This window comes from Bacillota bacterium, from assembly GCA_013178305.1.
GTDB lineage: Bacteria > Bacillota > Sulfobacillia > JABLXB01 > JABLXB01 > JABLXB01.
The window spans coordinates 346,028-461,370 of the sequence record JABLXB010000003.1; the positions used below are offsets into that span (position 1 = coordinate 346,028).

A 115,343-nucleotide genomic window follows, 5' to 3' on the forward strand; every position below is an offset into this window, starting at 1 on the left:
TTCACGGTTCATTCGCCAGGACGTACAAAGGCCACGGGACCGACGTCGCGGTCGTCGCCGGCCTCCTCGGCATGGACATGGACGACGAGGCGATACCCTGCGCGCTGTCGATAGCCGCCGAGCGGGGGCTCCGGGTCACGTTCGAGACCGTCGATCTCGACGGGGTCCACCCCAACACGGCGGTCATTCGCGTCACGAATGACGCTGGAGCGACCACGGAGATCACAGGATCGTCGCTGGGTGGCGGCAGGATAGTCGTCACGAGCCTCGATGGGTTCTCGGTGTCCCTGACCGGCACCTACCCGACCTGGATTGTGCATCATCTGGATAGGCCCGGTGTTGTGGCCTCGGTGGCCGGCGCGCTCGCCGCGAAGAACGTGAACATCGGCGGTATGACGGTGTCGAGGAAGCGGAAGGGGTCGCTCGCGACGAGCATCATTGAGGTGGACCAGGCCGGCCCGGGGGATCTCATGGAGAGCCTGATGGTACTGCCGAATGTCACCGGAGTGAGATACATAGAACCCAACGCTTTGTAGGAGGGCGTGCATAGGTATTGGACTGGGAATCGGTATCCAGCCTTGTGGACAGGGCGCAGGCCGGTGGTGTCAGGATTTCGGACGTCGTGCTGGAGCAGTATGGTGACGACGGTGGGCGAGCGCGCGCCCTCGACGAGATGAAACGGCGGCTCCACGTAATGCAGGGGGCCGTACGCAGGGGGCTTGAGGAAAGACTCGCGTCAAGGAGCGGGCTCACCGGCGGCGCCGCGCGGAGAGTCGAGACGGCGCGGGCCAGGGGTGGGTCCGTACTCGGCGACTCGTTCTCGAGGGTGATTGCGAGGTCACTGGCGGTCGCGGAGGTAAACGCCTGCATGGGCAGGATAGTCGCCGCCCCGACGGCGGGTTCGTGCGGGGTGATCCCCGGGGTGCTTATCACGCTGGCCGAGAGGCTCGACAGGAGCGAACAGGACCTGGTCATGGCCCTGTTCACAGCTGCGGCTGTGGGAGGAGTCATAGCGACGCGGGCCACGGTGTCAGGCGCCGAGGGCGGCTGCCAGGCTGAGTGTGGTGCCGCTGCCGCGATGGCCGCGGCCGCGGGTGTCGAGCTGTGCGGGGGGACGCCGGCGCAAAGCGCTCACGCCGCGGCGATATCCATCAAGGGAACGCTGGGGCTGGTGTGTGACCCCATCGCGGGGCTCGTCGAAGTACCGTGCGTGAAGCGGAACGCGCTGGCGGCCGCCAATTCAGTCGCGGCAATTGAGATGGCTCTGGCGGGGGTGGAGTCGGTGGTCCCTGTTGATGAGGTGATCGACACGATGAAGCGCGTCGGCAGGGCGATACCCGAATCGCTCCGCGAGACCTCGCTCGGGGGACTGGCTACTACCCCGACTGCGCTGGAGATCGCCAGGAGGCTGGGATAACCGCCTGGGGATGACTCGCCGGGGATAACTGCCCCAAAATGACCTCCCGGGATGACCTCACAAAAAGATGGACTCTCGCTCTGGGCGGGAAGGATCGCGGCAAATCCGTGTAGAAGAACCGGAAGGTATCTAAGTCCGGCTGTAACGAGGACCAGGTCGCGGCAGCCGGGCGCAGTGTAAACTGAATGAGTGCATGGGATGAAGGCGGCAGGAGAGTCCCCGTCCGGATGCGCTGCCGGCGGGGCGCCGAAGGGGCAAGGCCGAGGCTGAAACTCTCAGGCAAACACACTGTCGCCGGACGCACCCTGGATCGGTAGAACACCGGCCGAAGGTAACAGGGGAGACGCGACATCGCGGCTTTCCTGTTTTCGCTTTTGTACGGGGGGACTGGGGACAGCGGAGGCCGGAAAGTTGGCGCGGTGACGCGGAGATCATTGCCTCAGACGGCCCACCGGTGGGGCCATCACTCCCAGGAGGTGAGGTGTTTGGAGGATCTCAAGAAAACCCCTCTGTACCAGATTCATCAGAAGTACGGGGGCCGGATCATCGATTTCGGTGGGTGGGCGCTTCCGGTCCAGTTTACCGGGATCAAGGAAGAGCACCAGGCCGTGAGAACCGCCGCGGGACTGTTCGACGTGTCCCACATGGGTGAGTTCTTCATCCATGGCCCCGACGCGCTGGCACTTGTTCAGCGTGTGACGTGTAATGACATCGCCAGGGGGACGCCGGGCCGCGTGATATATTCCCCGATGTGCAACGAGCGCGGCGGCGTGGTGGACGACCTGATGGTGTACTGCCTCGGCGACGGCGGCTACATGATGGTTCCCAACGCCGCGAACATCGACAAGGACTGGGCGTGGGTCAAGGACAATGTTAAGGGGTTGAAGGTGGATCTCAGGAACGCGTCGTCCGAGACGGGCGAGGTGGCGCTGCAGGGCCCGGATTCCGAGGCCATACTCCAGCGCCTGACCAGGACCAACCTGAAGGAGATCAAGTACTACAGGTTCCAGGAGCATGTGGAGGTCGCGGGCGTCCGGTCCATCGTGTCGAGGACCGGCTACACCGGCGAGGACGGGTTCGAGGTTTACTGCAAGCCGGATGATACCCCGCTGGTCTGGGAGGCAATCATGGAGGCGGGGCATGACTACGGCATCGTGCCGTGCGGCCTCGGTTGCAGGGATACGCTGCGGTTCGAGGCGGGAATGCCGCTGTACGGCCACGAGCTCGACGACGACAGGACCCCGCTCGAGGCGGGCCTGGACCGGTTCGTGTCGTTCGCCAAAGGGGATTACGTCGGCAGGGAGGCGCTGCTGAAGCAGAAGAACGAGGGCCTGAAGATCAAGCTCGCCGGCTTTGAGATGGTCGACAGGGGCGTCCCGCGCGCGGGATACCCCGTGCTGCTCGACGGGCACGAAATCGGGTGGGTCACCACGGGAACATACAGCCCCACGTTCGACAAGAACCTTGGAATGGCGTACGTTCCGGCGGAACTGGCCAGACCCGGCGTTGAGCTCGTGGTCGGCGTGAGGGGCAAAGAACTCAGGATCGTGACCGTCCCGTTACCATTCTACAAGAGGGGAGCGACGAAGTAGATGCATCCCAGCGACAGGAAGTACTCTAAGACCCACGAGTGGGTCAAGATCGAGGGCAAAGAGGGACGCGTGGGGATCAGCCACCACGCCCAGGACCATCTCGGGGACATCGTTTTCGTGGAGCTTCCCGAGATAGGCAAACAGGTCAAGAAGGGCGAGCAGCTCTGCGTCGTCGAGTCCGTGAAGGCGGTCGCCGACTGCTACGCGCCCGTTTCGGGCAAGGTCGTCAAGGTGAACGACAAGCTCGTGGACAAACCCGAGCTCCTGAATCAGGACCCGCACGGTGAGGCCTGGATAGCGGTTGTCGAGGTAGCCGACCCCGGCGAGACGACCGACCTCCTCGACGGCGCCGCGTACGACAAGTTCTGCGAGGAGGAGAGCGGTCACTAAATGGACTACATACCGCACACGGATAGGGACCGCCGGCGGATGATGGACGCCATCGGTGTGAAGTCCATCGATGAGTTGTTCGCCGACATCCCCGAGCAGGTCAAGTTCAAACGGAGGCTCGAGATTCCGGAGGGCATGTCAGAGCTCGAGGTGTACAACCTCCTCTACGGCCTGAGCAAGAAGAACGCCAACCTCAATGACGTGGTGTGCTTCCTCGGGGCGGGGGCGTACGATCACTACGTTCCGGCGACGGTGGACCACGTGACCTCGAGGTCGGAACTATACACCGCCTACACCCCTTACCAGCCGGAGATAAGCCAGGCTGTGCTGCAGATCATCTACGAGTACCAGACTGCGATCTGCGAGCTCACCGGAATGGACGTTGCCAACGCCTCGCACTACGACGGCGCGACCGCGACAGCCGAGGCGGGGATCATATCGTGCATGCATACCGGCCGGAAGAAGATCGCGGTGTCGGCCGGCGTACACCCCGAATACAGGGCGACCTTGAAGGCGTACGCCCACGGTTACGGCGCCGACGTCGTCGAGGTCCCGTGCGCCGGCGGTGTGACGGATGCGAAGAATCTCGCGGCGGCGGCCGCCGGGGCGGCGTGCGTGATCGTGCAGAACCCCAACTTTCTCGGTTGTATCGAGGACGTCGTCGCGGCGGAGAAGGCCGCTCACGCCGAAGGGGCGCTGTACGCGGTCGTCGTGGACCCGATCTCGCTGGGCGTGTTGAAGCCGCCGGGGGAATACGGCGCCGACATGGCTGTGGGAGAAGGCCAGGCGCTGGGGAACCCGATCAGCTTCGGCGGCCCGTACCTCGGCATATTCGCCGTGAAGGAGGCGCTGGTCCGCAGGATCCCCGGCAGGGTCATCGGCATGACCACCGACAACCGCGGCCAGCGAGGGTTCGTCATGACCCTTCAAACGAGGGAGCAGCACATAAGGCGCGAGAAGGCGACCTCGAACATCTGCTCGAACGAGGCGTTGTGCGCGGTGGCCGCCCTGGTGTACATGTCGACGATGGGTAAGCAGGGCATCAAGGAAGTCGGCGAGCTCTGCCTGGACAAGGCGCATTACGCCGCGGCGCGGCTCGAGGCGACGGGCAAATACCCTCTCGCGTTCAAGGCGCCGTTCTTCAAGGAATTCGCCGTGCGTTGCCCCGTCGACCCCGAAAAGATAGTGAGTGAACTGTGCAAGGACGGCATCCTCGCGGGCTATCCGCTCGGGCGCGCGTACCCCGAGCTCAAGGATTGCCTGCTCATGGCCGTGACAGAGAAGAGGACCAGGGAACAGATCGACAGGCTCGTCGCGCGAATGGAGGGATTGAAGTGAAGAAGCTGGAGCCCCTCATCTACGAAATCAGCTCACCGGGGCGCAAAGGCTACTCCCTTCCGGAGCGCGATGTCCCGGATGCACTCGGCGCGATCCCGGCCGGCATGCTGAGGAAGAAGCCGCCGGAGCTGCCCGAGGTTGCCGAGGTCGACGTGGTACGGCACTTCACGAAGCTCTCGCAGCTGAACCACGGCGTGGACATCGGGTTCTATCCCCTCGGCTCGTGCACCATGAAATACAACCCAAAGATAAACGAGCAGGCCTCGAGGATGGCCGGGTTAGCGGCGATCCACCCTTACCAGCCCGAAGAGACTGTCCAGGGCGCGCTGCAGCTCATCTACCAGTGCGGGAAGTACCTCGCCGAGATCGCCGGCATGGCGGAGGTCACCCTCCAGCCGGCCGCCGGCGCGCACGGTGAGCTCCTGGGCCTCCTGCTGATCAAGGCGTACCACGAGCACCGCGGCGAGAAGAGGACCAGGGTAATCGTTCCCGACTCGTCGCACGGCACAAACCCTGCCTCGGCTGCGGTCGGCGGTTTCGAGATCGTGACGATCAAGTCGGACTCCCGCGGCGGCGTGGACCTCGAGGAGCTGAAGAAGGCCGTGGATGACAGGTGCGCGGCGCTCATGCTCACCAACCCGAACACGCTCGGGCTGTTCGACGAGAACATCCACGTCATCGCCGGCATCGTGCACGAGGCGGGCGGGCTCCTGTACTACGACGGCGCGAACGCCAACGCCATCATGGGGTACACGCGGCCGGGCGACATGGGGTTCGACGTCGTGCACTTCAACCTGCACAAGACGTTTTCGACGCCGCACGGCGGCGGCGGTCCTGGCTCGGGTGCGGTCGGCGTGAAAGAGGCGCTGGTACCGTTCCTGCCCGCCCCGGTGGTGGAGTTCGACGGGTCGAAGTACAGGTTGAATTACGACAGGCCACTCAGCATCGGCAAGGTCAAGTCGTTCTACGGGAACTTCGGCGTAGTCGTGAAGGCGTATACGTACATCCGGGCGCTCGGTCCGGACGGCCTGAAAAAGGTCAGCGAGGACGCTGTGCTGAACGCCAACTACGTGATGAGGAAGCTCGTTCCGGCCTACGACCTGCCGTACGACAGGCACTGCAAGCACGAATTCGTCGTCGCGCCGTTCAGGATCAAGAAGGCGACAGGGGTCAAGACCACCGACATCGCGAAGAGGCTGCTCGACTACGGCGTGCACCCGCCGACGACGTACTTCCCGCTGATCGTGGAAGAGGCGTTGATGATCGAGCCTACCGAGACCGAAAGCGTCGAGACGCTCGACTATTTCGTCAACGCCCTGCTGGAGATAGCGAGGGAGGCGGAAGCGGACCCAGCGAAGGTGAAGGGCGCGCCGTACACGACGCCGGTAGGCAGGCTTGACGAGGCGGGAGCCGCGAGGAACCTCAACCTGAGATGGAAGAAAAATGACGGCTGACACCCGCGCCGGGCGCGCGGTGGGTGACCCATCAGGCAATGCTGGCCACGCCCCCGGCGCCGCCGGCGATGGCGGCGCCGGCGACGGGGCCGGGCGCAAGATCGAGTTCTACCACCCGGACCGTACGCTACCCGTCAGCGTTACCGGGCAGGCTTGCGGGCTGAACTGCGCTCACTGCGGCGGGCACTACCTCGAGGGGATGGTGCCCGCCTCCGAGGCGCTCGACCGCGTAGTGGACGGCGTGCCCGGGGGGGCCGGCGCCGGGCCGCGATACTCCAGTTGCCTGATAAGCGGTGGTTGCGACAGCGCAGGCAAGGTGCCGGTTCTTCGAGAGGTTGAACTGCTGAGGAGCCTCAAGCGATTGGGGCTGCGGCTCAACTTCCACACGGGTCTCGTCAGCCGGGACGAGGCGGCGGAGATCGGCCGGCTGGCCGACCACGTTTCGTTCGACCTCGTGGGCGACGATGAAACGGTCAGGGAGGTATTCGGTGTATCCGCGACCGCGGCCGACTATTTCGCGGCGTACGAGGCGCTTTCCGCTCACGCCCGGGTGACGCCGCACGTGTGTATAGGCTTGAGGGGCGGGAGGATTTCCGGGGAATTGCGCGTGCTTGACTACCTGGCCGGACGGTGGCGCGGGAGCGGCGGCAGCGAGCCCGGGCAGGTAGTGTTCATTGTATTCACGCCTACGCGCGGGTCGCTGTACGAAAACAGGACGCCGCCTGCCCCGGAAGACGTGGCGTCGGTGGTCCGCAGGGCGAGGCGTGTCATGCCGGGGGTCAACCTGAAACTGGGGTGTATGAGACCCGGGGGCAGGTACCGGCCAGTCGTCGACGTGCTGTGCATGGATGCGGGGGTTGACGGTGTCGTTAACCCGGCGCGAGAGGCTGAGGAGCACGCGCGTCGCCTGGGCCTCGACGTGGTCGCCAGGAGGGAGTGTTGCGTGCTTTGATACGGGTTTCATCGGGGACTGCGACCGTGCTGGGGCTTATCCAGACCAGGGTGGACGCGAGGCCGACCACCGCATACCTCATGGCGGGGGAGAGATGCGCGTTCACCTGCGGGTTCTGCCCGCAGGCCAGGGACGCCTCGTCGCCCGTCGAGCTCCTGTCAAGAGTCACGTGGCCAGAGTTCGAGGATTCACAGGTAGTCGAGACTATCGCCCGCGCCTACTACGGCGGAAGCCTCCAGCGCGTCTGCATACAGGTTGTACACAGCCCGGGCGCAGTCGAGCGCGCTGAACGCGTTGTCCGCGCCCTGGCGGAGGAGAGCCGCAGGTGTGGCGCCGCCGTACCCGTTCCAGTGTCGATTTCCGCCCACATCGCGCGTGCGCAGGAGGCCATCCGCCTCATGGACGCAGGGGCGGAGCGGGTCGGAATCCCACTCGACGCAGCGACCCCGGAGGTGTACGAGAGGGTGAAGGGCGGTTCCTGGAACACGGCGTTCAGGGCGATCATTGAATCGGCCGCGGCGCGGCCGGGACGTGTAAGTACCCACTTCATAGCCGGACTGGGCGAAACCGAAGAGGAACTCGTCAGGGCGATCCAGGTGATGCGCGACGCGCATGTCACGGTGGGGCTTTTCGCGTTCACGCCTGTCCGGGGAACCGCGCTGGCCGGGACGACGGCCCCCGACCTCCGCTCGTACAGGCGGGTGCAGGCGGCGCATTACCTGATAAGCAACGGGTTCTCCCGTTCCGGCCTGATGAGGTTCGAATCCGGCAGGCTGGTGGACTACGGAGTCCGGCCGCAGAGGTTGCTTTACCTCCTCGAGCCGGGGGAGCCGTTCAGGACGTCAGGTTGCCCGTTCTGCAACAGGCCGTATTACAATGAGCGGCCCGGCGGCGTCATGTACAACTACCCGAGGAGGCTTTCGCCCGGGGAAGCGGCGGAGGCAGTCGCCCAGGCGACCGCGGATATCCTCGACCGGGATCCCGGGGTGGGGGCGGCTGCTGTTTGATCTGGAGACTCATGATCGATGGAGGAAACACAGGCGCGCGGAACATGGCCGTGGATGAGGCCATCGCCGTCGCGCATTCGAGAGGACACGTCCCGCCCACGTTGAGGCTTTACGAGTGGAACCCGCCCGCCGTCTCGATCGGGTACTTCCAGGACCTGAGCAAGGAGATCGATCTGGAGGCGTGCCGCGGGCTTGGCGTGGACTGGGTCAGAAGGCCCACCGGCGGGAGGGCCGTCTTACACGAAGACGAGGTCACGTACAGCGTGGTCATATCCGAAAGACTCCTGCCGGGTTCGGTGCTGGAGACGTACCTCGAGCTGAGCCGGGGGCTCGTCGCCGCGCTGAGGCTGCTCGGGGCGGACCCCCAGCTGGCTCAAGGCGCCCTGCCCGGGGGCGGGAGGGGGGCGTCGCCCGCGTGCTTCGACTCACCCGCGTGGTACGAAATGACTTGCGGGGGGAAGAAGGTCGTGGGCAGCGCGCAGACCCGGCGTAACGGGGTGATCCTGCAACACGGTTCGATCCCGGTTTACATGGACGCCCGCAGGGTAGTGTCCGTCCTCAGGCTGGACTCGGACGATTTGAGGCGGAGGCTCGAGAAGAACCTCGCGCAGAAGGCGGTCGGCCTGCAGCAGGTGCTCGGGAGGGCGGTGGCACGTGACGAGGTAATGGACGCCGTTCAGAAGGGCTTTGCCGCGGGGCTCGGGCTGGAGTTTGAGCGCGGAGGTCTTACCGCGTTCGAGGTCGAACTTGCAGTAAATCTCGAGCGGGAGAAGTACTCGAGATCGGCCTGGAACGAGCAAAGGCAGGGGAGAGGACAGCATGTTTGACGCAGTTGTCGTTGGAGGGGGGCCGGGCGGTTACGTCGCGGCCATCAAGGGCGCGCAGATGGGCGGCAGGATTGCCCTCGTGGAGAAGGACAGGGTCGGTGGGACGTGCCTGAACAGGGGCTGCATCCCCACGAAGGCGCTTGTCCGGACCGCGGAGGTGCTGGACCTTGCGCGCAGGGGCGCGGAGTTCGGCGTGCAGGTTCAGGGCACGTCGCTCGACATGATGAAGGTCACCGCCAGGAAGGACATGGTGGTGTCTCAACTCGTGGGGGGCGTGCAGCTCCTGCTGAAGTCGTGGGGCGTTGAGGTAATACAGGGGGCGGGGCGCGTTGCCGGACCCGGGCGAGTCGACGTGGTCAAGGCTGACGGCTCAACCATTTCGCTGGATACCAGGACAGTGATCATCGCCACCGGTTCGAGGGCGGTGAACCTCCCGGTTCCGGGAGCCGACCTTCAGGGCGTGCTCGTGAGCGAGGCTGCTCTCGACCTGGACCACGTTCCGCCACGGCTGGCCGTCATAGGCGCCGGCGTCATCGGGATCGAGATGGCTTGCATATTCCGCTCGTTCGGCTCGGAGGTAACCGTCCTGGAGAAGCTCCCCGGGATCCTCCCGCCGGTCGACGAGGAGATTTCGAGAAGGCTCACGGCGCTATTGAAGCGAAAGGGCATTGTGGTCCAGGCGGGGGTATCGGTAGAAGGCATAGGCGCCAACGCGGACGGCTCGAAGCGCGTGTATGGCAAGGACCAGGCCGGGAACCCGCTGCAAACCGATTGCGACGTCGCGATCGTCTCGGTGGGCCGCAGGCCCGATTTCGGTGGGATAGACCTCGACGCGCTGGGCGTGGCTTACGACCGGAAAGGGATAAAGGTAGACGAGCACCTGATGACGAACGTCCCGGGCATCTACGCGGTCGGCGACGTCCTCGGCAGGACGTGGCTCGCCCACGTCGCCTCACACGAGGGCATCACGGCCATGCGGAATATCATGGGGGAAAGCACGTCGATGGAATACGACGTCATCCCCGCTTGCGTGTTCTCATCCCCCGAGATCGGCTGGGTGGGGATCAACGAGCAAGAAGCCCGCGCCCGTGGGCTGCAGGTGAAGGCTTCGCGGTTCCCGTTCTCGGCCAACGGACGCGCGCTCATACTGGGCGAGGCCGACGGGATGGTCAAGGTACTGGCCGATCAGCAGGGCAGGCTTGTCGGGGTGCACATCCTGGGGCCGCATGCAGACGACCTGGTACACGAAGCCGCAGCGGCGCTCAAGATGGGTGCCACCGCCTGCGAGATGGCGGAGATGATCCACTCGCACCCGACGCTGGCCGAAGCCGTGGGTGAGGCGTTCCTGGGTGTGGACGGAAGCCCGATACACTTCGCGAAACAACGACGTTGAGACGGGCTCAAAACCGGAAAACGGAGGGAGACGCAATGGAGCCGCTCAAGAGGGTAGATCCCGAGATATTCCGCTGTATTCAAGACGAAGAGCGGAGGCAGATGGGCGTGATCGAGCTCATCGCTTCCGAGAACCTGGTGAGTCGCGCTGTGTTAGAGGCGGCGGGGAGTTGCCTTACCAACAAGTACGCGGAAGGGTATCCCGGGAAACGCTACTACGGCGGCTGCGAGGTCGTGGATGTCGCTGAGGATCTAGCCAGAGACAGGGCCAAGCAGCTGTTCGGCGCTGAGCACGTCAACGTCCAGCCGCATTCGGGGGCCCAGGCCAATACCGCGGTGTACTTCGCGATGCTGAAGCCGGGCGATACCGTACTCGGCATGAACCTGAGTCACGGCGGCCATCTCACGCACGGCAGTCCCGTGAACATCTCGGGGAAATACTTCAACTTCGTCGCGTACGGTGTTAACAAGGACACCGAGCGGATCGACTACGACGAGGTAAGAGACATCGCCCGCCAGGTGAAACCGAAGATGATCGTCTCGGGCGCGAGCGCGTACCCGAGGACGCTGGACTTCCCCGCGTTCCGGTCGATCGCGGACGAGGTCGGGGCGTACCTGATGGTTGACATGGCGCACATCGCAGGACTGGTGGCCACGGGGCACCACCCCTCGCCAGTACCGCACGCGCAATTCGTGACCACGACCACTCACAAGACGCTGCGCGGCCCGAGGGGCGGCATGATCATGACGACTGCGCAGTATGCGAAAGACATCGACAAGGCGGTGTTCCCCGGGATTCAGGGCGGGCCGCTGATGCACATAATCGCGGCGAAGGCCGTGGCGTTCAAGGAAGCGCTCGACCCCGATTTCAAGGAGTACCAGGGCCGGATAGTGAAGAACGCGAAGGTGCTCGCCGAGTCTCTCGTGGCAAGGGGCTTCCGGCTGGTCTCCGGCGGCACCGACAACCACCTCATGCTGGTCGACCTCACGAACAAGGGGGTTACCGGACTCGAGGCGGAGAAATTGCTGGACCGCGTCGGGATCACCGTGAACAAGAACACGATCCCGTTCGAGACGAGAAGCCCGCAAGTCACCAGCGGCATTCGCGTCGGCACGCCGACCATCACCACCAGGGGGATGAAGGAAGCCGAGATGAAAGAGGTCGCCCGGCTCATGCACGAGACCATTGCCGCAAAGGACGACGAGGCGGGACTGGGCGCGATCGCAAAGCAGGTGCAGGGGCTCTGCGCGAGGTTCCCGTTCTACAACTAGGCGCTCCGGCGGGAGGTGCGCAAACCGCTCGACATGTTCTGACAAGGCGGCCGGGTTCGAGCCCGGCCGTTTTACCTCCCCTTCACTTCCCCTGCACAATTGCACCGGGCGCGCCGTCCGGGCGGATCACGGGCCGCATTCCAGGGCAGGATTTGTAGGCCTGCCAGGGACTTGTCCTGTTCGGCAGCCTTCGCCATGGGCCTGTCCACAGTTCGACTCACGTTGCCGTCAGGCCGATCTATAATTCGGCTTACCGGCGCCGGTGTTTGCGTAAACAGCCGGGGAGTCCGGTGTCAACGGTGTGCGGGCTGAAGCGCCTAATTCACGATAAATCAGGGATGGTGAGGTTGCCTTCGAGACTTGCAGGGCCTGCGAACGTGTCAGATCGAGGGACACTCGGATGGGGACCAGGGTTATCCACATTGCCGCAGGGCTGGAGAAGAAAACGGGCTCCCGCCCCATAGTCGCGGTTGATGCGCAGGGACAGGTTACCATTCCTGCGCAATACCTCGCGCTCATCGGCGTGAGCGGCGGCGGGAACGTGAGGATGATTGCGCGTGACGGCGGCTTCGTCATAGAGCGGGCCGGCTCGGGCGAACCCGAAACGTAGACCCGTGTGACGCCTGGATTGGGTGCGATGCCTTCCGCCTTCTGCCTTCCGGCTGTGAGGCGGAAGGTGTTGTTTTTCTCGGGGGATCCAGCCGGCAACTCGCATGGGCCCCGGTCGATGAGCCCCGTCGCCAGCGCCTACCTGCTCGACACCCGTATCCTGGTGGATCACCTGAGGGGCTACCCCCCGGCTCGAGAGCGCCAGGGTGGTTGGCGCATCCCTTGTAACGAGAGACGCTCGCCATTTACCCATGGACAACGTCCGGGTTATCGTGCGCTACAGGTAGGCTGTGGCGGAAGCGCAGAGACTGATGAACCGGCTTGCGGGAGCCGGCACGGGCTGGCGTGACAGGAAAGACGTGCTTATGGTAATATTGGTAACGGACCGAGGCTTGTCAGGAGGGAACGCATTTGACCCGGATCCTGGTCATCAATGGGCCCAACCTCAACCTGCTGGGCGCGAGGGAACCCTCGATATACGGTACAGATACCCTGAGTGACGTCGAGGATGCCGTGCGCTCCGAAGCCGGCAAGATCGGCGTGTCCGTCGAATTCTTCCAGTCGAACCACGAAGGCGCAATCATAGACACCATTCACGCGGCGCGCGGGCGCGTGGACGGCATAATAATCAACCCCGGAGGCCTGTCACACTATAGTGTCGCGCTGCTCGACGCTATGAAGAGCGTCGGCATCCCCTCGGTAGAGGTGCACGTTACCAACATCCACGCGCGGGAAGAGTTCAGGGCGGTATCAGTGACGGCGCGCGCATCGCGGGGAGTCATCTGCGGTTTCGGGATTCATGGATACGTGCTTGGCTTGCACGCGATAAACAGGGTGATTGGAGGCGGCTCACGCCCCTGATGACGGGTCAATCGAGGCTTTCGGCGGTGCGTGAATACCTTGAGCGCAACCGGCTCGAGGCCATGCTGGTCACCGGTCGAGAGAACTGCGCCTATCTCAGTGGGTTCACCGGCGAGGGAAGCCTGGTTGTGACGGCCACGGGTTTGTATATCCTCACCGATTCACGATATTTCGAGCAGGCGGGGGCGGATGCCCCCGCATTTGAACTTGTGAAGGTCAACGGCCTAGTGCCGGAGGCTCTGAGGGATCTCCTGGCGAGGGTCCCGGTCACGCGACTTGGCTTCGGGGAAGAGCACGTGACGTACAGGGAGTACTCCGAGATCGCCGATCGGGCGGCCGCCCGCGGGTGCGAGATGGTCCCCGTCCGGGGAGTGGTGGAGTCGCTCCGCGAGGTAAAGGACGCGGCCGAGGTGGACAGCATCAGGAAGGCCGCGTCGATCACCGCCGGAGCGCTGGCGAAGTTGGTGGACTCCCTGAAGCCGGGAGTGTCTGAAATCGACCTTGCCGCCGAGGTGGAATACCTCATGCGGAAGGCGGGGGCCGAGAGGCTCGCGTTTGAGCCGGTCATCGTGTCGGGGCCGCGCGGTTCGCTCCCCCACGGGGTCCCAACGGCCCGCAAGATCGGACGTGGGGAGTTCGTGACGTTCGACATCGGCGCGGTGTGGGGTTCCTACTGCTCCGACATGACCAGGACCGTCGCGGTTGGAGACCCGCCCGAGGAGCTCATGCGGGTCTACGAGGTTGTGCGGAAGGCCCAGCAGGCTGCGCTGTCCGTGATCCGGCCGGGGCTCGGGCTCAGGGAGGCGGACGCCGCCGCGAGGAGCGTCATTGTGGACGCAGGTTACGGTGAGTATTTCGGCCACGGACTCGGCCACGGCGTGGGGTTGGCCATCCACGAGTCGCCGCGACTCTCGCCTAAGGCCCCGGAAAACGGCATGATCCGCGAGGGCATGGTGTTCACCGTAGAGCCGGGGGTGTACATACCCGGCGTTGGTGGAGTCAGGATCGAGGACACGGTCGTCGCGCGACCGCACGGGGTTGAGGTACTGACGGATTTCCCAAAGCACCTGATCAGGCTGTAGATCCGGTTTCGGTGAAGGCGTTCAGGCAACAATAGGATCGCGGAGGGGGAGTATCCCAGGTGATTTCCAGTAACGATTTCAGGACAGGTGTAACGATCGAGGTGGACGGCGAGGTCTATTCCGTCGTAGAATTCCAGCACGTCAAGCCCGGCAAGGGCTCGGCGTTCGTCAGGACCAAGCTGAAGAACGTCAAGACCGGGTCAGTGCTCGAGCGGACGTTCGCCGCAGGTGAGAAGTTGCCGCGGGCTCACCTCGAGAGGAAGGAAGTCCAGTACCTCTACAACAGCGACGGCGAATACGTGGTCATGGACAGCCAGACCTACGAGCAGTTCAACCTGACCGGAGAGCAGATCGGTGACGGCGTCAAGTTCCTCAAGGAGAACATGACGATGTGGGTCCTGACCCACGCTGGCGCCATCATGGGCGTTGAGATCCCCAACTTCGTGGAGCTGGAAGTAGTCGAGACCGAGCCCGGGTTCAAGGGCGACACGGCGACGGGTGGTACCAAGCCCGCGAAGCTCGAGACCGGGGCGATTGTCAAGGTCCCGCTGTTCGTGAACATCGGCGACAAGATACGCGTGGATACGCGCACGGGGACGTACCTCGAGCGGGCGTGAGAGCGGCGAACCGGGCACGGCCCGGCATCGAGACGGATTCAATTCCGGAATTGATGGGGGGATTGGCGTGGCAAAGGAACTGGTCGAGAAGGTGGCTTACCTCCGCGGCCTGATAGAGGGCATGGGAATCGGGAGGGACGACAAGCACGGCCGGGTCATCCAACAGATGGCCGATATCCTGTCCGACATGGCCAGGGCGCTCGAGGAGATAACCGACAGGCAGGTCGAAACCGAGGGAAGGATCGAATCCATCGACGAGGACCTGGCGGCCGTCGAGGAAGACCTGTACGACGTCGATGACGAGGAATATGTGGATATCGAGTGCCCCCACTGCAAGGAGACCATCTGCTTCGACGAGGACCTGCTCGAAGGCGACGACGAGCTCTGCTGCCCTAGCTGCGGCGGGGTGATATTCTCCTCGGAGAACGACGAGGAGGGCAACGGCGAAGACCGCAACGACGACGATTCGGGCGAATCCCGCTCCGATTGACCTCCGGACAAATTGTACAGAGGCTCAGGCAGCGCCGGCATGGGAGCGCTGCCTTTGTGAGCGATCACGTGGGCGCATAAGTCCAGCATGTCTCGGAACCGTTCCAGTTCACGTATCTGGAACGCATGTACTGGAGTTTCTGCCGTACCTTGTCCTGTAAGTTCACCGGAACGACCCGCAGGTTAACCACGTTGACGTCGTCGTTTCTGCCGATTCCAGCGAGTTCAGCGTGCACCTCCAACTCGCGGTGCACGTCCCACCTCTTGCCAGGTGCCGGCAGGACCGCCAGGTCGACGTCGGATAGTGGCGTCTGGGAGAAAGGACCCGGGAAAGCCTCACTGGGCGTCCCCCTTTGCACTGCGTGCTTTGCACGATGTTACCCCATCCAAGGTATTTTATTCCATTGTACCGAGCTGCGCTGCCCGAGCTGCGGAGGCGTGGTATTCGGGGCCCTCGCTGTCTGCGTTCCGCATATGCCTGTGGATTGCCGAACTGGGGGAGCAGAGTTGGCTTTCAAATGTTTCTGAACCGGTGCTACTGGATCATTCTACAGCTGGTGGTGATACAAGTACCGGAGTGCAGACTAAAAAGTTGGGGGAGTATTAACCCAGATCGCGACAACCTCATCTGGACCGCAGTTGCGCCACCGGTGCTGCTGGGAACTCTTGAACTGGAGGCTATCGCCTGAGGCCACGACATACCTCTCGGTTTCGTCGAGCCAGACCTCCAACGTGCCACTCAGCACGTATATGAACTCTTCACCTTCGTGGGCGATGTTCTCCGTGCGACCAGCCCCGGGCGCTATCCGATAGAGAAGTGACTCGATCATGAAACTAGAGATATTGGTCAACAACTGGACACTAATACCTTTCTCGTCGGTCTGTAGCTGTTTGCCTTGACCCGCAGGCACGAGTTTGCTTTCTGTCGACTCGCCACCTTGGTCGAAGAAATGTAAGAGGGTCTTATCATAAAACGTCGCCAGTTTCTGCAGAGTGGTAATTGAGACATTAACCTGACCCGACTCAATTCTGCTCAGGTAAGAGGTGGAGATCCCAGTCGCCCGGCACACCTCTTCTAGAGTGAGCCCTTCCTTCGTCCGTAGCGCCCTTAGTTTCTGACCCAGGACTATACTGGGGTCCTGGCTATCGGGCTTGGAGGGCTTTGCTACGGGCTTTTCGCCCTGGGACGCAAGGTATTCTCGCAATCCGGCTATGTTGAAGCCTTTGACATTGATCAGGTAATGTATCTTCTTCAGATTTTCGATATCGCTCTGGGTATAGAGCCTGTACTGTCCGCTTCGGGGGCTCAACCGGATGAGCCCGGCCTTCTCCCAGTTTCGGAGTGTGGACGGGGTTACGCCTATCAGTATTGCTGCAGTGCCAATACGGAAAACGACTTGATCCCGTGACATTTAACCTCCGCCTGCCAAACCCTTATCATTGGCCTAAAGATCTACCACATCTAGTTTTGCACAACCACACTGATTCCTTCCTTAACCTGCTCCAGTTAACTATAAAACATTTTTCCTTAATAGCAATATTAGCAGGAAAATGAACAATCCCGTAGAATCTTGAGATCAATACGAGATGCGTGGTGCCTTGGTCGTTATCGAGGTGAGATTGTGACCTTTCCACGTGAACTGTAACGCTAAGGCTGAATGGGGAGCCTATGTCGATGGAACTGGTCGTAGGGATCAGCGGAGCAAGTGGGGCCATATACGGCTATGGGCTGGTCCGTGTTCTAGACCGCATGGGCGTCGGGGTCCACGTGGTCTGCACCCCAGTGGGCCAGAGAGTGTTGCAGCATGAGTGTGGCGTAGGCTTGGATACGATCCGTCGATATGCAACCGTCCATTCCAATGATGATCTGTTCAGTCCGCTGGCCAGCGGGTCCCATCACACAGACGGAATGGCGGTTGTACCGTGCTCAATGCATACTCTAGGCGTTATCGCTTCGGGGTTGGGCGAGGGCTTACTGGCGAGAGCAGCGGACGTGACGCTCAAGGAAAGGCGCAGGCTTGTGGTGGTTCCTCGTGAGACGCCTGTAACCATTATCCACATGGAGAACATGCTTAAACTCGGACAGGCGGGCGCAGTGATCGTTCCAGCGTCTCCTGGGTTCTATAACCACCCGCAGACTATGAGCGACCTTGTTGGAGCCATGATCGGGCGGATCCTGGACATCCTCGGCGTGGACAACCAGCTCTTTACACGGTGGGGACAACAGGGCTACTGAAGGAGGCCAAACGTTGGCCCTCTCATTGAGGTGTTTTCTGGATCAACTGAGGCAGCGCGGGAATCTTTGGAGTGTAGCAAAACCCGTTGACCCCAGGTTCGAACTCGGAGCAATAGTTAAGAAAACTAGGGGAGCTACCCCCATCCTGTTCAAACAGGTTGTTGGGTATAACATGCCTGTGGCCGCCGGGGTGGTGGGTAGCCGGGAACTTCTGGCCTTATCGATGGGGGTACAGAAGGACCAGCTTATGACACGGATCGTTGAGGCCATCACAAATCCGGGAACCACTCGTTCGGTGGCTACCGCTCCCGCACAGGAAAATGTGCTAACAAAGGACATCGATCTTATGAAACTACTTCCAGTGCCGACCTTTCACGAAAAGGACTCTGCGCCTTTCATCACAGCCGCGGTCCTCATGGTAAAGGACCCCATGGACGGACGTAGGTTCACTTCGATCAGGAGGATGCAACTGAACGGGCCCAACTGCCTTAGTATTGTCATCGAGTCACCTGGCCTGCTCTCCCAGTATGAGCAGCTCGAACGCCAGGGGAAACCACTCGAAGTTGCTCTCATAATAGGGGTACACCCAGTCATCACACTGAGCTCGCAGCTCCCTACGCAGACGTTCGGTCTCGACAAGATGGCGGTCGCCAGCGCGCTGGCCGGTGAGCCTATCCGCATGGTCAATTGCATAGAGGTCGACCTTGAGGTGCCTGCGGATGCCGAGATAGTTCTGGAAGGGCGAATACTTCCGAAGGTGCGCAAATCGGAGGGGCCATTCGGCGAGTTATTTGACTATTACGGGCCTCAGACCATGCAGCCCGTCGTCGAGATAAGCACCGTGACTTTTCGATACAACCCGATTTTTCAGGTGATTTTCCCCTCCAGTTACGAGCACAAGATGACCGGGGCGCTCATGCGAGAAACGATCCTTTTCAATCACGTGCGGCATGTAGTCCCGACCGTGAAGAGCGTAAACGTTACGATGGCTGGTGGTGGTCGATGCCATGCCATAATCTCTATCAAGAAGACCGTCGAGGGGCAAGGGAAGCAAGCGATTTTTGCGGCCTTTGCCGCCAATAAAGACATCAAGCATGTCTTAGTCGTTGATGATGATGTTGATATCTTTGAGCCGGAAGATGTCGAGTGGGCGATAGCCAGCCGGGTTCAGGCAGATCAAGGCGTGATAATAGTCCCCGGCGGCCAGGGCACTCCGTTGGAACCATCCCACGTGATTAGAGGAGTCTCCGCCAAGATGGGTATAGACGCCACATGTCCGCTTTCCGAAAAGCAAAGGTTCGAGCGCGCCCGCATTCCGGGATACGACCACATCAACCTGGACGATTACCTCACCCTGGAGCGCTAGGGGGTGACCACCGTTGAGCAACGCCATAGGCTTCGTGGAAACTCGTGGGCTGGTCGCGGCCATCGAAGCAGCGGATGTTATGGTCAAGTCTGCTGATGTAAAGATCATCGAATACCGGCTTGTCGGGTCAGGGCTCGTAAACATTACTGTCCAGGGAGAAGTGGCAGCGGTGAAAGTGGCCGTGGATACGGCGGTAGAGCGGGTGAGGAAACTCGGTGAGGCCATCTCGTTCCACGTGGTGCCGAGACCCCATGAGGACCTGCTCAAGGTCATACCTCTGCGGGAGGCGATTGAGCCTTGACGGATAGCCTTACCGAAAAAATCATCAGGGACATCCTCGCGAGATGTGGGACCGCCGACACCGCTGCCGGAGCGCGTCTGCAGCGGCCCAACTACCAGCGCGAGAAATGGAAACCACGGGTCGGATCCCGCGAGAGCAAGGACCACAGCCCGGCCCCCAGTGTTAATGCGTGCGTGCTGCAACCGGCAGCCACGGCCCCTCTGGTTCAGTCCAACCTGCCTGCTGGTGCGCTGCTTGGTTTCGCCGTTAAGAGAGCCAGCCCCGGTCACAGACCCGCTGAGGCAGGGCCCGAGGAACCTGTCGGGTGCCCGGCAGACCCAACGTCGCGAACCACAGCGCCTGAGGAACCGCGTGGGGAGGCTCCGGACCTACCCGGTATTGAGTTCCAGGGAGTTGCTGGTGGTGATACGTTTGGCTACGTGATGGCCGACATGGATCTGCGCCTGATCGAGCATCTCAAAATCGTCACCCAGAACCAGGCCGTTGGTGTCTTGTGCTCGCGTCGAGGAGCTGCCCCGTTGATCGTGGCGGCGGATGAAGCATGCGGGAGTGCGGACGTAGGTATTGCAGACATAGAACTGGTAGATGGCGATCGAGGCAAGCGTGGCGCGCTGGTGGTGTTTGAAGCGCAAAATGCCTTGGAAGCGACCAGGGTCGTGGAGACATGCCTTAACAACGTAAAAGAACGCCAACGGTACATCCTGGAAACCGGTGCCGGCGGGATAGAGACCCTCTACTGCTCGCGAGCGGCTCGGATCATTAACAGGCTGTTTAACGTACCGCTCGGCCGGGCATGTGGGGTAATCGCTGGCTATCCGGCCGCAGTAGGCTTGGCGGCTGCCAGTGTGGCGCTAAAGTCTGCTGATGTATTCCTGGAAAGCTTCTGCGGCCCCTCATCGTCCTGTCGCGTCGGGAACGAGTTCTGGACCGTCATTTCGGGCGACCCGAGCAGAGTCAAGACGGCTCTTGACGCTGCACACAAAATGGGAGCCGCCATCCTGCAGAGGCTGGCTACCAACACCGGGGAGGTTTCAAGTTGAGCGACGCACTGGGTCTCATCGAAGCAATCGGTTACGCCCCTTCCATGGCCGCCGTGGATGCAGCATGCAAGTGCGCGGAAGTAGAGTTCCTGGGGCTTGAGACGGTGATTGGAGCGGGGGGGAAAGCCTCAGTCGTGGTCAAGTTCAGAGGCGAGGTGGCAACGGTCACCACAGCGGTCGAAGCCGGCCTGGCAGCCGCTCGCTCGGTGGGTGAGGTACTTGCCTGGCGCGTCATGCCACGGCCACACGAGTCGCTTTCCAGGTTGATTTGGAGTGAAGAGACGCAAGCGTCAATCATTTGCAGGTAGGCGATCAGGCGGCGGCTGGTTAGTATCAGATGCTGCACCGGTTGCACAATTCCCAATAACATATGAAAGGCGGGTATTGAGTCATGGGTGAAGCTCTAGGTCTTGTCGAAACAAAGGGCCTTACCGCTGCTATCGAGGCGGCGGACGCCATGGTTAAGGCGGCGACGGTCACAATCGTTGGGTATGAGAAAATCGGATTCGGCCTTGTAACCGTCATGGTACGGGGCGATGTCGGTGCAGTCAAGGCCGCGACGGACGCAGGGGCGGCAGCGGCCAAGCGTGTCGGTGAACTCGTATCGGTACACGTAATTCCCAGGCCTCACGCGGAAGTTGAGAAGGAAATCCTGGCAAAGATCCAGGACGCACCACGTGGCTGAGTCGTGAACCATGAGAAGTCTGTACCTGACCTCGTTCAAGCATTGCATGGATGACGGCCGACAGGCCTTCCGGGACTCCGCCAGGAAGGCACTGGTTCTTGTGCCGGGGTCCAGTGTGGGGGCTGCGTTGGGGTTCGGCACACTCGACGTCTTGAGACGAGGTGGGTATGAGCTGTTGGTTGTACCTTCTCAGGATGCGATCGATGTCCTGGGCAAGGACAACATCGCATCACTTGCAGGCCTCACGGGCACACAGCTCGATATGGGAAGATGCGGGCCAGACATCGTCAAGCATGTTGATCTGGTCTACCTTCCGGTGGTCTCTCCCAGCCTGGTGGCGAGGGTCGGTCACGGTATCTACGATGAACCGCTGGCATCTCTAGTGTTTCACGCATTGATGGCAGGTGTCCCCGTAATTGGTACTGAAGATGGGGCCCGGCCAACGTCGGACGGTTACAGGGCCAAGGGGTACTCGAACCCATCGCCCGGTCTCGTTGAGATGCTGGAGGCCAACCTTGGGGCGGTAGCGGCGCTCGGGATGCGTCTATATCCATCGAGATCGGTGGCGAAAGAACTGGGGAGAGTGATCAACATCCCTTCGGCCGTGCCAGCCGGGAAACCATCGGTCCTCAACACTAAAGTGATCACCCGGTCAGACCTGGTTGGGCTGGAGAACTGCACTGTGCTGGTCCCCACCGGAGCCAGGTTTACCGAACTTGCCAAAGAGTACGCGGCCGAAAAAGGTGTCAAGTTCTCCTGTAACCAGGAAGGGGAGGTGTGCTGATGTACCTCGGCAGGGTGATCGGGACCGTCGTGGCGACACGCAAAGACGAAGGCCTGGTTGGCACCAAACTCCTCATCACTCAACCGGTGGATGCTGAGCGAGAACCCATCGGACAGCCGTTCGTTGCTGTAGATACAGTCGGTGCTGGAGCAGGAGAGATTGTGCTGTACGTTACCGGGAGCGTGGCTCCCTACGCCGTACGCAGGGGGGCCGTCCCGATAGACGCCGCTATAGTGGGTATTGTTGATCGGCTGGAATTGTCGAAGGACTAGCCAATCCTTTGGGGGGGGGAGTTACTCTGGACGCTCAAGTCTATAAGACCGGGCTCACGCGCAGGCAACTGGTGGATATACTTATGGGTCAGGGCCAAAAAGCAAGCCTGGTACTCAAAGATGGCCTTGTGGTGAACGTCATTACCCGCGAGGTTTACCAGGCTGATGTGGCCATTTATGACGACCTTATCCTCAAGGTGGGTGACGCATCAGACCTGACCGGCCCTTGCACCGAAATGCTCGACCTTAAGGGCAAGTATTACGTGGCCCCAGGTTTTATAGATTCTCATATGCATTTTGAAAGTAGTATGCTTACCATTTCGGAGTTCTCCCGTCTGTCCATCCCTTCCGGCACTACAACGCTCGTCGCGGACCCACACGAGATCGCAAACGCGCTCGGCCTTGTGGGCATCAGGGCAATGTGCGAAGAAGCGACGTTAGTGCCGAGCAGGGTTTACCTCGTCATACCCGCGCTTGTCCCGGACTGCCCGGGCCTCGAGACCGCGTGCTGTAACATCACTTCAAAGCACATGGCTGAGGCGCTGGGCTATCCCAACGTCCTCGGCATCGGGGAACTGCAGGGGTTTTCAAACGCCAGGGCGGTTCACCGGTACGCCCCACAGGTGGTCACCGACCTAGTGGCTTCGACTACCTATGCGCAGTCGATGGGGAAAACCGTTGACGGCAATGCCCCCGATCTTTTCGGGAGCGAACTGGCCGCCCACATCGTGGCCGGGGGCACCGAAGTCTCATGCCACGAGACAACGCGAAAGGACGAATGCCTCGAGAAGATCCGATACGGCGTTTATGTCTTCATGCGGGAGGGTTCCACCCAGAAAAACATGGCGGAGTGCATCAGGGTTGTGACCGAGGAAGGCGTGGACTCGCGCCGACTCATTGCGGCCACGGATGATATGGTCGCGGAGGACCTTGCAAGCACCGGCCATATGAACTGGGCGATCCGCAGGATCATCGAGCAAGGTATCGACCCGGTGGAAGCGATCCAGATGGCGACCATCAACCCCGCCACTTACTTCGGGCTAAAGCACATCGGGGTACTCTCTCCTGGGAAAATGGCCGATATCGCTGTGATCTCGGACCTGTCCGCGATGGAAATCGAGAAAGTTTTCATTGGCGGCAGGCTTGTCGCCGGGGCTGGTCAGACGCTTATCGATATCCCCGTTTACACCTACCCCGATAGCACAAAACGGTCGGTCAGGCGCGAACCTGTGGAGGCAGACATGCTTCAGGTAAGAGCGCATTCCGGCACTGCTCGCGTCAGGACGATCGGTCTAATTCCTGACCAGAACCTTACGGACCTACTCGAGTTTGATATACCTGTACAAGGTGAAATCGCGATGGCCGACCTTGGACAGGACGTTTTGCCGATCGCTGTGGTCGAACGCTACGGGCGCACCGGCGGAATAGGAAAAGGATTCGTAAAGGGATTTGGGCTATCGAGTGGCGCCTTCGCGGAGAGCGTCAGCCACGATGCCCACAACATCATTGTGGTCGGCACGGATCATCGGGACATGGCGGCCGCGGTCAACAGGGTTATCGAGATGAATGGGGGCGTCGCGGTCGTTAAGGGTGGCCGGGTGCTGGACGAGCTGCAGCTGCCCGTGGGTGGACTGATAACGGATGAGGTAGACGGCCTGAGGCTCAGCCAAAAGATAAGTGCTCTGCATGCTATTGCACGAGCGGAACTCGGCTGCCGGGTCCATGCTCCGTTCATGCACCTTTCGTTCTTATCGCTGACGACCAGCCCCAAGTTGAAAATCACGGACCGGGGTCTCATTGACGTGGAGCGATTCGCCATCGTGGACCCCGTCGTGTAGCCAAACGAGATTGAAGGGAAGGTAGGGCTATGACCCAGTACATTCACGCGGTGCCGAACTTCTCAGAAGGCCGCCGGCAAGAGGTCATCGAGACTATTATAAGCCAGGTTAGGGGCGTGCCTGGGGTAAAACTAATCGGTTATTTCCCTGACCCCGATTTCAACCGGACTGTGGTCGAACTGGTCGGAACGCCGCAGCCGATGGTTGAAGCCCTGTTGAACATGGCGGCCAGAGCAATAGAACTGATCGACATGGAGCAGCAGACCGGGAGCCATCCGAGGATCGGTGCTCAGGACACCATTCCGCTCTTCCCCATGAGAAACATCTCCCTGGACGAGTGCACTCAGCTCGCGGAAGAAATCGGGAAGAAACTCAACGGGCAAACCCGCGTTCCAATATTCTTTGCGGGCGAGAACGCCCGTATCCCCGAAAGGAAAGCGCTGGACTTCATCCGCAAAGGCCAGTACGAGGGGCTTCGAGATTTGCTCCTGAGCGGGAACTGCGACCCCAGGCGCCTCCCAGACATCGGCGATGTCAAGGACTTCGTGCATAAGGGGGGTACCATTGTCAGCGCGGGCTCCAATCCTCTCGTAGCAGTCAACTACATATTGAACACGGATGATGTCCAGATCGCAAAACGGATCGCCCGCGCGGCCAGAGGCCCGTCCGGAGGGTTCTCCTCAGTGAGGGCGGTTGGGCTCAGGTTCACCGATCGAAACCAGGCTGTCGTGTCCATGAACATGTTCGACCACAACGCGACCCCGCTATCCCGTACGTTTAACCTGGTGAAGTCCGAGGCGGAACGGTATGGCGCGGCCATAACCGCCACCCAGCTCATCGGAACCGTTCCACAGGAAAGCCTGGTGCAGGTGGCCGAGTACTTTCTCAGGCTTGAAGGCTTTGACCGGACCCAGATAAGGGAAAACCACCTGATCGATCTACACGACGCAGGTGTAGTGGAGGCCTCGAAACCGGCGGCGCTTACAGATATGTCCGTAAAACGCTTTGTACAGGAGCTCGCGTCCAACTCACCCGCCCCCGGTGGTGGGAGCGTGGCGGCTCTCTCGGCCGCTATGAGCGCGGGCCTGCTTAGCATGGTCTTAGGCCTGACGCTAGGCAGGGAGAAGTTCGCGGATGTTGAGGGCGAGCTGTACCCACTCAAGGAAAAAACGCGGGCGCTCCACACAAGGCTTCTCGAACTTGCCAACATCGACACGGACACCTTCAACGAGGTCATGGCCACACTCAAACTACCCAGGGAAACGGAAGAGCAGAAGCAAGAACGCTCCGCCAGAATTCAGGCTGCCTACAAAAAAGCTGTCGGAGTTCCCCTCGAGGTTGCTGAGAAGTGTGTTGGATTACTCGAAATGTGTCCCGTCATAGCCGAAAAAGGGAACCCTAGCGCGCTGTCGGATGCCGGTGTGGCAGCGAACATGGCCTACGCCGGGCTTGAGGGAGCGGCAATGAATGTCAGGATTAACCTGGGATCTATCAAGGACGAGGAGTTCGTCAGGGAAACCCGGAGTAGGGTGAACGCCGCGCTCAAGGTCGGGCGCGATCTGAGAGACCGAGTTGCCGCTTACGTTAACCAGAAGATCCAGGTATTCTGTGCAGTACCTTAACGAGCAACAGGGGGGGTTGGCTGGTGGCAAGGATCGTGGACTTGTCGCAAGAGATCTACCAGGGAATGCCCGTTTTCCCACTGCACCAGAAGACGTTCATTTTTCAGAATATAACTCACGAAGAGTGCGTTCGGCAGATCGGGTTTGGGTTTGCCACCAGAAACCTGCTCATCAACGAACATGGGCCGACGCATAGCGACGCTGTTTACGAGTATAACCCTGCGGGCCCGACGATTGAACGGATGCCTCTCGAGTATTTCCTCGGCCCCGCCGTGTGCCTCGATGTGTCACACATATCTCATGAAAAGTACATTGAAGTCCAAGACCTGCGAGAAGCGCTTAAGAGGGCTGGCTTGGAAATTTCGAGAGGCGATATCGTCCTGCTCTACACGGGACACTACAACCGAAACTACGGCACCGCGAAATGGCTCACTCAATACTCGGGGCTGAGTTATGAGGCCACCGAATGGCTGGTGCAGAAAGGCGTAGTTAACATCGGCGTTGACGCGCCAGCCATCGACCACCCGGATGACACGAAATACTCAGGCCACGCCGTGTGTGCTCGGTACGGCATGACCAACACTGAGAACCTCGCCAATCTGGATAAGGTAGCGGGCAAGCGTTTCCTGTACATCGGGTTGCCGCTCAGAATCAGGGACGGCACCGGTTCACCGGTGAGGGCGGTAGCCTTGCTCGATGAGTAGCGGCCCCAGGCTATCGCCTGACCGAATAGCGAGGAGGTGGTAGCGACAGTACCCATACGAGTTACGCAACCGAATCGGGCTGGGATCCTGAGCTGCTGAATCCGATTTTAGGAGGGGTAAGGATGCGGTAGAGGGTTGGAGATGAGAAAACGCCGAGGGTAACATTGGCGTATTCGGGTGATGGGTATCTCTCAATGGGAGGAGATGAATAGATGAACTTGAGCGACTTGTTAGCAGCTATGGCGGTCGTTGTAAACGGCTTACCTCAAGGACTCCTGGCATTGACGTACGGGTTTGCGGCCTTTCCTACCGCTTTGGGCTTTGCGGTCGGCACGATCGGCGCAGTTGCCTTTTCTCAGGTGGCGCCAATATCGTTCCAGGCGGAGTCCATCGTATTGGCCGGCACCATGGGTCGCGATAGGGAAGAGCGCCTCAACATCGTAATCTTGACGGGTATCGTCATGACAATCGTAGGAGCCCTGGGCCTGCTCGAGCCCACCATTCGCTTCATAGGGCCCGCCATCTTAAACGGTATGATGGCCGGCGTGGGTGTGATACTCGCTACTGCGGCCATAAACATGATCAGGGCGAACTATGTTGTTGGCGGGCTTTCCGCCGCAGCCGCCATCCTCACTTACGCCTGGTCAAAGAACCTCGTACATACCATAGTGATAAGCGTGCTCCTCAGCTCTGCTATATGGATCTTCGTGAAGAAGCAAGAGAGCGATGCCTCTCCGGCCGGCGATCTCTCTATCGAGGTTCTGAAGAGAACTCCTTGGAAGATTAACCCCCACGTCATAAGGAGCACCCTGGCTATGATCACTCTCCAGATCGGGGGGAATATAGCGTATGGGAGTATTACCGGTGGCATCGCTAATACCCCGGTTAACGTCGACCACATAACGCTGTACTCCGGGATTGCCGACGCCGTTAGCGCCTTGTTTGGAGGAGGCCCGGTGGAAGCCATTATTAGCGGTACGGCTGCTGCACCCCATCCCATGATCAGCGCCGTCTTGATGATGGGCATAATGACGGTGATACTGGCGTTGAAACTTCTTCCCAGGATAGCCAGGCACGTTCCCAGTGAATCGATCGCGGGATTCCTATTTGTCCTGGGAGCCATCGTCGTATTCCCTGCCAACATCGGGCTCGGGCTCAAGGAATCTCCAGTTACAGCCGGCGTGACCGCCGTGGTCACTGCGGCTACTGATCCTTTTCTTGGGATGGTAGCGGGTGTGATTCTGAGGTTTCTAATGTAGAGGCCACAACATACAGGCTCAAGAAAACAAGGTCCAGACACTGGGGGAAGATGCCATGGGCGTGAGCAACTTGTCTCGGGTAGAAAAGGGAGACTGCGCTTTGATCGTAATTGACATGCAGTCGGATTTCATCTGCGAAGGGGCGCCGATCGAGTGTCCGGGCGGTCGCGAAATCCTCCAGCGACTGAAGGAGTTACTCGCGTTTGCGCGTTCCCAGGGGATTCCGGTAATCTACACCCAAGAGATGCACCGACCGGAGAAGATTGACTTTGGGAGGGAGTTGGAGCGCGAAGAGCCGGAACACTGCGTGGAAGGTACTCCCGGCGTGGAAATCATCGAAGAGATTAAGCCCCAGAAGGGTGACTTCGTCGTACCGAAACGCAGATATAGCGGTTTCTACTTGACAGATCTGGAGATCTTACTTAAGGGCCTCAAGAAGAAGACCCTGATCATTACAGGCGTTGCTACCAACGTGTGTGTTTATGCCACCACTCTGGACGCTCAACAGAGAGACCACCACGTAATCGTTATCTCGGACTGCGTCGCTGGGACAAGCAGGGAACTGCATCAAGCGTTTCTCCGGAATACCGACTACGTCTTGGGTGACGTTGTTACGGCACAAGAGATGATGGACACTTTGAAAAAGTAAGTGTCGACGGCAAAGAAATACTGGCGACTCCAAGTTTTTGCAGACTGGTTGAGTTGGGAAAACAGCCCGATCGCACAATGCTTGCAGGGTGTTTGGTGCTGAACAGGGAGGGGGCCGGCCCGCGGGGAGCCGGCCCTGACGGTACACATGCCGAGTTCGACGGCTGCCAGGCGCACCGCGCCTTCGTCGACTTGTAGCCAAGGAATCGGCGGAGGGTAGGTACGAGGCATGGGCCGTCGGGCACTCCATTTTCACTGAAGGAGAAACGTTCGACCAGCTAAGAGAGGCTGTTAGAGACGCTGTCCGTTGTCACTTTGAAGAGGAGAATATGCCTCAGATAGTGTGCCTGCATTTCGTGAAGTCCGCAGGACTCCTGCATGCCCCATGGGTTACAGCCTTGTTCAGATAGGCCCTCTAGTTTCCCATACAGAGACGTCGAATCTGGACGGCGGCCTGAACCCCTTCCCGACCGCTCTTTACGGGACCTACATACAATCCTCTCTTCTCCTCCAAGTACATCCTCTTTGTTTTCATTATCCGCCCAGTCCCTCCACACTTGTGGTGGAGACCCCTGATGGTACGCCGCAGCGCGAAAACAGAGTCCCGGCAGCAGCTCCCACGGATCTGGCCGGGCTGACCCTTACGCAGGTTAGAGAACGACTGGCGGCCATGTCTACGAGTACCAGTATACATCCCTGAATTGGTCGACTGAACGCGGGAACTACACGATTATGGACGCGGTGGACCTGGATGTCGCGAGGCGTCCAGCCAGGATGAGCGAAAGACTGGGCCTTCTCGCGGGGATGGGGGCGTGGCTTGCCCTGGCCGCGTGGGTACTCCTCGACTCGCGCGAGCGAGGCAGCGACGTAGTTCCGGCCTGGTTTCTTATTTGCGCTGTCAACCGGACCCGTAGCCCTCCTGAATGCACCACCCGGAAGCCGAAATGCCCCGCGGGTGGTGCTATTGTTTTCCAGGAGACTGCCTCCCCGAGAATATTCGAGTCGCGGGACAAATATCTTTATCGTGCAAAGGGGGTCAGGCATGGGCGCAGCGTTTCCCTGGAAACCTCCGGCCGTCAACCGGAGCCGTTTCGATGGGAGGTTCAGGCGCGAGATAGTACCGTTCCTGCCGGAGGGGATCAGGGAAGCAGTCGTGTCTTACCTGGACCGCGCGCTGGGGCCCTTGCCGGAGGAGGTCCGGCTGAGAGTCAACCGGCCACTGGGTGTGACGACCAGCGATGGCGAGGTGTCGCTAGACCGCGCCGGCCGGCCGGCCGCCGGCGGGGGAATGTGCGTGGAGCGCCGGCACATCGACCGCGCACTCGAGCTGGTGACGGGTTCGTCACTGTACGCGGTCGAGGACCAGATCAGGCAGGGCTTTGTGACCCTCCCCGGCGGCCACCGTGTGGGCGTGGCGGGCACGGCCGTCACGGAGGACGGCGCCGTGGGTACTTTCCGGGACATCTCCGGTGCCAACTACAGGGTAGCGATGGAAGCGCTGGGGTCGGGTCTCCCGCTTATGCCGTGGCTCGTACGCGACGACGGCTCCCCGGCGAGCGCGCTGATTGTGTCGCCGCCGGCCTGCGGCAAGACGACACTGCTCAGGGACGTCGTGAGATGCTTTGCGGACGGCCTGGGCTGTAACCGGGCGCGACGCGTGTGCCTCGTGGACGAAAGGTCCGAAGTCGCAGCGTCCAGCGGGTATCCCCGCAACGACGTCGGCGCCCTCACGGATGTGCTGGACGGATGCCCGAAGGCGCAGGGCATCATGATCGGGCTCCGGTCGCTGTCACCGGAGGTCGTGGCGACCGACGAGATCGGCAGGCCGGAAGACGCGGCGGCGGTGGGAGAGGCGGTGCTGGCTGGTGTGGCTGTGATCGCCACCGTCCACGGCAGGGACCCGGCCGATGCGGCGCGGCGCCCGGGAGTGGACGCCGTCATCCGGCAGGGGCTGTTCGATAGGGCCGTGGTCCTGTCGAGGAGGTTCGGCCCCGGCACAGTGGAGGGCGTGTTCGACTTGACCCGGGACGGGGGCTGCTCGATTGCTCGCGAAGACTCTCGGACTCATGATGCTCGTCTCAGGATGTTCAGGGGCGGGGCTGGTGATGGCGTCGACCTATACGGCACGCGGCAGGGAACTGGCTGACTGCAGAAACGGGCTCGCTCTGCTCGAGACCGAGATCTGCTTCTTCGCTCGCCCGCTGATCGGGGCTCTGGAGGCTGCGTCGCGGCAAAGCCGCGGCGTTGCACGCGTACTCTTTGCGGAGGCGGCGCGGCACCTGGGCGAGGGGCTGCCGGCGGCGGCCGCATGGGAGTCGGCGGTTCGGCGGGCCGTGGAATGCTCGTCGCTCTCGGAGGCGGACGCTGCGGCTTTGCTGGGACTGGCGCCACTCCTCGGGAACACCCCCGTGGGGGAACAGAGGCGCCACATCCGGGGTGTGGCCGAGAGACTCGGCGCCCAGGAGGCGGAGGCCCGGGACAGGCAATCGAGGGAGGGCAGGCTCTGGGGATACGCCGGCGTCCTGGGCGGACTTGCGCTGGCGGCAATCTTGCTCTAGCGGGGGGACCTCGATGAACGTCGACCTGATCTTCAGGATAGCGGGCATAGGCATCATCGTATCCGTGCTGCACACCGTCATCAAGCAGGCGGGCAAGGAGGAGTACGCCTGGCTGGCCACCCTCGCTGGCATAGTCATAGTGCTCAGCATGGTGATCCAGGTGATAAACCAGTTCTTCGAAGCAGTGAAGACCATGTTCCGGCTGTACTGACCGGGCGGGGGGAGGGGGGGACGGCATTCATGGAAATGGTGCAGGTGATGGGTTTCTCGCTCGTTGCAGTGATGCTGCTCGCCATATTGAGGGAGCAGCGCCCGGAGTTCGCGGTGGGGTTGAGCGTCGTGGCCGGCGCAGCCGTGTTCCTCCTGCTCCTTGGCAGGATCGGCGAGGTTGTGGGGGTCATTCGCGACCTCGCCTCGAGGGCTGGGATAAGCGAGCTGTACCTCTCGAGCGTGCTCCGCATCGCCGGAGTCGCCTACATAGCGCAGTTCGGAGCGGAGGTCTGCCGCGACGCGCGCGAGGCGGCCATCGCCTCAAAGGTCGAACTCGCCGGCAAGGTGCTGATCCTGATCCTGGCGGTGCCCATAATCCAGGGGATTCTGGAGACGTTCGTGGGGATGCTGTCGTGACAGGGGACCACGGTGAATTGACGATTGCTCGCGCCCCACGGCGGGCCCCGCTCGTGGCGGCTGTGGCCGCTATGGCGCTGTGCTGTGCCGTGTGCGCGGCGATCACCGTGCCTGCGGGCGTAGCGCGGGCCGCAGCGGCCGCAGGCAACGATGGCGCCGGCTCCACCGGGTCCGGGCGGGTAGGCCCCCCCGGCGTGGAGGGCCTTGTGCAGGGGCAGGCCGCCAGGCTGGACGACGGGGAGTTCCAGAGACTGCTCGACCAGCTGTATCGCGATACGGCAGGTTACGCCCCCGAGATACGGTGGAGGGACGTGGTTTCCGAGGTCTCGCGCGGCCGTCCGGGGGTCGACGTAACCGCCATAATGCGCGGGCTGGGCGAGTACCTGTTCCGGGAGACGATGGCCAACTCCAGACTCCTCGGGAGGCTGGTGATCCTGGCGGTTGCCGCGGCGCTTCTCGAGAATATCGGTTCGGCGTTCGAGCGAAGGGGTGTGGCCGACCTGGCGAAGGCGGCGTGCTACCTCGTGCTGGTCGTGCTGGCGGCGGGGAGCTTCATCCACACGATGTCCGCGGCGCGAAAGGTCATTGCCGACATGGTTACGATGATGAAAGCGCTGCTCCCCACGCTGATCGCCCTGGTGGCCGCGTCCGGCGGCCCTGTCAGCGCGGGCCTTCTCAAGCCGGCGATCATAGCGACGGTGTACGCGGTCTCGGTGATTACCTCGGACTACGTGCTCCCGATGCTCATGCTCGCGGCCGTTATCGACCTCGCGGGCCACGTTGTGAAGCAGTTCAGGATATCGGGCGTCGCCAGCTTGTTGCGGCAGGCGAGCGCGCTGGTGCTGGGGTTGTCCCTGGCGACGTTCCTGGGCATGGTGGCGGTGAACAAGGCCGCGGGCTCCGTGGCGGACGGCGTGGCGCTCCGCTCCGCGAAGTTCCTAAGCGGGACGTTCGTGCCCGTGGTAGGTAAGATGTTTTCCGACGCCGCCGAGATGGTATTCGCCTCGTCCTACCTGCTGCGTAGCGCCGTCGGCATCGCGGGGGCCGCCGCCGTGATCGTCACGGTTGCATACCCGCTGTGCAAGGTTCTGTCGCTCATCATCATCTACCGCGTGGCTGCGGCGCTGATGCAACCGATAGGCGCCGACACGCTGGGTGAGTGCCTGAACAGCATAGCGAATGCGCTGACGTTCATGTCCGCGGCTGCGGGGTCGGTCGCCATCATGTTCGTGCTGGCGATCACGGCGCTCGCTGTTGCGGCCAACCCTGTGTAGGGCGGGGGTGCTCGATGCAGGCCTTGAAGGAATGGGTCAGGGGGATAGTGATCTTGACCGTGTTCGCGGGGGCTGTGGACATGGTGCTCCCGGCGGGGGATCTCAGGAAATACGCGCGCCTCGCGCTGGGCCTCCTGATAGTCCTGAGCATCATATCCCCTCTCGCGGGGATGACGAGGGCGGGGACCTGGTCGACGTTCGCCGGGGGAAACGCGCTGTTCCCCCGCGGGCCGGGTGCGGCGGAGCCGGGCGATATGGATGACAAGACGCGGCAAGTACTGGAGTGGCAGGCCGAGGCCCTGGCCGGCGCGGTCCCGGGCGTGAGGTCCGCGAAGGTCACTGTCAGGATGAGACAACCGGGCGAGTGGCCCATGCCGCTCGGCGCCGCGGGGATCGAACGCGTGACAGTCAGGGTCGTTACCGGCGGCGCAGCAACCCCGGGTAGTGGTGGTCCGGCGCCTTCGGTGGAGCCTGTGCCGCCTGTCATACCGGCCGGATCTCGTGGAACCCCCGCGCATGGCGCGCAGGGACGGGCGACGGACGCGGAGACCCGAAAGGTAGCGGATGCGATCAGGTCCGTTATCTGTGAGAGGTTTGGACTCGGCGAGGACGCTGTACTCGTTGAGATAGCCGGGTAAACCGGCACGTGTTCCGGGGTGGGGTGAGACATTGGACCGGGACTGCTGGCAGGATAAGCAACAGGTTCGGTTCTGGACGTTCGCGCTGCGTGGCCGAAAGCTCCAGATCTGGGCCAGACTCGTCGCACTCGCCGCGCTTGGGGTGCTGCTGATCGTGGCGGGACCGCTCCTCGCGCCCGGGGGGAGAGCGAAACCCATCGAGGAGCAGAACGCGGCTGCGCCGGCTGCCACCGTTGACGGGTCCCTCGCGGCGCTGGAACGGGAATTCGCGCGCGAGGCGGAGTGGGTGCTCGGCCGCGTGGCCGGCGCTGGGAAGGTCGTGGTCTCGGTGCGGCTGCGCTCCGGCCCCGGCTACCTTTACAGGGACAACCGGAACTCGACCCAGAGAAAGACGGAGGAAAGGGACACGAGCGGCGGTACCCGGACGGTTACCGAGACGGTTGAAAGCTATCAGGCGGTCATGGCCCGCAGGCCGCAAGGGGGCGAGGAGTCGCCGGTGGTGACGGGGGTCCACCGCGCGGAAGTGGACGGGGTGGTTGTCGTGGCGGAGGGGGCGTCAGATTCGAAGGTGAAGGCCGATCTATTCAGAGCGGTGCAGGTCATGTTGGGTGTTCCCGCGCACAGGGTCACCGTACTTACTATGAAGGCAGGTGAGTAGTGTGCTCAAACTGAACGCCAGGGGGCGAAAGATCGTCAGGTTCGTGGCGTTCGCCGTACTGGTGGTGGGGGTCGTCTGGTACGTTTCGCTGAAACGGGTGGAGGTGGAGAGGCGTAACCTCGGCCAGCCCGTCAACAAGGAAACGGCTGCAAAGACTACGGGGACGGTCGAAAGGAAGGACTTCTACAACGACTACAGGCTGACAAGGGAACGCACTCGAAGCCAGCAACTGGACCTGTACAGGGAGATAATAAACAACACCAACGCTGAGCCCAGCGCACGTAAAGAAGCCAACCAGGTGTTTCTGAAGATGACCCACTACGTCGGCAAAGAGGCGGAGCTCGAGAACCTGATAAAGGCCCGCGGGTTCGAGGACGCGATAGTCTCCCTGTACGAGAACACCGCGGTGGTCATGGTGAAGGCGAAAGAGATATCCCAGGCGGATGCCGCCAAGATCGCCGACATTGTGAGCCGCGGGGCAAACATCAAGCCTGAACAGGTAAGCATAGTCCCGAAACCGTAGGGTCCTCTGCAGGGAACGCCGGTTCCGGGCCGGATAGCGCCGAGCGGGCAGCGCGACCGGCAGGATCCGGCGTTTGTGTTGCTGGGAGTATATGGAAGGAATGCGCGTAAGGGCACAGAACTAAGTAAGAACCGGACTTGAGGTTCTGCTCGAACGCCGTTTATTGTAACGAGCAGGCTCTTCCGCTATAATTGTTAATGTTGGGATTAGGAAGCCCGGTCCGGCGCCAGGGGGTGGGCTTGTGGACGGAGCGCCTGCTGCCGAAGAGCGCGGGGGACAGACCGAAGGTAACGTAAGGATATCCGATGACGTGGTCGCAGTCATAGCCGGAATGTCCTGCACTGAGGTTGAAGGCGTGGCAGGCATGTCGGGGGGCCTTGTCGGGGACTTGTCGGAGATCCTCGGGAAGAAGAACTTCTCGAAAGGCGTCAAGGTCGAGGTGGGTGAGAAGGAGGCTGCCATCGACCTTTTCGTCGTGGTGGACTACGGTGTCCGGATTCCCGAGGTCGCTCAGAGGGTGCAGGAGAACGTGAAGACCGCCGTCGAAATAATGACCGGCTTGAAGGTTGTGGAAGTCAACGTCCACGTCCACGGCGTGGCGTTTAACCCCGGTGAGCAGGAAGAAGCGCGCGTCAAGTAGCCGCGCGGAGGGAGTGGTACGGTGGGTCTGTTCGACAGGGTAGTTCTCACACTGTACACGTTCTTTCTCGCCCTGTTTTCCCTGGCGATGGTGCTCGTCTCGGCGGGCTGGGGATACCCGCTCGAATTCCTGAAGGCGAACCTCGCGACCGTGTCGGGCAGGTGGGTGACGGGGATAATCAGCGCTATGCTGTTCGTCGCCAGCCTTCGGCTGCTGTACTTCGGATTTCAGAAGAGACGGGGAATGCAGACGGTCGTGCACGAGACCTCGATGGGTGAGGTTCGCATATCACTCGACGCCATCGAGGATCTGGTCAGGCGGGTAGGGCGCCAGGTCCAGGGTGTGAGGGACGTCAAGCCCGTGGTCACTTCGGGTCCGTCCGGCTTGAACGTGATCGTGAGGACGAGCGTCAGCCCAGATGTATCGATACCGCAGGTGTCCGAAGAGCTGCAGACGACGGTGAGGAATTACGTCAAGAACGTGGTAGGCGCAACCGTGGCCGAGGTCAGGGTGTTTGTCGGTAACATCACTACTGACTCCAAGCGTTCTAGAGTGGAGTGACCGAAGTGCGGGAACGTTACTGGGAGGAGGTCCTGCGAAACCGGGGTAAGATGTTGGGCGCGCTTGCGGGCCTTATTATCAGCCTCATGATAATGGACTTCGGGTTTCTCTGGACCGCTTTCATAGTTGCCTGCACGTACGCGGGGTACCGGATCGGCAAGGGGATGGACGACCACAAGGAGAACATCGTTGAAATTCTCGACCGGTGGTTTCCCCCGCGGGACAGGTAGAGTGCCCAACCACCTTCGCGGTGGTTTTATATTGGCCGTGTGAGGCCATGGAGGGATACTGTTGAAAAGGAGGAAGGCCCGGGAGCTCGCGCTGAAGGTGCTTTTCCAGGTGGACGTGGCCGGGGCTGATGCCCATGAAGCCATGTCCTTTCTAGTGAGTGAGGAGAGAACACCGGAGGAAACCGTGCTGTTCGCACAGGAGATCGTCAGGGGGACCCTGGAGCGTCGCGAGGAGATAGACAAGAATATCGCGACTCTCTCGCGGGAGTGGGCCCTGGACAGGATGGCCAACATCGACAGGAACATCCTCAGGATGGGGTGTTACGAGATCCTCTACAGGGACGACATCCCGTCGAGTGTCTCCATCAATGAGGCCGTCGAGATGGCGAAGGCCTACGGGGATGCTGACTCGGCCAAATTCGTGAACGGCATCCTCGGCAAGATCGTTCAGAACCTGAGCAAGCAGTAGGGGGACGCCGGTAGCGGGGGCCCGTGCGGGCGCCTCCCGGGGAGGGTTGGGGATGTACAGGATCGTCGAGAAGTCTGTGTTGAATCCGGTCATCAAGGAGTTCGTCGTGGAAGCGCCGTTGGTCGCGAGGAAGGCTGAACCCGGCCAGTTCGTGATCGTCAGGCTGGGCGAGCAGGGTGAGAGAGTGCCCCTGACTATAGCCGACTTCGACAGGGAGAGGGGCACCATAACCATAGTGTTCCAGGAGGTCGGCAAGAGCACCAGGATTCTGGGGTGCCTCGATGCCGGCCAGTCCATAACCGACGTGGTGGGACCGCTCGGGATCCCGGCCGAACTGCCCGAATCCGGGAGCGTAGCATGCGTTGCGGGCGGGGTCGGCGTAGCTCCGATGTACCCCAAGGCCAAGGCGATGCACGCGGCGGGGATCGAGGTCGTTTCGATCGTGGGCGCGAGATCGGCCGACCTGCTCATCATGGAGGACCGCATGAAGGCGGTCTCGTCCGAGCTCCACGTGTGCACAGACGACGGCTCGAGGGGATTTCACGGCTTCGTGAGCGAGAAGCTGAAGGCGCTGATCGAGAGCGGCCGGCGGTTCGACGAGGTCATCGCGATCGGCCCGTTGCCCATGATGAGGGCTACGTGTGAAGTCACCAGGCCCCTCGGCCTCAAAACGTGGGTCAGCCTGAACTCTATCATGGTCGACGGGACGGGAATGTGCGGCGCGTGCCGCGTGACCGTCGGCGGCCGGACGAAGTTCTGCTGCGTCGACGGCCCGATGTTCGACGGGCACGAGGTTGACTTCAAGGAGGCAATCAGGCGCAGCCAGATATATTGCGACCAGGAGAAGACCGCCCTTGAGCAGTGGGAAGGCTGTTCGGGCCACATCGCCGGGCACGCCGGGCACGCGGACCATGCCGGCCATGGCGGGTGCTGTGGAGGTGGTAAGCGTGGCTAAGTCTCGCGTCGCGATGCCGGCCCAGGACGCCGGCAAGCGTATCCGCAATTTCAACGAGGTAGCGCTGGGCTACTCAGAGGACATGGCTGTCGACGAGGCGAACCGTTGCATTGGCTGCAAGAAGCCCCTGTGCGTGCAGGGCTGCCCCGTCATGGTCAAGATTCCCGAGTTCATCAAGCAGGTGAAAGAGCGCGACTTCGCCGGCGCCATCAAGACGATTAAGGAGACTAACAGCCTGCCCGCGATCTGCGGCCGCGTGTGCCCACAGGAGGAGCAGTGCGAGAAATACTGCATCCTGGGGAAGAAGGGCGAACCCGTGGCCATCGGGCGCCTGGAGAGGTTCTGCGCCGACCGTGAGATGTCGGAAGGCGTCAGCAAGCCCGAAGTCTCCGGCTGGAACGGCAAGAAGGTCGCGGTGGTCGGATCGGGCCCGGCGGGACTGACCTGCGCGGGCGACCTGGCCAAGCTGGGGTACAAGGTAACGATATTCGAGGCGCTTCATGCGCCAGGAGGCGTGTGCATCTACGGCATACCTGAGTTCAGGCTACCGAAGAACATCGTGCGCGAAGAGGTAGAGTATGTAAAGAGCCTCGGGGTCGATCTCGTCACCGACGTCATCGTCAGTCGGACGGTCTCGATCGACGAGCTTTTCGAGGACGGCTACTCGGCGGTGTTCCTCGGTACGGGCGCGGGGTTGCCCAAGTTCATGGGGATCCCCGGCGAGAACCTCAACGGAGTCTACTCGGCAAACGAATGGCTGACCAGGACCAACCTGATGAAGGCGTACATGTTCCCGCGGTACGACACTCCGATCAAGGTCGGGAGCAGGGTGGCCGTGGTCGGCGGCGGCAACGTGGCGATGGACGCCGTCAGGTGCGCGCTCAGGCTCGGCGCCGCACAGGCGCACATCGTGTACCGCCGGAGCGAGAAGGAGATGCCGGCGAGGATCGAGGAGCTCGAGCACGCGAAGCACGAAGGGGTCATATTCCACCTCCTGACGAACCCGGTCAGGATCATCGGAAACGAAAAGGGCTGGGTCGAGGGCCTCGAGTGTATCCGGATGGAACTCGGCGAACCGGACGCCTCCGGCCGGAGGAGGCCGGTGGAGGTCAAGGGTTCCGAGCACGTGATCGATGTGGACACCGTAGTGATGGCTCTCGGCACGACGCCGAACCCCGTCCTGTCGAAGGCCACCCCGGGTCTCAAGGTGCACGACTGGGGCGGCCTGGTTGTCGAGGAGGAAACCGGTGCCACCACGAGGCCGGGAGTGTACGCAGGTGGCGACGCCGTGACAGGGTCGGCCACCGTGATCCTGGCGATGGGCGCCGGGAAGAAGGCGGCCGCGGCGATTCACGAGTATATACAGAAGAGCGCCTGAGGCGCGGGGGTTTGTTAAGGACCCACGAGGCCCGGGGGCGTCAGGGAGGGGACGGAATTGTCGGCCAGGATAATCGATGGAAAAACGATCGCAGCCGAGATCAGGAGCGAGATAGCGGCCGAGGTTGAGGCGCTCAAGGCGACGAAGGGCGTCACGCCAGGACTCGCTGTCATCCTCGTCGGTGACGATCCCGCGTCTCACACCTACGTGCGCAACAAGGAGAAGGGCTGCAAGGAAGTAGGCATGCACTCCGAAGTCTACAGGCTTCCGGCCTCGACATCGCAGGCCGAGGTGCTGGGGCTGATCGAACAGCTGAAGAACAGGAACGAAATACACGGCATACTAGTGCAGCTACCGCTTCCCGATCACATAGACGAGAAAGCGTGCCTCCTGGCGATTCCGCCGGAGAAGGACGTGGATGGGTTTCACCCCGTCAACGTCGGCAAGATGGTTATAGGCGACGACTGCCTGCTACCGTGCACTCCCCACGGGGTGATCGTCCTTCTTGAAAGGTCGGGAGTCGAGATAAAGGGCAAGAACGCGGTGGTCGTCGGAAGGTCGAACATCGTGGGAAAGCCCGTGGCCATGATGCTCTTGCACAGGCACGCGACCGTGACCATGTGTCATTCGAGGACGAAGGACCTCGGCGCGGTGACACGGGGGGCCGACATTCTCGTCGTAGCCGTGGGCAAGCCCGGCATGATAACCGGTGACATGGTGGGGCATGGCGCCGTCGTGATCGACGTCGGGACCAACAAGGCCGGCGACAAGCTGGTGGGCGACGTCGAGTTCGCCGCCGCATCGGAGAAGGCGTCCCAGATCACCCCGGTGCCTGGCGGCGTCGGCCCCATGACGATAACGATGCTCCTGAAGAACACGCTGCAGGCGGCGAGAGCGAGCGTGAAGTAGGGAAAGGTGAGGCGATGAGCGCAACCGCCACTGTCCTCAGCGTCAGTGACCTGACGAGGTACGTGAAGAAAACCCTCGATTCGGACCCTCTCCTCCAGGGGGTCCTGGTCAAGGGCGAGATTTCCAATTTTAAGAAGCACACGTCGGGGCATCTGTATTTCACCCTCAAGGACGAATCCTCACAGGTGCGTTGCGTCATGTTCAGGTCGAGCGCCTCGAGATTGGCCTTCCTCCCCGAGAACGGGATGGAAGTCGTAGTCGCGGGCCACGTGACCGTGTACGAACGCGACGGCCAGTACCAGCTTTACGCTGAGTCCATACAGCCGTACGGCATAGGTGCGTACCACATCGCTTTCGAGCAGTTGAAGAAGAAGCTCGAGGCTGAAGGCCTGTTCGACGCGCTCAGGAAGCGGCCGCTGCCGCTGCTGCCACGCAGGGTAGGCATCATCACTTCGCTTCGCGGGGCCGCTCTCAGGGACATGGTGTCAATATGCAAGCGGCGGTTTCCGGGCATAAAGATCCTGGTAGCAGACGTGCTGGTCCAGGGTGAGGAGGCGCCGCCGCGTATCATCTCGGCCCTGTCGCTCATGAACTCGGTTGAGGACGTGGACGTGATAATCATCGGCAGGGGCGGGGGCTCTGTGGAGGAGCTATGGGCGTTCAACGACGAACGACTCGCGAGGGCGATCGCTGGGTCGAGGATCCCCGTGGTTTCCGCGGTTGGCCATGAGACCGACTTCACGATCGCCGACTTCGTTGCGGATTGCAGGGCGCCGACGCCGTCGGCTGCGGCTGAGCTGGTGGCGCCGGAGGTCAGGGAGATCAACCTGCGACTGGCGGATAGGATCGGAGGAATGGCGAGGGCCGTCCGCAAGAAGTGCCGCTCCGGCCGCGAACGGCTGGCGCTGCTGGTGGAGAGGAGGGCGTTCACCAGGCCGCGTGACGTGGTCGACCACCGGAGGCAGGCGCTCGACGACGCGGTCCGAGACCTGGAGAGCGCAATCAGGGCGAGACTCAACGCGGCGTCCGGCGTCCTCGAACGGGTGGCCGGCAGGCTGGACGCGCTCAGCCCGCTGTCGGTGCTGAAGCGTGGATACGGCGTGGTGCGCAGGGCGGCCGATGGAGTGGTTGTGAGCAGTGTACGCCTCGTCGAGCCGGGTGACGCGGTGTGGATCACCGTCTCGGACGGGGGTTTCGATGCCGTGGTGAAAGGGAGGGACGGGGGGACGTGAGCGATCCCGAACTCAAGGAATCGGGCTGCGAGAAGGGCTGCGCCGGCGATGACGGGGAGTCGCCCGCGATGTCGTTCGAGGAGGCGCTGGGCAGGCTGGAAGAGATCGCGCGCAGCCTGGAGAGCCTGGAACTCGGGCTGGACGAATCGCTCCGGCTGTTCCAGGAGGGCGTCAGGCTGGCGCGGGTCTGCTCCAGCAAGCTCGACGAGGCGGAGCACCGGATCGAGCAGCTCCTCGAAGCGCCCGGCGGAAGCGCGGTCGTGGCGCCGCTGGAGGGCCTGCATAAGTGACTCCGCGCGGTGACGCGAAGGGTGTCATCGAGTACGCCGCGTCGTGGGGAGAGAGGATCGAGTCCAGGCTGAGTGAGTTGCTGCGCCTGGAGGGGTCCTGTCCGGCCACGCTCGCGGAGGCGATGAGCTACAGCGTATTCAGCGGCGGCAAGAGACTGCGGCCGGTCATGGTCATTGCCGCCGCAGAGGCGGTTGGCGCGGACCCGCGGTCGGTACCGGGGCTCATCGACGCTGCATGCGCAGTCGAGATCATTCACACTTATTCCCTTGTCCACGATGACCTGCCGTGCATGGATGACGACGACCTCAGGCGCGGGAAACCTACAAGCCACAAAGTATTTGGGGAGGCCGTGGCGGTTCTCGCTGGCGATGCCCTGCTCACGTACGCATTCGAGGTGCTTGCGGGGTCGGGCGCGCCGGCCGGCAGGGTGGTTGCAGCCACCCGGGTGATGGCGCGTTGCGCGGGCCCCGCGGGAATGGTCGGTGGGCAGGTCATCGACATCGAACTCGAGTCCGGCGGGGAGCGGGCTGCGGATGAAGCGACTCAGGGCGACGTCGTCCGCCGTATGCACGTGCTCAAGACGTCCAACCTCTTTAGCGGATCTGTGACTGTAGGAGGGATCCTCGCCGGGGGGAACGAGGAACAGGTCGCCGCCCTTCAACGATACGCGATCCATTTCGGCCTGGGGTTCCAGATCGCGGACGACGTGAAGGACGCGGAGAGCGGGCAGGATGCCGGCAAGGTGACTTATGTCTCGCTGTACGGGACGGCAGCGGCGCGGGCGGAGGCGCTGGGCGCGCTCTCGTCAGCGGCGCGCGAACTCGATATTCTTGGTGGTGGCGCGTGGGCTCTGCGTGAGATCGCACACCATGTCGCGGCAGGAATAGCGGAAGGAGTAGGACAGGCGTAGTGGAGGAGTTGCTCAAGAACAGGGCGCTCGTCGCCTCGACCGCGTCCTGGATGATCGCCCAGATGTTGAAGGTGCTGTTCTCCTACGTCGAGACGCGGAGGCTCGATTTCCGGCGATTCGTGAGTCCCGGCGGGATGCCGAGCTCTCACGCCGCCGCGGTGTCGTGCCTGGTCGTGTTGACTGCCAGGGAGTTCGGGCTCTCGTCGACGCATCTTGCCATCGTGGTGGTGTTCGCGTTGATAGTCATGTACGACGCGGCGGGAGTCAGGAGAGCGGCCGGAAAACAGGCCGCGGTTCTCAATACCATCGTCAGGGAGATCCACGCGCTCCGGGGGCTCCGGAACGAACGGCTGAGGGAGCTCCTCGGCCATACGCCTGTCGAGGTCATAGCGGGAGCTCTACTTGGCATCACTGTAGCCATCATGGCCCTTTAGGTCCACCGGTCCATCAAGGGCGTTTACCGCCCACAGTCGCCGGACACGCGCTTTGACCCACTCGCACCCCCATGTTATCATGTTGCATGCCGTGCCGGTGGGTGGCGCAGTATCCTAGTCAGAGCCGGCGTTCCTGAGGGCGGGCCTAAAAATCCGTCAAGGGCACATCGATGAAGCCTCTGGTGCCGGCCTTCGACGCCCAGTCGGGGGTTGGTGCTGGAGGATACGGGGTCGAGGGCGATCTACAACGGCATGTAGGCGTGGACCCTTACCCCTTGAGGCCCAAGCGCGTGGCCTGGAGCCATGGCTTGGGGGTAAACCTGCATACGGTAGCACTGTGTGCAGCGTAGCCTGTCCTGAGCGCGCGGGGCGGATGGCCGTGTATCGCGGGCGCCACAATGGCGCAGCGGGCGGTTCTGAAATCCCGGGTGCAAAAGGGACTAAGGAACGGCGCGGGGCTGTTGAGGAAAACTCCTAGGCTGTTCGACCGGAGGCACTCCGGGGATTGCAGTGTGTGCTAAGTGGTAGTCCAGCACGGCGTCCGGTGACGGCGCCGGCTGGTCCTAATGGGAAACCGCCGCGGCGGCGACGCGCGGTGGACCTGTCGGGAAAGCCTGCTGGACCTCAAGCCGCAAAATTTACCCGGAGGGCTGCCACTCACCGGACCGTACTTTTATGGAGGGTTGGTCTGATAGTTGGCTAATGGTCAATCAAGGGCCCGCAAAGCGGTCCCATCGGTCAGGGCAGGGGTGCTCACCGGCTTCTGGGCATTCGTCCTGGCCATATTTGTTTCCCTGCCGCTCCAGAGGGTTCTCTCACACCTGCCTCCCGCTCTATCCATCCTGACGATTCTGCTCGTGGTGGCCACGGGCGTGCTGTTCGACGTCGTGGGGCTGGCTGCGGCGTCGGCCGACGAGGCGCCGTTTCACGCCATGGCGGCGAAGAAGATCCCGGGCGCCAGGCAGTCCATCGCAATCGTAAGGAATGCGGGAAAAGTTGTTACAATATGCAACGACGTCGTGGGGGACCTGGCCGGCACGCTCAGCGGGGCGCTCGCGGCGGGGGCGGTCTTCCAGGTGTCGAGCAGCCGGGGATGGAACCCCGCGCTGGCCGGCACCCTTGCGGTTGGTCTGGTGGCAGCCCTGACCGTCGGCGGGAAGGCGTCGGCGAAGAGAGTAGCCATAGGCAGGTCGGATGAGATCACTACGGCCGTGGGGCGGCTGCTGTACGGCTGGGAGCAGGTCACGGGCATCAAGCCTTTCGGAGGGAATTCGTCTGGCAGGAGAACGCCTTGACGTAGAACTGGTCAAGCGGAACCTGGCGCCGAGCCGCGAGCGAGCGCGGGCTTACGTACTCGAAGGCCGCGTTTACGTGGACGGCGAACCACGGCTCAAGGCCGGCTGCGCCGTGCCGCCCGGGGCGGGCATCGAGGTCAGGGGGGAGCCACTCCCGTACGTGAGCAGGGGTGGGTTGAAACTCGCCGCGGCGCTCGACAAATTTCGTGTGGATGTCTCCGGCAAGAGCGCGCTCGACTCCGGGGCCTCGACCGGCGGGTTCACCGATTGCCTCCTGCAGAGGGGTGCGGCCAGGGTGTACGCGGTCGATGTGGGCTACGGTCAGCTCGCCTGGAGGCTGCGAAACGACCCGCGCGTGGTGGTACTCGAGCGCACCAACCTCCGCTACCTGACCCCCGAGAAGCTCGGCGCCCGCGTCGACGTGGTCACGCTCGACGTATCGTTCATATCCCTCGCCAGGGTTTGGCCGGCAGTGCACGCGCTGGCGGCCCCGTCGGCGGCCGTCCTCTCGCTTATCAAGCCCCAGTTTGAGGCGGGGAGGGCCCGCGTGGGCAAACGCGGCGTGGTGAAGGATCCCTCAACCCACCTGGATGTGATCCTCAGGCTATGCGACCAAGCGGTGTCACTCGGGTTCTCGGTTGCGGGGCTGTCGTACTCCCCCATAACCGGCCCCGAGGGCAACATAGAATTCTGGATGTACGCTATCGCCCCGCCCTCGCTCGTTCCGCCACTCGGCCCCGACATGGTCCGCGCGCGTGCCGTTGCGGTGGTCGAGGCTGCCTGGATCGCCTTGGGTTGCGGACCTGCGGACCTGACGTAGGAGCAGGCGGCGCGGCAGGCGGTGACCGAAAAGAGGCGAGGCGAGATGCAACGGGACCTCTGCAGCGCGTTCCTGGCTCGGTGCGTGGGTGAGGACAACCGACTCCGCGCGGACCTGGCACGCGAGCGCTGGTCAGGTGCGGAACCGCTCCTGCGGGCGGAGTGGAAGCGGGCTATAGAAAACCAACCCGCGAGTGGGCGGTCTCGGCCGTCCTCCTTCGGGCCGTGGATCCGGAGTCGGAGCGGTTCTTCCCAGAACCCCACGGCTTTAGCCGGGGGGAGGTTCAGGTAAAGGATAAGCCTGCGGCAGTGGAGAAGCCATCGCGCGGGCGCCTGGCTCGGGAGGCCCCCCTGCCTGCCTGCCGAAAAGTGTTGGAAACGGAGTGAATCCATGAAAGGCATCGGACTGTGGCCGAATCTGGATAAGGAAGGGGCACTGCCCGTCGCGCTCAGCCTCCTGAAATGGCTGGAAAGCAGGGGCGTGAAGGTGGTACTCTCCGACGAGGCGGCGGGCGCCACGGGAAGGCCCGCCCAGGGGGTCAGCCCCGCGGACTGGGCGGCGAAGGTGGAGTTCGTGATAGTCCTGGGCGGCGACGGCACCATCCTCAACGTAGCAAAGCAGATAGCGCCTGCCAGCACCCCTGTTCTCGGCGTGAACCTCGGGCGACTCGGGTTCCTCACCGAGATCGAGCTCCAGGACCTGTACGACGCGCTGCCCGGATTCCTTCGCGGCGACTACACCGTCGAGGACAGGATGATGCTCGATGCGGTTGTGGCCCGCGGAGGAGAGGCCCAGTCGAGGTTCCTCGTGCTGAACGAGGCGGCGATCGCCAAGGGGCCTTTCGCCAGGATTATCTCGCTGGACCTGTACATAAACGAGACATACGTGGACACGTACCCCGCGGACGGCCTCATCATCGCCACGCCCACCGGTTCCACTGCCTACTCGCTCTCCGCCGGCGGTCCGATCGTGAGCCCGAGCGTGGATGTGACCGTCATAACCCCTATATGCCCTCACAGTCTCTACAGCCGGTCACTGGTGGTTTCGAGGCGTGAGGACGTAAAGGTCGTCCTGACCGGACGCCACGAGGACACGATGATTACCATAGACGGACAGAGGGGGTACGGGCTCAGGGCAGGAGACGAGGTGGCGTTCTTGCCTTCGGCGGACGTGGCCCGGCTGGTCCGGGCGAGAGACTGGAGCTTCTACGAGGTGCTCCGGAAGAAGATGAAAGAGGGCACCGTCCCCACCCGGCGGTTCGAGGCCGTTCGCGGCGTTTCGGCAGGAAACCGCGTGGGAGAGAAGAACTCCATCCGTGGGGACAAGTCCCCGGGCTGCCGAGGGGGTATTGACAATTGAAGGCGCGCCGGCAGATGAGAATACTCGAGCTTGTACGCGGCAGGGTTATTGAAACGCAGGAGCAGCTGGCGGAACTGCTGGGGCAGGAGGGCATCGAGGTCACCCAGGCCACGGTGTCCAGGGACATCAAGGAACTGAACCTGGTCAAGATCCCGGCGGGCGACGGCAGGTACAGGTACATGCCGTCGGATGACTCGCAGCCGGCGGGAACGGCGGAGAAGATGAAGAGGCTGCTCGCGGACTGCTGCGTGAGTATCGACAACTCCGATAATATCGTTGTGGTGAAGACCCTCTCCGGAACGGCGTCGGCTGTAGGCGAAGCCATCGACAACCTGAGGTGGCAGGAGATCGTGGGGTGCGTGGCCGGCGACAACACGATCATCATGGTCGTCAAGCCCAGAGAGGCGGCTTTCTCCATTGTCGAGCGCCTGAGGAGCCTGACGAGTTAGGTGGCTGTGCATGCTTTCTGAGCTGCGAATCGAGAACTTCGCGCTCATCGAGTCGCTCAGGGTGGAATTGAACCCCGGCCTCAACGTGCTCACGGGCGAGACGGGCGCGGGGAAATCGATAATAATAGACGCCGTCGAGATGCTGCTCGGCGGTCGCGCGTCCTCGGAATACGTGAGGAGCGGGTGTGACAGGGCGGTCGTTGAGGCCGTCTTTGTTATTTCGTCGAATCAGCGCGCGAGGGCGCTCCTCAGGGACTGGGGCGTCGAGGAAGATGACGCGGTCGTCCTGTCACGGGAGATATCCTCAACCGGCCGGTCGGTCGCCAGGGTGGCGGGGCGCTCCGCGACGGCCGGGATGCTGCGCGAGATCGCGGGCTGCCTCGTTGACATCCACGGGCAGCACGAGCACCAGTCACTCCTTCGCCCCGAGACGCACATCGACGTGCTGGACGCGTTCGCCGGTGGGACCGTCGCCGCCCTCAAGTCGAAGGTCGCGGAGACCTACGCTGAGTACCAGGCCGTCATTCGCGAGATCCGGGAACTGGGGGGCGGGGAGAAGGACCGCGCGAGAAGGCTCGACATCGTCAGGTTCCAGGTGAGGGAAATAGAGTCGGTCAACCCGCGCCCCGGCGAGGACGCCACCCTCGCCGACGAGGCCACGGTGCTGCGCAACGCGCAATTGCTCAAGAACGCCGCACGCTCGGCCTACTCCAGGCTCTACGAAGGACGGGGCCAATCGGCGATTGACATACTCGGGGAGGCGTGGTCGGAGGTGGCCTCGGCTGCGCGGGTGGACCCGAGGCTCAACCAGTTGGCCGAGTCGATCTCGCAGGTTTCCGAGGTCGTGAAAGACGTCGCTCGCGACATACGCATCTACGCCGAACGCGTTGAATCCAACGCGGCGCGGCTTGGTGAGGTCGAAGCCAGGATCGACAGGATCCAGCAGCTCAAGGCGAAGTACGGGGACACTATCGACGAGATCCTGGCGTACCGAGACCAGTGCAACGCCGAGATCGACAGGCTCGAAAACGCCGCGGGTCTCGCCGAACGGCTTGGCGCGAGGCGCGACGAAATCGAACAGTCGTTGGGGGGCATCTGCGGGCATCTGTCGGAGGAAAGGAAGTCCACGGCGCCCCGGTTCGAGGCGCGGATGATCGAGGAACTGGACGCGATGGGCGTCGGGCGTGCGGCGTTCTCGGTAGAGCTATCCACCGAGGAGGACGCCGGCGGCGTGCCCGTCGACGGCCGGCGCCTGACCGTCAGCGCACGGGGTGTCGACCGCGCCGAGTTCCTCATATCCCCGAACCCTGGTGAGCCACCGAAGCCACTGGCGCGCATAGCCTCGGGTGGTGAGATGTCGCGGATAATGCTGGCGCTCAAATCGATAACAGCGGATGCCGACCAGGTCCCCTGCGTGATCTTCGACGAGATCGACTCCGGCATAGGCGGCGAAACCGCCAGGGCGGTCGCATCGAGACTGGCGGGGCTGGGTAAGACGCGTCAGGTACTGTGCGTGACGCACCTCGCGCACATCGCTTCGCGCGCGACGTCGCATTTCCTGATATGGAAGGAAACAGACGGCGCGAGGACGATAACGCGGGTCAAGAGCGTCAGCGGGTCCGAGCGGGAACGTGAAATCGCACGAATGCTCGGTGGCTCATCCGAGATCGCGCTGAACCATGCCAGGGAACTCCTGGAAGGAGATTGATCCGGCCCGCGCGCGCGACCGGCCGGGATCGGCCGAATACGTCGAAAAAAGCCCGGTAGCGCCGGGCATGTTTGTTTTTGTTGCGCGTTCTCGACCACACTTTGGGAACATAATTCACGCTCTTTCCGGGCATTTTAGTTCTGAAAGAAAGAACGCTGGAGGTGGAAACGGCAGGAGCGTGATTTGACTTGTCGAGCTGGACCAGGCGCCGGATAACGGGCCTGCTCCTGGTGTGGCTCCTCGCCGTAACCTGTGCCAGCGCGCCGTTTTGGGGTCTTGCGAGTATCCCCGGCAGCATCAGACTGTTTGAGGGCCGCGAGCACGAGATCCGGGGAACGATCCCGTTCGTCAGCATTGTTTCGGCTGACGACCGCGTGATCCAGGTCCGAAACGTCTCGGGCACAGCGGGGACCGGTTTTTCCGTGGTCCCGCTCGCTAAAGGCCGCGCGAACCTCGAATTTCGCCTCTTCGGGGTTATTCCGTTGAAGCGGCTTCTAGTCGACGTACTTCCATCCCTCAGGCTCTTTCCAGGGGGCCATTCCATCGGAGTCCTCATCCACGCGCAGGGCGTGCTCGTAACGGGGCTTGCGCCCGTAACCACGGCGGCGGGCAAGACGATATATCCCGCGAGGGACGCCGGTGTCGAGGTCGGCGACATGGTGCTCGAGGTATGCGGGGAGAAGGTACGGAGCGACGCCCACATATCGGCATTGATCGACGAGGCCGGACGGAAGAACGCGGAGGCCACCTTGCTCCTCCGGAAGAAAGATGGTCGCGAGGCGCTGGTGCGCGTGACCCCGTTGATATGCAGGGATTCCGGCAAGTACCGCATAGGGATGTGGGTGAGGGACAGTGCCGCCGGAGTCGGTACGCTGACCTTTTACGAACCTTCCACAGGGGTATTCGGCGCGCTTGGCCACGTGATAACCGACGATGAGACCGACAGGCCGATAGACGTTCGCGACGGGCGCATTGTCAAGGCGACAGTCACGGGCATCGAAGAGGGCCGCCGGGGGCAACCCGGTGAAAAGATCGGGGTATTCCTCGAGGAAAAAGACGTAATAGGATGCATACAGCGAAATACGCAGTTCGGCATCATCGGGGTACTGGATGTCATCCCCGATAATCCGCTGTATCCCGAACCGCTCCCGATAGGCCTGGGCCAGGACGTACGGGAGGGCCCCGCGGAAATAATCACGGTCGTCCAGGGCCAGAAAATGGAGCGATTCAGGGTAGAGATCCAGAAGGTGATAAGGCAATCGAAACCTGATGGGAGAGGTCTCATCGTAAAGATCACGGATCCCGACCTCATCAACAAGGCGGGCGGGATCGTGCAGGGTATGAGCGGGAGTCCGATAATACAGGACGGCAGGCTGATTGGTGCGATAACTCACGTGTTCGTGAACGACCCGACCCGGGGTTACGGGGTGTTCATAGAGTGGATGATAATGGAGGCCGGGCTTCACGGCAGTGACAGGGTGGTGGGCTGGGGGATGAGATCCCCGGCCCATTCGCTTTCGCCGGCGGCTCGACTCACAGGAAAAAACTGCCTTACTTAGAAGGATAAGCAAGGGGCTTCGTAGAATTGGTGAAACCGCATCACTACTCTGGGGAGGGTTATATCCGTGGGCCAGATCCGGGTCGCTATCGCCGACGATAACAAGGACTTCTGCGAGCTGTTGAAAAACCACATTCAAAATCAGCCCGACATGGAAGTAGTGGGAATCGCACACAACGGAAACGACGCTCTGGAGCTCCTCAAGAAAACCAACCCGAACGTCCTCGTGCTGGATATTATCATGCCGCACATCGACGGGATAGCGGTGCTCGAGAAGCTGGCGACCGACACGGGAACGCGCCCGCGGGTCATCATCCTGACCGCCTTCGGGCAGGAAAGCATCACCCACCGTGTTGCGGAGCTCGGGGCCGATTATTACGTCCTGAAGCCGTTCAACCTGGATGTACTGGTCAGCCGCATCCGCCAGATGTGCTCCGCGGCCCCGGTGACAAGGATGCCCCAGGTTAAGACCAAGACCATGGACGCCGAGGTCACAAACATAATCCACGAGATCGGGATCCCCGCCCACATCAAGGGGTACCTGTATCTGAGGGACGCTATAATTATGGTCGTCAACAAGGTCGAGCTCCTGTCGGCGGTCACCAAGGAACTGTACCCGAACATCGCATCCAAGTACAAGACCACCCCGAGCAGGGTGGAACGGGCGATAAGGCATGCAATCGAGGTCGCGTGGAACAGGGGGAATATCGAGCTGATCAACAACATGTTCGGGCACACGGTGAGCCAGGAAAGAGGCAAGCCGACCAACTCGGAATTCATCGCGATGGTTGCCGACAAGATCAGGATGGACCTCAGGGCCTCGTGATTCTGCGGTTGCGAGTCAAGTCCCGGAGGGACATGGTTCCCGCCGGGCTTTATCATTTAAGAGTACTATTTTTGAAGGTACTGCGGCGGGCATTCTCGAACAGAGTCTGCAAAGGATTTCATGGTGGAAGAGCACAAATCGACGGCGAAGGTGAAGAGAATGGCCGGTCTCGATGTTCTGGAGCGCGCGCTTCACGGGTTCGTAGGCCCGCAGGAAAGGATAATCGATTACCTCCTGTTTGTACTCAATTCAACGCACGATGGCATGATCGCCGTGAATTCACGCGGGATAGTCACCATCGTCAATTCGGCGGCGGAGGCCATCACGGGCCTGAAATCTGCAGACGTGGTGGGCAGACCCGCGGAGGAAGTCATCCCCAACACAAGGCTGCACATCGTGGCGCGGACGGGGAAAGCCGAGCTTAACCAGCAGCAGGACACCGGCAAGACGGTGATCATAACCAACAGGGTCCCGGTGCGGGACAAGAAGGGCGACATCGCCGGGGCGGTGGCCGTGTTCAGGGACATTACGGAGGTCAAGCACCTCGCGGAGGAGATAACGAACCTCCGCGAGATCCAGAGCATGCTCGAGGCAATAATCAACTCCACGCAAGATGCAATCTCGGTAGTCGACGCCGAGGGCAAGGGGCTCATGATCAATCCCGCCTACACGCGATTGACGGGACTCACCGGGGAGGACGTGATAGGGAAGCCGCCGACCGTCGACATCGCCGAGGGGGAGAGCATGCACCTGCTAGTGCTCGAGACGATGCAGCCCGTTACGGGCGTACCGATGAAAGTGGGGCCCGGCAGGCGAGAGGTGCTGGTCGATGTCGCCCCCATCCTGGTTGCCGGTGGTCTCAAGGGGAGCGTAGCGGTCATCCACGACAAATCGGAGATAATCAGGCTCACCGAGGAGCTCGATCGCGTCAAGCACCTCGTGAGGAGGCTCGAGGCGAAATACACCTTCGAAGATATCGTGGCGGAGAGTCCGCTGATGAAATCGGCAGTCGACCAGGCGCGGCGCGCTGCGCGCACGCCCGCGACGGTGTTGCTGCGTGGCGAGAGCGGCACCGGAAAAGAGCTGTTCGCCCACGCGATACACAACCTCAGCCAGCGGAAGAGCGGGCCATTCGTGCGCGTGAACTGTGCGGCGATCGCGGAGTCCCTCCTCGAGAGCGAGCTTTTCGGCTACGTTGAGGGCGCGTTCACGGGGGCCAGGCGGGGCGGCCGCAGGGGAATGTTCGAGGAAGCGGACCGCGGAACGATATTCCTGGACGAGGTCGGCGTCATGAATCTCAACCTCCAGTCCAAGATCCTCAGGGTGCTTCAGGAGAAGGAAGTGATGCGGGTCGGCGACACCACCCCGACGAAGATCAACGTGAGGATCATCGCCGCTACCAATGTCAACCTGGAGCAGGCAATGGAGAACGGGAAGTTCAGGGAGGACCTGTATTACCGGCTCAACGTGATACCGATACTCATTCCACCGTTGCGGCAGCGCAGGGGGGACATTCCGGGACTCGTATACTGGCTGATACGCAAGTTCAACCAGGAGTACGGCAGGTCGCTGAAGGGCGCTTCCGGAGAGGCGCTCGAACGTCTCTGCGCATACGACTGGCCCGGAAACGTCAGGGAACTGGAGAACATCCTCGGGCGGGCCATCATCAACATGAAGTACAGCGATACACTCATAGAGACGTGGCACCTCCCGGCGCTGGGCCGCCCCGAGCCGGTGGGCCGGGCGGCCGATGGGCTCGCCGCCGGCGCCGGGGCCGCGCAGGGGGGCGGGGAGGAGAGGCTCGTAGACCTGATGCGGAGGGTGGAGCGCGAGGCGATCCTCAGTATGCTCCGAGCGACGGGGTGGAATAAGACCGAATCTGCGAGGCGCCTCGGGATCGCGACCAGGAGCCTGTACTACAAGATGGAGCGGCTCGGCCTTACCAACGAATAGAGAGGGGCATCGCGGAGGGCGGCGGACCGTGTGCAGTCACATGCGTGCAGAGATCTGCAGACCATGAACTGTACTGCATCGTAGGGTCGCCCCTCACGGGCCGGATGGCTGCCGAACAGGCCGCACTGCAGCACGGTGCGGCTTCTCGTTTCCCGGGGCGCTCAGGCACGGGATTTGCATTCGTGAGGTGTCAAGAGCTGGTGGTGCCTGCGCAAGCCGCAATCCACGCTGTAATGCGCGTCGCACCGTGCGCGGCGCCGCCGGCGGGCGGAGGTGGGATCCGTGGAGGTCTTCAAGGAGATCGGGAAGTACGGGCACGAGCAGGTGGCTTACTGCTTCGACGAGGTCTCGGGCCTGAAGTCCATTATCGCTATCCACAACACCAGCCTGGGCCCCGCCCTGGGTGGGTGCCGGATGTGGCCGTACGGTTCCGAGGAGGAAGCGGTCGAGGATGTGCTCAGGCTGTCGCGAGCCATGACGTACAAGAACTCGATCATGGGGCTCGACCTGGGCGGTGGTAAGGCGGTCATAATTGGCGATCCCAGGAAGGATAAAACGGAGGCGCTGTTCAGGGCGTTCGGCAAGTTCGTGCAGAGCCTCGGGGGCAGGTACATCACCGCCGAGGACGTGGGAGTCGGCGAGCGCGACATGGCGGTGGTGGCCACGGAGACGGGGTTCGTCGCGGGGCGGCCCGAAGTGAGCGGCGATCCGTCGCCCGCAACGGCGTGGGGCGTTCTTCACGGGATGAAGGCGTGCTGCCGCGTGGTGTTCGGCGATGACTCGCTGGCGGGCCGCAAGGTCGCGGTGCAGGGCGCCGGGCATGTGGGCAGACATCTCATCCGCCACCTCGTCGAGGAGGAAGCGGAGGTCGTCGTGACCGACATCTTCGAGGATGCCGTCGAGTCCGTGGTCACGGGGTTCAACGTGAGGGCCGTGGACCCGCAGGACATATACGATGTGGAGTGCGATGTGTTCAGCCCGTGCGCGCTCGGGGGCGTCATCAACGACGGTACGATCCCGCGGCTGAGATGCCGTATCGTGGCGGGCGCGGCGAACAACCAGCTGGCCGAATCGCACCACGGCGAGGAGCTGGCCCGGGCGGGGATTCTGTATGCTCCGGATTTCGTCATGAACGGTGGAGGCGTGACTAACTGCGCCGCCGAACTCAGGCGCGGGAGCTATAACCGGAAGGAAACGTTCGAACGGATCTCGCGGATATACGACATCCTGCTCAGGGTGTTCGAGACCGCGCGGGCGCGGGGGATCGCGCCGCACCGCGCCGCCGAGCAGCTCGCGGAAGAGCGCATCAACACCCTGAGCGGTATCAAGCGACTGTACCTGCGGGCGCCGGTACCGGCGTGACCGCGGGCAGGCTGTTCAAGGGCAGGGGAGGGATCTGTCCTGCGGATTCGTGGGAGCGACGGTAGCGCGGCTGGCGGGAATGAGTGCCGCGTCACGGCGTTCGTGGGACCTTATGGCAGCGGCAAGACCGAGGTCTCCATCAACTACGCCCTGGCGAGGCTCGCGTCCGCGCCGTGTCGAGGCCGCCATGGTGTGGCGATCATCGATCTGGACGTGGTCACCCCTTACTTCAGGACCAGGGAGGTTCGTGAAGAGCTGGAGGCGCTCGGGCTGAGCGTCATCACCCCGCCGGGCGCGGTCTCCCGGACGGATCTGCCGGTCATCCCGCCCGAGGCGAGGGGGGCGATTGAGAACGAGTCTCTGGAGGTGATCATCGACGTGGGCGGCGACCCCGCTGGCGCGCGCGCGTTTGGGTCACTGGCGGGGTACGCCCGCCCATCAGGACTCCGGATTCTATTCGTGGTGAATGCCTCAAGGCCTTTCACCAGGACGCCCCAGGAGATCGTGCACTACGTCCGTGAGATCGAGGCGGCAATGGGGCGATCCTGCACGGGGCTGGTGTCCAACACGCACCTCGGGCCGCACACTACTGAAAGCATAGTGAAGGACGGCCGTGCGGTCGCCGCGGCGGCAGGGCGCGTGCTCGGGCTCGACATCGTGCTTACGGGGGTTCCCGAGTTCATGGAGGGTGCCGCGCCTGCGCGGCTGCTGGTAGCGGATGGAGAGATTCTTCCGCTTCGCCTTTTCATGAAGCCGCCGTGGGAGACCGCGGCGTGGAGAATGGGGAGGGTTCTGCGTGAAGCGAGTGGTCTTCAACGAGGAGAGGTGTAAGGCGTGCGAGCTGTGCGTCGCGGTCTGCCCGAGGAAGATCATTAACCTCTCCGAGCGCATCAACCGGATGGGTTTCAGGTCGGCCGAGGTCCGGGAGCAGGACAAGTGCACGAGCTGCACGCTTTGCGCCAGGATGTGTCCACACATCGCCATCGAGGTCTACAGGGAAGGGGGCGCCGCGGTTGGCTGATCTTGCGCTGATGAAGGGCAATGAGGCCGTGGGCGAGGCCGCCGTCAGGGCGGGGTGCCGGTACTTCTTCGGGTATCCCATAACGCCCCAGAACGAGATCCCCGAGTACATGTCGAGGCGGCTTCCGGCGGTCGGTGGCGTATTCCTGCAGGCCGAGAGCGAGGTAGCGGCGATCAACATGGTGTACGGCGCGGCGGGGGCCGGCGCGAGGGTAATGACCTCGTCGTCCGGGCCGGGGATAAGCCTTAAATCGGAGGGCATATCGTACATCGCCGCGGCGGAACTTCCGTGCGTCATCGTCAACATGGTCCGCGGCGGCCCGGGGCTCGGAAGCATCCAGCCCGCCCAGTCGGATTACTTCCAGGCCACCAAAGGCGGCGGCCACGGCGATTACAGGCTGGTCGTGCTGGCGCCGGCGTCGGTCCAGGAAATGGTGGACCTCGTGATGGACGCGTTCGACGTCGCGGACGAATACCGGAACCCCGTCATGATCATGGGCGACGGGATACTCGGCCAGATGATGGAGCCGGTTGAGTTCAAGGAACGGCCGTTCTCAGCCCCGCGGGAGAAACCGTGGGCCACGACCGGCGCGAATGGGAGGGCCGCCAACCTCATCAACTCCCTGTACATCGACCCTGAGGTACTGGAGAAGCACAACCTACACCTGGCCGAGAAATACCGTACGATCTCCGGCAAGGAGGTCAGGTACGAAGTCGTCGACCCGGGCGATTCCGAGTACTTCCTCGTGGCGTACGGCACCACCTCGCGGATATGCCGCTCGGTGATGCAGAAGGCGCGCGAGACCGGGATCAGGGCGGGCCTCATAAGGCCCATCACCCTCTGGCCGTTCCCGTACAAGGCGTTGGAAGAGGCGACGCGAAGGGCGAAGGGGTTCCTGACCGTGGAGATGAGTTGCGGCCAGATGGTCGAGGACGTACGGCTTGCGGTGTGCGGGCGGGCACCGGTGCGCTTCTATGGCAGGACAGGCGGGATGATCCCGCAGCCCCAGGCAATCCTGGAGCAGCTTGTGAGCCTCGTGGAAGGGGGTGTGTGACGTGGAGAAGGTGTTCGAGCGGCCACGCTGCATGAAAGACGTCGTCATGCACTACTGCCCCGGGTGTACGCACGGCATAGCGCACAGGCTGGTGGGCGAGGTAATCGACGAGCTCGGGATTGCCGCGAAGACGATAGGCATTTCGCCCGTCGGGTGCGCGGTATTCGCGTACAACTACTTCAACGTCGACTTCCAGCAGGCCGCGCACGGTCGCGCTCCGGCTGTGGCCACCGGCATCAAGCGCGTGCTGCCCGACAGGGTCGTGTTTTCGTACCAGGGTGACGGGGACCTCGCGTCTATCGGTACGGCGGAGATAGTCCACGCCGCGGCCAGGGGCGAGAAGATCACCGTGGTATTCATCAACAACGCGGTATATGGCATGACGTCCGGCCAGATGGCGCCGACCACGCTGCTTGGGCAGGTCACGACCACGACACCGGGCGGCAGGGACCCGTCGAGGGCGGGTTACCCGATCAGGATCGCGGAGATGCTTGCGACGCTGGACGGCGCCGCGTACATCGCCAGGGTCTCGCTGCACAACCCGGCCAACGTGGCGAGGGCGCGGCGGGCTATCCTCAAGGCGTTCAAGGTGCAGATGCTCGATCTCGGATTCTCCCTGGTCGAAGTGCTATCCATCTGCCCGACCAACTGGGGACTCGCGCCCCAGGCCTCCCTGAAGTGGGTCGAGGAAATGATGATACCCACGTTCACGCTCGGGGAACTCAAATCGCCGGCGGAGGTGGGATAGATGGTCCACGAGATCGTCATCGCGGGTTTCGGCGGGCAGGGGGTCATGTCGATGGGGACCCTGCTTGCGTACGCGGGCATGCTGCAGGGGAAGAAGGTGTCCTGGATACCGTCGTACGGGCCGGAGATGCGCGGCGGGACCGCGAACTGCTCGGTGGTCGTCTCCGACGAGGAGATCGTGTCGCCGGTCGTGAGCGAGCCCACGGCGGGGATCATGATGAACCTGCCGTCTCTAGACAAATTCGAGACTGCGATAAGGACGGGCGGCCTGCTCATAGTGAACAGTTCCATGGTTAACAGGAGGCCGGCGAGGACCGACCTGAAGGTGCTCGAGATCCCGGCGAACGACATCGCTTTCGAACTCGGAAACGACAAGGTAGCAAACATGGTCGTCCTGGGGGCTTTCCTGGAGATGACCAACGCCGTCAGGCCCGACCTGGTCGTAGAGTCCCTGAAGAAAGCGTTGCCGCCGCACCGGCACTCGTTGATCCCCGTCAACCAGCAGGCGCTGGAAAGGGGAAGGGATTTCGTAAGGGCGCAGGCTGCGGGTGGAGCAGCGTAGACCCAGGCCGCCCCCACCAACTTGCTGGAAGGGCTTTACCATGCTAGAATATGGCTAGATGCCCATTCAGCGGGTCCTGGGGGTAGAGAGCGTGCAGGATGCCCCGAGAGTAACTGTCACGGTGGACGAAATCGAGGCGCTCCTTTCGAGGTTACCCGGGGTTATGTCCTCCCGGGTAGTGGTGAACAACTGGGGGGCAATAGAGGAAATCCACATCCTGGCGAATACCGACAGGAATCCCAAGCAGCTGGTGAGGGATGTCGAGAGTTCGCTGGCGGCGCGGTGGAGTATCACCATCGATCACAAGAAGATCAGCGTGGCACAGCTGACGTCGATTCCGACGGGGGCCGGCCCCAGCAGGGTGAAGCTGGTCAACGTCATCCTCACCAACGACTCGCAGAGGGGACGGGTGCAGGCCAAGGTGGTCCTGTGCAAGCTCGATGAGGCTGGCATGAGGTACGAGGGGACCGCCGAGGGCTCCAGCAACAGATACCAGTCGTTCAAAGTGGCCTGCCAGGCGGCCGTAAGCGCGATTAACCAGGTGATCAACCCCCAGAACGTTTTTCTCCTCGAGGATGTGGGTACGATGTTCCTGTCCAAGCAGGAGATCGCGGTCGTGGCGGTGTCGCTGGTCACGGCGAGGGGTAATGAGGAGCTCCTGGTCGGGGCAGCGCCCATCAAGGGAGACGCGTTCGAGGCAGCCGTTAAGGCGACTCTTGACGCTTGCAACAGGCGGCTGGGTAACCTTCCGCCCAAGATAAACTCCGAGGAGAACGCGCAACCCGCTACTTGAGGGTCGGGACGAGGCTAACGGCGATTGGGAGGGGAGGCACGGCCTCCCCCCTTCGATTATACGCCCCTGATTGAGGAAGGACGTGGACCGGGGGATGTGCGGGCGGACGGACTCACTGGAGGAGAAGCTCATAGAACGAAAGACCGTGCACAACGGCAAGATCCTCACGCTCAACGTGGACCGCGTGGCGCTGCCGGGCGGGGGCGTGGCCACCAGGGAGGTCGTGCTCCACCCCGGGGCGGCCGCTGTCGTCGCCCTCGACGATGCCGGAAACGTACTCCTTGTGGAGCAGTACCGCTATCCGGCCGGAGCCACGCTCCTGGAGATCCCCGCGGGCAAGCTGGACCCGGGTGAGGACCCGCTCGGATGCGCCAGGAGAGAGCTCGGCGAGGAGGCCGGGGTCACTGCGCGGGACTGGGAAAGACTCGGCTCTTTCTTCACGAGCCCCGGCTTCTCGAGCGAGGTTATTCACGTGTTCCTGGCGTCCGGGCTGGAGCCCGTTCGCCCGGGCGAGGCTCTCCCCGACGATGACGAGCTGCTGAGAGTGGAGCACGTTCCGCTGGCGGATGCTCGGGACCTCATCTCGAACGGGCGTATTCGCGACGCAAAGACGGTCGCCGGCCTTCTCCTCGCCATGGACAGGGGGGCCTTCGAAGCGCCCCGCGCGGCCGGAAGGGGCGGCCGGTGAACGAATACTTTGCCGACCTTCACATACACCTCGGCAGGGACGGGCGGGGGAGGCCCGTCAAGATCTCCGCGTCGGCCGGACTTACCGTCACCGGCGTCGTGGAGGAGTGTACGCGCCGGAAGGGCATCCAGATCGCCGGGGTCGTCGACTGCCATTCGCCGGGAGTGCTTGATGACCTGCGCAGGCTGGTCGCGGGAGAAGACGCCTGCGAGGACGCCGCCGGGGGGATCCGCGTGGCCGGTGTCGACGGTTGCTACTCTGGCGCCGGGGCAACCGGGGCAGACAACGTCACGGTAATCCTCTGCTCCGAGGTGGAGGTGGTAGTCCGCGGCGCGCGCTGCCACCTGCTGGCCTACCTCCCGACCCTGGAATCGATGGTCCGCTTCTCGCGGTGGCTGGAGCCCCGCGTGACCAACGTCACGTTATCGAGCCAGCGTTGTGAGGCTCCCGCGGGCGAGGTGGTCCGCGTCGCCGCGGACCTGGGCGGTCTCGTGGCGCCGGCCCACGTGTTCACTCCCCACCGGGGCATCCTTGGGGCGTGCGTGACCAGGCTCGGCGAGGCTTTCGACGACCGGGATCTCGAGCATATGCCGTCTGTCGAATTGGGTCTCAGCGCCGATACTGGCATGGCGGACACCATCGACGAGATGAGCCGGTTCAGTTTCCTCAGCAACTCCGACGCCCACTCCAGGGCGTCGATCGCGAGGGAGTACAATACCCTGTGGCTCGAGGCGCCGTCGTTCGCCGAGTTGCTGCTCGCCTTGCGCTATTCCGGCGGCAGGAGAGTCACCGCCAACTACGGCCTGGACCCGCGGCTTGGGAAGTACCACAGGACGTTCTGCCCCGTGTGCGGGCACGTGGCCACAGGCCCCGCTCCCGAGAATGAGTGTACACTGTGCGGAAACGCGCGCGTCGTGCTCGGGGTCTGGGACCGCGTGAGGTCGATCGCCAGCAGCTATTCGCCCGTTCACCCGCACGGCAGGCCACAGTACATGCATCAGGTCCCCCTGGCTTTCATCCCGGGCCTCGGGCCGCGCTCGCTCGATCGGATCATCGCCGCGTTCGGCTCGGAGATGAACGCACTGCACCGCGCCTCCGCGGAGGACCTCGAAAGCGTGGTGGGCCCCATCCTGGCCTCCAGGGTGGTCGCGGCCAGGGAAGGCCGGCTCCAGGTTACGGTGGGCGCGGGCGGGGTGTACGGGTCGGTTTGCGACCCCACCGGCTGACTTCGGACATACCCACCCCGCGCGCGGCATATCGTGTATTGCCGGCGCAGGGGAGGGTCGACCGTGTTCGGGCGCAGAGTCGGAATGTCGGCCACCGGGGTGTTCAAGACGCACGTTGCGGCGTATTTCTTCGTGGGCGTGTTGTTCGTCACGGGGGTGGCGTTCGGCGCCGTGGCGGTGAAAGGCCTTACCGCGGACCAGAAGTCGGAGCTCGTGGCCTACGTTGATACGCTCCTTCGCGGGGTCGTGAGGTACACCGAGCCGGTGTCGCGGGCGAAGGTGTTCCAGGCATCCCTCCTGAACAACCTCAAGACCGCCGCCGCGCTGTGGTTTCTTGGCGTTACCGTGATTGGGATCCCCCTCGTGCTGCTGATCGTGTTCACCCGTGGTTTCACACTGGGGTTTGCGGTGGCATTCCTGGTTGAGGACATGGGCTACAGGGGTATTCTGTTCTCCGCTGCCGCCGTGCTGCCGCAGAACCTGCTCGCGGTGCCCGCCATTCTATCGCTCGGGGTGCTGTCGCTGTCGTTCTCTTTCATCCTCATCGCAAGCAGGCGCTCGGGGAGGGGGATCGATTTCCTCGGGGAATTCTCCAGGTACAGCCTTCTGGCCGCCTTGCTCGGGGCAGCGCTCCTCGCGTCGAGTGGGGTGGAGGCCGTCGTGACCCCGTCTCTCATCTCCCTCATAGGTGCCGGGGCGCACTAGGCGTTCCGGCCCTCTGGAGGACTTCATGCAACCATGGCGAACCATCCTTTGGATTGGGCTCGTCCGCAGAGACGAGTTCCAGTACTGGCGAAAAGGGGTGCGCTACAGATGAAAATCGGGGTTCCGCGGGAGATCAAGGCAGACGAGAACCGCGTCGCAATCACGCCGGCGGGCGTGGCCAGTTTCGTGAAGTTCGGGCACGAGATATACATCGAGAAGGGCGCGGGCTCCGGGAGCAGCATCTCCGACGACGAGTACAGGGCGGCGGGCGCGAAGATCCTTGACAAGGCTGCCGACGTCTTTTCCGTAGCGGACATGGTTATGAAGGTCAAGGAGCCCCTTCCACCGGAGTACGACTTGCTGACCCCGGGCAAAGTGCTGTTCACGTACCTGCACCTGGCTCCCGAGCCTGAACTGACGAAGGCCCTCGTGAAGAACAAGGTTGCAGCGATCGCATACGAAACAGTCCAGAAGGATGACGGCAGCCTGCCGCTCCTGACGCCGATGAGCGAAGTCGCGGGCAAGATGGCCACCCAGATAGGCGCGCACCTCCTTGAGAAGAGGAACGGTGGCCGGGGTGTGCTGCTCGGCGGCGTGGCGGGTGTACCGCCGGCCAACGTTACCATAGTCGGCGGTGGTACGGTGGGGACCGCGTCCGCCAAGGTGGCCGCGGGGATGGGGGCCACGGTGACCGTACTCGACCTGAACATCGACAGGCTCAGGTACCTGGACGACGTGTTCGGCGGCCGTGTCATGACGCTCATGTCCAACTCGTACAACATTGCGGAGTCGGTGAAGCACGCCGATCTGCTCGTCGGCGCGGTGCTGGTGCCCGGCGCCCGCGCGCCGCGGCTCGTGACCGAAGAGGTGGTCAAGACGATGAGGCCGGGGTCGGTCATCGTGGACGTCGCGATCGATCAGGGCGGCTCCGTCGAGACCATCGACAGGGTGACTACCCACTCGAACCCGACCTACGTCAAGCACGGTGTCGTCCACTACTCGGTTGCGAACATGCCCGGCGCGGTGCCGAGGACGTCTACGTTCGCCCTTACGAATGCCACTCTCCCGTACGCCGTCAAACTGGCGAACAAGGGTCACATAGCGGCAATCAAAGAGGACAGGGCGCTCGCGCTCGGCGTCAACGTCATAAACGGGGCCGTGACCTACAAGGCCGTCGCCGAGGCGCACAACCTCGCCTATGTGCCGCTGTCCGAGGTCATCGGCAAGTAGGCTTCTGATATTTATCCAGTTAATGGTGGGGGCCCGGTGGGCCCCTTTTCCTTTCCGGGGGGACTGGCCGGTGACCGTAATAAGCCACGCGGCATTCACATATTCCTTGAATAAGTACCTGTGGCAGGAAAAGAATACCGGGGAAGGGATGGACTATGATAGTCATTTCGCTTACCAGGGTGAGGCGGGGGTTCGGGGTGGTAGCCAGGTTGTGTGTACTGCTGTTCCTGGCCGGGTTTGTGCTTCCGAGGGCCGTGGACGCGATGGCGAGGCTTATGATTCCTGCGGCCGGTAAAGGCGCGGCTAATCTGGGTCTGGTAATCGAAAAAGTGTTGAGCATCATTGGCATAGCGCGTTAGGTAGTGGAAGGAATTTCTGGAAAAACCGTAGAATGAATCCCCTCAGTGCAGTCGGATAGAAGGGGCTGTAGGCTTTGAACAACCTGATAGGTGAATTCATGAATTATCTGAGCACCGAGAGGGGACTTGCCCTGAACACCCTGGAGTCCTATGGTAGAGATCTCAGGCAGTATTGGGAATACTTGCAGTCTGACGGCGGTGCCACGCTCGAGAAGGCGTCCAGGGCGACCGTGGTCGCGTACCTCCTGTTCCTTCAGAAGCAGGGGAAGGCGACCGCTACCATCGCCCGCCGGCTGGCCGCGCTGCGCTCATTCTACCAGTTCCTCCTGAGGGAGAAGTACGTCGACAAAGACCCGACCGCGAACCTGGAGTCGCCCAAACTCGAGAAGAGGCTGCCGAAGGTGCTCACGATCAAGGAAGTGGAGACACTCCTGAAGCAGCCCAACCCGTCGACCGCGTCGGGGTTGCGGGACAAAGCGATGCTTGAGCTGCTGTACGCCACGGGGATCCGCGTGTCCGAGCTTATATCACTGAACGTGGAGGACATAAGCCTGGACATGGGGTACATACGCTGCTCGGGCAAGGGCTCAAAGGAGCGGATAGTCCCGGTGGGTTCGGTGGCTGTCAAGTGCGTGGCCGATTACCTTTCGGCAGGCAGGCCCCGTCTGGGACCCGACCGCAGCGAGCAGGCGCTTTTCGTCAACCACCACGGCAAGCGCCTGACGAGGCAGGGATTCTGGAAGATCGTCAAGCGGTACGCCCACGACGCCAAGATCAACAAGGAAATCACACCGCATACGCTACGCCACTCGTTCGCGACGCACCTGTTGGAGAACGGGGCGGACCTGAGGTCGGTCCAGGAGATGCTCGGCCACGCCGATATCTCGACGACGCAGGTGTACACGCACATAACCAAGGGCAGGCTGAAGGAGGTGTACGCGCGGGCCCACCCCAGGGCCTGAGGACCGGATAATGACGCAATCCAAGCCAAGCAGGGTAGTGCTAATCGTACTCGACAGCGTGGGCATTGGGGAGACCCCCGATGCCCATTTGTACGGCGACGAGGGTTCCAACACCCTCTCCAACACGGCAAAGGCCGTCGGGGGCCTCCACCTTCCGAACATGGCCGGCCTCGGCCTGCCGCTCATCCCCGGAGTCTCCGGGGTTGGGCCGGTGGTCGTCCCCGCCAGGGGCGCATTCGGCCGCATGGCCCCGGCTTCGCCGGGGAAGGACACCGTCGGTGGGCACTGGGAAATGATGGGGGTCGTGCTCGAGAAACCGTTCAGGACCTATCCCCATGGGTTCCCTCGCGACGTGATCGCCGAATTCGAACGGAGGACGGGAAGGCGCACCCTCGGAAACGTCGCGGCGTCGGGGACGGAGATAATCGAACGCCTTGGGAAGGAGCACGTGGCCACCGGTGACCCGATCGTCTACACATCGGCGGACAGCGTGTTCCAGATCGCGGCGCACGAGGACGTCATCCCCGTGGACGAGCTGTATGGTATGTGTTTGACGGCGCGGTCGATGCTCGTGGGCGAGAACCTGGTGGGCCGGGTTATCGCCCGGCCGTTCGCCGGTGAGCCAGGCGCCTTCAAGAGGACCGAACGGAGACGGGATTTCCCGCTCGAGCCCCCGGAAAGCATCGTGCTTGGGTCGCTCGTGGCAGCGGGTGTCACCGTCACCGCGATCGGCAAGATCGAGGACATATTCTGCGGAAAGGGCATATCGCGGTCGTTCCACACGGGGTGCAACGCCGACTCGTGCCGCACGTTGGAGGACCTCGTGCTGGGAGAACGGGCGCCGGATGCAGCGCCCGAGCTACTTTTCGCCAACCTGGTCGACTTCGACATGGTGTACGGCCACCGGAACGACCCGCACGGATACGCTCGTGCCCTCGAGCAGTTCGATGAGTCGCTGGGCAGGATGCTTCCGGGCCTCCGCCCGTCCGATTTACTCGTAGTGACCGCCGACCACGGCTGCGACCCCACGACACCCAGCACCGACCACTCGCGCGAATACGTGCCCGTGCTTCTCGCCCGGCCGCGGGTCCTCGCCGGAGCCGACATCGGCCTCAGGCGGACTTTCGCGGACCTTGGAGCCACGCTGGCTGAAGCGTTCGGCGTGAAACCACCGCACAGCGGCGAGTCCTTCCTTTCCACTGTTTACTCCCTGTAGTTGCTCCCACGCCTGAGAGGTGGCAGGCATCAGGGACCTCGCGTGAAAAAGGTCTCGCTCATCTGGGCAGTATAGCCTTCAGGAGGCGATGCCGAGGTGAGGAAGACCGCCAGTTCATTGCTAGCGGCAACCCTTGTGATAACGATCGTTGCGACCACGCTTTCCGGCGGCGCTGCGGGTGCGGCGCCCTACGCCGGGGCCGACCTGACCACTGATTCCCCGTGCTGTGTCCTCATGGACTACCTGACCGGGGAGGTGCTGTACGAGAAGAACCCCGACGAAAAGCGGGCGCCCGCCAGCCTGACCAAGATAATGACGCTCGTGGTGGCACTGGAGGCGGTCGCAGCCGGCAAGGTGAAGCTAGACGACCCTGTGACCGCCGGCGAAGGGTGCGAACTCGAAGGAACGCAGGTGTGGGCCGAACCTGGGGAGACCCACCCTTTGAGGGACTGGCTTACGACCATTGCGGTCGGGTCGGCGAACGACGCCTGCAAGGTGGTTGCAGAGTACGTGGCAGGTTCGGAGCCGGCGTTCGTATCGATCATGAATGAAAGAGCCAGGCAGCTGGGCGTGACCGGCAGTGAATTCAAGAACAGCCACGGGCTCGACGAGGAGGGCCACATGGTGACCTCGCGCGACATGGCCATAATCGGCAGGCACGCGGTGGACGTGCCGGGGCTCCTCGACTTGACGAAAATATACCAGACCAAGTTCAGGGGCGGCAAGTTCAACCTGGACAACGCGAACAAGATGCTGGTGTTCTTCCCGGGCTGCGACGGGCTGAAGACGGGCAGCACCGACAAGGCGGGCTACTGCGTGGTGAACACGGCGCAACGGGACGGAAAGAGATTCATATCCGTGGTGATGGGCGCCCCTTCAACCAGGGTAAGGTTCGCGGACTCCACGAAGATGCTGAACTACGCGTTCGCCAATTACCAGCCCATGCTCCTCGTCAAGAAGGGCCACCCCGAACAGAGGGTGAGGGTGTGGAAGGGCGCGAAGGACTACGTCGACGCGGTCCCCGAGAAGGACCTGGGTGTCGTGCTGAAGAAGGGCGAGGAGAAGGGCGTGGCGCAGAAGGTGAACCTCAAGAAGGAAGTCCTGGCGCCCGTCAGGAAGGGCGACGCGCTCGGTGAAGTGACGTTCACCAGGGAAGGTGGCGTGCTGGGGCGCGTCAACCTCGTCGCGGCGGAGGACGTGAAGAAGAAGGGCATGGCGCAGCACTTCGTGTCGGTACTCAAGGGGCTGATTTCGTTCTGAGGCGTAGGCCTGGTCAGGGATTGACGGGGCTGCCGGCGAGGCGGCCCCGTCGCATTAGAGCGTACATGGGCTACCGCTGGCTACCGCTGACGGAGAAGGAAAAACACCGGTAGCGGAGAATCAGGCCGTGATAGGAAAAAAGTGGGAAGGCAGCAGGGGGGGCCTACCGTTGAAAGTGGATTTCGAGTCGGCCGGAAACGTGCTCGTCGTCAGGGTCGAGGGCGAACTGGACCTGTCAACCGCGCCGCAGTTCAGGGCCAGCGTCGAGCACGCCCTGGACCGCACGATGGCCAGGGACTGCATCCTAAACATGAAGGGAGTCAGCTTTATAGATTCATCGGGGCTGGGCGCGATACTCGGCAGGTACAGGCGCGTCACCCAGGCGGGAGGTAAGATGGCTCTCTGCGGAGTCATCCAGCGCGTGAGGCCCATTCTGGAGCTCTCGGGCATCAAGCGGATAATGCCCCTATACGACTCGGAGAAAGAGGCGCTGGCGTCGCTTCAGGGGGACTGACCATGGCTGGGGACAGGCAGCAGGCTGCAAACAGGCTCTACATGGAGGTGGATTCGGTCGCAGCGAATGTCGGACTGGTCCGCGTCGCGGTTGCCGCTCTGGCTGCCCAGGCGGGCTTCACCATCTCCGACGTGGAGGAAATAAAGGTAGCCGTCTCCGAGGCCGTGTCCAACTCCGTGCTTCACGGTTACGGCGTGCCATCCGGGGGTGCTTCCGGGGTCATCAGGGTTACCGCGATCCTGCGGACGGGGTCGATCGCCATTGTCGTCGAGGACGACGGCAAGGGCATGGACGATGTCGAGAGATGCATGAAGGGCGGCGCCGGAGACGACCCTGAGCGGATGGGGCTGGGCTTCATATTCATGAAATCGTTGATGGACAGCGTGGAAGTCACCTCGACCCCCGGCCGGGGCACGAGGGTCAGCATGAGCAAGTACGTTCCAGGCGCCGAGGGGGGCCGGGGGTGAGGGTTTGGGTCCGCTTTCCCACGAAGAAACCCTCGAACTCATCGCGCGGGCCTCGAGGGGCGACCTCAGCGCCCGCGAATCGCTCGTAGAGGCGAACGCGGGACTCGTCCGCGCCATCGCTGCGAGGTTCAGGTGTTACGCAGGCAATGAATACGAGGACATCGTCCAGGTTGCGTACGTCGGTTTCCTGAAGGCCATCGACGGCTTCGACCCCGGGTTCGGTGTGCGATTCTCCACATATGCGTTCCCCGTCATCATGGGCGAGATAAGGCGCTACCTGAGGGACACCGCCCTTGTGCACCTCTCGCGCTCGGTGCAGGAAGCGAGGTCCAGGGTTTCGGACGCCCGCGCCGCTCTGAACGTAAGGCTCGGCCGCGAGCCGACCGTCGCGGAGATCGCCGCGGAGGCGGGGCTCGAGCCCGACCAGGTGATCGAGGCGATCGAATCCGCCAGGCCGCCACAATGGCTGGATGGACCGGCCGGCGGTGACGAGTCGCCGGCCATGCTCGACGTGGCCGGCAGCCCAGACGAAAGCGAAGGGCTGATTGACCGGCTCGCGCTGGGGAAGGCGCTGGATTCGCTCGAGCCCCGCGAGCGGCTGCTGATCATCCTCAGGTACGTCAAGGGATACACACAGACCGGAGTGGCGGCCAGGCTTGGCGTCTCGCAGGCGCAGGTATCGCGCGAGGAGAAGAGGGCTCTCGAGCGACTCCGGCAGTTGATGACGGGCTGAAACGCCGCTGTGCCGGGCCGCATGTAAGCAGGGTTCGCATCGTTCGCAGTCCCCCGGGAAGATCCCGGGGGTTTTCGCTTCTTCTCTGCGCCTGGACAGGGCATTATCGTCAGGCGATAGGAGCATAATACACTCTGCCCATTGGATTTCCAGATGGAAGCGGCACAACGACCGAGGGGGTATGTCAGTGGCTATCGTGAAGGTGTTCGAGCTCGTGGGGGAGTCGAGCAAAGACTGGCAGGACGCGGCGACAAACGCCATCGCCGAGGCCAGCAAGGCCGTCGACAAGATCGTCGCGGCCGAGATCGTCAACTGGACCGCGAACATCAGCGAGGGCAGGATCAAGGAGTACAAGGCGAACGTGAAGGTTGCCTACGTGGGTGAAATTCGCAGCATCTGACGGCGGCGCTGTGGTGCGCTTCCGGCCGGCGTGGTCGACCGGTGGGGTCCGCCCGCTCGAGCGGCGGACCCTTTCGAATGACGGGGTGTGTGGATTTGAAAGCCAGCTCTGCTCAGGCTAAGGAGTACCAGAAACTCGTAAACCAGAAATCGCCGCCGCGGCCGATTCTGAGGAACACTGTGCTCGCGTTCCTGGTTGGAGGCCTCATCTGCGTGGTCGGCCAAGTGATCTTGGGCGGCCTCACCGCGCGCGCCGGTATGGGGCGGACAGAGGCGACCTCCCTGACATCGGGGATCATGGTCGCGCTGGGGTCGACGCTGACAGGGCTGGGCCTGTATGACGAGATCGGGCGCGTAGGGGGCATGGGCTCAGCGATTCCAATAACCGGGTTCGCGAACTCGATAACCTCTCCGGCGATGGAATTCAAGACCGAGGGATTCATTCTCGGGCTCGGGGCCAGAATGTTCACGATCGCCGGACCGGTGATCGTGTACGGGCTCATCACGGCGGTCGCGGTCTCAGCGCTCAGGATCTTCTTCCTCCGGGGGTTATAGTATGGCGTTGAAGTGGGCCGGGAGGCAAACGGTGTTCCTCCAGAAGCCCCCCGTAATAGCGTCGTCGGCCGCTGTCGCCGGCCCCAAGGAGGGGAGAGGCCCGCTGGGGGCCGAGTACGACCTCGTCCTGGAGGACCTCAGGGACGGGCAGAAGTGCTGGGAGCGGGCGGAGACGCGGATGCTCTCCAGGGCGGTTCAGATCTGCCTCGACAAAGTGGGGCTGAAGCCCAACGACATCCAGTTCTTCATAGCGGGCGACCTCCTGAATCAGATTACCTGCGCAAACGCCGTTGCCCGCGACCTCTCCATCCCGTTCGTGGGCATATACGGAGCCTGCTCTACGCTGGCCGAAGGTATGGCCATAGGTTCGATGCTGATCGACGGCGGGTTCGCGGAGAGGGTGATGGTGGCCACATCCAGCCACCACAACACGGCCGAAAGGCAGTACAGGTACCCCACGGAGTTCGGGGCGCAGAGGACCCCCGCCTCCCAGTGGACGGTCACGGGCGCCGGCGCATTTCTTCTGGCGGCCAAGGGGACGGGCCCTCGCGTCACCCACGCTACCGTTGGGTCGGTCGTCGACATGGGCATGAAGGACGTGAACGACATGGGAAGTGCCATGGCGCCCGCTGCCGCGTCGACGATACGGGCGCACTTCACCGATACTGGCAGGACCCCGGCGGACTACGACGTGGTCCTCACAGGCGATCTGGCCTCAGTGGGCAAGGCTCTCTGTGACGAACTCCTCAAGCAGCAGGGGCTGGACCTTTCGGGTAGGTACGAGGATTGCGGGCTCATGGTGCTCCGCAAGGACCAGGACGTCCACGCGGGGGCGAGCGGCTGCGCCTGTTCGGCCCTGGTGCTTTCGGGGCGCGTCCTCAAACTCCTCGAGGCCGGCAAGTACAGGCGAGTGCTCATGGTGGCGACGGGCGCCCTGCACAGCCCGCTTACGTACCAGCAAGGCGAGTCCATACCGTGTATCGCGCACGGGATCGCGATAGAACGAGTGGGCGACGCATCCGCGAGGGACCTGGACGCGGGTGTCAAGGAGGAGGCTCTGCAGCCGTGAATCTGATGCTCGCTTTCCTTGTGGGCGGGGCGATATGCGCGATCGCGCAGCTCGTCGTCGACCTGACGAAATGCAACCCCGCCGTGGTCATGGTATCGTCCGTCAGCGCGGGCGCGATACTCAGCGGCCTCGGGGTGTATGGACCCCTCGTGGAGCTCGGTGGCGCGGGTGCGACTGTCCCCCTGACCGGCTTCGGCCACTCGCTAGTGCAGGGGATAATGGAGGACTCGGCGCGCCTCGGGTTCCTGGGGCTGTTGACCGGGGGGCTGCGGGCGACGTCTTTGGGGCTGTCGGCGGCGATCGTCATGGGTTACCTGATGGCGCTGCTGTTCAACCCGAAGGAGTAACGGGACTCGAGAGGATGGATCGAACGAGGGTGCCGCGGGCGAGGACGCGCCCGAGAGGGATGCGCAGGCCGAAGACACCGGCAGAATTGAAGAGGCTCAGGCTCGAGGAGCTCGCAGGGGAGATCGCTGCGGAACTGGCTCCCCCGACCGGCGGCGGACGCGCAGGCGAGGGTGCCGGGGGCGGCGCGTCCGGTGGAGGCGGCGGACGCATGGGGGACCCGGGGGGGCAGATCGGCGACAGACCGGTCTCGCCGGACCTCGACGAGAACGTCACCCTGATAAAGGCGTTATTGAATCCCAGCGATGACATAGTGTTCCGCGAAATATCAATAGGCCACGAGCAGCACATCCGCGCGGAAATTGTATTCATCGACGGCATAGTGGACAAGTCCACTATCCACGAGCACGTCATGAAGTCCCTGATGCTGCACACGGAGCGTATCTTCCCCGCGCCCCCGAGGGGCAAGGGCCTCGGGGACGTAATCAAGGAGTTCTCCCTCACCGTTGGAGAGGTCAAGACGTCCACGAAAATGGGGGACGTGATCGACGCCGTACTCAATTCGGACACAGCGCTGTTCATTGACGGCGTCCCCATTTGTTACATCGTCAACACCAAGGGGTGGGAACACCGGAGCGTCCAGGAGCCTAACATAGAGTCCGCCGTCAGGGGGGCGCGGGAGGGGTTTAACGAGGTACTCCGGACCACGACGGCGCTCGTCAGGCGGCGCATAAAGGACAGCCGGCTGAGGGTGAAGCAGATGAGGCTGGGCCGGAGGACCAAGACGGACATCGCGGTCATTTACCTGGAGGGGGTCGCCAACGAGCAGATCGTCGCGGAGGTGTTCTCGCGCCTTCGTGACATCGACGTCGACGCCGTGCTGGACACTGGCCACCTCGAGCAGCTGATAGAAGACAATCCCTATTCGCCGTTTCCGCAGATGCAGGCCACCGAGAGGACGGACAAGGTCGGGGCGTCGATCCTGGAAGGCAAGGTGGCGATCGCGTGCGACACCACGCCGTTTGTGCTACTGGCACCCGCGACCCTGTGGGCTTTCTACCAGACATCGGACGACTACTTCGAACGCTGGATCATCGCAACATTCGTGCGGGCGCTGCGGTTTCTCGCGCTGGTGACGGCCCTCGTGCTCCCTTCACTGTACGTATCCCTGGTGGCGTTCCATCCGGAGATGATACCCGCAAAGATTGCCCTGCCGCTGGCCGGTATACGGTCCGGCCTGCCATTCAACGCGGTTCTCGAGCTACTCATCCTGGAGCTCTCCGTCGAGACTCTCCGCGAGGCGAGCGTGCGCCTGCCTGGTCCCATCGGGCCGACGATAGGCATAGTCGGCGCGATCGTCATTGGCGAGGCTGCGATCCGCGCCGGCCTTGTTGGTCCCCTGGCCGTCATACTCGTCGCCACAACCACGATCGCCTCGTTCGTGTCGCCGAGTTACAGTGCTGGAATTGCTGTGAGGGTGTTGAGGTTTCCACTCATCGCGCTTGCGGCGATGCTGGGTCTGGTCGGTGTCATGGTGGGAATAATAGCGATCAGCATTCATGTCTGCGGGCTCGACTCGTTCGGGGTCCCATACCTTTCTCCGATTGTCCCGCTGACGACCGGTGATCTTAAGGACACAGCGGTACGCCTGCCGCTCTGGGCGATGAAGATGCGGCCGCTGCACCTCCGGCCGGTCGACGTCAGGCGGATGGCGCAGAGCGTGAGCGCGCTAGAGACAGGACGAGCCGCCAAACGGATCGATCTCGGACAGCCTGCGAGCGACCGGGACAAGGGCGCGGGGGAAGGGGCGGGCGGTCCCGGGGGAGGGAGCGGGCAATGAACCGCGAGACCATCTCGGCTAACCAGATTATGTCCATAGTTGCGTCGTCGCTGATAGGGGTTTCCATCCTTGCGCTGCCGAGCAGCGTGGCAAGGGTCGCTGGCCCCGACGGCTGGATATCGTTCCTACTCGCGTGGGCGGGGAGTATGGCGGCGCTCTACCTTGTGGTTGCCCTGGCGCGCAGGTTTCCCGGTGAGTCCCTCCTTCAGTATTCCATACATATCCTGGGTAGACCGGCCGGGACGGCCGCTACTTTTCTCTTCGGGGTCGTGGAGCTCGTCTCGAGTGCGCTGGTCACTCGAGTGTTCTCGGAGGCCGTCGTCAGCGCCGTCCTCCCAGAAGCGCCTCACGAGGTCATTTGCGCCGCCATGACGGCGCTGGTAGCGTACCTGTCGCTACAGAGGGTTCGCGTGTTTGCACGCGTTCACGAGCTCTTCCTCGTACCCATCCTCGTTACGTTCGGCCTGTTCATTTTGTCAGTCTACCAGAACGCATACCTGGCGAACATCACGCCTGTGCTTGCGCGGGGAGCGGGGCCGGTGCTCGCGGGTGTGGCGAGGACGTCGCTGGCGTTCCAGGGTTTCGAAATCATGCTCCTGTTCTTCGCATACGCCGCAAACCCGGGGGAGATCGCCCGGTCGTCGCTTCTCGGGTTGAGCCTCGCAGGAGTCCTGTACGTGACGGCGATTGCGGGCGTGACTGCGGTGTTCGGCCCGGAACACCTCAAGTCGTTACAGTGGCCCATGCTGGAAGCGATCAGGATAGTCGGTGCGTCGCCCGGGGTCGGATTTGAACGGATCGAGTCACTGTTCATGACGGTCTGGATGATCGCGGCATTCACGTCCGCAGGCGCGCTCGGGTATGCGGGAATCCGCGCTTTGAGCGATGCCATCGGTTGGCAGGATGCGACCCTGTCGGTGCCCGTGTTTTCGCCCGTGTTGTACGCGATATCCCTGGCCCCCTCCAACCTGTTCAGCGTGCTCGATGCCTCATCGCTGTCCGGCCAGGTCGCGATCGTCTATACCGTACTGCTGACAATCACCCTCCTCGGGGTGGCGGTCATAAGGCGGAGGCGGGGGGATTCCGGTGCCCGCACCCGATAAGACCGTGAGCCTCTTGCGTCCGCACCGGCGTGGGACCGGGCCATGGAGTGTTCTGTGCCTGGCCGCCGCCTGCGCCTTGCTTACCTGCGGCTGCTGGGGTTCGCTCGACATCGAGGAGCGCGCCATCGTCACAATGGTAGGGATAGACCGCGGAGAGAAGGGAGTCAAGGTCTCGCTGGAAGTGGCGATAAACGAGAAAATGGCCAAGGAGGGTGGCGATGGCGGCGGCGGCGGCGGTGAGGAAGCGTTCGTCGTGGTGCACGAGGACGAGGCCAGCACGGCCGAGGCGATTCACCGCCTCCAGGACAAGGTCTCGATGCCGATGTACCTGGGGCACCTGAAAGTGGTAGTCTTCGGTGAGGAATTCGCCAGGGAGTCCGGCATCATGGAACCGCTTGCGGCGCTGACGCGGCACCCGGAAATCCGTGGGCAGGTGTGGATCGCCGTAGCCAGGGGGACGGCCGAGGACCTGATGCACCACAGGATCAAAGCCGAGCGACTGCCGGCAGCCTACCTGGAGAGGCTGCTCAACACGGGCAAGAGGTTCGGGCATACCGCTGATTCGAGGCTGAGCGCGGTGTCGTCGAAACTCGACTTACCGGGGTATCACCCGCTATTACCCATACTGAAGGCTGATGAGGGCTCGGTCGAAATCGAGAACGCCGCGGTGTTCTTCAACGACAGGCTCGTCGGCGAACTGGAACACGACGAAATGCACGACTTCGCCCTGGTTGAGGGCGTTCACACGGCGGGGACCTACTCCATCCCTTCGCCGAGGGGCCGGGGAAAACTCTACGTGTTGCTTCGCGGCGCCCGTAAAAAAGTGAGCGTGACGCAGGACGGTGACCGGGTAACGATCAGCCTGAAGATCCGGGCAGATGGCAACGTCGTGGAGGATTCCGGGGACGCCCCGCGGGCAACCGCAGGCACTGAGACCGCGGGGAAGGTCGTCAAAGCCCTGGAACGACAGTTAAACGACGAGATCAGCCACCACGTCGAGGACCTCATCAAGAAGGTTCAGACACAGTACGGCGCGGACATATTCGGATTCTCGCGGCACGCCGGCCGGTTGAAATTTGAGGAGAAGAAGTGGGATGCCGTGTTCCCGACCGCCGATGTCCATGTAGAGGTGAACGTCATGCTCCGCAAGTTCGGTCTGGGGGAGGTGTGAGGCAGTGCTGGATGCCGTTATGCAACTCGGCCCCTACATCTTCCTGGGCTTCCTGGGATCGGGGGTATTCCTGCTGTCCGTGACCGCTCCCCGCCTCAAGGCCGCAGGTGTACGGCAATCAGGTGAGCCGGAAAAGGGGCCCCGGCCGGGGCCGCAGCCGGTGGCGGTGGCCACCGGCATCGGGTGGCTGTACATCATATTCGGAGCCCTGGGTCTCGTGCTCATGGTGGTCGTCACATGAGGCTCTCGGTGGTGGCAGCGGGCTGTATAGGGATCCCGCGAGGCCTGTTGTATTACGAGTATTTCCCGCTCTGGAGCGAGTTCTTTAAACGGCTCGGGTTTCGCGTGACTGCCGCGAACAACACGACCCGCAGGATCCTGGACGCCGGAGTGACGTGTGCGGTGGATGAGGCGTGCCTGCCCGTCAAGGCATATCTCGGGCATTGCATTGAAACGGCGTCCGGGTGCGACCTGTTATTCGTTCCGAGGGTAGTCAGCGTGGAGCGAGGAGCCTACACGTGCCCGAAGCTCCTGGGTCTTCCGGACATGGTCAACGCCATGAACCTGGGGGTACGCGTTCTCACCGCAGTGGTCGACGTGACGCGACGGGGTCACGGCGCATTCGTCGCCGCCATGTCCCTCGCGGGTGAACTGGGGGTTGGGCGGGTCGCGGCTCTTCGGGCGTACCTGGCAGCACTCCTTGAGTACGCCCGCTTCAGGCACAGGCTGAACGGGACCGGCGGCTGGTTCGATAACACAGCCGGTGCGCGGCCGGTAGGGCCGGGAGCGCTGCCAAGAGTGCTGGTGCTCGGCCATTCGTACGTCGTCAACGATCCGGGGCTGAACCTGGGCTTGAGGCAGCACATCGAGCGCCTCGGGGCGTCGCCCTTCACGGTGGATTCCCTGCCGTGGCGCGCCGTGAACGGGCACCTCAGGGGCCTGTCAAAGCCGATATTCTGGACGTACCAGAAGAAGATGTACGGTGGCGCCATGTACCATATTCGTAACCACACGTGCGACGGGATAATACAGGTTGCCTCGTTCGGGTGCGGGCCGGACTCCCTCATAGCCGAGTTGATAAGGAGAGAAGCGGACAGGAAGCGGGTACCATATATGGCGTTGACCGTGGACGAGCACACCGGTGAGGCCGGCACGGTGACCAGGGTCGAGGCTTTCCTGGACATGCTGACGCGGCGCGTGAGTGACCGCGTACGCGAGGAGGCTACGGAGCATTGAGGGTTACGTTTCCCCGCATGGGTAACTCGCACATACCGCTCAGGGCTTTGTTCGAGTCGGCGGGCGTCGAGGTGGTCCTGCCGCCCCCCAGCAGCAGGCGGACGGTAGCACTCGGCGCGCGGCACTCCCCCGAGTTCGCGTGTTTCCCGCTGAAGCTGAACATCGGGAACTTCATCGAGGCTGCTGAATCCGGCGCCGACACCATGGTCATGGCCGGGGGTATAGGGCCCTGTCGCTTTGGATATTACGCCCAGGTTGAGCGCGAAATCCTTGCGGACATGGGCTTCGACCTCGAGATGGTGGTGCTGGAGCCTCCCTGCACCGGTTGGGTGGGGCTGGCCTCCCGTATCCGGAAGATCACCGGAGGCTGCGGGGTGACGGGGCTCCTTCGGGCCGCGAGGCTCGCCTGGGTGAAATGCGGCGCGGTGGACGAAATCGAATCGGTTTCCCGCAAGGCCAGGCCGGTGGAGAGGTCGCGTGGGGCCGTAACGCGCGCCATGGAGGAGGCGCTCGCGTTGCTCGACGACGCCGGCACAGTGACCGCTGCCAGGAAAGCGCTGGCGGCCGGTTGTGAGATGATCTGGAGCGCCACGGGCTTTCCCGTGGACGATCCGGAGCCGATACGGGTGGGTATCGTCGGCGAGATATTCATGGTTCTCGACGGTTTCTCGAACATGGATGTCGAGCGTCGGCTCGGCGAGATGGGCGTGGAGGTTCACAGGTTCCTCTCCATGGGAGAGTGGGTACGGTCGAACCTCCTGCCGAAGTCGTTCATGCCCCACGAGGCCCGCGAAATGGTAGCTCTGGCGAGCCCGTACCTGAACTACTTCGTTGGGGGACACGGTGTCGAGTCTGTGGGCGGGGTGCGGGTGTACGCTCGCCTCGGGTTCGACGGGGTGGTACAGATAATGCCGTTCACCTGCATGCCCGAGATCGTTGCGCAGAGCGTACTGAAGAACGTCAGTCGCGACCATTCGATCCCCGTGCTGACGCTGAGCCTGGACGAGCACACCGCCGAGGCGGGGTTGCAGACCAGGCTGGAGGCGTTCGTCGATCTCCTCAAGAGGCGGCGTGTCATGAAGGCTGCGGGCCGGACCGAAGAGGGGGTCACCCCGCTGTGAGCCTGTACCTCGGGATCGACGTGGGTTCGGTTAGCACTGACGTTGCGCTCATAGACCCGCGGAACGGGCTGGTAGCGGGGGCGTACCTGATGACCCGCGGCCAGCCGATCCGCGTGGTGCAGGAGGCCCTCGACGAGATCGCCGCAGCGGCCACGGTTCCGCACGAAATATCCGGCGTGGGGACCACCGGGAGTGGCAGGCACCTCGCGGCTGCCATAGTGGGGGCGGACGCGGTGAAGAACGAGATCACGGCTCACGCCGTGGCGGCGCTCGCTCGCGTGCCCGACGCGAGGACGGTAATAGAGATAGGCGGCCAGGACTCCAAGATCATAATCCTCCGGGATGGAGTCGTCGTGGATTTCGCCATGAACAGCGTGTGCGCCGCGGGTACAGGGTCGTTCCTGGACAGGCAGGCATCGCGCCTGGGGATCCCCATAGAGGAGTTCGGGACCATAGCGCTCAGGTCGAAGAACCCGGTCCGCATAGCGGGGCGGTGCGCGGTATTCGCCGAATCCGACATGATCCACAAGCAGCAGGTCGGTCACACGGTAGAGGACATCGTGTGGGGGCTGTGCCAGGCGCTTGTCAGGAATTACCTGAACAACGTGGGGAAAGGGAAGGAGATCAGGCCCCCTGTGGTGTTCCAGGGAGGTGTGGCGGCGAACGCCGGGATGAAGAAGGCGTTCGAGGAAGCGCTGGGCATGGAGGTGATCGTGCCGGGGGAGCACAAGCTGATGGGAGCGATCGGGGCTGCCATCCTTGCCAGGGAGGCACGCCCGAAACCCGCGACGTCGTTCAAGGGGTTCGATGTGGCGCGGCAGAGGTTCGTCTCCGGCGGTTTCGAATGTTCAGGGTGCTCCAACATGTGCGAGGTAACGGAGATCCGCTCGGGTGACAGCCTGGTCGCCAGGTGGGGCGGGCGCTGCGGGAAGTGGTCGTCGTAGCCTTCGTTTCGTTACCAGGTGAACCCATGGTATAATGACGTAGGCCGACTTGGGAGATGGTTTCTTAATGCCCTACCTGCAAGCGCTCATACTGAGGATACCCGGGCTGGTCGCCGGCTTCGCGTTCCACGAGTATGCGCACGCTCTGGTGGCCGACAGGCTCGGCGATCCCACGCCCAGGATGTACGGCAGGCTTACGCTCGAGCCGTGGGTGCACATGGACCCGTTCGGGACCCTGGCGCTGCTATTCTTCGGCTTTGGATGGGCGAGACCGGTGCCCATCAATCCGTATAACTTCAGGCGGGTCAGGGACGGGGTAATCAAGGTCTCGATCGCGGGACCCCTGATGAACATACTCGTCGCGGGTGTGTTCGCGGTGTTCATGCGCCTCGCTGCCTACATCGGCGGGATGTCCCTCCTGTACGACATAATGCAGAGCGGGTTTATCGTAAACGCCGGTCTCGCTGTCTTCAACCTCTTTCCGATCCCGCCGCTTGACGGCTCCAAGGTGCTTGCCGGGATCCTGCCGCGCGAGGCGGCGTCAGTATTTGAGCAGGCTGAACGATACGGCCCGCTGTTCCTGGTACTGATCCTCTCAACCGGGGTACTCAACGGTCTTCTGTGGGGGTTGACGAAGCTCCTGATGAGCGGGCTCTACGGGTGGGCGAGGGCGATTACCTGGTTCCTTCCGGTCCGGTGATTGGGGTGAAACCGTTGCTTCGTCCGGTCCAGGCTTTGCCAGTCAAGGTGGACGTGTTCGAGGGGCCTCTCGATCTCCTGCTTCACCTCATCGAAGACAACGAAATCGACATATACGACATCCCCATAGCAAGGATCACCGGGCAATACCTCGCGTACCTCCGCGCCATGGAAGAACTCGACCTCGAAATAGCCAGCGAGTTCCTGGTCATGGCGGCGACACTCATGGAGATAAAGACCAGGATGCTGTTGCCCAAAACCGTGACGGTGGGTGAAGAAGCCGGGGAGGCTGACCCGCGCAAGGAGCTCGTGGACATGCTCCTCGAGTACAAGCGCCTCAAGCAGGCGGCGGGCGAACTCAAGCGCCTCGCCGAGGACAGGTCGAAACGCGTCTTCCGCGTCGCGGCCTCGCCGGTGTTGGGACAGGAGAGGCAGCTGGACCTCGGTGACATACGGCTCTTCGACCTCGCCACGCGGTTCAAGATGATCCTGTCGAAAGCGAAGCCCGTTATATCCGAGATAGCCCGCGAGTCGTTCAGCGTACGCCAGAAGATGAGGTACATACTCCGGCAGGTCTCGGGGCTCGCGAAGGCTGGCGCCCTGACGTTCACGCGGCTCGTGTCGTCCGCGATAAGCAGGCGGGAGGTGGTCGTCACCTTCCTCGCGCTGCTCGAGCTCGCGAGGCGGCGCCGGGTGAGGGTCGAGCAGGAGGGGCTGTTCGGCGAGGTAAGGATATACGCGGCGGGGGCCGCCCCTGAAGCCACCGGCACGGAAGGATGAATGAGGTGAACTCAACCGAAGCGGCTGCCGCAATCGAGGCATTGCTCTTCGTAACCGATTCACCACTATCTACGGAGAGGTTGAAAGAGATCCTCCAGGTTGACGACGCGGTGTTATCCGAGGCCATCGCCGCGCTCGACGAGAGATGTTCGCGGCCCGGGTCGGGAATCGAAATCCAGCGGGTTGCCGGCGGGCTACTGCTGGCCACGAGGCCCCACCTCTCGGGATACGTTGAGAAACTCGTCCGTACAAGGCCTACCGCGCTGTCGCAGGCGGCCTTCGAAACGCTCGCCATCATCGCATACAGGCAGCCGGTGACTCGCACCGAGATCGACGCCATCCGCGGCGTCAAGTCCGACAGCGCCATAAACACGCTCCTCGAGCGGAACATGATCAAAGAGGTCGGCCGCAAGCAGGTCATCGGCAGGCCGATGCTCTACGGTACAACGCGGGAGTTCCTCAAGCACTTCGGGCTGAATTCGGTCGAGGAACTTCCGGAAGTACGCGTCGACGAGAGCGGCGACTAGTCGAACCCCGTGACTAATCCCCCATGCCTGGGAAATACTAGAAGGCGAGATGAGCGTTCCCTTTAGAGGGAACGGGCGGGGGGAGCCCTCTTGCAGATCCACTTGAACGGCGTCGCGCTGGCCCTGGTCATGGCCGGGGCTTTTGTCGTCGTTGTGGCACTGTCCCCGCTCTCGCTCAGGTTGACCCTCGCTGTACGCGGTCTTGGCGCCAGCGTGACTACCGAGATAACCGCGTTCTGGGGGTTACTCAAGTTCAAGGGTCCGCGCCCCGCGCCCGGCGAAACCGCACGCCCACGAGCGCCCGTCCGGCTTCGCTCGTTGGGCCGGGCGGATTACGAGCGTGCGCTCCGGTACATCCTCGCCAGGGCGAGCTGCAGGCGCCTGTCGGCCAGGGTCGCGTTCGGCACCGGCGACGCGGCCTCTACTGGTATCGGCGCGGGGATTGTATGGGCCGTCGCCGGCGCCGCTGTCGCGGTCGCCAGGGAATTTGTCGGAGAATGGGACTGCGTCCCCGCCGTGAGCGTCGTCCCGTTTTTCCACGGCGCCGCACTCGAAGCCGACTTCGACTGCATACTGGCAATCCGCACGGGCCATGCTATCTTTGCCGCGCTTGGTTTGGCTTTGAGGGCGATGAGGAGGGCAACTTTCCGTGGAAGAGCATCCCATCCAGGGCCTGATGAAGACAGCGATGGAGAGCATCAAGGACATGGTGGACGTCAACACCGTGGTAGGTGACCCTGTCGAAGCCCCCGATGGTAGCGTGATCGTGCCCGTCTCCCGGGTCACGTTCGGTTTTGCAGCGGGCGGCGGCGATTTCGAGGGCGGCCGTGAAGGTGGAGGCGGAAAGAACGGGGATTCCGGGGACGGGGCGGCGCATCCGTTCGCGGGCGGTAGCGGTGCGGGCGTTTCCGTCCAGCCCGTGGGATTCCTCGTGGTCGGACAGGGGACCGTCCGGATGCTTCCTGTCCATGGAGGGGCGGTGGTCGATCGTTTTATAGAAATGGCGCCGGGCATCCTGGCGCAGCTCAAGACGATGCTCCGCAGGGACGGGGAGGCGACACAGAACGTGGTCGTGACCCCGGCCGCACCGGGTACTGAAGCCGGCCACGACACGCCCGGCACTACGCGAGGCGCGGGCGGAGGCATGGCGGGTGGCGGGCGCATCGTCACGCCATAGTATGGCGTCCACAGCATGAGGCCGATCTGGAAAGGCTCGATCTCGTTCGGACTGGTGACCATCCCTGTCCGCCTTTACGCTGCCACCGAGCGCAAGGACCCGAAGTTCAACTACCTTCACCAGCCCTGCGGTTCCCCCGTCAGGTACTTGAAGTGGTGCCCGTACTGCAATCGCGAGGTGCCCGCCGAGGAGATCGTGTGGGGGTACGAGTACGAAAAGGGGCGCTACGTACTCCTCAATGAGGAGGATCTCAACATGGTTCCGGCACCCGAGGCGAGAGCGCTTACTATTGAGGACTTTATCGATATCCGCGAGATTGACCCCATCTATTACGACAAGACCTACTTCCTTGAGCCGGGTGACGGTGGGGCCAGGGCATACGCCCTTCTGAGGCAGGCGATGCTGGACCGCGGTCGAATCGCGCTGGCGCGCGTCGCCCTCAGATCCAGGGAAACCCTCGCTACCATCAGGGTGTACGGCGGTCAAGTGCTCGTCATGGAGACCATGATGTGGCCCGACGAGATCCGCGACACCGCCGGCCTGCAGATTCCCGCTCTCGGAGATGTGGACCGGCGGGAGGCGCAGATGGCCCAGACCCTCGTGGACACGCTCTCGGCGCCCTTCGAGCCGGCGCGATACCGGAGCAGGGGCAGGGAGCGGCTGGTGGAGCTGATAGAGGCCAAAGTCCAGGGGCGGGAGATCCAGGAGCCGCGGCTTCCGGAGGCGGCGAAAGTCGTTGACCTCATGGAGGCGCTGAAGAAGAGCATCGCACGGGCAGGTGAAGGGCGCCCCACTTCGCCGGCCGCTGAAGCCGGCGGGGCGGCAGGCGAGCGTGCCGGCGGATTACCGCACTGATGTGCGCAGCCGAGATCGACCCCGTGTCGGGCCCGGTACCCCCGATGCTCGCCACCCCTGTCGAGAAACCATTTGATTCTCCGGACTACGCCTTCGAGCTGAAATGGGATGGGTACCGCGCCATTGCCTTCGTAGGTGCGCGGGACGGCCGAGGTGTCACGCTGCAGAGCCGGAACCTGAGAGACATAACCTCCGAGTTTCCGGGGCTCGCGGGTATTCACCGCAGGATCAGCGGGGGGCGCGCCACGCTCGATGGGGAGATTGTGGTAATGAAGGGCGGGAGGCCCAGTTTCCAGGCGCTCCAGCACCGGGAGGAACCGCCGGTGTACGTGGCGTTCGACATTCTCAGCCTGAACGGGAAGAGCCTGCTGGAGCAGCCGTTCGGGGAACGTAGACGAGTTCTCGAGGATTCGGTCCAGCCCGGCGGCGACATCATCCTCTCCAGCACATTCGAGAGAGAGGGCGTGAGGCTCTACGAGACTGCGTCGGAACGCGGCCTTGAGGGTATAGTGGCGAAGCGGCTCGACAGCCCATATGTGCCGGGAAGACGCAGCTCCTACTGGTTGAAAATCAAGGCCAGGCGCGCCGCGGACTGCGTCATCGGGGGGATCAACAGGGGCGTGGGGACTCCTGTGGGATCCCTCGCCGTGGGACTCTATGACGGTGATGAGCTTATCTACGTTGGGAGTGTGGGGGCGGGGCTTACCGATGCCGTCCGCCTCGATCTGCTCTCGCGGCTCAAGGCCGCGGAGGCGCCGCCGTTCTCATTCGGCCGCCGCGGCATCCCGCGCGAGGTCCGGGGGGCATTCTGGGTGGGGCCGGATACCGTCTGCGAGGTGGGATACGCGGAAATGACGAAAGACTTGAGACTCAGACAGCCCTCGTACCTGAGGCTCCGTGAAGACAAACACCCGCGTGAATGCGACTTCGTACAGATCTTCCCCGATCGCCCCGCGGAGAGGTGAGCCCTGTTGCCGCCAAGTAAGTCGAAAGTAATCGTCAAAGTGGGGTCCCGCGAACTCACCCTGACCAACCTCAATAAGGTACTGTGGCCGGAAGACGGGTTCACGAAGGCCGACCTGATACAGTATTTAACCACTATCGCGCCGGTTCTGCTCAAGCACCTTCACAACAGGCCCCTCGTGTTTACCCGTTACCCGGACGGCATCCACGGCGAGTGGTTTTACCAGAAGGATACCCCTGAATATGCACCCGAATGGCTGAGTACGTTCCGTTACGAGACTGCCGACCCGCGAAGCGAGAAGCGCGTGATTGAGTTCGTGCTGGCGAATGGGGTGGAGGACCTCGCCTGGATCGCGAACCAGGCTTCCATCGAGATCCACCCGTGGCTTTCCAGCCTGGGAACGATCGACTACCCCGACTACGCAGTGTTCGACCTGGATCCTGCACCGCCGGCCACGTTCGAAGACGCCGTTGTCGTCGCCCGCGCGCTCGAGGTGTGCCTCGAGCAGCTCGGCCTGCGCGGCTACCCCAAGACTTCGGGGGCGACGGGATTACACATCTACCTGCCAGTCCGACCGGTCTACGCCTACGACGCTATCGCGGAATTCGTGAGGCAGGTGGCGGAGATCGTGAAGTCGACAATGCCGGGCAGGGTCACGCTTGCGAGGCCCGTAAAAGAGAGGACGGGCAAGGTCTATATTGACTACCTCCAGAACATCAAGGGGAAGACCATCGTTGGTCCTTACATTCCCCGCCCACTTCGCGGCGCGCCGGTTTCGACGCCCTTCTCGTGGAATGAACTGGACGGTATAGACCCCGCCCGCTTCACCATTCAGACTGTCCCAGCGAGAATCAGTTCGTCAGGTGACTTGTTCGATGCCGTCCTCCGTGACAGACAGTCTCTGGACGTCGCCATGGGATCGCTGGGCGTGGCTACCGGAGCCGGGGGACGTCGGCCAGCCCCGTCGCGGGCCCCTGGACCGCAATCGCCTGCTCGGCAATCTCAATGGCGCGTCTGACGATCCTACCGCAGTCCCTGGATGGAACGGCACCCCATCCGTCGCTTCGAACGATGTCATAGACGCCCAGGTCTACTGCAATGCGTTCCCGAAGGTCCTCTGACATTACGCCTCGACGCGGCATGGAACACCTTCCTTTCCTGTTCTCCGACATGGGAACAGAGGGCCTATAGCAACCTTCGCTCTGGCCACTCAGACGATCCCTTTCTGACTCACGGATAGCCTCTCGACTATCCGTGAGCCTTACGGGACCAGGTCATGACCGTTGCCCGACGGAAGGAGGTCCATTCGCGGCTGCGGATGATCATTCGACCATCCGCAACCACTACTGGACGTCTTGCCGTCTTGGCTCAACCATTACCGGTCCCGGCCGGCTCGATGCAATCTTACGACTGCATCGAACCGTACCTGAAGACCGGTAATGATCTTCGCTCCGGCCACTACCGATCTGCAAAACCTCATCGACCGGCAGTGACCTTTGCCCGGCCACTGCAGATCCGTATACTTCGACCTGCAGTAGCCTTCGCTCGGCTGCTATAGACCCTCATCAAGTAGTATAACCACCAAGATCGAGACTAACCTTGGACGCGGTTTTGTATTTTTTTCCTTGATTAAAACATAGGTTTCGAGATCGAGGTGGCCCTACCCCGATAGCCATCCTGTACACCGGAGTTTGCTTGCCGGTCACGCTATGGAGGTGCCGCAATGGAAATAATATGGCTGGTTCTCGTCGCCGGCAGCATGGCTGTTGCGGTCGCAAACGGCCGCGCCGAGGTGGCTGTGAACGAGGCGCTGAGGTCGGCGGCCGCGGCGGTGGAGACCACGCTTGGATTTCTCGGCGCCATGTGCCTGTGGCTGGGGTTAATGAAGATAGCGGAGCGCTCGGGCCTCGCGGCCGCGCTATCGCGACTTGTGTCACCGCTCCTCCGGCTAGTCATGCCGTCCGTGCCCCCCGACCACCCGGCGTTCGGGGCGGTGTCCATGAGCATAAGCGCAAATCTCCTGGGCCTCGGTAGCGCGGCCACGCCGTTCGGCTTCAAAGCGATGGAGGAACTGAAGCGCCTGGCCGAGAGCGACGCCTGTCACCGCCCGCGTGCCGGCAAACCGGTTGACAGCGCGACGCCCGCGATGTGCACTTTCGTGGCGATGACCTGCGCGGGACTGACGCTGGTCCCCGGGGCCGTGGTGGCGTTGCGCGCTCAGATGGGCTCCAGCGACCCCTCCGCGACTGTCGGGCCGACCATCCTTGCCGGGCTGGTCGCTTGGATGACCGTCCTGGTAACAGACTCGGCTTTCCGTCGGCGGTGGGGTTAAGTGGGCATCTCACCTCGTGGTGAGCCCTGCCTGTACACCGGACCATCTAAACCGTAGTATTCTGCAACACAATTGCTTTCGGATTCGTCATGTGTTGGGGAGAAGCAGAAGGTCAAGACGATGCCCCAGACGGCGCTATCAAGGCAGTGAAAGACGGAGGATATATGCGCATCCGCAGCGTACTACCCGATCTGTTATCAAGTCTCCTTCTCGGGTTGGGCTTTCTCTTGGTCGTGAGTCCTGCGTTTCTCTACTGGTTCATCCACGATAACAGTGAGCGGTATGTCTGGATTATCAGTGGCCCGTACCCTTTTAGTCACTTCGGCAGTGGCCCGTTCCAGCTTTTCTTGGGCACCGGCTTGCTACTTTCGGGGACGACCCTGGTCGCACTATCACTCCTGATCAGGAAGAATATATGATGCGCTGCATATCCTCATGATTGTGGTGGCCTTGCCTCTAGGGCGGGGGCTCAACGCAAGTGGTGTTGCCGCCTACAGTCGCGGGAGGCGATACAACAGCGAATACGCCTTCACGGGTTGTGTGTGCGTGTAGCGGTTCTTCTACTCATAGTCCGCCTGGTGGTGATCGTGTGGTTGGCTCGGCTCTCGCCGCAGTGTCTTTCCTCTCACGCTGGGCGATGCCCGCGCTCATCCTGGGCATACCACTCTATGGCTTTGCCAGGGGGGTTCCCGTCTACCGCACGTTCGTGGAGGGCGCCGAGGAAGGCCTGAATGTGGCCGCCAGGATCCTGCCTTACCTGGTTGCCATCATGTTTGCGACGTCGCTGTTCAGGGCGTCGGGGGCGATGGACGTGCTTGTAGCCGCTTTTCGCCTGCTCACCGCGGTTGGCGTTCCAGCGGAGGTCATTCCGCTCCTGTTCCTGAAGCCCATCTCCGGTGCCGCCTCACTCTCGTACACCATCGACCTCATGAACCGCCTCGGCCCCGATTCCTTCCCCGCATTCCTGGCCTGCGTCAGCCAGGCAAGCTTCGACACCACGTTCTACGTCGTGAGCCTGTACTTCGGCTCCATCGGCGTCAGGAACACCAGGCATACGATCCCCGTGGCGCTCCTCGGCGACGTCACGGGGTTCATCGTCGCGCTGCTGGTCTCCAGGCGGCTGTTCCCGCTGTAGCGCAGGTCAGCCCGCCCTTCTGCCGAGGAGTGCGCTCAAAGCCCCGCCAGGGGTTGACCTCTGGAGATCCCCGATTTGCCGGAAACACCTGTGGGCAATCGTGCGTCCAGAACAGCGGTGATCGCCTGTGTCCTCATCAAGTTCGCCTGGCTGCCTCACGTTACGAGAAGAGATCCTGGCTGAAAACACAACCGGCGGGGCTTCGAGGTCCTGGTCCCCGGAGTGGGTATTCTGGGTCAAGGTAGGTCTACACCGAATGATGCGGTGGCTCCGGTGGATTGCGGAGGACATTGGTCTCCCGGTTGGTTCCGACTGGGGGCGCCCCTCACCTGTGGCGCGTACACGGATGAAGACCCCCGCGGATTTTCCATACCTGCTTTTCCGGCATAATTCCCCGTTAGCCCGCCCATCCAGGGCCGCTGAAGAATACCAGGCGAACAAGGCCCACAACCTCCAGATTGCATGCCGGAAGATCGACGGTATCGTCGTACGGCCGGGAGAAGTGCTGTCATTCTGCCGCCTGGTGGGCCCCACGCCCCGCTCGCGAGGATACTTTCCAGCCCTGACGCTGATCGGAGACCGGCTTCAAGCGCTCACCGGGGGAGGCCTCTGCCAGCTCTCGAACATGATCTACTGGATGGCGCTTCACCTCGGGTTCGAAACAGTGGAACGCCACAGGCATTCGTACGACCTATTTCCCGACGTCAACCGCACGGTACCGTTCGGTTGCGGGGCCACCGTTTTCTACAACTACGTAGACCTCGTGGTTAAGAACACGCTAGAGTTCCCCGTGGGGTTCGGATTCAGGGTCATGGACGGTATGCTGGTCGGGGAGGCCTACGGCGCGTGCCCGCTTCCGTTTGAGGTGCGTGTATACGAAACTGACCACGAGTATTACGATTCCGTCGATGGCAAGCGCCGCCGGAACAAGATCTGGAGGCGCGTCGCCGGACCGGGTGGCCCTCCGCGGGTCGAGCTCGTTGCGGAGAACGATTGCCGCGTGACATACGAGGTTTCAGTCTGACCATAGGGAACCGCGCAGGTACGCGCTATCGCCAGCCGCCGCGGAACCGGAGTAGGACTGCGGCAGTCTAATTGTAAGTAGGGCGGTCCTCGCTATTAGGATTCGAACAGGCCTTCGGTGAGGTGGGGAGGCGGCAGTGAGCGGACGGCGGCGGACACACAGACGAGGGTCGCGCTTTGTTAGCGCGGTTCTGACATTGACGCTCCTGGTTACGGTGTGGGGAACCACGGTACCTCGAATGCCCACCCGCACCGCACTTGCCAACTCGGTCCCGCTGGAGGCGGTCGGGCGCAGCGTCGTGCCGAAGCACAGCACAAGCGTCCGGATGGTCGAAGAAGAGGTCAACGTTGATATTCACTACGCTCCGGCTCTGAAAGCCACCGAACGGGCGGCGTCTCCGGACTATCCGCCGCCGTATGTTGCCAGGGTCCACGCCGTGTTCCTCTTTGAGTCGTCGCGCGACGAACGCCTCACGGTCGGGTTTCCGCCGGGCGTGCTTCCTGACGAGGAGTTCTTCACTCGCCAGGTTGAGGAATTCCGGGTAACGCTCGACGGGGAGGGTCTGGCACATCGAATCGAGACCATTCGTCGGCCGAGGACGGAGGAAACATGGGCGGTGTGGGAGACCCCCTTTCGCAAGGGGCGCATCCGTATGGACGTGGCATACACCATTCCGATGGATCCTCCCAAACCCGACTCGGACCTCCGATTCTACTATGTTCTGAGGACCGGCAAGTACTGGGAGGGACCCATCGGGAAGGCGCTCATCAGGCTGAAGGTCGTGAACTCGCAGGGTCCCGTCCCAATCAGGCGCGGGGACGTACTTGCCGGGACCACCAGAGGCTGGCGGGTGAACGGAAGCGCGCTCGTCTGGGAGTACACGAACATAGAACCGCAGTTCGACATGGAGGTCCACCTTCGGCACTTTCCTATGGAAAGAGACGTTGAAAGGGCTCTCACGCTGGCCGCCGTCTCGAATGTACTGCCGCCGGACTGGCTCGATGAGGAGTGCTCTCCAGAGGAACTCGCTCGGCTGGCATACAGCGTGAAGAGGCACTTCGGTCTGCTGTACTACGAGGCGCGATCCCGTGATGCAGACGAGGAGCGGTTGATACCCATGTTTGAGGCGGGCGTCTTCGTGCACAGGCGGGCGCTGCTTGGCCTGCCGGACGATGATGACCTTCACTCGTCATACCTGGGCTTTCTCGCAGGAGTGATCGAGACCGACAAGCGGGCTGACCTCCTGGAAGACTGGTTCAGGGGGATGCTGCGGGCACTGGAACGAGGCAAACGCGCTGACCTGTCCGACTTCGGTGACCCGGCGGAAGCGAGCTCGTACCGGCGGGCGGTGCGGATGTACGCTCATACGGCGGACCCGGCGAAGCGGTCCGTCGTTGTCAACGTCCTTAAGGCTTGCATGGTGCCGCCCCGCGCCTTCAGGACAATCGTGAACTGGTCGGGAGACCTATCGGGGCTGCCGGCGGAAACCCTCGAGAAGGCGCAACGAGATCTGTACGACGACCTCCGGAGCGGCGGACCCGACGGAGGCGGTGCGCTCGTCTATTTTATAGAAAAGGATACAGCAGAGCCCGTAGCCGAAATATGGGACATCCCGGCGACACCTGAAGCATTGGTTAAAGCGCTCCTCGGCGTGCCGCGTGACACCAGGAACCTTTATTCCCCGTTCATAAGCGGGATCGAGCTGAAAAGCGCGACGGTTCGGGGGCGGACACTGACCCTGGACTTCAACGAGAGGTTTCTTGAGGGGATCACGGGGCGCCTATCCTTTAACGACAAGTGGGTTGCATTCGTGCTGGAGCGGACGCTTTCGCAGATCGACTCGATCGACTCGTACCGGGTGACCGTAAACGGGAGAGCCGTCCCCGCGGGGAGCCACTTCGACTTCAACGGCCCCCTTGACCTGCGCCCATGGCGGGAACGGAGCGATACCGGCGCCGGCACTAGTGACGGCGGAGGAGGTTGACCAATCTGAGCAGGGTAGCGTGTGGAATGCTGGTGGCCGCGTCGATCACGATATATGCTATGATTTGCTCTCCCGTGGCCACCGCGAACGGTTTGCCGTCGGACGTCATCCTGCACGAGAGCGGTGCGATTCTGCTGCCGAGGCCGCAGTCGCCCTTGTGCGTCGACCGGGCCGACATCGTGATGGACGTGCGCGACTACCGAGCGCAGATCCACACGACGTACCAGGTTTCAAACCCGGGGCCGGAGCGGCTCAGGGAACAAGTAGCCTTCTTCGTACCCGATGGGAGCGACGTCGAGGGCCTGGAGACGGTTGTCGCGGGACGGCAAGTCGAGCACCTGCTGCTCAAAGGTAACGCCGGGCAGGTCGTCCCCCCGGGGACGCTCCCTGAACCGGATGAACTGTGGGTGGACCCGCTTAGTGGAGCCAGGTATCAGCCCGCGAATCCGTGGTCGACGCGCGGGAGACCTGCCGTTTTTGTGTTCCCGGTCGAGATCGGGCCACGCGAAACCTGCAAAGTCGAGGTGAAGTACAGGCAGGTCCCAAGCGTAGATTACGGTCGGCTGGTCAGGCCCCTGTATCGTTACGACTACCACCTCTGGCCGGCACGCCACTGGTCGAGTTTTGGACCCATATCAATGAGGATTCTGTCCGGCGGTCAGCAGAGAGCGGTGAGGAGCAATTGTACTGCAGTCAGGCGTGAGGGTAACAGGACAATCGGCGACAGCCAGCTTGACGGAATCCCCGTGGATGTGTTGAGTGTGTACGTGTACAGCGGCGCGATCACTCCATGGGTCCCATGGCCTCTCAACGCGATCTGGCTTGGGCGCTGGGGCAGGATAGCCGTCATTGTCGCAGTGTGCTCACTGGCCGGAGTAGCCGCGGGGCGGGTCGCCCGGCGCAAGCGGCCCGGCGCGCGCCTCTTGAGCCTGGCGCTGTGCGCGGGCGTGCTGGGACTGGCGTACTTGGGCCTCCCGCTTTCCAGCGGTTCAGGGTGGGCGTTCGTCATGTTGTTCATGTTCTTCCCGGTGCTGGTGCTGCTGACGTTCGGGTTGCGCTGGGCGTTCAGCGGCTCGGGGGACTACTATCGGATGGGCCCATGAGGGGGTATCGTCGCGATGGCGTTCGCGGTCGACAACCGTGCACAGGACGCTATCCAGCGCACAGTCCCGATGCTTTGCGCCGTCACGCTGGCGGCGGCCGCCCTCTGTCTGTCGCCGGCCCGCGCGCTGGCCAACGCCGGGCCGACCCGGGCAATTGTCCATATTGGGGGCGGGAACCTGATTCCGTGTAGAGACGCTCCCGTTGTCGTTGAAAGAGAGGACTTGACGATCGATCTCCGCGTCTCCGAGTATGAGCGGGCCAAGATCGCGGCCGCGTACGTCCTTAGAAACGAGGGCCCGCACATACCCTCAGATGCTGAGTTATGACCACAGCTCCAGGCTGATCGGCGCTCCCGCTCGGGTGGACTACCTTCTACTGCCGGCAAGTTACTGGGCGGGATTCGAGCATCTGACCATCCGCGTGCTCACCGGCATCAACCAGCTCGTGACCTCGCGCCCACCGCTCCGCAGGCAGAGGCCCGGGGTCTGGGTTGCCGAGTTCGAGCGCCTCCCGGGCGAGAATCTCAGCGTCTTTGTCTCGTGCTGCTCCACCTGGCGGTCGGGTGGGCCTTGGAGCGTCTCATGTCGTCCCGGGGCGGACAAGTCCGCGACCTGGTGCCCGAGAACCCGGTTGATAACCGTAAAGACAGGTGTTAAAATAAGCATGGCGGATAACCTTTATGGCAAATTTTTTTGAGGGCAAGTGCTCATCACTGATGAGGAGCACTTGTAGCACGAGGCCGGCAGTTGATTGCGTAAACCAGTGAGCTGCAGACCGGGCGGCGGATGAGGAGGCGGTGGAATGCCTGATCCATACGCGGGGGGCCTGGTAAAGGAGAGTCCCTACGCGAAGAAGGAGCCGGTAATGGGGCGGATCGTGGCCGTCCTCAGGCTGCGCATGGACGCAAGGGAACTCGAACTCATCAAACAGCCGTCCAGAGCGGTGGTACGGGGCGAGGTCCACGAACTCATCGTGACCGGCGAGGACGCGGGACCCGGGAGCAAGGTCGACAACGTGGCCTACCTCGGGTTCTTCGAGGTCCTCAACAGCGGTGTCATCCTGGCGGGGGACGAAGTCAAGTGGGGAACGGCGAACCTTGGGAGACTGGCCGGGTTCGACCTCACGCACTTTCCCAACCATCTCAACATTGTCCTCCATTCGGACGTGACGAAGACGGGAGAGGAGCTGGGACTCGAACTGGGATCTACGGTCCAGTTTAGCAGCCCGGCATAAGTAACACCCCGGCGCGGATTGCCCCGGGGGATCCTCAAGGAGGGAACAGAGTTGGCAAGCTTCAAGTACAGGTTCCAGATGTACAAGCACCTCCAGGCAAACATCCCGAACATCTACGCCGAGGCCAAGAAGGCCGCGGACGAGATAGGGATACCGGCCGACCTGCGCGGGAAATTTGGGCTTACCGGCGCGATCTCGGGTTGCCCCGCCCCGATGCGCAAGGCTGTAATGGAGGCCGCGGAGAAGGGCGCGACCGAGGTAATCCCCCTCTCCAAACTCGTGGAGGAGATCCGCGAGATCGTCAAGGACGTTTACGGCGACGAGTTCGACGTCTGCCCCGTCAACACGTGCGAGGCGGGGCTGTGGGTGACCTACGACTGCCTGTTTACACCGCCCAGCCTCGGGCGCGGCGACAGCTATCGCACTCGCTACATCACCCCTTACGAGAAGCACATGCATCACCAGGCCGGCTACGGCAGGCCGTACCCCCCGAAGTACAAGGACTTCCTGGCCGACAGGGGCAGCACCGCGGGCGAATTCGGCTTCTATGGCAAGAGGCTCAACAACCTCGACGTGGTCGTGGTGCCGCTCCCCGGGGCGAAATACGACAACCACGGGATCAAGTACTGGCCGACCCCGCTCCTTACCGGGGTCGATCCCGAGGAGGCCATCGAGAGGATTTCGAACGTAGCCGCGGACAATGCGAACTGCCTGGCAGGCTTCGCCTCGCTCGGCTATGACACCCCCGGCTACGGCTACGGCGTCAAGGATGAGAGCGGCGCGCCACTTCTGCAGAAATATCTCGGCGAACTCGCGGACGAGTTCAACGTTCCGTACGTCGTGGACAACGCGTGGGGCCTTCCGTTTGTCGGGACCGACCCCAGGAAGATCAACGCCGATGTCATAATATACAGCATGGACAAGGCCACAGGCGCCGCGACCAGCGGTTTGATCATCGGCCGCGAGGACGTCATGGTCAACATCAGGCGCGCGCTCGGCATGCACGGCGACAGGTGGGGCACGCTCGCCTCGTACGGTAAGGCCGCGTACGTCACTCAGGACCCGGGCAAAGAGGCGCTCCTCACCCAGGTACATGTACTGAAGGAACTGCGCGACAAACCGGAAATATTCAAGAAGCCCGTGGACGACCTGTACAAGATCGTAACCGAGGAGTTCGCCGCGTTGCCGGCCAAGTTCAAGGACAACCTGGTGTTCAGCAAGTCATACAACTCCGGCACGGTTGAGATCAACTACGAGAAGACCTGGTCCGGGAGCGAACTCGGCTTTCCGGTGTTCACCATCGAGGACATGTACGCCGGCTCGAACATCATCCAGACGGGTCTCAGCCAGATGGGTATCATCCCGACGATCGGCTACGACGCCAACATCTTCATCTCGCCCGGACTCGGCACTTGCGATGAGAACGGCGAGATCGTGGACCAGAAGATGAGGCTCGCGGTCAAGGGGCTCGTGAAGTTGCTCGAGATCATCGGGAGGTACAGCGGTTACCTGTCGTGACTGCGGAGGGGAGAACATGGGAGAGGTCAGGGTCGTCATAGCAGGCGGCGGCTGGTCGGGCTGCGCCGCCGCCCTCACGGCAAAGAACGCAGGCGCCGCGGTAACGTTGCTTGAGCGCACGGACCAACTCCTCGGCACAGGCCTGGTGGGCGGCATCATGCGCAACAACGGCAGGTTCACCGCCACCGAGGAGGCCATCGCGCTCGGCGCTGGCGAGCTGTTCGAGCTCTGCGACAGCATCGCCCGCCACCGGTATCTGGATTTCCCGGGGCATAAGCACGCCACGCTATACGATGTTGCCAAAGCCGAACCGACGATCCGCAGGTACCTGCTGTCGAAGGGCATAGACGTGCGGTGCGAAGCCCGAGTGACCGACGTGGTCATGGAGGGGTCGAAGATCAAGGCCCTGGTCACGGAGGACGGCGAGAAGTACGAGGGAGACGTATTCCTCGACACCACGGGGACGGCCGGGCCCCAGGGGAACTGCACGAAGTACGGCAACGGGTGCGCGATGTGCGTATTGCGCTGCCCGTCGTACGGACCGCGGGTGAGCGTGGCGGCGAAGGCGGGCGTGAAGGAGTTCGTGGGCGGGACCTCCAAGGGGACCATCGGATCCATGAGCGGCTCCTGCAAGCTTCACAAGGAGTCTCTGGCGCCGGAGATCGTTGAGAAGCTGAACGAGGCTGGCGTGGTGGTCATCCCGGTCCCCGCGGAATTGCGCAAGAAGGACGTCCTGGCGTACAAGGCCTGCCAGCAGTACGCGCTGGGCGAGTACGCCGAGAACATCGTCCTGCTGGATACCGGCCACGCCAAGCTCATGACTCCGTTCTTCCCAGTTGAACTCCTGCGGCAGATCCCGGGCATGGAGAACTCGAGGTTCGAGGATCCGTACTCGGGCGGCAAGGGCAATTCGATGCGGTACTTCGCCATCGCTCCCAGGGACGACTTCCTCAAGGTGGAGGGTGTCGACAACCTGTTTTGCGGCGGCGAGAAAACGGGACCGCTCGTGGGGCACACCGAAGCGATGGTCACCGGCGCCCTCGCGGGGTACAACGCCGTGCGCTACACCCTCGGCATGGACCTCGTGAAGATACCGGAGTCGCTGGCGATCGGAGATGCGATCGCGCACGTGGGACGGCTCGTCAAGAGCGGCGAGGGGCTGAGCCAGAAGTTCACCTTCTCGGGGTCAGTGTATTTCGAGAGGATGAAGCAGCTGGGCCTCTATTCGACGGACAAGGCCGCGATAAAGAAGCGCGTGCGCGACGCCGGCATGGAAGGAGCCCTCGCGAAGAGGCTAGTGTGACGGCGGCAGTACGGCTGCCGGAAGATCTAGAAGGAGACTGCGTGCTGGGAGGGAAGCAGATTTTGCTTGGACCGAAAGAGGAACTCGAGTACAACATTCTCAGGGTGGCTTCTGCCGCCGGTGACCTTATCGGGTCCGGCACGCTCTGCCATGGCCTCGACCAGTACGGTATGAGAATAAGTGAGGCGACCGCCGGCCGCCTTCTCCGCAACCTCGACAAGAAAGGCTATACGGAGAGGGTGTCTTTCAAGGGCAGGCGGCTCACCGACCTCGGCAGGAACAGGCTTCAGGAGCTCGCCGGGGAGCGCGAAAGGGCGTCTTTCGGGAGCGAGCTCCTGAAGGTCCTCAAAGCCAGAGGTAAGCAGGAGCTTATCGATATCCTGATCGCCAGGCGCGCCATCGAGAGGGAGACCGCGCGCCTGGCGGCTCAGAACGCGAACGCGGCCGAGGTGGCCGAGCTTGGCGATATCATCAGGCGTCACCGCGAGGTGGTCAAGTCCGGCGGCAGCGGCTCCGACGAGGACGTCAGGTTCCACCAGCTCATCTCCTCCGCGTCGAGGAACAAGGTGCTGATGGCGGCCGCCGACCTCATCAGACAGGACGGCCAGCTCGCACCCATGCTGACGGTAATACGAAAGAGCGTGCACAGCACCGTCGTGGACGATCACATCAGGATATACGAGGCCATCCGCGCGGGCGACCCGGCCGCGGCGGAATCGGCGATGGTCACACACATAGAGAATCTCATCCGGGACGTCCGGAAGTACTGGTCGAAGTACGGTGGTGACGAGCAGTCGCCGCCCGCTCAGGCCCGTCCGCCGCAAGACAGCGGGGTTTGACGGTGGGCGTGGGGTTGGCCGCATCATATCATCGCCAGGGTTTGTCTACAGGTACTCATCATGGATGAGTACCCCGGGGGTGAGCTCCTTGAAATCGACATCGAAGGTGATGGACAGGGTCATAGACGCACTTGACGTTGAGACGTTCGTGGCATGCTCCTCGGAGGATGAAGCCAAGCGGATCGCGCGTGAGATGATGGCCGGCATGGGCATGCCGGAATGCGACGTTGTATTCGTCGAGATGGCCGGATCCGGGGCGCGCATCAGGGCCAGGTGCTACATTCACAGGTCCGGCGATTCGTACGGATGGTTGGGGGTGTGAACCGTGGCGAAGAAGGTGCTGCTCGTACCGCTTGACCCCGTACACGACATAGGCCTCAAGATGATCCGCAGGGCGCTCGTCGAGCGCGGCCACGAGACCACCCTTCTGCAGCCCGACCTCCCGCCCGAGGAGATCGTCCAGGCGATCTCGTCGTCCGGGTGTGAGTACGTGCTCGTCGGCAGGACGCTCGGCTACGGCGTTGCGGACGTCCTCGCCAGGCTCGCCGACCTGGCCGACGCGGCCGGCGTCAGAAGTAAAGTGAAGATGGTTGTCGGGGGCATGGCAGTGCGGCCGGAGATAGCCGCCGAAACGGGGTTCGACGCGGGGTTCGGTCCCGGGACGTCCATCGAAGAAGTGATCGCGTACGTGGAGGGCCGGCCGGTCGAAACCTCCGTGGGCAGCGTGACGAGGTCGAAACCCGACCTCACCTCCGGCTACACCTACTCGTTCAAGAACAGGGAAATCGAGGACACGATCCGCCCGGTAGCGGACGAGGTGGTCGCGTGGGCAACCACCATGACCTCGCCCGCGGTCGAGAGGGCGCGACTCCGCCGCCGCATGGCTGAGGCGTCGCGGAGCGGCGACGCGGGGGGGACGGCCTCCCTCATCAAGTCGTACGTGGCGCTCTGCGACGCGGGGATAGCCCAGTCGTACGACGGCGGGGCCGTGGCGAAGACGCGCCCGATAACGGCGGAAGAAAGAGATGCGCTCGCGCGGCGGGTGGCGCAGGTAAGCGCCCAGGGGGGCTGGAAGACGATCCGCCACGGAAAGGAGCGCCCTGTCGTATTCATCCAGTACGGGACCGGCTGCCCCATCATGGACATCACACACATCCAGGTGGGCGAGTCCTGGGGCGCCGACGGTGTCGTGCACTTCGACCCCTCCTGGGCTGCGAGGAAAGAGGGAATGCTCCACGGCTTCCTCACCCACCAGGAAGACGGTTCGCTCATCACCGAGGGCAATCTCAACCTGATCAAGTCGGGCATGACCCCATACACGCTATGGCAGGTCAGGGCGCACCGCGGGCTCAACACCCCCGAGACGGTCGTGCTGGCCGGCGAGGCGGGGGCCGATCTCACGAAGATCAACATGGTTTACGGATCGCTGGGCGCCGGCACCGATCCCGAAAGACTCACGGTAGACGGGGTCGAGGCAATCAGGCAGGCCGTGCATTACGGCCTGCCGTTCGACGTCGTGACCAACGAGGAGCTGTGCGGGGTCCCGGCGCACAAGGCGTTCGCCGGAATGCTCATCGTTGCCTCCATCGCGAGGCGACTCGGCGGCAGGCCCATCCTCCAGCCGCTATTCTGCTATTCGCCCCAGGTAATGATCGAGGGGCAGATGAAGGACAACTACGTCGACTTCAACGCGGCCAAGGTCATGGCCCTGAGGAGCATCATTGACGCCCCGGTCTGGCCGGGCGCCCCGGTGGGGTTCCTGACCCACACCGAGGACAGGGTGCAGTCATCCATGACCACAGCGCTTCACGCATGCATGGCGTCGTCAATGGGGGTGGACGCCATATCGATCGCCTCTTCGGACGAGGCATATTCCGGCGGTCCCATCTCGGCTGCCGCCAGGGTGGATACCCTCCGCGCGGTAAGGGAGGGTTTCAGGTTTTTCGGGCAGGCCGGCGTGCAGCCGACTCCCATGGCTGCAGAGTGGGCCTCGCAGCTCGTCGAGGGGATCCACGACGTCCTGAAGAAGGTGCGCGACAGGGGATCGTTCGTCGGGGCGCTCTACGACGGACTCCTGGGCACCAGGGAGGACGGGGCATACCCGGGCCGCTCGGGGCGCGGGACTGTCCGCAAGGCGAACACCTGATGATCGCGTCACGTCCGGCAACTGAACGGACGGCCCAGGGCATGCGCTACGAGGCGTCCGCCCGGGGGTCTACACCAGCCCCCTTCGTGCTGGGCGTGGCGGGCACCGCCAAGAATACCGGCAAGACGACCACCATGGCCGGGATCATGCAGGAGGGGCTGGCTCGGGGGTGGCGGATGTGCCTGACCAGTATCGGCTTCGACGGTGAGGAACTCGACAACGTGACCGGCCTTCCGAAACCGAGGATTCACTGCGAGGAGGGCGTCGTCGTGGCCACGGCGTCGAGGTGCGTCGAGGCGGGGACGGCGGCCTTCGGGGCCCTCGAGGACGCGGGCATCGACACGGCGCTGGGCAGGGTCCTCATCGGCGAGGTGAGGCGCCGGGGCCTGGTTGTGCTCGCGGGACCCAACAAGACCATCGACCTGGAGGCGCTCCTTGGGAGGATCCGTGGGATGCGGGCGACTCCGGACCTGGTCCTTGTGGACGGCGCGTTCGGGCGGATCGCCCCCATGACCGCGGTCGATGCGATCGTCATCGCGACCGGCGGGTCTCGAAACCGTTCGATACCGGCCCTGGCCAGGGATACTGAGGCGATAGTCCGCGTGTTCGGCATCCCTTCCCTGGACGACGCGGGGTGGGCGGGACTGTTCGGGGAAGTACGACCTTCGCTCGCAAATGGTGCGGGCTGTGGTGAGACGCTCGTCTCGTACAAGGACGGACGGGTGGCGACGGCCCCGGGGAGCTGCCTCCTCGGCGATCAGGCGTGGGCCGCGGGAGGTCTCGGAATCGCGGGTATCCGCGCGGTCTTCGCGGCGGGGGCCACCGACGCGGGCGGGATAAGGTCGTTCGTCAGGAGCCTTCAGGAGCGTCTTGGCGGCGTGTCGCTGGTGTTCTCGTCGCCGATCAGCCTCATGGTCAGCGGCGACCCGGTGGGGGTGGCCACGGCCATTGACTGGGTGGAGTCTGGCGGCGGCAGGGTGTGGGTCCGCAGGCCGGTCCCGCTGCTCGCGATCACTGTGAACCCCTTTTACCCGGTTAGATTGTCTTCAGGGAATTTCGCCGGCCGGTTCGTCAACCGCAAGAACCTGCTTCGTGAATTCAAACGCCGTTTGGGGGTGCCCGTATGGGATGTGGTGTCCGACAGGACGGCGGGACTCGGGGAACAGGTGGCGTCTGTGCTCCAGCGCAGGCGTCCGGTAGAAATGAAGGAAACGTGAAGGGCCGTGTCGAACAGTCTAAACAGGTCGGAGGAGCGCACATGTCGGCGGGGGACCTGAAACAGGAGATACTTCGAGTAAACAACCGGGTGAATAAGTCGTTGTTCGGCAACGGCCTCCGGTGGCAGAAGGTGGACATCATCGGCCAGAAAATCATCATCCTGGCTGAGAACATGCGGGTCAAGCCACTGGCCGCCATTGACGACAGAGACCCCGTCGCGACGAGGCTCACCGACATCGCGCTCCTGAACGAGTACAAGTCGAGGCTCCGCCAGGAGATCCAGGAGTCGCTGGGGCTGACGGTGAGGTCCATTCTGAAGGACTATGACCCGAAGTACCAGCTGGCGGGTACGATCATTGTGGTCGAGGAGAAGCTCGACGACTGCTCGGACAAGCCCGAGCAGGAGGGGGGCGCGGGCGGTTGCTCGCCCGTGCGGAGCGCGGACTGACGGGCGCGGACCAGGCGCACTCGTGGCCTGGCTGGGTGGCGCAACTGGAATAGAAGCTGGCTAGAGGGAACTCTGTAACGGAGTGCCCTCCAGGACCGCTAGGTTATCCGGGACGGAAGGCTGGCACATGGGGCCGGCCAACCCCCCGGGTAGGTGGCGGTCTTCTTGATTGTATGGGCACTTTCCGGGGCCTGCGGCCAAAATCTGGCGGTCGGGAGGGGATTCAATGGACAAACCGGTTACGGTCACGGACGTGGTGGAGGCGCTCGACAGGATCACCGGTGGCAGGGTATGCGTCAGGGCGTCCGACCTGTTTTCGGGCAAGAACAGGTTCGTCGTGACCAAGTCGTCGGGAATACCCGGCAAGGCCGTGACTGAGACGCCGGGACTGGTGTTCGGCGACCCATCGAGGCAGGTGAAGAAGCTGGCGGTGTGCATGACGCTCACGGAGAGCCAGATCGAGCTGGCGGGAGCGACGGGCGTGGACGCCATCGTCGCCCACCACCCGGTTGCCGACGCCGCGAACTCGGGGGGTGTGACGCTGAAGGTGTACCTCGGGCTGTACGGCATCGCCGTGCTCGAGCTGCACGAGGCGTTCCACGGGCTCCACCCCGGGATTCAGTTCCTCCACGGGCACAAGGCCTTCAGGGTCGACATCGCGTACGGCGGCATTCCGGGCAACGTGATGAGCGTCGGGAAAGCGCTCGACGATGTGAAGACGGCGGGGGACGTCTTGAGACGGTTAGCCTTTTTCATGGGCTACGCAGGCGAACGCGATATGCTCATGGCGGAGAGGGAAGTCCGCGGGTGCGCGTCCGTCGAGGAGACGAACACCGCCACGGGCGGTTGCATCCTGAACGGTTCGGAGTCGAGCAAGGTCGGCACCATAATTCACATCCACCCGCACACGGGGTTCACGGCTGATCACCTGCAGCAGGCCGTAAAGGAGCACCCCGAGATCGACACCGTGATCAGCTCGATAAGCCGCGTACGCGGGGACAGCGATCTGGTGGCTAAGGCGAAAGAACTCGGGCTGACGTTCATCCTCGGGAACTCCCACGCCATGGAGATCCTCGAAAACGGCGTGCCGCTCGCGGCCGCGCTTCAGGCGCTGTTGCCCCCGGTGGAGGTCGTGGTATTCAGGGAGAGGGTCTCGAGCTACCCGCTGGGCCACATCGGCACTCCGGCGATCAGGGAGTACGGGAAGGACATGGCGGGCCGGTACCTGTTGCCCGGCGCGCCCGAAAGGAAATGAAGGGAGGTGCCCCCGGAGGAGACCACTCGTCGATTGCCAAGCGAATCGAGCGCATGAGCCGGATTCTAAATCAGGAGGGACGAAGAGATGGGACAGACTGAGAACAGCGTAGTCGGGAAAAGGCCTCTCAGGGGTATTGAAATCGTCGGTCTTGTCATTCTTGCCCTGTCCATGATCGGTTTGTTCGTGAATCCTGGATTCATCGGCGGGATATTCAACAACATGGTGAACAGGGTCGTGGACGTGGTCGTCAAAGCCTACCTTACCGGCACCCTGGCCTGCGCCATAATTGCCAGCGTCCTGATGGGTCGCGTGCTCGAGAGGCTGGGACTCACAGACGCTATGCTGAGGGTATTCATGCCGGTCGCATCCTTGCTGGGGGTCAACCCCACAGTAGTCGTCCCGGGCGTGTACAACATCCTGGGTGACATCAACGCTGCGGGGAGGATATCGGGACCCGTCCTCAAGAAGTCGGGCGCGACGAAAGACGAGCAGAAGATCGCAGTCGTTACGATGTGCCAGTCGCAGCAGTCGTTCTCAACATTCATGCTCGGGTTGATAGCCCTCGCCAAGGCGGGGGTCTGGGCGTTCCCCGTGGTCATACTCGGGGTTTTCGCGCCACTCGTAGTGATACCGTTCATCCTGTCGAAGACCATCTACAGGAATTGCAGGCGCGTGTCCATTGACGAACTGCCGTCGTTCACGCCGAACACCGGCGCGATGCAGACCATCTTCGGCGGCGCGCGCGAGGGCGCCGAGCTGGTGTTCCTCCTGATCATACCGGCTGCGGCGGTCATATTCTCCATAATCGGGGCACTGGACTTCGTAGGGCTGTGGAAGCCGGTTGAGACGGCCCTTACCGCGGCGTTGAGCGCGCTCAGCATCGATCCCAAGACGGGCATACTCTCGGTGCTTGCGTCACCGACCCTCGCCATGAACACCCTGAAGGACATCTCGAACACGCTGGATCCGAGGCTGGTAGTGGGGTCGTTCATCCTGGGCGCGTCGGGATTCCCGCTCCAGGTCATATTCGGCCAGATCCCCGCGGTCTGGGCCGCGAACTCCAACCTGAGCGAGCGCGAGGCCATGGAGGCCGCCGTGCTCGGCGCGGTATTGAGGATCCTGACCGCCGCGCTGCTCGCCGTGGCGCTGACGCCGCTCATCGTTCAGTAGCAGTTGTCCCGCGCCAGGCGCAGCGGTTGCCGCCACGGCAGCCGCACGCGATCGAAAACGGGCGAGAGGGGCCCCGGTCCCTCTTGCCCGTTACTCTTGCTGCGGGCCGTGTTACTGGCGTACGGCGTTCAGGACTCCGCCCAGAGGTCGAGGGCTTCCGTCACGTCGAACTTGAATACGCCGCGCGACGGCCACGACATCGCGATGTCGGGCCTCCGCAGCGAGAAGTCGTACGCCTTGCCGCCCGCGGGTCCGCTCGCGCTGAGCCCCAGCGAGAACTCCAGGCAGAACACCCCCGGGTCCAGTACGGCGTTGTTTTTGACAGCGATCACCAGCCTCAACCCCGGGCTGAATGTAAGCGGGCACAGAGCGGCAGGCGCCGCCTCGATCGGGCCCAGCCCCAGGCCGGCGCCCGTGTCAGACAGGCTATACATGGCTGGTCTTCCGGTGGCTGCCACGCGCTTCGACGGGAGGACGAACCCATTTAGCAGGTAACGGTCGATCCCCCTCGACGCGGCGACGGGCTCCCCGTCAACCTCGATAGTCATCTCGAAGTATGTAGTGTCGTCCACGCTCAAACCCCTCTCGGAGCGCAGCTCGGCCCCGATGGTCATGCCGGTTCACCCCCTTTCCTTGTGGGGAAGGCCGGCCACTGCCCGAAGTCCACGTGAAACCGGCCTCTACGGTCCCAGTCCACTCTCACGCCGGGGTGGGAGAAGGGGAGGTGGTCGTGCGCCTTTCGCGACCCGCCTACTACCCTGGCAGCCAGGCATGCCTGGAGCGTGCCCTGGTCCACCGGCAGTGACGTCAGGATGTGAAGCCCAAGACGGTCACCGGGGCGGAGCCGGATGGGGACCACGTAGGCGGGGCGGACTCTGAGCGCAATGGCCGGCGCCACGTCCTCGTCCCAGATGTTGATCCTGCCGGTTGCGGCGAGGCGTTCTCCAGGCCGGAAATACGCGGGGCTGCGGAACTCATCGCGGCCTGCTGACTCCTCGACGGCGGCGCCGTTGACCGAAACGCGGACCTCGAAGTAGGTATGCGGCAAAACGTGCGTTTCGGCGAGGGCGAGGAGTTCGATGCCGAGTCTCACCGGAGCCACCTCCGCCTGGGACGCATTATCTTATTCCTGCCGTCGCCGTGGTGTGAGGGAGGCACAGCCTGGGAACGATGGAGGAAAAGGTGCCGGTCCGGCGAAAGTCATTGGGGGTGAAGAGGGTCGTGGGACGGGAAATGCCGCGAGGTACAGGTTCGTCGAAAATGGAAAGACTCCAGAAGGCCTTGGCCTCGGCCGGAGCCGGCTCGAGGCGTTCTTGTGAGGAACTGATCTCAGCCGGCCGCGTCACGGTTAACGGTGTGCCGGTGACCCTGGGTACGAAGGTGGACCCGCTCCTGGATCGCGTCACGGTGGACGGGAGGCCGGTGGACCTGCGGCCAAGGCGCCCGGTGTGCATAATCATGTACAAGCCCCGCGGATACGTAACGACAAGGCGCGACCCGCATGGCAGGCGGACCGTGATGGACCTCGTGCGCGAAGACATACCGGGGCTTCACCCGGTGGGCCGCCTCGACTATGATAGTGAAGGATTGCTGCTTCTCACAAACGACGGCGGGATCACCTACCGCCTGACGCATCCCAAGCACGAAGTGGACAAGACCTATGAGGTCTCCGTCGAGGGAGTGCCCGGCGGCTCGGTCCTGGACAGGTTGAGGACCGGCGTGAGGCTTCAGGAAGGCACGACGGCGCCGGCGCGGGCCGGCATCCTGCGCACATCGGAGAACCGCGCCGTCGTGAAGATAAGTATCCATCAGGGGTGGAACAGGCAGGTTCGCCGGATGTTCGAGGCTGTGGGACACCCCGTGGTTAGACTCAAGAGGACCGCGTACGGTCCTCTCCGCCTGGGACGGCTGAAACCCGGCCAGTACAGGTTCCTCAGCGACGAAGAGATGGACTCGCTGAGGGCGCCCGGTCAGGGGCCCGGTAGAGCATTACCCGGTGGGAGGGGGAGGGAACGAAATTGGAGCCGCAGTACTTGAAAACGCTCTCGGAAGTCGCCCGGTTCAAGGTGGATGGGTCCAACCGGCTGCATTCGGCTACCCATGAAGAAATCCGGATGGGGGCCACCACCGACATCTACTTCATAAAGACCTACGAAATCCTGAAATCGCTCGGCCTGGAGAACGAACCCGTCGTGGCGGAGATATTCGCGTCGCGCGGCGGCCTCCTCGCCGGGATGCCGGAGTGCATTTCCCTGCTCAGAGGGAATGGCGTCGATGTGGAGGCGCTCGAAGAGGGCGAGCCGTTCGGGCCGAAGGAAGTCATCATGAGGATATCAGGACCCTACGGGGACTTCGGCATATACGAAACGGCGCTGCTGGGCATACTCGCTTCGGCGAGCGCCTGGGCTACGGCCGCCGGCGAGTGCAAGGCGGCCTCCGGGGGCCGGCCGTTTCTCTCGTTCGGAGCGAGGCACGTGCATCCCGCGGTCGCCCCGGTCATGGAGCGGGCCGCGATTGTCGGGGGAGCCTCAGGGGCGAGCGACATCCTTGGCGCAAGACTCATGGGGCAGGAGCCCTCCGGCACGATGCCGCACGCCGTGGTGCTCATAGTAGGCGACACCATCAAGGTGGCGAGGGAATACGACCGCATCATGCCGCCGGACACAAAGCGAATCGTGCTGGTGGATACGTTCAAGGACGAGGCGGAGGAATCGCTCCGCGTCGCCGGGGCGCTCGGCGACAGGCTGGAGGCTGTAAGGCTCGACACTCCTGGTGAGAGGGGCGGGGTGACTGCCGACCTCGTGCGGGAGGTCCGGGCACGGCTGGACCAGGCCGGGTACAGGCACGTCAAGATATTCGTTTCCGGTGGCGTTACCCCCGAGAGAATGTCCGTGCTGGCCGAGGCCGGGGCCGACGCGTTTGGCATCGGCAGCTACATATCGGGGGCGAAGCCGATAGACATGACCATGGACCTGAAGGAGATAAATGGCCGCCCGATCGCGAAAAGGGGCCGGATTCCCGGGCGGACCCCGAATCCGAAGTTACGGAAGGTACTCTAGACCGGACGGTCCGGCCGGCGCCCCGAGCCGCCTGTTCGCGCGCTAGGATCATAATACCCTCCGGTGGGACAGCATAGGATAGTATGGGGACATCCCCCCGGGGAGTGGTACCGTTGGATGACAGGCGGTCGCCCGGCTGGGCGCGACAGGTTGAAGCGGCTCTCGTCAGGCTGTGTGCGGCCGGCCTGGCGTTGACGGTGGCGGCTCAGATAATGCTGACGAACAGCTCGTGGAGGCCCCTGTTGAACTTCGCGCACCGCGCCGAGGGGGTCAAGGTCGACGCGGCTGCGCTTACCGTGATACGCATGCCAGGCGAAGGCCGCGCCGCAGTCCGGCGATCAGCGGGGCGACCTGCCGCGCTGACGCTGAGGATTGAGGGGGACGTCGCCGGGGCTGAGGCCGCCGTATGGGCGGGAAGCCGGTACGCGGGGAGGCTCTACATGGGGCGCGATGACGCGCGGACGCTCGACGTCGAACTGTTTGATGGAGAGGAGATCACGCTGCGTCGGTTGAGTCGTGGGCCTGTGAGGGTAACCGTGGCAAGGGCCGGTGGGGGCGTGGACTACCCGCGCGTTGGAAGCCACTTCGTGGTGTCCGGAGAGGTGGAGCGGGTTGGCCCTATCGCAGTCCGCTGAACGCCTCAGGCAGCGCGTCCGGCCACTCAAAAAAGGAAAAGTCGAATCCATGTCGAAAATCACAACCGTGCCAGGACGGAAACGCGTGAGAATCGGAATCGATGGCCCGGCAGGGGCTGGCAAGAGCACTCTCGCGAGGCGGCTTGCCGGCGAACTGGGACTACCATATATCGATACGGGCGCGATGTATCGCGCCCTTGCTTTAGGGGTTCTCCGGTCGGGCCTGGACCCGCGCGACACCGGAATCGTGGCGAATCTGGCATCTACCACGAAAGTGACGCTGAAGGCACCGGATTCAGGGGGGACCGGCGCGAGTCAGGTTGTCCTCCTCGACGGCCGGGACGTGACGGCCGAGATAAGATCCCCTGAGGTCAACGCCGCCGTTTCCTACGTGGCCGAGAATCCGGCCGTGAGGAGGCTCATGGTCGCGGCGCAGCGGGAAATGGCCGCGGGGGGTGCGGTCATGGAGGGCCGCGACATTTGCACCAGAGTCCTGCCTGACGCGGAACTCAAGGTATTCCTTACGGCGAGCTTCGCGGAACGGGCACGCAGGCGATACAGGGAGATCCTGAGCAATGGATACGCGACCACGCTTGATGAGGTGGCAGCCGCGATGGCGACGAGGGACCGCATAGACTCCGGGAGGGAGACGGACCCGCTCCGGCCGGCCGAGGACTCGATCGTGATCGATAGTACCTGCATGAACGCTGATGAAGTTACCCGGGCCGTGTTAAGGCTCTGCGAGGGACTTGGCAGTTGCTGTACTGGGTGTTGAGGAGAATCCTGTGTTTTGTGGCCTGGTCGCTGTTCAGGGTACGGGTTTGGGGCAAGGAGAACGTGCCCTCGACCGGTCCCCTGATCGTATGCTCCAACCACCTTAACTGGTGGGATCCGGTGGTTGTGGCGGGGGCCGTGCCTCGCAAGGTCTCGTTCATGGCCAAAGAAGAGCTTTTCCGGTACCCGGTATTCGGACAAGTGCTGCGGATGGTGGAGGCTTTCCCGGTCAGGCGCGGCGCGGCCGATAGGCAGGCGATAGCCTCCGCCGGCAAGGTGCTGGCGGCCGGCGGCGCCGTTGGGGTATTCCCCGAGGGCACGCGCAGCAGGACCGGGGAGCTCGGCAAGGCTAACAATGGCGGCGCATACCTGGCCATGCGGAACGCCGCCCCCGTGCTTCCGGTGGGCATCACGGGTCCGTACGGGGTCGGGCGCACAGTGAAAGTGATTATAGGCGAGCCGTTCATGCTGGATGGTTTCGCAGGCAGACCGACGTCGCAGGACGTCGAGCATGGCGGCGCGAGGGTCATGAAAGCGATAGCCGGCCTGATTGATCGGGGGAAATCGATTGAAGGTCAGGTTCGCTGATGATCTGGGGTTCTGTTACGGAGTCAAGCGCGCGGTCGAAATGGCCGAGGCTGCGGCCGGAAGCTCAGGCGGTACCATATATTGCCTGGGTCCCCTGATTCACAACCCCCAGGAGGTAGAACGACTCCGCTCGAAAGGGATCAGACCGGTTGAAGGCCTCGCCCAGGTCATCGCCGGCACCCTCGTCTTGAGAACCCATGGGATGCCGCGCGATGTCGTTGCAGAGGCGTTGAGGAGGGGGCTGCCGGTCGTCGATGCCACTTGCCCGCACGTCCGGGCGGCGCAACAGGCGGCGAAGTCCCTCAGCGAACAGGGCTACCGGGTGCTGATCGTGGGCGACCCGGAGCATCCGGAGGTTATCGCCACCAGCTCGTGGGCGGGGAACGGATGCGCGGTCATCGACAGCGTCGAGAAGGCGCAGGCGCTCCCGGCCACGGACAGGGCGGGGGTCGTGGCGCAGACGACCGTGAGGCGTGAGCTGTTCGAAGCAGTCGTGGAGGTTCTCAGGGGCAGAGTCCCCGACCTCAAGGTGGAGGAGACGATCTGCGAGGCCACCGCGAGGAGACAGGAGGCTACCCGCCGGCTGGCCGGGTGCTGCGACCTGCTGCTTGTAGTAGGAGGCAGGGGGAGTGCGAACACCCGGCGGCTTGCAGAAATAGCTAGAGAAGAAGGTTGTGAGACCCACCTCATCGAATCGGCTGAAGAGCTCAGGCGGGAGTGGTTTATGGGTAAAAGCTCGGTGGGGATGACAGCCGGAACCTCAACGCCAGAGTGGGTCATAAAGGAGGTCGCAGGCAAGGTGGAGGACATCGAGAAGAACGTATCTCACGAGGAGGCGCCCCAGGCGTCGGAACCTGAACAGAAGGCGGGGGGTCAGCCCGAAGCGGCGGCTGCGCCGGAAACGCTGGCCTCGCCTGAACCCGAGGTGAAGGCCGAGGCGGAGGCCGTTCCCGAGGCGCCGGCTCCTGAACCGCCGTCCCCCGAACAGCCTGCGGCACAGGCCGGGCCCGCGGAAGGCCAGATGTACGACGAGGCGCTGAAAGTGGTGAAGTCCGGCGATCTGATCAAGGGTAAAGTGGTTTCGGTCGACGAGAACGGCGTCATGGTGGATGTCGGCTACAAGTCCGAAGGCGTCATACCGCCCAACGAGGTCAGTCGCAAGCAGGCGCCCTTGACTGAGATTGTCCACCCCGGAGACGAAATCATGGTGTACGTTCTTAGCGTGGACAGCCAGGAAGGCGTGCTGAAGCTCTCGAAGCGCCGCGCCGATGAGGAAGTGGCCTGGAAGAGCCTGCAGGAAGCCCTCGACGAGGGGCGCATCATCGAGGCGGAGGTCATCCAGGAGGTCAAGGGCGGTCTCGTGGTTGACGTCGGCCTCAGGGGGTTCGTCCCCGCGTCCCAGATCGAGCGCGGGTACGTGAGCAACCTCTCCAGGTACGTCGGGAAGCAGGTCCGCCTGAAGGTACTCGAGCTCGACCGCTCCAAGAACAGGGTCGTGCTGTCGCAGCGCGTGGTCCTGGAAGAGGAACGCGAGCGGCTGCGCACGGAGACGTGGTCGAGCATCAGCGAGGGGCAGGTCAGGCGCGGCGTGGTCAAGGGGCTGACCGACTTCGGCGCGTTCGTCGACATCGGCGGGGTGGATGGACTCCTCCACGTGTCCGAACTCTCGTGGGGCAGGGTGAGTCACCCATCCGAGGTAGTCAAAGAGGGCGACCAGATCGACGTGATGGTGTTGAGGATCGACAGGGAGAAGGGCAAGATATCGCTCGGTCTCAAGCAGGTGCTTCCAGACCCGTGGAGCACCGTGTCGACGAAGTACCCCGTGGACGCAGTGGTCCAGGGTAAGGTGACCAGGCTGGCTCCGTTCGGGGCGTTCGTGCAGCTGGAGCCGGGCGTCGAGGGACTCATACACATATCGGAGATGTCGCACCAGAGGGTCGCCAAACCCGACGAGGTGCTGAGCCCCGGTCAGGCGGTCAAGGTGAAGGTTCTGAAGTCCAAGCCCGACGAGAGGCGGATCAGCCTGAGCCTCAAGGCGGTCGAGGATGACACGGAAAAGGCGCGGGCCGACGAGTACATCGCGGAGCAGAAGGCTCTCGATAACCCAACACTCGGCGACATGTTCGGCGACATCCTCGGCGAGGCCAGGGGCGACAAGGAAACTAAGGAGGACACTGGGGAGTAAGCGCGGCTGGGCGGGGGCGGACCCTCGGGTCCCCGCCGCGCACTGCACACTCCGCAGATGCAGATTGCGGGGCCGCATGGCGGCGGCCCCTTTTCAATTCAATCAGGCCGGCGGTGCCAGCCTGCGCTCTCTACCCCCCGGATTAGGCATGTCATCTTTCCTGACATCCTCGCTTGACAGTATTTCTGACCAGCACATATACTCAAGCCATGGCTGGAAGAACTGGGGGTATGGCGCTTGATAGAGTGTGACAGGCCGGTCCTGTCGATGAGCGTGGTCGTTTCGATGACAGGGCTCAGTGAGCGCCAGATCAGGTACTACGAGTCCAAAGGGCTTCTCAAGCCGGACCGCACCCGTGGCAACAGGCGAATGTACTCACAGGAAGACGTCGACCGGCTTCGCGAGATAAAGGCCCTGCTCCAGGTTGGCTACACGCTGGGCGAGGTCCCAGCAGCCCTTACCAGGCGCGCGCAGAGCCAGGCCAGGCAGCCTCACCGCGGCGACGCCGCCATCAAGTTTCCCGGCGCCGGAAGCGGTCAGCCGGCCAGGCGAATCACGTCGCTCTATCCGCCCGCCGGCGGGTTCCAGTTGATCGACGCCGTCGATGAGGCGAGGTCCAAGGCGGCCAGGTCCAAAGATGTCATTTCCATAGGGGAAGGGAGAGGAAAGGCTTGACGAGGAGGACGGAAGAGGACGTCATGAGGCTGGCCAGGGACCTGAACGTGAAGTTCGTGATGCTCCAGCTCATCGACATCCTCGGGGTTCCGAAGAACGTGGCGATACCTGTGTCGGAACTGGAGAAGGCCCTCCGCGGCGAGCACCTTTTCGACGGCTCTTCGATCGAGGGCTTTGTGAGGATCGAGGAGTCCGACATGGTGCTGAGGCCGGACCCCGACACGTTCGCCGTATTCCCGTGGAAGTCACAGGAAGGGGTCACCGCCAGGCTCATCTGCGACGTGCACAACCCCGACGGCTCCCCGTTTGCAGGCTGCCCCAGGCAGGCCTTGAAAAGGATCATGAAAGAGGCCGAGGGTCTGGGGTTCACCATGTTCTGCGGGTCGGAGGCGGAATTCTTCCTGTTCGAGCGCGACGAGAAGGGCAAGCCCGTTTTGCAGACGAGCGACCAGGCCGGGTATTTCGACCTCTCGCCGATGGACAAGGGCGAGGACGCGCGGCGCGACATGGTGCTGGCCATGCAGGAAATGGGGTTTGAAGTGGAGACCTCGCACCACGAGGTCGCGCCGGGCCAGCACGAGATCGATTTCAAGTACGCCGACGCGGTGCGGACCGCGGACAACATAGTGACATTCCGCTTCATCGTCAGGGTGATAGCCCTCGAGCACGGGATGCACGCAACGTTCATGCCGAAGCCCATATTCGGGGTGAACGGCTCGGGGATGCACACCCACCAGTCCCTTTTCGCCAACGGCGCCAACGCATTCGCCGACCCGGGCGGCAAGTACGGGCTGAGTAAGGCCTGCCTGTACTATATCGGCGGGTTGATGAAGCACGCGAAGGCGATCACCGCGATATGCAACCCGCTTGTGAATTCTTACAAGCGGCTGGTACCGGGTTACGAGGCGCCGTGCTACATCGCGTGGTCCGAGAGGAACCGCAGCCCGCTCATCCGCGTCCCCGCCGTGCGCGGCAAGGCCACGAGGATCGAGTTCCGCAGCCCCGACCCGTCGTGCAACCCATATCTCGCGTACGCGCTGATGCTGAAGGCGGGCCTGGACGGCATCAGGAACCGGATCGAGCCGCCGGAGCCAATGAACCGGAATATCTACGAGATGGACGAGGTCGAGAGGATCGCTCTCGGAGTCGACAACCTGCCCGGCAGCCTTTTCGACGCGATTCAGGAGATGAAGAAAGACTCGCTCGTGAAAGACGCTCTCGGAGACCACATCTACAACAGGTTCATCGAGGCGAAGACGATAGAATGGGACGTCTACCGCACGCAGGTTCACGAGTGGGAGCACCAGCAGTACCTGACGGTGTTCTAGACAGCGGCGTTCCACGGAACTGCGTTCCAGAGAGCAGATTGGCCCGCCGGGTCACACCGGAGGGCCAATTCGATTGGCGCGAGGACATTTGCGGTCCCGTGTTGAACCATCCCCCGTAAGCCGGCCAAGGATTTCTCGTGAGCGTCCGTGTCGAGCAGACCCTGCGCCTGCAGCCGGCGAGCCCTCGTGGAGGTGTTCCGTTTGACCGGTGTGCCGCCCATCGATCGCGATAAAGTGCGGGCCTGGCTCAGAGACATGATATCGATCGACTCCGTCAACCCGACGCTCGTCAGCGGCGGGGCCGGCGAGGGCGCGATGGCCCGGTACCTTGCCGGCGTCTGCAGGGACATCGGCCTGGAAGCGACCGTCGAGGGGCCGTCGCCCGACAGGCCCAACATCGTGGCGACGCTGCGCGGCTCGCGGCCGTCCCGTCGACAGAATCTCCTTCTCAACGGCCACCTCGACACGGTCGGCGTCGGCGGTATGCGTGATCCGCTGGTGGCCATGGAAAGGAACGGGCGGGTGTACGGCCGCGGCGCACTCGACATGAAGGGGGGCCTGGCGGCCATCCTCGGCGCCATGGAAGCGCTCTCGCGGAGCGGCCTGAATCTCGAGGGGGACGTGATCTTCGGCGGCACCAGCGACGAGGAGCACTCCAGCGTGGGGGCGCAGTATCTCGCGCCGCGGGTCGAGGCCGGGGCGGCCGTCATCACCGAGGCCACCGGCATGCGAATATGCGTCGCCCACAAGGGATTTGCGTGGGTGAGGGTGGAGACGCGGGGGAGGGCCGCGCACGGGAGCCGTCCGTCCGACGGCGTGGACGCGATAGCGCACATGGGGAGGTTCCTGACACGACTGGAAGGGCTCGCGGCGCGGGAGTTCCCGCGCAGGGGCCACCCTCTTCTCGGCCCGCCGTCCTTGCATGCCTCGACTGTGTCGGGCGGCGCGGAGCTCAGCACCTACCCGGACAGATGCGTCCTGATGTACGAGATGCGCACCGTACCCGGGGAAACCGCGGAGACGGTCCTCACGGAGTGCGGCGGAATCATCGACTCTCTCTCTCGGGAGGACCCGTCATTCAAGGCGGACTTCCAGGTCACCGTGTTCCGTCCCCCATACGAGGTGAACCCCGGTTCGCGCCTTGTGAGGTTGCTTGGCGAGTCGTTTACGCGGGCTACCGGCAGGCCGCCGGCGACGACCGGCATGGCGTGCTGGCTCGACAGCGCGATTTTCGGAGGGGCGGGGATACCCAGCGTCATCTTCGGCCCGGGCGGCGAAGGCGCGCACGCCGACGAGGAGTACGTCAACGTGGAGGACGTGCTCACGGTAGCGGGTACGCTGGCGGACCTCGCCGTGCTGTTCTGTGGTGGGGCCGACGGCGACGTGTAAGGAGGGAGACGCTTGCGAGTGCTGGTTGCGCCCAACGCATTCAAGGGCAGCCTGAGCCCTGCCGCGGCCGCCCACAGCCTCTCCGCGGGCCTTCGACGGTCCCTGGAGGACGTCGATGTGGCCGAGTTCCCGATATCAGACGGGGGCCAGGGTTTTGTCGACGCCGTCGTTACCGCGAAGAACGGTGAGTTTGTGGAGGTCGAGGTTGAGGGGCCGCTGGGGGACCATGTGCGGGCGCGCTTTGGACTTATAGGTGCCGGAAGGACGGCGGTCGTGGAAATGGCGTCGGCGTCGGGAATAACATTGATCCCGGCGGAGAAGCGGGACCCGCTGAAAGCGAGCACGTACGGGACCGGCCAGATCATACGCGCGGCGCTCGAACGTGGCTGTGATAAACTGATCGTCGGCATAGGAGGCAGCGCCACAAACGACGGCGGGGCCGGAATGGCGCAGGCGCTGGGCGCCAGGCTGCTCGATCCGGATGGCCGCGACCTCGGCAGAGGCGGTGGCGAGCTCGCCCGTCTGGAGTCGATCGACGCGACTGGCGTGGACGAGCGACTCCGGATGGTCGACGTTATCGTGGCGTGCGACGTGACCAATCCCCTTTGCGGCGAGACCGGGGCTTCTGCGGTGTACGGCCCGCAGAAGGGGGCCACCCCGGAGATGGTCAGGATTCTTGACAGGAACTTGTTCAGATTCGCACAAGTCATGAAACGCGACCTGGGTGCGGATGTGTTGTCGATCCCGGGTTCGGGCGCCGCGGGCGGGCTCGGAGGGGGCCTCCTCGCATTCGCCGGCGCGAGGCTCATGCCGGGTTTCGAGATAGTTTCGGGAATACTTGGGTTGGAAGCGGCTGTCAGGGCTTGCGACCTGGTCGTGACAGGGGAAGGACGGCTGGATTTGCAGACGCTCAGTGGTAAGGGCCCCCTCGGTGTGGCGCGGCTTGCCAGGGGTAGCGGCGTTCCGGTTGTGGCGGTCGCCGGCCAGGTGGAAGACGGCGCCTGGGACGCGATGAACGAGGAATTCGACGCCGTGGTCGTGGCTTCAGGCGGGCCCAGTACCGAGCAGGCGACGATGGCGGCCGCGGGCACGCTTCTAGAGCGGGCCGGATTAATGATCGGGAGGATGATATCCGTGGGGCGTGTTCTTGAGAGGCGGGACACTCCATGATGGCGGATTACGCGGGCCTGATACTGGCGGGAGGCGCGGGGTACTTCCTCGGTTCTATTCCGTTCGGGTTGATAGTCGGTCGCCGTCTTGGGAATGTCGACGTGAGGAATTACGGGAGCGGGAACATTGGAACGACCAACGTGCTGCGGGTGCTGGGTCCCGCCCCCGCCGCAGTGGTGCTGGGTTTCGACCTGGGGAAGGGCGCGCTCTCGGCTTTGCTCGGGTCGAGACTGGCGGGGTCCTGGGGAGCGTCGATCGCCGCCGCCATGGCGGTCGTGGGCCATTCGTTCCCCGTGTGGCTCGGATTCCGCGGCGGAAAGAGCGTGGCCACAGCCGCAGGGGGGCTGCTCGTTCTTGCCCCGAAAGTGCTGTTGATCGAGATCGCCCTGTTCGTTGCGGTCGTCGCCACGACGCGCTACGTCTCACTCGGATCGATACTCGCCGCGGCTGCCGTTCCGTTCCTGTTCGCCGCCACCGGCTCGGATACACCCGGTATAGCGTACGCCGCCGTCGCAGGGGGTCTCGTCATCGTTCGGCACAGGACAAACATCCGGAGGCTCCTCTCGGGTACCGAAAACAGATTGGGGAAAAAGGCCGGACCCGGCTGAATATAATCCTCGTGGGAGGGATCGGCCTATGCCTTACACAAGAGCCGGCCTCGGACGGAGGGTCCTGGCGTCGCTTGTCGACGCGGTTATCTCGCTGGTACTCGCGATGGCGCCGGTTGTCGGTGGGCTCGCCGCGGCCGCCTACATGCTCGCGAAGGACGGGCTGATGGATGGAAGGAGTCCCGGCAAGAAGATCTTCAACCTGAAGGTGGTGACTGTGTCCGGCTGGCAGGCTGCCACGTATGTGGATTCCGTCAAGCGTAACGCCATTTTCGCCGCCCCCGACCTTCTAATGCTCGTCCCCATCATCGGCCTCACCTTCGCAGCCCCCGTTTCGCTGGCGATCTTCATACTCGAGCTGGTTTTCATCATCACCGACCCCGAGGGTCTCAGACTCGGCGACAAATTCGCGGGGACAAAGGTTGTGGAGGTACTGCCGGAACGGATGAAGGCCGCCTAGCGCTCAGCACCCAACCCGGCACGCATGCCCCAACGCGGCCGCCCCGTCTTTTTGCCTGCGGCGGAATTACTTTCCGCGCCGGCGGGGTGGACAGGCCGACGCTGATCTGGTGTATAATCGGGGAGGCCGGGACTTGAGGTCAATATGAGCGTGGGGGTCGTGCAGTTGAGGAAATGGCTTCTCGTTGGAATCGTACTGGCCCTGATCGCGGGGCTTGGCGTTGCGGTTTATACCAGGTCGGCGGTGTTGTCTGTCAACGGGGACCGGATTAGCCCAGACGAGTTCTACAAGGCGCTGCAGAACGAATCAGGCAAGCAGGTACTCGACCGCCTGATAATTGAAAGGCTGGTTAAGCAGGAGGCGAAGCGCCAGAACATCGCCGTTTCCAGGGAAGACGTTGACAAGGAGATCGCCCGGATCAAGACGCAGTTCCTCAGTGACGAGGAGTTCAAGAATGCCCTGAAGGACGCCGGCATGGAGATGAGTGACTTGCAGGACGTAGTCGGCCTGAACCTGCTCATCAAGAAGCTCACCTTGAAGGACGTCAAGATCACCGAGGACGACATCAAGAGTTACTTTGATGAGAACAAGGAGTCGCTGGGCCAGCCGGAAAAGGTGAAGGTCAGGCACATCCTCGTCGAGACCCGAGAAGAAGCAGAGCAGATATTGAAAGACCTGAAGGCGGGCAAGGATTTCGCTGCGCTGGCCGTGGCGAAGTCCACCGACCCGGGCAGCAAGGACAACGGCGGGGACATGGGGTTCATCACGCGCGGCGAGACCGAGGAAGCGTTCGAGAAAGCCGCGTTCGCGCTCAAGGCAGGCGAGCTCAGCGACGTGGTGCAGACGTCGTACGGTTTCCACGTGATCAGGGTCGACGCGAAGGAAGAGGCCAGGCCTGCGACGCTTGAGGGTTCGCGCGCGAAGATCGTGGAAGCGCTGGAGTCGTCGAAGGCGAAGCCCGTCGAGACCCTGGTCAACGAACTGAAGTCGGCTTCGAATGTGCGTGTGTACTGGGAGCGGTATAAGTATCTCGAGCACGTGCCCGCACCCGCTGCCGAGCCGGAAAAGAAGTAGGCTGGAAGGATAAGAGAACGCGAGATATTTCAAGGAGAGCGCCTCTTTATCGGCGCTCTCTTCGTTTTGCGCGATATAGTAACATTAGCATATATGATTATTGAGATATATGATGCGTTACGGGTGATGGATTGTGAAGGATTTCAATAAGTATCGCCGTGAGGCTGACCTGCTGAAGGCGATCGCCCACCCCGTCCGGCTGTGCATATTGGAGGGCCTGATAGACGAGGAATGCAACGTCGGAAAGATGCAGGAGTGCCTCGGGTTACCGCAGGCCAACGTGTCGCAGCACCTGGCGGTACTCCGGGCGAGGGGCATCGTGGCCGGCCATCGCGAGGGTCTCGAGGTGCGATACTCCGTCGTTGACCCTCGGGTTGCCAGGGTGGTCAGGTCAATTCTTGGGGGCGAAGGGAGTGGGGTGGATGGGTAAGAGGATAGTGGTTATCGGCGCCGTGGCTGCCGGCACAAAGGCCGCCGCCAAGGCGAGGCGTGACGACCCCGCCGCGTCGATAACCGTGCTCACCGAGGAAAGGGACGTATCGTACGCTGGTTGCGGGCTGCCGTACTACGTCGGCGGGGTGATAAAGGGCCGCGGGGAGCTCGTGGTGAGGTCGGCTGAGTCATTCCGCGATTCGGAGCGGATCGAGGTCATCACCGGGCACCGAGCCGACTCGATCGAACGCGGCAGGAAGG

The 115,343-nt window shown here is 62.9% G+C and carries 129 protein-coding genes and 1 riboswitch (2 of these 130 running past the window's edge); of the genes, 124 read left to right on the top strand and 5 right to left on the bottom strand.

Annotated features, from left to right (window positions below):
* The 16 genes from sdaAB to HPY55_09395 form a co-directional block, all read left to right on the top strand.
* On the top strand, window positions 1-536 hold the 3' portion of the coding sequence (sdaAB, locus tag HPY55_09320; GenBank protein ID NPV70827.1) for an L-serine ammonia-lyase, iron-sulfur-dependent, subunit beta. Its footprint begins 130 nt before the window's first position; the window shows 536 of its 666 coding nt (coding positions 131-666); the start codon falls outside the window, past its left edge; it ends in the stop codon at window positions 534-536.
* Window positions 537-580: 44 nt separating this feature from the next.
* Window positions 581-1,417 carry an L-serine ammonia-lyase, iron-sulfur-dependent, subunit alpha gene (gene sdaAA, locus HPY55_09325; protein NPV70828.1) on the top strand — a complete coding sequence of 279 codons (837 nt, stop codon included), beginning with the start codon at window positions 581-583 and terminating at the stop codon, window positions 1,415-1,417.
* Between the two features lie 198 nt (window positions 1,418-1,615).
* A riboswitch (glycine riboswitch) is annotated at window positions 1,616-1,718 on the top strand.
* Window positions 1,719-1,902: 184 nt separating this feature from the next.
* Entirely contained in the window at window positions 1,903-3,009 is a 1,107-nt protein-coding gene (gene gcvT / locus HPY55_09330) for a glycine cleavage system aminomethyltransferase GcvT (protein ID NPV70829.1), read from the top strand.
* Window positions 3,010-3,399, top strand: coding sequence for a glycine cleavage system protein GcvH (gcvH, locus tag HPY55_09335; GenBank protein ID NPV70830.1), 390 nt, complete (start codon window positions 3,010-3,012; stop codon window positions 3,397-3,399).
* Window positions 3,400-4,737 carry an aminomethyl-transferring glycine dehydrogenase subunit GcvPA gene (gene gcvPA, locus HPY55_09340; GenBank protein ID NPV70831.1) on the top strand — a complete coding sequence of 446 codons (1,338 nt, stop codon included), beginning with the start codon at window positions 3,400-3,402 and terminating at the stop codon, window positions 4,735-4,737.
* Complete coding sequence (gene gcvPB, locus HPY55_09345; protein NPV70832.1) at window positions 4,734-6,191, top strand: aminomethyl-transferring glycine dehydrogenase subunit GcvPB; 1,458 nt, start codon at window positions 4,734-4,736, stop codon at window positions 6,189-6,191. Before gcvPA ends, gcvPB begins: the two co-directional genes overlap by 4 nt.
* Complete coding sequence (locus HPY55_09350) at window positions 6,181-7,143, top strand: radical SAM protein (protein ID NPV70833.1); 963 nt, start codon at window positions 6,181-6,183, stop codon at window positions 7,141-7,143. The genes gcvPB and HPY55_09350 overlap by 11 nt, the downstream gene beginning before the upstream one ends.
* A complete protein-coding gene (locus tag HPY55_09355) occupies window positions 7,131-8,150 on the top strand; it encodes a radical SAM protein (GenBank protein ID NPV70834.1) in 1,020 nt (339 codons plus the stop codon). The genes HPY55_09350 and HPY55_09355 overlap by 13 nt, the downstream gene beginning before the upstream one ends.
* Before the next feature lie 11 nt (window positions 8,151-8,161).
* Window positions 8,162-8,977: a lipoate--protein ligase family protein gene (locus tag HPY55_09360; GenBank protein NPV70835.1), complete on the top strand. Its 816-nt coding sequence runs from the start codon at window positions 8,162-8,164 to the stop codon at window positions 8,975-8,977.
* A complete protein-coding gene (gene lpdA, locus HPY55_09365) occupies window positions 8,970-10,370 on the top strand; it encodes a dihydrolipoyl dehydrogenase (protein NPV70836.1) in 1,401 nt (466 codons plus the stop codon). Before HPY55_09360 ends, lpdA begins: the two co-directional genes overlap by 8 nt.
* A gap of 35 nt (window positions 10,371-10,405) precedes the next feature.
* Window positions 10,406-11,641 carry a serine hydroxymethyltransferase gene (locus HPY55_09370; GenBank protein ID NPV70837.1) on the top strand — a complete coding sequence of 412 codons (1,236 nt, stop codon included), beginning with the start codon at window positions 10,406-10,408 and terminating at the stop codon, window positions 11,639-11,641.
* Between the two features lie 400 nt (window positions 11,642-12,041).
* The gene (locus HPY55_09375; GenBank protein NPV70838.1) at window positions 12,042-12,251 is read left to right on the top strand and encodes an AbrB/MazE/SpoVT family DNA-binding domain-containing protein; all 210 of its coding nucleotides are present in this window, start codon (window positions 12,042-12,044) and stop codon (window positions 12,249-12,251) included.
* 410 nt (window positions 12,252-12,661) lie between these two features.
* Window positions 12,662-13,111: a type II 3-dehydroquinate dehydratase gene (gene aroQ, locus HPY55_09380; protein ID NPV70839.1), complete on the top strand. Its 450-nt coding sequence runs from the start codon at window positions 12,662-12,664 to the stop codon at window positions 13,109-13,111.
* A complete protein-coding gene (locus HPY55_09385; GenBank protein ID NPV70840.1) occupies window positions 13,111-14,193 on the top strand; it encodes an aminopeptidase P family protein in 1,083 nt (360 codons plus the stop codon). The genes aroQ and HPY55_09385 overlap by 1 nt, the downstream gene beginning before the upstream one ends.
* A 59-nt stretch (window positions 14,194-14,252) precedes the next feature.
* Window positions 14,253-14,810, top strand: a complete 558-nt coding sequence (efp, locus tag HPY55_09390; protein NPV70841.1) for an elongation factor P — start codon at window positions 14,253-14,255, stop codon at window positions 14,808-14,810.
* Between the two features lie 67 nt (window positions 14,811-14,877).
* On the top strand, window positions 14,878-15,300 hold the full coding sequence (locus HPY55_09395; protein NPV70842.1) for a hypothetical protein: 423 nt from the start codon (window positions 14,878-14,880) through the stop codon (window positions 15,298-15,300).
* Between the two features lie 64 nt (window positions 15,301-15,364).
* Here the strand turns inward: HPY55_09395 and HPY55_09400 are convergent, their stop codons facing one another.
* Together HPY55_09400 and HPY55_09405 are read right to left on the bottom strand one after the other, a co-directional pair.
* Complete coding sequence (locus tag HPY55_09400; GenBank protein NPV70843.1) at window positions 15,365-15,553, bottom strand: hypothetical protein; 189 nt, start codon at window positions 15,551-15,553, stop codon at window positions 15,365-15,367.
* Between the two features lie 330 nt (window positions 15,554-15,883).
* Window positions 15,884-16,711 carry a helix-turn-helix domain-containing protein gene (locus tag HPY55_09405; protein ID NPV70844.1) on the bottom strand — a complete coding sequence of 276 codons (828 nt, stop codon included), beginning with the start codon at window positions 16,709-16,711 and terminating at the stop codon, window positions 15,884-15,886.
* A gap of 263 nt (window positions 16,712-16,974) precedes the next feature.
* On the opposite strand from HPY55_09405, the gene HPY55_09410 reads away from it, so the two are divergent.
* The 77 genes from HPY55_09410 (at window position 16,975) to HPY55_09790 (ending at window position 83,011) form a co-directional block, all read left to right on the top strand.
* A complete protein-coding gene (locus HPY55_09410) occupies window positions 16,975-17,535 on the top strand; it encodes a UbiX family flavin prenyltransferase (GenBank protein ID NPV70845.1) in 561 nt (186 codons plus the stop codon).
* Window positions 17,536-17,548: 13 nt separating this feature from the next.
* Entirely contained in the window at window positions 17,549-18,901 is a 1,353-nt protein-coding gene (locus HPY55_09415; protein ID NPV70846.1) for a UbiD family decarboxylase, read from the top strand.
* 13 nt (window positions 18,902-18,914) lie between these two features.
* The gene (locus tag HPY55_09420; GenBank protein ID NPV70847.1) at window positions 18,915-19,202 is read left to right on the top strand and encodes a BMC domain-containing protein; all 288 of its coding nucleotides are present in this window, start codon (window positions 18,915-18,917) and stop codon (window positions 19,200-19,202) included.
* Window positions 19,199-20,242 (top strand): propanediol utilization microcompartment protein PduB, encoded by a 1,044-nt coding sequence (gene pduB, locus HPY55_09425; GenBank protein NPV70848.1) that lies wholly within the window; start codon window positions 19,199-19,201, stop codon window positions 20,240-20,242. The genes HPY55_09420 and pduB overlap by 4 nt, the downstream gene beginning before the upstream one ends.
* Window positions 20,239-20,550 (top strand): BMC domain-containing protein, encoded by a 312-nt coding sequence (locus HPY55_09430; GenBank protein NPV70849.1) that lies wholly within the window; start codon window positions 20,239-20,241, stop codon window positions 20,548-20,550. Before pduB ends, HPY55_09430 begins: the two co-directional genes overlap by 4 nt.
* Window positions 20,551-20,633: 83 nt before the next feature.
* The gene (locus HPY55_09435; protein NPV70850.1) at window positions 20,634-20,927 is read left to right on the top strand and encodes a BMC domain-containing protein; all 294 of its coding nucleotides are present in this window, start codon (window positions 20,634-20,636) and stop codon (window positions 20,925-20,927) included.
* A gap of 10 nt (window positions 20,928-20,937) precedes the next feature.
* Complete coding sequence (locus HPY55_09440) at window positions 20,938-21,711, top strand: hypothetical protein (protein NPV70851.1); 774 nt, start codon at window positions 20,938-20,940, stop codon at window positions 21,709-21,711.
* Entirely contained in the window at window positions 21,711-21,983 is a 273-nt protein-coding gene (locus HPY55_09445; protein ID NPV70852.1) for a EutN/CcmL family microcompartment protein, read from the top strand. The genes HPY55_09440 and HPY55_09445 overlap by 1 nt, the downstream gene beginning before the upstream one ends.
* Window positions 21,984-22,066: 83 nt before the next feature.
* Window positions 22,067-23,821: an adenine deaminase gene (ade, locus tag HPY55_09450; protein ID NPV70853.1), complete on the top strand. Its 1,755-nt coding sequence runs from the start codon at window positions 22,067-22,069 to the stop codon at window positions 23,819-23,821.
* A 29-nt stretch (window positions 23,822-23,850) separates the two neighbouring features.
* Complete coding sequence (gene ftcD, locus HPY55_09455; GenBank protein ID NPV70854.1) at window positions 23,851-25,443, top strand: glutamate formimidoyltransferase; 1,593 nt, start codon at window positions 23,851-23,853, stop codon at window positions 25,441-25,443.
* A gap of 20 nt (window positions 25,444-25,463) precedes the next feature.
* Entirely contained in the window at window positions 25,464-26,147 is a 684-nt protein-coding gene (locus HPY55_09460; protein ID NPV70855.1) for a cyclase family protein, read from the top strand.
* 212 nt (window positions 26,148-26,359) lie between these two features.
* Entirely contained in the window at window positions 26,360-27,406 is a 1,047-nt protein-coding gene (locus tag HPY55_09465; protein NPV70856.1) for an NCS2 family permease, read from the top strand.
* A gap of 55 nt (window positions 27,407-27,461) precedes the next feature.
* Window positions 27,462-28,055: a cysteine hydrolase gene (locus tag HPY55_09470; protein NPV70857.1), complete on the top strand. Its 594-nt coding sequence runs from the start codon at window positions 27,462-27,464 to the stop codon at window positions 28,053-28,055.
* 1,173 nt (window positions 28,056-29,228) lie between these two features.
* Window positions 29,229-30,200 carry a stage III sporulation protein AA gene (gene spoIIIAA / locus HPY55_09475; GenBank protein NPV70858.1) on the top strand — a complete coding sequence of 324 codons (972 nt, stop codon included), beginning with the start codon at window positions 29,229-29,231 and terminating at the stop codon, window positions 30,198-30,200.
* Entirely contained in the window at window positions 30,097-30,612 is a 516-nt protein-coding gene (locus tag HPY55_09480; GenBank protein ID NPV70859.1) for a hypothetical protein, read from the top strand. The genes spoIIIAA and HPY55_09480 overlap by 104 nt, the downstream gene beginning before the upstream one ends.
* 13 nt (window positions 30,613-30,625) lie before the next feature.
* Window positions 30,626-30,823 (top strand): stage III sporulation protein AC, encoded by a 198-nt coding sequence (gene spoIIIAC / locus HPY55_09485; GenBank protein ID NPV70860.1) that lies wholly within the window; start codon window positions 30,626-30,628, stop codon window positions 30,821-30,823.
* A gap of 29 nt (window positions 30,824-30,852) precedes the next feature.
* Window positions 30,853-31,239: a stage III sporulation protein AD gene (gene spoIIIAD / locus HPY55_09490; protein NPV70861.1), complete on the top strand. Its 387-nt coding sequence runs from the start codon at window positions 30,853-30,855 to the stop codon at window positions 31,237-31,239.
* A 17-nt stretch (window positions 31,240-31,256) separates the two neighbouring features.
* The gene (gene spoIIIAE / locus HPY55_09495; GenBank protein NPV70862.1) at window positions 31,257-32,513 is read left to right on the top strand and encodes a stage III sporulation protein AE; all 1,257 of its coding nucleotides are present in this window, start codon (window positions 31,257-31,259) and stop codon (window positions 32,511-32,513) included.
* Window positions 32,514-32,527: 14 nt separating this feature from the next.
* Window positions 32,528-33,151 (top strand): stage III sporulation protein AF, encoded by a 624-nt coding sequence (locus HPY55_09500; GenBank protein NPV70863.1) that lies wholly within the window; start codon window positions 32,528-32,530, stop codon window positions 33,149-33,151.
* Between the two features lie 31 nt (window positions 33,152-33,182).
* Complete coding sequence (locus HPY55_09505) at window positions 33,183-33,809, top strand: hypothetical protein (GenBank protein NPV70864.1); 627 nt, start codon at window positions 33,183-33,185, stop codon at window positions 33,807-33,809.
* 1 nt (window position 33,810) lies between these two features.
* The gene (locus HPY55_09510) at window positions 33,811-34,332 is read left to right on the top strand and encodes a SpoIIIAH-like family protein (GenBank protein ID NPV70865.1); all 522 of its coding nucleotides are present in this window, start codon (window positions 33,811-33,813) and stop codon (window positions 34,330-34,332) included.
* 241 nt (window positions 34,333-34,573) lie between these two features.
* A complete protein-coding gene (locus tag HPY55_09515) occupies window positions 34,574-34,972 on the top strand; it encodes an Asp23/Gls24 family envelope stress response protein (GenBank protein NPV70866.1) in 399 nt (132 codons plus the stop codon).
* A gap of 21 nt (window positions 34,973-34,993) precedes the next feature.
* On the top strand, window positions 34,994-35,533 hold the full coding sequence (gene amaP / locus HPY55_09520) for an alkaline shock response membrane anchor protein AmaP (GenBank protein NPV70867.1): 540 nt from the start codon (window positions 34,994-34,996) through the stop codon (window positions 35,531-35,533).
* A 5-nt stretch (window positions 35,534-35,538) separates the two neighbouring features.
* Window positions 35,539-35,763 carry a DUF2273 domain-containing protein gene (locus tag HPY55_09525; GenBank protein ID NPV70868.1) on the top strand — a complete coding sequence of 75 codons (225 nt, stop codon included), beginning with the start codon at window positions 35,539-35,541 and terminating at the stop codon, window positions 35,761-35,763.
* Between the two features lie 61 nt (window positions 35,764-35,824).
* A complete protein-coding gene (nusB, locus tag HPY55_09530) occupies window positions 35,825-36,232 on the top strand; it encodes a transcription antitermination factor NusB (GenBank protein ID NPV70869.1) in 408 nt (135 codons plus the stop codon).
* Window positions 36,233-36,284: 52 nt separating this feature from the next.
* Window positions 36,285-37,187: a sulfide/dihydroorotate dehydrogenase-like FAD/NAD-binding protein gene (locus tag HPY55_09535; GenBank protein ID NPV70870.1), complete on the top strand. Its 903-nt coding sequence runs from the start codon at window positions 36,285-36,287 to the stop codon at window positions 37,185-37,187.
* Window positions 37,171-38,565 (top strand): NADPH-dependent glutamate synthase, encoded by a 1,395-nt coding sequence (gene gltA / locus HPY55_09540; protein ID NPV70871.1) that lies wholly within the window; start codon window positions 37,171-37,173, stop codon window positions 38,563-38,565. The genes HPY55_09535 and gltA overlap by 17 nt, the downstream gene beginning before the upstream one ends.
* A gap of 57 nt (window positions 38,566-38,622) precedes the next feature.
* Window positions 38,623-39,474 (top strand): bifunctional methylenetetrahydrofolate dehydrogenase/methenyltetrahydrofolate cyclohydrolase FolD, encoded by an 852-nt coding sequence (gene folD, locus HPY55_09545; protein ID NPV70872.1) that lies wholly within the window; start codon window positions 38,623-38,625, stop codon window positions 39,472-39,474.
* Between the two features lie 14 nt (window positions 39,475-39,488).
* Window positions 39,489-40,706, top strand: coding sequence for an exodeoxyribonuclease VII large subunit (gene xseA, locus HPY55_09550; GenBank protein ID NPV70873.1), 1,218 nt, complete (start codon window positions 39,489-39,491; stop codon window positions 40,704-40,706).
* A 68-nt stretch (window positions 40,707-40,774) separates the two neighbouring features.
* The gene (gene xseB / locus HPY55_09555; GenBank protein ID NPV70874.1) at window positions 40,775-40,996 is read left to right on the top strand and encodes an exodeoxyribonuclease VII small subunit; all 222 of its coding nucleotides are present in this window, start codon (window positions 40,775-40,777) and stop codon (window positions 40,994-40,996) included.
* Complete coding sequence (locus HPY55_09560) at window positions 40,993-41,907, top strand: polyprenyl synthetase family protein (GenBank protein ID NPV70875.1); 915 nt, start codon at window positions 40,993-40,995, stop codon at window positions 41,905-41,907. The genes xseB and HPY55_09560 overlap by 4 nt, the downstream gene beginning before the upstream one ends.
* On the top strand, window positions 41,907-42,341 hold the full coding sequence (locus tag HPY55_09565; GenBank protein ID NPV70876.1) for a divergent PAP2 family protein: 435 nt from the start codon (window positions 41,907-41,909) through the stop codon (window positions 42,339-42,341). The genes HPY55_09560 and HPY55_09565 overlap by 1 nt, the downstream gene beginning before the upstream one ends.
* A gap of 695 nt (window positions 42,342-43,036) precedes the next feature.
* Window positions 43,037-43,636 carry a hypothetical protein gene (locus HPY55_09570; protein NPV70877.1) on the top strand — a complete coding sequence of 200 codons (600 nt, stop codon included), beginning with the start codon at window positions 43,037-43,039 and terminating at the stop codon, window positions 43,634-43,636.
* Entirely contained in the window at window positions 43,536-44,456 is a 921-nt protein-coding gene (locus HPY55_09575; GenBank protein ID NPV70878.1) for a TlyA family RNA methyltransferase, read from the top strand. Before HPY55_09570 ends, HPY55_09575 begins: the two co-directional genes overlap by 101 nt.
* Window positions 44,457-44,846: 390 nt before the next feature.
* The gene (locus tag HPY55_09580; GenBank protein ID NPV70879.1) at window positions 44,847-45,815 is read left to right on the top strand and encodes an NAD(+)/NADH kinase; all 969 of its coding nucleotides are present in this window, start codon (window positions 44,847-44,849) and stop codon (window positions 45,813-45,815) included.
* Window positions 45,812-46,264 carry an arginine repressor gene (argR, locus tag HPY55_09585; GenBank protein ID NPV70880.1) on the top strand — a complete coding sequence of 151 codons (453 nt, stop codon included), beginning with the start codon at window positions 45,812-45,814 and terminating at the stop codon, window positions 46,262-46,264. The genes HPY55_09580 and argR overlap by 4 nt, the downstream gene beginning before the upstream one ends.
* Window positions 46,265-46,274: 10 nt before the next feature.
* Window positions 46,275-47,972, top strand: coding sequence for a DNA repair protein RecN (gene recN, locus HPY55_09590; protein NPV70881.1), 1,698 nt, complete (start codon window positions 46,275-46,277; stop codon window positions 47,970-47,972).
* Window positions 47,973-48,160: 188 nt separating this feature from the next.
* A complete protein-coding gene (spoIVB, locus tag HPY55_09595; GenBank protein NPV70882.1) occupies window positions 48,161-49,531 on the top strand; it encodes a SpoIVB peptidase in 1,371 nt (456 codons plus the stop codon).
* 60 nt (window positions 49,532-49,591) lie between these two features.
* A complete protein-coding gene (spo0A, locus tag HPY55_09600) occupies window positions 49,592-50,356 on the top strand; it encodes a sporulation transcription factor Spo0A (GenBank protein ID NPV70883.1) in 765 nt (254 codons plus the stop codon).
* A gap of 120 nt (window positions 50,357-50,476) precedes the next feature.
* Window positions 50,477-52,309, top strand: a complete 1,833-nt coding sequence (locus HPY55_09605) for a sigma-54-dependent transcriptional regulator (GenBank protein NPV70884.1) — start codon at window positions 50,477-50,479, stop codon at window positions 52,307-52,309.
* A 282-nt stretch (window positions 52,310-52,591) separates the two neighbouring features.
* A complete protein-coding gene (locus HPY55_09610; GenBank protein NPV70885.1) occupies window positions 52,592-53,671 on the top strand; it encodes a Glu/Leu/Phe/Val dehydrogenase in 1,080 nt (359 codons plus the stop codon).
* A gap of 102 nt (window positions 53,672-53,773) precedes the next feature.
* Window positions 53,774-54,502: a hypothetical protein gene (locus tag HPY55_09615; protein NPV70886.1), complete on the top strand. Its 729-nt coding sequence runs from the start codon at window positions 53,774-53,776 to the stop codon at window positions 54,500-54,502.
* A complete protein-coding gene (locus HPY55_09620; GenBank protein NPV70887.1) occupies window positions 54,468-54,692 on the top strand; it encodes a 4Fe-4S binding protein in 225 nt (74 codons plus the stop codon). The genes HPY55_09615 and HPY55_09620 overlap by 35 nt, the downstream gene beginning before the upstream one ends.
* Window positions 54,693-54,702: 10 nt before the next feature.
* Window positions 54,703-55,746 (top strand): 3-methyl-2-oxobutanoate dehydrogenase subunit VorB, encoded by a 1,044-nt coding sequence (locus HPY55_09625; protein ID NPV70888.1) that lies wholly within the window; start codon window positions 54,703-54,705, stop codon window positions 55,744-55,746.
* A 31-nt stretch (window positions 55,747-55,777) separates the two neighbouring features.
* Complete coding sequence (locus tag HPY55_09630) at window positions 55,778-56,494, top strand: 2-oxoglutarate oxidoreductase (protein NPV70889.1); 717 nt, start codon at window positions 55,778-55,780, stop codon at window positions 56,492-56,494.
* Complete coding sequence (locus HPY55_09635; GenBank protein NPV70890.1) at window positions 56,495-57,055, top strand: 2-oxoacid:ferredoxin oxidoreductase subunit gamma; 561 nt, start codon at window positions 56,495-56,497, stop codon at window positions 57,053-57,055. It abuts the gene before it with no gap.
* Window positions 57,056-57,146: 91 nt separating this feature from the next.
* Complete coding sequence (locus HPY55_09640) at window positions 57,147-57,848, top strand: hypothetical protein (protein ID NPV70891.1); 702 nt, start codon at window positions 57,147-57,149, stop codon at window positions 57,846-57,848.
* Between the two features lie 94 nt (window positions 57,849-57,942).
* Window positions 57,943-58,536: an NUDIX hydrolase gene (locus HPY55_09645; protein NPV70892.1), complete on the top strand. Its 594-nt coding sequence runs from the start codon at window positions 57,943-57,945 to the stop codon at window positions 58,534-58,536.
* Complete coding sequence (locus HPY55_09650) at window positions 58,533-59,762, top strand: TIGR00375 family protein (protein ID NPV70893.1); 1,230 nt, start codon at window positions 58,533-58,535, stop codon at window positions 59,760-59,762. Before HPY55_09645 ends, HPY55_09650 begins: the two co-directional genes overlap by 4 nt.
* A 63-nt stretch (window positions 59,763-59,825) precedes the next feature.
* On the top strand, window positions 59,826-60,467 hold the full coding sequence (gene spoIIM / locus HPY55_09655; GenBank protein ID NPV70894.1) for a stage II sporulation protein M: 642 nt from the start codon (window positions 59,826-59,828) through the stop codon (window positions 60,465-60,467).
* 108 nt (window positions 60,468-60,575) lie between these two features.
* Complete coding sequence (ald, locus tag HPY55_09660) at window positions 60,576-61,697, top strand: alanine dehydrogenase (GenBank protein ID NPV70895.1); 1,122 nt, start codon at window positions 60,576-60,578, stop codon at window positions 61,695-61,697.
* A 155-nt stretch (window positions 61,698-61,852) separates the two neighbouring features.
* Window positions 61,853-62,056: a hypothetical protein gene (locus HPY55_09665; protein NPV70896.1), complete on the top strand. Its 204-nt coding sequence runs from the start codon at window positions 61,853-61,855 to the stop codon at window positions 62,054-62,056.
* Window positions 62,057-62,130: 74 nt separating this feature from the next.
* Window positions 62,131-63,018 (top strand): site-specific tyrosine recombinase XerD, encoded by an 888-nt coding sequence (xerD, locus tag HPY55_09670; protein ID NPV70897.1) that lies wholly within the window; start codon window positions 62,131-62,133, stop codon window positions 63,016-63,018.
* A gap of 10 nt (window positions 63,019-63,028) precedes the next feature.
* On the top strand, window positions 63,029-64,234 hold the full coding sequence (locus tag HPY55_09675; GenBank protein ID NPV70898.1) for a phosphopentomutase: 1,206 nt from the start codon (window positions 63,029-63,031) through the stop codon (window positions 64,232-64,234).
* Between the two features lie 96 nt (window positions 64,235-64,330).
* Window positions 64,331-65,494, top strand: a complete 1,164-nt coding sequence (locus HPY55_09680; protein ID NPV70899.1) for a D-alanyl-D-alanine carboxypeptidase — start codon at window positions 64,331-64,333, stop codon at window positions 65,492-65,494.
* 169 nt (window positions 65,495-65,663) lie between these two features.
* Window positions 65,664-66,008 (top strand): anti-sigma F factor antagonist, encoded by a 345-nt coding sequence (gene spoIIAA, locus HPY55_09685; GenBank protein NPV70900.1) that lies wholly within the window; start codon window positions 65,664-65,666, stop codon window positions 66,006-66,008.
* Window positions 66,009-66,010: 2 nt separating this feature from the next.
* Entirely contained in the window at window positions 66,011-66,475 is a 465-nt protein-coding gene (locus HPY55_09690; GenBank protein NPV70901.1) for an anti-sigma F factor, read from the top strand.
* Between the two features lie 4 nt (window positions 66,476-66,479).
* Window positions 66,480-67,208, top strand: a complete 729-nt coding sequence (locus HPY55_09695; GenBank protein ID NPV70902.1) for a sigma-70 family RNA polymerase sigma factor — start codon at window positions 66,480-66,482, stop codon at window positions 67,206-67,208.
* A 181-nt stretch (window positions 67,209-67,389) separates the two neighbouring features.
* Window positions 67,390-67,608: a dodecin domain-containing protein gene (locus HPY55_09700; protein NPV70903.1), complete on the top strand. Its 219-nt coding sequence runs from the start codon at window positions 67,390-67,392 to the stop codon at window positions 67,606-67,608.
* A 77-nt stretch (window positions 67,609-67,685) separates the two neighbouring features.
* Complete coding sequence (spoVAC, locus tag HPY55_09705; protein NPV70904.1) at window positions 67,686-68,162, top strand: stage V sporulation protein AC; 477 nt, start codon at window positions 67,686-67,688, stop codon at window positions 68,160-68,162.
* 1 nt (window position 68,163) lies between these two features.
* Window positions 68,164-69,231 (top strand): stage V sporulation protein AD, encoded by a 1,068-nt coding sequence (gene spoVAD / locus HPY55_09710; protein NPV70905.1) that lies wholly within the window; start codon window positions 68,164-68,166, stop codon window positions 69,229-69,231.
* Window positions 69,228-69,578, top strand: a complete 351-nt coding sequence (gene spoVAE / locus HPY55_09715; protein NPV70906.1) for a stage V sporulation protein AE — start codon at window positions 69,228-69,230, stop codon at window positions 69,576-69,578. Before spoVAD ends, spoVAE begins: the two co-directional genes overlap by 4 nt.
* Before the next feature lie 86 nt (window positions 69,579-69,664).
* Window positions 69,665-71,416 carry a spore germination protein gene (locus HPY55_09720; GenBank protein ID NPV70907.1) on the top strand — a complete coding sequence of 584 codons (1,752 nt, stop codon included), beginning with the start codon at window positions 69,665-69,667 and terminating at the stop codon, window positions 71,414-71,416.
* Window positions 71,413-72,519, top strand: a complete 1,107-nt coding sequence (locus tag HPY55_09725; GenBank protein ID NPV70908.1) for a GerAB/ArcD/ProY family transporter — start codon at window positions 71,413-71,415, stop codon at window positions 72,517-72,519. Before HPY55_09720 ends, HPY55_09725 begins: the two co-directional genes overlap by 4 nt.
* A complete protein-coding gene (locus HPY55_09730; GenBank protein ID NPV70909.1) occupies window positions 72,503-73,690 on the top strand; it encodes a Ger(x)C family spore germination protein in 1,188 nt (395 codons plus the stop codon). The genes HPY55_09725 and HPY55_09730 overlap by 17 nt, the downstream gene beginning before the upstream one ends.
* A gap of 4 nt (window positions 73,691-73,694) precedes the next feature.
* The gene (locus tag HPY55_09735; GenBank protein NPV70910.1) at window positions 73,695-73,931 is read left to right on the top strand and encodes a hypothetical protein; all 237 of its coding nucleotides are present in this window, start codon (window positions 73,695-73,697) and stop codon (window positions 73,929-73,931) included.
* On the top strand, window positions 73,928-74,926 hold the full coding sequence (locus tag HPY55_09740) for a hypothetical protein (GenBank protein NPV70911.1): 999 nt from the start codon (window positions 73,928-73,930) through the stop codon (window positions 74,924-74,926). The genes HPY55_09735 and HPY55_09740 overlap by 4 nt, the downstream gene beginning before the upstream one ends.
* The gene (locus HPY55_09745) at window positions 74,923-76,047 is read left to right on the top strand and encodes a CoA protein activase (protein NPV70912.1); all 1,125 of its coding nucleotides are present in this window, start codon (window positions 74,923-74,925) and stop codon (window positions 76,045-76,047) included. The genes HPY55_09740 and HPY55_09745 overlap by 4 nt, the downstream gene beginning before the upstream one ends.
* On the top strand, window positions 76,044-76,991 hold the full coding sequence (locus HPY55_09750) for a 2-hydroxyglutaryl-CoA dehydratase (protein ID NPV70913.1): 948 nt from the start codon (window positions 76,044-76,046) through the stop codon (window positions 76,989-76,991). The genes HPY55_09745 and HPY55_09750 overlap by 4 nt, the downstream gene beginning before the upstream one ends.
* A 67-nt stretch (window positions 76,992-77,058) precedes the next feature.
* Window positions 77,059-77,691 (top strand): site-2 protease family protein, encoded by a 633-nt coding sequence (locus HPY55_09755; protein ID NPV70914.1) that lies wholly within the window; start codon window positions 77,059-77,061, stop codon window positions 77,689-77,691.
* 14 nt (window positions 77,692-77,705) lie between these two features.
* Window positions 77,706-78,470: a segregation/condensation protein A gene (locus HPY55_09760; protein ID NPV70915.1), complete on the top strand. Its 765-nt coding sequence runs from the start codon at window positions 77,706-77,708 to the stop codon at window positions 78,468-78,470.
* Window positions 78,467-78,997, top strand: coding sequence for an SMC-Scp complex subunit ScpB (gene scpB, locus HPY55_09765; protein ID NPV70916.1), 531 nt, complete (start codon window positions 78,467-78,469; stop codon window positions 78,995-78,997). The genes HPY55_09760 and scpB overlap by 4 nt, the downstream gene beginning before the upstream one ends.
* A gap of 90 nt (window positions 78,998-79,087) precedes the next feature.
* Window positions 79,088-79,732 carry a DUF2953 domain-containing protein gene (locus tag HPY55_09770; protein NPV70917.1) on the top strand — a complete coding sequence of 215 codons (645 nt, stop codon included), beginning with the start codon at window positions 79,088-79,090 and terminating at the stop codon, window positions 79,730-79,732.
* Entirely contained in the window at window positions 79,647-80,174 is a 528-nt protein-coding gene (gene ytfJ / locus HPY55_09775; GenBank protein ID NPV70918.1) for a sporulation protein YtfJ, read from the top strand. Before HPY55_09770 ends, ytfJ begins: the two co-directional genes overlap by 86 nt.
* A 15-nt stretch (window positions 80,175-80,189) precedes the next feature.
* Window positions 80,190-81,029, top strand: a complete 840-nt coding sequence (locus HPY55_09780) for a Ku protein (GenBank protein ID NPV70919.1) — start codon at window positions 80,190-80,192, stop codon at window positions 81,027-81,029.
* On the top strand, window positions 81,029-81,994 hold the full coding sequence (locus tag HPY55_09785) for an ATP-dependent DNA ligase (protein ID NPV70920.1): 966 nt from the start codon (window positions 81,029-81,031) through the stop codon (window positions 81,992-81,994). The genes HPY55_09780 and HPY55_09785 overlap by 1 nt, the downstream gene beginning before the upstream one ends.
* A gap of 30 nt (window positions 81,995-82,024) precedes the next feature.
* Window positions 82,025-83,011: a DNA polymerase domain-containing protein gene (locus tag HPY55_09790; GenBank protein ID NPV70921.1), complete on the top strand. Its 987-nt coding sequence runs from the start codon at window positions 82,025-82,027 to the stop codon at window positions 83,009-83,011.
* Here the strand turns inward: HPY55_09790 and HPY55_09795 are convergent.
* The gene (locus HPY55_09795) at window positions 82,926-83,135 is read right to left on the bottom strand and encodes a small, acid-soluble spore protein, alpha/beta type (GenBank protein NPV70922.1); all 210 of its coding nucleotides are present in this window, start codon (window positions 83,133-83,135) and stop codon (window positions 82,926-82,928) included. The two genes, HPY55_09790 and HPY55_09795, sit on opposite strands and share 86 nt — an antisense overlap.
* 581 nt (window positions 83,136-83,716) lie before the next feature.
* Here HPY55_09795 and HPY55_09800 point away from each other — a divergent pair.
* From HPY55_09800 to HPY55_09875, 16 genes are all read left to right on the top strand, one after another.
* Window positions 83,717-84,325 carry a spore maturation protein gene (locus tag HPY55_09800; GenBank protein NPV70923.1) on the top strand — a complete coding sequence of 203 codons (609 nt, stop codon included), beginning with the start codon at window positions 83,717-83,719 and terminating at the stop codon, window positions 84,323-84,325.
* 637 nt (window positions 84,326-84,962) lie between these two features.
* Window positions 84,963-85,460 (top strand): spore maturation protein, encoded by a 498-nt coding sequence (locus HPY55_09805; GenBank protein ID NPV70924.1) that lies wholly within the window; start codon window positions 84,963-84,965, stop codon window positions 85,458-85,460.
* Between the two features lie 331 nt (window positions 85,461-85,791).
* A complete protein-coding gene (locus HPY55_09810; GenBank protein ID NPV70925.1) occupies window positions 85,792-86,484 on the top strand; it encodes a VanW family protein in 693 nt (230 codons plus the stop codon).
* A 196-nt stretch (window positions 86,485-86,680) separates the two neighbouring features.
* Window positions 86,681-88,468, top strand: a complete 1,788-nt coding sequence (locus tag HPY55_09815) for a GerMN domain-containing protein (GenBank protein NPV70926.1) — start codon at window positions 86,681-86,683, stop codon at window positions 88,466-88,468.
* Window positions 88,465-89,571 carry a hypothetical protein gene (locus HPY55_09820; GenBank protein ID NPV70927.1) on the top strand — a complete coding sequence of 369 codons (1,107 nt, stop codon included), beginning with the start codon at window positions 88,465-88,467 and terminating at the stop codon, window positions 89,569-89,571. Before HPY55_09815 ends, HPY55_09820 begins: the two co-directional genes overlap by 4 nt.
* Window positions 89,572-89,586: 15 nt before the next feature.
* Window positions 89,587-89,898, top strand: a complete 312-nt coding sequence (locus HPY55_09825) for a hypothetical protein (protein NPV70928.1) — start codon at window positions 89,587-89,589, stop codon at window positions 89,896-89,898.
* Between the two features lie 475 nt (window positions 89,899-90,373).
* The gene (locus HPY55_09830; protein NPV70929.1) at window positions 90,374-90,805 is read left to right on the top strand and encodes a hypothetical protein; all 432 of its coding nucleotides are present in this window, start codon (window positions 90,374-90,376) and stop codon (window positions 90,803-90,805) included.
* Between the two features lie 51 nt (window positions 90,806-90,856).
* Entirely contained in the window at window positions 90,857-92,323 is a 1,467-nt protein-coding gene (locus tag HPY55_09835; protein NPV70930.1) for a hypothetical protein, read from the top strand.
* Window positions 92,324-92,339: 16 nt separating this feature from the next.
* Entirely contained in the window at window positions 92,340-93,626 is a 1,287-nt protein-coding gene (locus HPY55_09840; protein ID NPV70931.1) for an FAD-dependent oxidoreductase, read from the top strand.
* Window positions 93,627-93,688: 62 nt separating this feature from the next.
* Window positions 93,689-94,465, top strand: coding sequence for an FCD domain-containing protein (locus HPY55_09845; GenBank protein NPV70932.1), 777 nt, complete (start codon window positions 93,689-93,691; stop codon window positions 94,463-94,465).
* A 64-nt stretch (window positions 94,466-94,529) separates the two neighbouring features.
* On the top strand, window positions 94,530-94,787 hold the full coding sequence (locus HPY55_09850; GenBank protein ID NPV70933.1) for a hypothetical protein: 258 nt from the start codon (window positions 94,530-94,532) through the stop codon (window positions 94,785-94,787).
* A gap of 60 nt (window positions 94,788-94,847) precedes the next feature.
* On the top strand, window positions 94,848-96,611 hold the full coding sequence (locus HPY55_09855) for a cobalamin-binding protein (GenBank protein NPV70934.1): 1,764 nt from the start codon (window positions 94,848-94,850) through the stop codon (window positions 96,609-96,611).
* The gene (locus HPY55_09860; GenBank protein ID NPV70935.1) at window positions 96,611-97,828 is read left to right on the top strand and encodes a hypothetical protein; all 1,218 of its coding nucleotides are present in this window, start codon (window positions 96,611-96,613) and stop codon (window positions 97,826-97,828) included. The genes HPY55_09855 and HPY55_09860 overlap by 1 nt, the downstream gene beginning before the upstream one ends.
* A gap of 41 nt (window positions 97,829-97,869) precedes the next feature.
* Entirely contained in the window at window positions 97,870-98,277 is a 408-nt protein-coding gene (locus HPY55_09865; protein ID NPV70936.1) for a DUF2294 family protein, read from the top strand.
* Window positions 98,278-98,503: 226 nt separating this feature from the next.
* Entirely contained in the window at window positions 98,504-99,532 is a 1,029-nt protein-coding gene (locus HPY55_09870) for an NGG1p interacting factor NIF3 (GenBank protein ID NPV70937.1), read from the top strand.
* An 87-nt stretch (window positions 99,533-99,619) separates the two neighbouring features.
* Window positions 99,620-100,705 (top strand): hypothetical protein, encoded by a 1,086-nt coding sequence (locus tag HPY55_09875; GenBank protein NPV70938.1) that lies wholly within the window; start codon window positions 99,620-99,622, stop codon window positions 100,703-100,705.
* A 128-nt stretch (window positions 100,706-100,833) separates the two neighbouring features.
* Here the strand turns inward: HPY55_09875 and HPY55_09880 are convergent, their stop codons facing one another.
* Entirely contained in the window at window positions 100,834-101,319 is a 486-nt protein-coding gene (locus HPY55_09880; GenBank protein NPV70939.1) for a hypothetical protein, read from the bottom strand.
* Window positions 101,316-101,798, bottom strand: a complete 483-nt coding sequence (locus HPY55_09885) for a hypothetical protein (protein NPV70940.1) — start codon at window positions 101,796-101,798, stop codon at window positions 101,316-101,318. Before HPY55_09885 ends, HPY55_09880 begins: the two co-directional genes overlap by 4 nt.
* A 167-nt stretch (window positions 101,799-101,965) precedes the next feature.
* On the opposite strand from HPY55_09885, the gene HPY55_09890 reads away from it, so the two are divergent.
* From HPY55_09890 to HPY55_09960, 15 genes are all read left to right on the top strand, one after another.
* Window positions 101,966-102,742: an rRNA pseudouridine synthase gene (locus tag HPY55_09890; GenBank protein NPV70941.1), complete on the top strand. Its 777-nt coding sequence runs from the start codon at window positions 101,966-101,968 to the stop codon at window positions 102,740-102,742.
* The gene (locus tag HPY55_09895) at window positions 102,724-103,764 is read left to right on the top strand and encodes a nicotinate phosphoribosyltransferase (protein ID NPV70942.1); all 1,041 of its coding nucleotides are present in this window, start codon (window positions 102,724-102,726) and stop codon (window positions 103,762-103,764) included. Before HPY55_09890 ends, HPY55_09895 begins: the two co-directional genes overlap by 19 nt.
* Window positions 103,765-103,877: 113 nt before the next feature.
* On the top strand, window positions 103,878-104,399 hold the full coding sequence (locus tag HPY55_09900) for a hypothetical protein (GenBank protein ID NPV70943.1): 522 nt from the start codon (window positions 103,878-103,880) through the stop codon (window positions 104,397-104,399).
* A gap of 49 nt (window positions 104,400-104,448) precedes the next feature.
* Complete coding sequence (locus HPY55_09905) at window positions 104,449-105,174, top strand: (d)CMP kinase (GenBank protein NPV70944.1); 726 nt, start codon at window positions 104,449-104,451, stop codon at window positions 105,172-105,174.
* Entirely contained in the window at window positions 105,156-105,761 is a 606-nt protein-coding gene (locus HPY55_09910; protein ID NPV70945.1) for a 1-acyl-sn-glycerol-3-phosphate acyltransferase, read from the top strand. The genes HPY55_09905 and HPY55_09910 overlap by 19 nt, the downstream gene beginning before the upstream one ends.
* Window positions 105,742-107,946 (top strand): bifunctional 4-hydroxy-3-methylbut-2-enyl diphosphate reductase/30S ribosomal protein S1, encoded by a 2,205-nt coding sequence (locus tag HPY55_09915; protein ID NPV70946.1) that lies wholly within the window; start codon window positions 105,742-105,744, stop codon window positions 107,944-107,946. Before HPY55_09910 ends, HPY55_09915 begins: the two co-directional genes overlap by 20 nt.
* Window positions 107,947-108,213: 267 nt before the next feature.
* Window positions 108,214-108,621, top strand: coding sequence for a MerR family transcriptional regulator (locus tag HPY55_09920; protein ID NPV70947.1), 408 nt, complete (start codon window positions 108,214-108,216; stop codon window positions 108,619-108,621).
* 23 nt (window positions 108,622-108,644) lie between these two features.
* Entirely contained in the window at window positions 108,645-109,949 is a 1,305-nt protein-coding gene (glnA, locus tag HPY55_09925) for a type I glutamate--ammonia ligase (protein ID NPV70948.1), read from the top strand.
* Between the two features lie 201 nt (window positions 109,950-110,150).
* Window positions 110,151-111,338, top strand: a complete 1,188-nt coding sequence (locus HPY55_09930) for an ArgE/DapE family deacylase (protein NPV70949.1) — start codon at window positions 110,151-110,153, stop codon at window positions 111,336-111,338.
* Window positions 111,339-111,350: 12 nt separating this feature from the next.
* Complete coding sequence (locus tag HPY55_09935; GenBank protein ID NPV70950.1) at window positions 111,351-112,508, top strand: glycerate kinase; 1,158 nt, start codon at window positions 111,351-111,353, stop codon at window positions 112,506-112,508.
* Entirely contained in the window at window positions 112,508-113,116 is a 609-nt protein-coding gene (plsY, locus tag HPY55_09940; protein ID NPV70951.1) for a glycerol-3-phosphate 1-O-acyltransferase PlsY, read from the top strand. Before HPY55_09935 ends, plsY begins: the two co-directional genes overlap by 1 nt.
* 28 nt (window positions 113,117-113,144) lie before the next feature.
* Complete coding sequence (locus HPY55_09945; GenBank protein NPV70952.1) at window positions 113,145-113,576, top strand: hypothetical protein; 432 nt, start codon at window positions 113,145-113,147, stop codon at window positions 113,574-113,576.
* A 165-nt stretch (window positions 113,577-113,741) separates the two neighbouring features.
* The gene (locus tag HPY55_09950; GenBank protein NPV70953.1) at window positions 113,742-114,650 is read left to right on the top strand and encodes a foldase; all 909 of its coding nucleotides are present in this window, start codon (window positions 113,742-113,744) and stop codon (window positions 114,648-114,650) included.
* Window positions 114,651-114,780: 130 nt separating this feature from the next.
* Entirely contained in the window at window positions 114,781-115,080 is a 300-nt protein-coding gene (locus tag HPY55_09955; protein NPV70954.1) for a winged helix-turn-helix transcriptional regulator, read from the top strand.
* Window positions 115,073-115,343: the 5' end (the start) of an FAD-dependent oxidoreductase gene (locus HPY55_09960; protein ID NPV70955.1), read on the top strand. It continues 1,397 nt past the right edge of the window; the window shows 271 of its 1,668 coding nt (coding positions 1-271); it begins with the start codon at window positions 115,073-115,075; its stop codon lies beyond the right edge, outside the window. Before HPY55_09955 ends, HPY55_09960 begins: the two co-directional genes overlap by 8 nt.

What these genes read in the sequence shown, in the direction of transcription:
- HPY55_09350 (NPV70833.1), top strand. Translation starts at nt 6,181, where the DNA reads ATGACGGCTGACACCCGCGCCGGGCGCGCGGTGGGTGACCCATCAGGC.
- HPY55_09605 (NPV70884.1), top strand. Translation starts at nt 50,477, where the DNA reads ATGGTGGAAGAGCACAAATCGACGGCGAAGGTGAAGAGAATGGCCGGT.
- xseA (NPV70873.1), top strand. Translation starts at nt 39,489, where the DNA reads ATGAGCGCAACCGCCACTGTCCTCAGCGTCAGTGACCTGACGAGGTAC.
- HPY55_09405 (NPV70844.1), bottom strand. Translation starts at nt 16,711, where the DNA reads ATGTCACGGGATCAAGTCGTTTTCCGTATTGGCACTGCAGCAATACTG.
- scpB (NPV70916.1), top strand. Translation starts at nt 78,467, where the DNA reads ATGAATGAGGTGAACTCAACCGAAGCGGCTGCCGCAATCGAGGCATTG.
- HPY55_09690 (NPV70901.1), top strand. Translation starts at nt 66,011, where the DNA reads ATGGCTGGGGACAGGCAGCAGGCTGCAAACAGGCTCTACATGGAGGTG.
- HPY55_09945 (NPV70952.1), top strand. Translation starts at nt 113,145, where the DNA reads ATGCCTTACACAAGAGCCGGCCTCGGACGGAGGGTCCTGGCGTCGCTT.
- HPY55_09805 (NPV70924.1), top strand. Translation starts at nt 84,963, where the DNA reads ATGCCCGCGCTCATCCTGGGCATACCACTCTATGGCTTTGCCAGGGGG.
- HPY55_09675 (NPV70898.1), top strand. Translation starts at nt 63,029, where the DNA reads ATGACGCAATCCAAGCCAAGCAGGGTAGTGCTAATCGTACTCGACAGC.
- HPY55_09580 (NPV70879.1), top strand. Translation starts at nt 44,847, where the DNA reads ATGAAAGGCATCGGACTGTGGCCGAATCTGGATAAGGAAGGGGCACTG.
- HPY55_09785 (NPV70920.1), top strand. Translation starts at nt 81,029, where the DNA reads ATGTGCGCAGCCGAGATCGACCCCGTGTCGGGCCCGGTACCCCCGATG.
- HPY55_09435 (NPV70850.1), top strand. Translation starts at nt 20,634, where the DNA reads ATGGGTGAAGCTCTAGGTCTTGTCGAAACAAAGGGCCTTACCGCTGCT.
- HPY55_09855 (NPV70934.1), top strand. Translation starts at nt 94,848, where the DNA reads ATGATCCGCAGGGCGCTCGTCGAGCGCGGCCACGAGACCACCCTTCTG.
- HPY55_09700 (NPV70903.1), top strand. Translation starts at nt 67,390, where the DNA reads ATGTCAGTGGCTATCGTGAAGGTGTTCGAGCTCGTGGGGGAGTCGAGC.
- HPY55_09780 (NPV70919.1), top strand. Translation starts at nt 80,190, where the DNA reads ATGAGGCCGATCTGGAAAGGCTCGATCTCGTTCGGACTGGTGACCATC.
- HPY55_09875 (NPV70938.1), top strand. Translation starts at nt 99,620, where the DNA reads ATGGGACAGACTGAGAACAGCGTAGTCGGGAAAAGGCCTCTCAGGGGT.
- spoVAD (NPV70905.1), top strand. Translation starts at nt 68,164, where the DNA reads ATGGCGTTGAAGTGGGCCGGGAGGCAAACGGTGTTCCTCCAGAAGCCC.
- HPY55_09470 (NPV70857.1), top strand. Translation starts at nt 27,462, where the DNA reads ATGGGCGTGAGCAACTTGTCTCGGGTAGAAAAGGGAGACTGCGCTTTG.
- HPY55_09535 (NPV70870.1), top strand. Translation starts at nt 36,285, where the DNA reads ATGTACAGGATCGTCGAGAAGTCTGTGTTGAATCCGGTCATCAAGGAG.
- HPY55_09890 (NPV70941.1), top strand. Translation starts at nt 101,966, where the DNA reads ATGGAAAGACTCCAGAAGGCCTTGGCCTCGGCCGGAGCCGGCTCGAGG.
- HPY55_09385 (NPV70840.1), top strand. Translation starts at nt 13,111, where the DNA reads ATGACGGGTCAATCGAGGCTTTCGGCGGTGCGTGAATACCTTGAGCGC.
- spoVAC (NPV70904.1), top strand. Translation starts at nt 67,686, where the DNA reads ATGACGGGGTGTGTGGATTTGAAAGCCAGCTCTGCTCAGGCTAAGGAG.
- HPY55_09865 (NPV70936.1), top strand. Translation starts at nt 97,870, where the DNA reads ATGTCGGCGGGGGACCTGAAACAGGAGATACTTCGAGTAAACAACCGG.
- gcvH (NPV70830.1), top strand. Translation starts at nt 3,010, where the DNA reads ATGCATCCCAGCGACAGGAAGTACTCTAAGACCCACGAGTGGGTCAAG.
- HPY55_09360 (NPV70835.1), top strand. Translation starts at nt 8,162, where the DNA reads ATGATCGATGGAGGAAACACAGGCGCGCGGAACATGGCCGTGGATGAG.
- HPY55_09500 (NPV70863.1), top strand. Translation starts at nt 32,528, where the DNA reads ATGCAGGCCTTGAAGGAATGGGTCAGGGGGATAGTGATCTTGACCGTG.
- HPY55_09410 (NPV70845.1), top strand. Translation starts at nt 16,975, where the DNA reads ATGGAACTGGTCGTAGGGATCAGCGGAGCAAGTGGGGCCATATACGGC.
- HPY55_09880 (NPV70939.1), bottom strand. Translation starts at nt 101,319, where the DNA reads ATGACCATCGGGGCCGAGCTGCGCTCCGAGAGGGGTTTGAGCGTGGAC.
- recN (NPV70881.1), top strand. Translation starts at nt 46,275, where the DNA reads ATGCTTTCTGAGCTGCGAATCGAGAACTTCGCGCTCATCGAGTCGCTC.
- spoIIIAC (NPV70860.1), top strand. Translation starts at nt 30,626, where the DNA reads ATGAACGTCGACCTGATCTTCAGGATAGCGGGCATAGGCATCATCGTA.
- HPY55_09825 (NPV70928.1), top strand. Translation starts at nt 89,587, where the DNA reads ATGGCGTTCGCGGTCGACAACCGTGCACAGGACGCTATCCAGCGCACA.
- lpdA (NPV70836.1), top strand. Translation starts at nt 8,970, where the DNA reads ATGTTTGACGCAGTTGTCGTTGGAGGGGGGCCGGGCGGTTACGTCGCG.
- glnA (NPV70948.1), top strand. Translation starts at nt 108,645, where the DNA reads ATGAGGCTGGCCAGGGACCTGAACGTGAAGTTCGTGATGCTCCAGCTC.
- HPY55_09445 (NPV70852.1), top strand. Translation starts at nt 21,711, where the DNA reads ATGTACCTCGGCAGGGTGATCGGGACCGTCGTGGCGACACGCAAAGAC.
- spoIIIAD (NPV70861.1), top strand. Translation starts at nt 30,853, where the DNA reads ATGGAAATGGTGCAGGTGATGGGTTTCTCGCTCGTTGCAGTGATGCTG.
- HPY55_09630 (NPV70889.1), top strand. Translation starts at nt 55,778, where the DNA reads ATGAAAGACGTCGTCATGCACTACTGCCCCGGGTGTACGCACGGCATA.
- gcvPA (NPV70831.1), top strand. Translation starts at nt 3,400, where the DNA reads ATGGACTACATACCGCACACGGATAGGGACCGCCGGCGGATGATGGAC.
- HPY55_09575 (NPV70878.1), top strand. Translation starts at nt 43,536, where the DNA reads ATGAGATCACTACGGCCGTGGGGCGGCTGCTGTACGGCTGGGAGCAGG.
- HPY55_09920 (NPV70947.1), top strand. Translation starts at nt 108,214, where the DNA reads ATGAGCGTGGTCGTTTCGATGACAGGGCTCAGTGAGCGCCAGATCAGG.
- HPY55_09850 (NPV70933.1), top strand. Translation starts at nt 94,530, where the DNA reads ATGAGTACCCCGGGGGTGAGCTCCTTGAAATCGACATCGAAGGTGATG.
- HPY55_09645 (NPV70892.1), top strand. Translation starts at nt 57,943, where the DNA reads ATGTGCGGGCGGACGGACTCACTGGAGGAGAAGCTCATAGAACGAAAG.
- HPY55_09795 (NPV70922.1), bottom strand. Translation starts at nt 83,135, where the DNA reads ATGCCGCGTCGAGGCGTAATGTCAGAGGACCTTCGGGAACGCATTGCA.
- HPY55_09725 (NPV70908.1), top strand. Translation starts at nt 71,413, where the DNA reads ATGAACCGCGAGACCATCTCGGCTAACCAGATTATGTCCATAGTTGCG.
- HPY55_09370 (NPV70837.1), top strand. Translation starts at nt 10,406, where the DNA reads ATGGAGCCGCTCAAGAGGGTAGATCCCGAGATATTCCGCTGTATTCAA.
- ald (NPV70895.1), top strand. Translation starts at nt 60,576, where the DNA reads ATGAAAATCGGGGTTCCGCGGGAGATCAAGGCAGACGAGAACCGCGTC.
- HPY55_09625 (NPV70888.1), top strand. Translation starts at nt 54,703, where the DNA reads ATGAAGGGCAATGAGGCCGTGGGCGAGGCCGCCGTCAGGGCGGGGTGC.
- ade (NPV70853.1), top strand. Translation starts at nt 22,067, where the DNA reads ATGGGTCAGGGCCAAAAAGCAAGCCTGGTACTCAAAGATGGCCTTGTG.
- HPY55_09440 (NPV70851.1), top strand. Translation starts at nt 20,938, where the DNA reads ATGAGAAGTCTGTACCTGACCTCGTTCAAGCATTGCATGGATGACGGC.
- HPY55_09870 (NPV70937.1), top strand. Translation starts at nt 98,504, where the DNA reads ATGGACAAACCGGTTACGGTCACGGACGTGGTGGAGGCGCTCGACAGG.
- HPY55_09840 (NPV70931.1), top strand. Translation starts at nt 92,340, where the DNA reads ATGGGAGAGGTCAGGGTCGTCATAGCAGGCGGCGGCTGGTCGGGCTGC.
- HPY55_09905 (NPV70944.1), top strand. Translation starts at nt 104,449, where the DNA reads ATGTCGAAAATCACAACCGTGCCAGGACGGAAACGCGTGAGAATCGGA.
- HPY55_09740 (NPV70911.1), top strand. Translation starts at nt 73,928, where the DNA reads ATGAGGCTCTCGGTGGTGGCAGCGGGCTGTATAGGGATCCCGCGAGGC.
- plsY (NPV70951.1), top strand. Translation starts at nt 112,508, where the DNA reads ATGGCGGATTACGCGGGCCTGATACTGGCGGGAGGCGCGGGGTACTTC.
- xseB (NPV70874.1), top strand. Translation starts at nt 40,775, where the DNA reads ATGTCGTTCGAGGAGGCGCTGGGCAGGCTGGAAGAGATCGCGCGCAGC.
- HPY55_09635 (NPV70890.1), top strand. Translation starts at nt 56,495, where the DNA reads ATGGTCCACGAGATCGTCATCGCGGGTTTCGGCGGGCAGGGGGTCATG.
- HPY55_09800 (NPV70923.1), top strand. Translation starts at nt 83,717, where the DNA reads ATGGAAATAATATGGCTGGTTCTCGTCGCCGGCAGCATGGCTGTTGCG.
- HPY55_09465 (NPV70856.1), top strand. Translation starts at nt 26,360, where the DNA reads ATGAACTTGAGCGACTTGTTAGCAGCTATGGCGGTCGTTGTAAACGGC.
- HPY55_09830 (NPV70929.1), top strand. Translation starts at nt 90,374, where the DNA reads ATGCCTGATCCATACGCGGGGGGCCTGGTAAAGGAGAGTCCCTACGCG.
- HPY55_09375 (NPV70838.1), top strand. Translation starts at nt 12,042, where the DNA reads ATGGGGACCAGGGTTATCCACATTGCCGCAGGGCTGGAGAAGAAAACG.
- HPY55_09665 (NPV70896.1), top strand. Translation starts at nt 61,853, where the DNA reads ATGATAGTCATTTCGCTTACCAGGGTGAGGCGGGGGTTCGGGGTGGTA.
- ftcD (NPV70854.1), top strand. Translation starts at nt 23,851, where the DNA reads ATGACCCAGTACATTCACGCGGTGCCGAACTTCTCAGAAGGCCGCCGG.
- HPY55_09755 (NPV70914.1), top strand. Translation starts at nt 77,059, where the DNA reads ATGCCCTACCTGCAAGCGCTCATACTGAGGATACCCGGGCTGGTCGCC.
- HPY55_09860 (NPV70935.1), top strand. Translation starts at nt 96,611, where the DNA reads ATGATCGCGTCACGTCCGGCAACTGAACGGACGGCCCAGGGCATGCGC.